This is a genomic window from Streptomyces sp. NPDC050743 (assembly GCF_044456925.1).
Taxonomy (GTDB): domain Bacteria; phylum Actinomycetota; class Actinomycetes; order Streptomycetales; family Streptomycetaceae; genus Streptomyces.
On the sequence record NZ_JBITGJ010000005.1, the window covers coordinates 12,223 to 125,983 of the forward strand.

At 70.8% G+C, this 113,761-nt stretch carries 99 protein-coding genes, 3 tRNA genes and 1 pseudogene (1 of these 103 cut by a window edge); 47 read left to right on the forward strand and 56 right to left on the reverse strand.

Going from position 1 to position 113,761, the window contains the following annotated elements:
- Positions 1-1,237 (forward strand): VWA domain-containing protein (locus tag ACIBJF_RS07525; protein ID WP_399172769.1); only part of this gene is annotated, 1,237 nt, incomplete at its 5' end.
- A 144-nt stretch (positions 1,238-1,381) separates the two neighbouring features.
- Positions 1,382-3,106, forward strand: a complete 1,725-nt coding sequence (gene metG / locus ACIBJF_RS07530) for a methionine--tRNA ligase (protein ID WP_399172771.1) — start codon at positions 1,382-1,384, stop codon at positions 3,104-3,106.
- Between the two features lie 100 nt (positions 3,107-3,206).
- On the opposite strand, the gene ACIBJF_RS07535 is transcribed toward metG, so the two are convergent.
- On the reverse strand, positions 3,207-3,554 hold the full coding sequence (locus ACIBJF_RS07535) for a DoxX family protein (protein WP_399172773.1): 348 nt from the start codon (positions 3,552-3,554) through the stop codon (positions 3,207-3,209).
- Between the two features lie 108 nt (positions 3,555-3,662).
- On the opposite strand from ACIBJF_RS07535, the gene ACIBJF_RS07540 reads away from it, so the two are divergent.
- Entirely contained in the window at positions 3,663-4,355 is a 693-nt protein-coding gene (locus ACIBJF_RS07540) for a nucleotidyl transferase AbiEii/AbiGii toxin family protein (protein ID WP_399172774.1), read from the forward strand.
- A 63-nt stretch (positions 4,356-4,418) separates the two neighbouring features.
- Here ACIBJF_RS07540 and aspS read toward each other — a convergent pair whose 3' ends face one another.
- On the reverse strand, positions 4,419-6,182 hold the full coding sequence (gene aspS / locus ACIBJF_RS07545) for an aspartate--tRNA ligase (protein WP_399172775.1): 1,764 nt from the start codon (positions 6,180-6,182) through the stop codon (positions 4,419-4,421).
- Positions 6,183-6,357: 175 nt separating this feature from the next.
- On the opposite strand from aspS, the pseudogene ACIBJF_RS07550 reads away from it, so the two are divergent.
- Positions 6,358-8,493 (forward strand): annotated as a pseudogene (locus tag ACIBJF_RS07550) (SpoIIE family protein phosphatase); the annotation flags it as partial.
- Here the strand turns inward: ACIBJF_RS07550 and ACIBJF_RS07555 are convergent.
- Positions 8,442-9,581 carry an AI-2E family transporter gene (locus tag ACIBJF_RS07555; protein WP_399172776.1) on the reverse strand — a complete coding sequence of 380 codons (1,140 nt, stop codon included), beginning with the start codon at positions 9,579-9,581 and terminating at the stop codon, positions 8,442-8,444. The pseudogene ACIBJF_RS07550 and the gene ACIBJF_RS07555 overlap by 52 nt on opposite strands.
- A 99-nt stretch (positions 9,582-9,680) precedes the next feature.
- Between ACIBJF_RS07555 and ACIBJF_RS07560 the strand changes: the two genes are divergently transcribed.
- Complete coding sequence (locus ACIBJF_RS07560) at positions 9,681-10,319, forward strand: MerR family transcriptional regulator (protein ID WP_399172777.1); 639 nt, start codon at positions 9,681-9,683, stop codon at positions 10,317-10,319.
- Positions 10,320-10,429: 110 nt separating this feature from the next.
- On the opposite strand, the gene ACIBJF_RS07565 is transcribed toward ACIBJF_RS07560, so the two are convergent.
- The 3 genes from ACIBJF_RS07565 to ACIBJF_RS07575 all read right to left on the reverse strand — a co-directional run bounded on the left by ACIBJF_RS07565 (position 10,430) and on the right by ACIBJF_RS07575 (position 12,507).
- A complete protein-coding gene (locus tag ACIBJF_RS07565; RefSeq protein WP_399172779.1) occupies positions 10,430-11,407 on the reverse strand; it encodes a pirin family protein in 978 nt (325 codons plus the stop codon).
- Positions 11,408-11,525: 118 nt separating this feature from the next.
- A complete protein-coding gene (locus tag ACIBJF_RS07570; protein ID WP_399172780.1) occupies positions 11,526-11,855 on the reverse strand; it encodes a hypothetical protein in 330 nt (109 codons plus the stop codon).
- Positions 11,856-12,033: 178 nt separating this feature from the next.
- Positions 12,034-12,507: an SseB family protein gene (locus tag ACIBJF_RS07575; RefSeq protein ID WP_228621500.1), complete on the reverse strand. Its 474-nt coding sequence runs from the start codon at positions 12,505-12,507 to the stop codon at positions 12,034-12,036.
- A gap of 324 nt (positions 12,508-12,831) precedes the next feature.
- Between ACIBJF_RS07575 and ACIBJF_RS07580 the strand changes: the two genes are divergently transcribed.
- The 3 genes from ACIBJF_RS07580 (at position 12,832) to ACIBJF_RS07590 (ending at position 16,381) form a co-directional block, all read left to right on the forward strand.
- Positions 12,832-14,658, forward strand: a complete 1,827-nt coding sequence (locus ACIBJF_RS07580; RefSeq protein WP_365324453.1) for an acyl-CoA dehydrogenase — start codon at positions 12,832-12,834, stop codon at positions 14,656-14,658.
- Between the two features lie 100 nt (positions 14,659-14,758).
- A complete protein-coding gene (locus ACIBJF_RS07585; RefSeq protein ID WP_399172781.1) occupies positions 14,759-16,057 on the forward strand; it encodes a M18 family aminopeptidase in 1,299 nt (432 codons plus the stop codon).
- A 66-nt stretch (positions 16,058-16,123) separates the two neighbouring features.
- Positions 16,124-16,381 (forward strand): hypothetical protein, encoded by a 258-nt coding sequence (locus tag ACIBJF_RS07590; RefSeq protein WP_351803049.1) that lies wholly within the window; start codon positions 16,124-16,126, stop codon positions 16,379-16,381.
- A 31-nt stretch (positions 16,382-16,412) separates the two neighbouring features.
- Here the strand turns inward: ACIBJF_RS07590 and ACIBJF_RS07595 are convergent, their stop codons facing one another.
- The 3 genes from ACIBJF_RS07595 to ACIBJF_RS07605 form a co-directional block, all read right to left on the reverse strand.
- Positions 16,413-18,233 carry a thioredoxin-like domain-containing protein gene (locus ACIBJF_RS07595; RefSeq protein WP_399172782.1) on the reverse strand — a complete coding sequence of 607 codons (1,821 nt, stop codon included), beginning with the start codon at positions 18,231-18,233 and terminating at the stop codon, positions 16,413-16,415.
- Positions 18,234-18,342: 109 nt separating this feature from the next.
- Positions 18,343-19,185, reverse strand: a complete 843-nt coding sequence (locus tag ACIBJF_RS07600; RefSeq protein WP_399172783.1) for a calcium-binding protein — start codon at positions 19,183-19,185, stop codon at positions 18,343-18,345.
- Positions 19,186-19,333: 148 nt separating this feature from the next.
- A complete protein-coding gene (locus tag ACIBJF_RS07605) occupies positions 19,334-19,756 on the reverse strand; it encodes a cupin domain-containing protein (protein WP_399172784.1) in 423 nt (140 codons plus the stop codon).
- 52 nt (positions 19,757-19,808) lie between these two features.
- On the opposite strand from ACIBJF_RS07605, the gene ACIBJF_RS07610 reads away from it, so the two are divergent.
- Together ACIBJF_RS07610 and ACIBJF_RS07615 are read left to right on the forward strand one after the other, a co-directional pair.
- Entirely contained in the window at positions 19,809-20,810 is a 1,002-nt protein-coding gene (locus ACIBJF_RS07610; RefSeq protein ID WP_399172785.1) for a helix-turn-helix domain-containing protein, read from the forward strand.
- Between the two features lie 31 nt (positions 20,811-20,841).
- Positions 20,842-21,336 (forward strand): LURP-one-related family protein, encoded by a 495-nt coding sequence (locus ACIBJF_RS07615; protein ID WP_351803039.1) that lies wholly within the window; start codon positions 20,842-20,844, stop codon positions 21,334-21,336.
- A 41-nt stretch (positions 21,337-21,377) separates the two neighbouring features.
- On the opposite strand, the gene ACIBJF_RS07620 is transcribed toward ACIBJF_RS07615, so the two are convergent.
- Positions 21,378-22,172 carry a carbon-nitrogen family hydrolase gene (locus ACIBJF_RS07620; RefSeq protein ID WP_399172787.1) on the reverse strand — a complete coding sequence of 265 codons (795 nt, stop codon included), beginning with the start codon at positions 22,170-22,172 and terminating at the stop codon, positions 21,378-21,380.
- A 218-nt stretch (positions 22,173-22,390) separates the two neighbouring features.
- Between ACIBJF_RS07620 and ACIBJF_RS07625 the strand changes: the two genes are divergently transcribed.
- On the forward strand, positions 22,391-23,215 hold the full coding sequence (locus ACIBJF_RS07625; protein WP_399172788.1) for a maleylpyruvate isomerase family mycothiol-dependent enzyme: 825 nt from the start codon (positions 22,391-22,393) through the stop codon (positions 23,213-23,215).
- Positions 23,216-23,318: 103 nt separating this feature from the next.
- Here ACIBJF_RS07625 and ACIBJF_RS07630 read toward each other — a convergent pair whose 3' ends face one another.
- Positions 23,319-24,629 (reverse strand): nitrate/nitrite transporter, encoded by a 1,311-nt coding sequence (locus ACIBJF_RS07630; RefSeq protein ID WP_399172789.1) that lies wholly within the window; start codon positions 24,627-24,629, stop codon positions 23,319-23,321.
- On the reverse strand, positions 24,626-25,300 hold the full coding sequence (locus tag ACIBJF_RS07635) for a GntR family transcriptional regulator (RefSeq protein WP_399172790.1): 675 nt from the start codon (positions 25,298-25,300) through the stop codon (positions 24,626-24,628). The genes ACIBJF_RS07630 and ACIBJF_RS07635 overlap by 4 nt, the downstream gene beginning before the upstream one ends.
- Before the next feature lie 225 nt (positions 25,301-25,525).
- Here ACIBJF_RS07635 and ACIBJF_RS07640 point away from each other — a divergent pair, with 225 nt between their 5' ends.
- On the forward strand, positions 25,526-26,437 hold the full coding sequence (locus tag ACIBJF_RS07640) for a D-alanyl-D-alanine carboxypeptidase family protein (protein ID WP_399172791.1): 912 nt from the start codon (positions 25,526-25,528) through the stop codon (positions 26,435-26,437).
- Between the two features lie 178 nt (positions 26,438-26,615).
- Positions 26,616-27,635 carry a Bro-N domain-containing protein gene (locus ACIBJF_RS07645; RefSeq protein ID WP_399172793.1) on the forward strand — a complete coding sequence of 340 codons (1,020 nt, stop codon included), beginning with the start codon at positions 26,616-26,618 and terminating at the stop codon, positions 27,633-27,635.
- 87 nt (positions 27,636-27,722) lie between these two features.
- On the opposite strand, the gene ACIBJF_RS07650 is transcribed toward ACIBJF_RS07645, so the two are convergent.
- From ACIBJF_RS07650 to pdhA (ACIBJF_RS07660), 3 genes are read right to left on the reverse strand one after another with little or no spacing between them, the layout of a single operon-like run.
- Positions 27,723-29,123, reverse strand: a complete 1,401-nt coding sequence (locus ACIBJF_RS07650) for a dihydrolipoamide acetyltransferase family protein (protein WP_399172794.1) — start codon at positions 29,121-29,123, stop codon at positions 27,723-27,725.
- A 10-nt stretch (positions 29,124-29,133) separates the two neighbouring features.
- Complete coding sequence (locus ACIBJF_RS07655; protein ID WP_351606744.1) at positions 29,134-30,111, reverse strand: alpha-ketoacid dehydrogenase subunit beta; 978 nt, start codon at positions 30,109-30,111, stop codon at positions 29,134-29,136.
- A gap of 1 nt (position 30,112) precedes the next feature.
- Positions 30,113-31,348: a pyruvate dehydrogenase (acetyl-transferring) E1 component subunit alpha gene (pdhA, locus tag ACIBJF_RS07660; RefSeq protein WP_399172797.1), complete on the reverse strand. Its 1,236-nt coding sequence runs from the start codon at positions 31,346-31,348 to the stop codon at positions 30,113-30,115.
- A 516-nt stretch (positions 31,349-31,864) separates the two neighbouring features.
- Here pdhA (ACIBJF_RS07660) and ACIBJF_RS07665 point away from each other — a divergent pair.
- Complete coding sequence (locus ACIBJF_RS07665) at positions 31,865-32,881, forward strand: phosphotransferase (RefSeq protein WP_399172798.1); 1,017 nt, start codon at positions 31,865-31,867, stop codon at positions 32,879-32,881.
- 57 nt (positions 32,882-32,938) lie between these two features.
- Here the strand turns inward: ACIBJF_RS07665 and ACIBJF_RS07670 are convergent, their stop codons facing one another.
- Complete coding sequence (locus ACIBJF_RS07670; RefSeq protein ID WP_399172799.1) at positions 32,939-34,588, reverse strand: protein kinase; 1,650 nt, start codon at positions 34,586-34,588, stop codon at positions 32,939-32,941.
- A gap of 343 nt (positions 34,589-34,931) precedes the next feature.
- Here ACIBJF_RS07670 and ACIBJF_RS07675 point away from each other — a divergent pair, with 343 nt between their 5' ends.
- On the forward strand, positions 34,932-36,596 hold the full coding sequence (locus tag ACIBJF_RS07675; RefSeq protein WP_399172801.1) for a protein kinase: 1,665 nt from the start codon (positions 34,932-34,934) through the stop codon (positions 36,594-36,596).
- Between the two features lie 76 nt (positions 36,597-36,672).
- Here ACIBJF_RS07675 and ACIBJF_RS07680 read toward each other — a convergent pair whose 3' ends face one another.
- Positions 36,673-37,218, reverse strand: a complete 546-nt coding sequence (locus tag ACIBJF_RS07680; RefSeq protein WP_351803013.1) for a bacterial proteasome activator family protein — start codon at positions 37,216-37,218, stop codon at positions 36,673-36,675.
- Between the two features lie 173 nt (positions 37,219-37,391).
- Between ACIBJF_RS07680 and ACIBJF_RS07685 the strand changes: the two genes are divergently transcribed.
- Positions 37,392-38,186 carry a hypothetical protein gene (locus ACIBJF_RS07685; RefSeq protein WP_399172802.1) on the forward strand — a complete coding sequence of 265 codons (795 nt, stop codon included), beginning with the start codon at positions 37,392-37,394 and terminating at the stop codon, positions 38,184-38,186.
- 402 nt (positions 38,187-38,588) lie between these two features.
- Here ACIBJF_RS07685 and ACIBJF_RS07690 read toward each other — a convergent pair whose 3' ends face one another.
- From ACIBJF_RS07690 to pdhA (ACIBJF_RS07715), 6 genes are all read right to left on the reverse strand, one after another.
- Positions 38,589-39,569 carry an NAD(P)H-quinone oxidoreductase gene (locus tag ACIBJF_RS07690; RefSeq protein WP_351803009.1) on the reverse strand — a complete coding sequence of 327 codons (981 nt, stop codon included), beginning with the start codon at positions 39,567-39,569 and terminating at the stop codon, positions 38,589-38,591.
- Between the two features lie 170 nt (positions 39,570-39,739).
- On the reverse strand, positions 39,740-41,089 hold the full coding sequence (locus tag ACIBJF_RS07695) for a molybdopterin molybdotransferase MoeA (protein WP_399172803.1): 1,350 nt from the start codon (positions 41,087-41,089) through the stop codon (positions 39,740-39,742).
- The gene (locus ACIBJF_RS07700) at positions 41,086-41,997 is read right to left on the reverse strand and encodes an NTP transferase domain-containing protein (protein ID WP_399172804.1); all 912 of its coding nucleotides are present in this window, start codon (positions 41,995-41,997) and stop codon (positions 41,086-41,088) included. The genes ACIBJF_RS07695 and ACIBJF_RS07700 overlap by 4 nt, the downstream gene beginning before the upstream one ends.
- A gap of 115 nt (positions 41,998-42,112) precedes the next feature.
- Positions 42,113-43,591, reverse strand: coding sequence for a dihydrolipoamide acetyltransferase family protein (locus ACIBJF_RS07705; RefSeq protein ID WP_399172805.1), 1,479 nt, complete (start codon positions 43,589-43,591; stop codon positions 42,113-42,115).
- Positions 43,591-44,595 carry an alpha-ketoacid dehydrogenase subunit beta gene (locus tag ACIBJF_RS07710; RefSeq protein ID WP_356300699.1) on the reverse strand — a complete coding sequence of 335 codons (1,005 nt, stop codon included), beginning with the start codon at positions 44,593-44,595 and terminating at the stop codon, positions 43,591-43,593. Before ACIBJF_RS07710 ends, ACIBJF_RS07705 begins: the two co-directional genes overlap by 1 nt.
- A complete protein-coding gene (pdhA, locus tag ACIBJF_RS07715) occupies positions 44,592-45,746 on the reverse strand; it encodes a pyruvate dehydrogenase (acetyl-transferring) E1 component subunit alpha (protein ID WP_399172806.1) in 1,155 nt (384 codons plus the stop codon). The genes ACIBJF_RS07710 and pdhA (ACIBJF_RS07715) overlap by 4 nt, the downstream gene beginning before the upstream one ends.
- Before the next feature lie 190 nt (positions 45,747-45,936).
- On the opposite strand from pdhA (ACIBJF_RS07715), the gene ACIBJF_RS07720 reads away from it, so the two are divergent.
- Positions 45,937-46,455, forward strand: a complete 519-nt coding sequence (locus tag ACIBJF_RS07720) for an Lrp/AsnC family transcriptional regulator (protein WP_399172807.1) — start codon at positions 45,937-45,939, stop codon at positions 46,453-46,455.
- 36 nt (positions 46,456-46,491) lie between these two features.
- On the opposite strand, the gene ACIBJF_RS07725 is transcribed toward ACIBJF_RS07720, so the two are convergent.
- Positions 46,492-47,079, reverse strand: coding sequence for a TetR/AcrR family transcriptional regulator (locus ACIBJF_RS07725; RefSeq protein WP_399172808.1), 588 nt, complete (start codon positions 47,077-47,079; stop codon positions 46,492-46,494).
- Positions 47,076-48,593: a 3-hydroxyacyl-CoA dehydrogenase gene (locus ACIBJF_RS07730; protein WP_399172809.1), complete on the reverse strand. Its 1,518-nt coding sequence runs from the start codon at positions 48,591-48,593 to the stop codon at positions 47,076-47,078. Before ACIBJF_RS07730 ends, ACIBJF_RS07725 begins: the two co-directional genes overlap by 4 nt.
- 161 nt (positions 48,594-48,754) lie before the next feature.
- On the opposite strand from ACIBJF_RS07730, the gene paaN reads away from it, so the two are divergent.
- On the forward strand, positions 48,755-50,446 hold the full coding sequence (paaN, locus tag ACIBJF_RS07735; RefSeq protein WP_399172810.1) for a phenylacetic acid degradation protein PaaN: 1,692 nt from the start codon (positions 48,755-48,757) through the stop codon (positions 50,444-50,446).
- Here paaN and ACIBJF_RS07740 read toward each other — a convergent pair.
- From ACIBJF_RS07740 to ACIBJF_RS07750, 3 genes are read right to left on the reverse strand one after another with little or no spacing between them, the layout of a single operon-like run.
- On the reverse strand, positions 50,443-51,198 hold the full coding sequence (locus tag ACIBJF_RS07740) for a TrmH family RNA methyltransferase (protein ID WP_399172811.1): 756 nt from the start codon (positions 51,196-51,198) through the stop codon (positions 50,443-50,445). The genes paaN and ACIBJF_RS07740 overlap by 4 nt on opposite strands.
- Positions 51,195-52,418, reverse strand: coding sequence for an HTTM domain-containing protein (locus tag ACIBJF_RS07745; RefSeq protein ID WP_399172812.1), 1,224 nt, complete (start codon positions 52,416-52,418; stop codon positions 51,195-51,197). Before ACIBJF_RS07745 ends, ACIBJF_RS07740 begins: the two co-directional genes overlap by 4 nt.
- A complete protein-coding gene (locus ACIBJF_RS07750; protein WP_399172813.1) occupies positions 52,415-53,053 on the reverse strand; it encodes a DUF5819 family protein in 639 nt (212 codons plus the stop codon). Before ACIBJF_RS07750 ends, ACIBJF_RS07745 begins: the two co-directional genes overlap by 4 nt.
- A gap of 685 nt (positions 53,054-53,738) precedes the next feature.
- Here ACIBJF_RS07750 and paaA point away from each other — a divergent pair.
- The 6 genes from paaA (at position 53,739) to ACIBJF_RS07780 (ending at position 58,713) form a co-directional block, all read left to right on the forward strand.
- Positions 53,739-54,779, forward strand: a complete 1,041-nt coding sequence (gene paaA / locus ACIBJF_RS07755) for a 1,2-phenylacetyl-CoA epoxidase subunit PaaA (protein WP_399172814.1) — start codon at positions 53,739-53,741, stop codon at positions 54,777-54,779.
- Positions 54,776-55,063, forward strand: coding sequence for a 1,2-phenylacetyl-CoA epoxidase subunit PaaB (paaB, locus tag ACIBJF_RS07760; RefSeq protein ID WP_014673816.1), 288 nt, complete (start codon positions 54,776-54,778; stop codon positions 55,061-55,063). Before paaA ends, paaB begins: the two co-directional genes overlap by 4 nt.
- Complete coding sequence (gene paaC, locus ACIBJF_RS07765) at positions 55,060-55,791, forward strand: 1,2-phenylacetyl-CoA epoxidase subunit PaaC (protein WP_399172815.1); 732 nt, start codon at positions 55,060-55,062, stop codon at positions 55,789-55,791. Before paaB ends, paaC begins: the two co-directional genes overlap by 4 nt.
- Complete coding sequence (gene paaD / locus ACIBJF_RS07770) at positions 55,785-56,327, forward strand: 1,2-phenylacetyl-CoA epoxidase subunit PaaD (protein WP_399172816.1); 543 nt, start codon at positions 55,785-55,787, stop codon at positions 56,325-56,327. The genes paaC and paaD overlap by 7 nt, the downstream gene beginning before the upstream one ends.
- Positions 56,327-57,391 carry a 2Fe-2S iron-sulfur cluster-binding protein gene (locus tag ACIBJF_RS07775; protein WP_399172817.1) on the forward strand — a complete coding sequence of 355 codons (1,065 nt, stop codon included), beginning with the start codon at positions 56,327-56,329 and terminating at the stop codon, positions 57,389-57,391. The genes paaD and ACIBJF_RS07775 overlap by 1 nt, the downstream gene beginning before the upstream one ends.
- Before the next feature lie 179 nt (positions 57,392-57,570).
- Positions 57,571-58,713 (forward strand): acyl-CoA dehydrogenase family protein, encoded by a 1,143-nt coding sequence (locus tag ACIBJF_RS07780; protein WP_399172818.1) that lies wholly within the window; start codon positions 57,571-57,573, stop codon positions 58,711-58,713.
- A 32-nt stretch (positions 58,714-58,745) separates the two neighbouring features.
- Here ACIBJF_RS07780 and ACIBJF_RS07785 read toward each other — a convergent pair whose 3' ends face one another.
- The 3 genes from ACIBJF_RS07785 to ACIBJF_RS07795 form a co-directional block, all read right to left on the reverse strand.
- A complete protein-coding gene (locus ACIBJF_RS07785; RefSeq protein WP_399173030.1) occupies positions 58,746-59,075 on the reverse strand; it encodes a rhodanese-like domain-containing protein in 330 nt (109 codons plus the stop codon).
- A gap of 69 nt (positions 59,076-59,144) precedes the next feature.
- Positions 59,145-59,951 carry a hypothetical protein gene (locus tag ACIBJF_RS07790; protein ID WP_365324151.1) on the reverse strand — a complete coding sequence of 269 codons (807 nt, stop codon included), beginning with the start codon at positions 59,949-59,951 and terminating at the stop codon, positions 59,145-59,147.
- Positions 59,952-60,098: 147 nt separating this feature from the next.
- The gene (locus ACIBJF_RS07795) at positions 60,099-61,532 is read right to left on the reverse strand and encodes a DUF2252 domain-containing protein (RefSeq protein WP_399172819.1); all 1,434 of its coding nucleotides are present in this window, start codon (positions 61,530-61,532) and stop codon (positions 60,099-60,101) included.
- 531 nt (positions 61,533-62,063) lie between these two features.
- Here ACIBJF_RS07795 and ACIBJF_RS07800 point away from each other — a divergent pair.
- Positions 62,064-62,855: an Fpg/Nei family DNA glycosylase gene (locus ACIBJF_RS07800; RefSeq protein WP_399172820.1), complete on the forward strand. Its 792-nt coding sequence runs from the start codon at positions 62,064-62,066 to the stop codon at positions 62,853-62,855.
- A 197-nt stretch (positions 62,856-63,052) separates the two neighbouring features.
- Here ACIBJF_RS07800 and ACIBJF_RS07805 read toward each other — a convergent pair.
- Positions 63,053-63,136, reverse strand: a tRNA-Leu gene (locus ACIBJF_RS07805).
- A 673-nt stretch (positions 63,137-63,809) separates the two neighbouring features.
- Between ACIBJF_RS07805 and ACIBJF_RS07810 the strand changes: the two genes are divergently transcribed.
- The 6 genes from ACIBJF_RS07810 (at position 63,810) to pknB (ending at position 72,442) form a co-directional block, all read left to right on the forward strand.
- Positions 63,810-64,673, forward strand: a complete 864-nt coding sequence (locus tag ACIBJF_RS07810; protein ID WP_399172821.1) for an FhaA domain-containing protein — start codon at positions 63,810-63,812, stop codon at positions 64,671-64,673.
- A gap of 10 nt (positions 64,674-64,683) precedes the next feature.
- Complete coding sequence (locus ACIBJF_RS07815) at positions 64,684-65,214, forward strand: FHA domain-containing protein (protein ID WP_351802965.1); 531 nt, start codon at positions 64,684-64,686, stop codon at positions 65,212-65,214.
- 132 nt (positions 65,215-65,346) lie between these two features.
- Positions 65,347-66,897 carry a Stp1/IreP family PP2C-type Ser/Thr phosphatase gene (locus ACIBJF_RS07820; protein WP_399172822.1) on the forward strand — a complete coding sequence of 517 codons (1,551 nt, stop codon included), beginning with the start codon at positions 65,347-65,349 and terminating at the stop codon, positions 66,895-66,897.
- 27 nt (positions 66,898-66,924) lie between these two features.
- Positions 66,925-68,376, forward strand: coding sequence for an FtsW/RodA/SpoVE family cell cycle protein (locus ACIBJF_RS07825; RefSeq protein WP_356300749.1), 1,452 nt, complete (start codon positions 66,925-66,927; stop codon positions 68,374-68,376).
- Complete coding sequence (locus ACIBJF_RS07830; RefSeq protein WP_399172823.1) at positions 68,373-69,854, forward strand: peptidoglycan D,D-transpeptidase FtsI family protein; 1,482 nt, start codon at positions 68,373-68,375, stop codon at positions 69,852-69,854. The genes ACIBJF_RS07825 and ACIBJF_RS07830 overlap by 4 nt, the downstream gene beginning before the upstream one ends.
- Before the next feature lie 596 nt (positions 69,855-70,450).
- Entirely contained in the window at positions 70,451-72,442 is a 1,992-nt protein-coding gene (gene pknB, locus ACIBJF_RS07835) for a Stk1 family PASTA domain-containing Ser/Thr kinase (RefSeq protein ID WP_399172824.1), read from the forward strand.
- Positions 72,443-72,843: 401 nt separating this feature from the next.
- On the opposite strand, the gene ACIBJF_RS07840 is transcribed toward pknB, so the two are convergent.
- From ACIBJF_RS07840 to ACIBJF_RS07865, 6 genes are read right to left on the reverse strand one after another with little or no spacing between them, the layout of a single operon-like run.
- A complete protein-coding gene (locus tag ACIBJF_RS07840) occupies positions 72,844-73,602 on the reverse strand; it encodes a class E sortase (protein ID WP_399172825.1) in 759 nt (252 codons plus the stop codon).
- 29 nt (positions 73,603-73,631) lie between these two features.
- On the reverse strand, positions 73,632-74,861 hold the full coding sequence (locus ACIBJF_RS07845) for a class E sortase (RefSeq protein ID WP_399172826.1): 1,230 nt from the start codon (positions 74,859-74,861) through the stop codon (positions 73,632-73,634).
- Positions 74,858-75,496 carry an aminodeoxychorismate/anthranilate synthase component II gene (locus tag ACIBJF_RS07850; RefSeq protein WP_399172827.1) on the reverse strand — a complete coding sequence of 213 codons (639 nt, stop codon included), beginning with the start codon at positions 75,494-75,496 and terminating at the stop codon, positions 74,858-74,860. Before ACIBJF_RS07850 ends, ACIBJF_RS07845 begins: the two co-directional genes overlap by 4 nt.
- On the reverse strand, positions 75,493-75,654 hold the full coding sequence (locus tag ACIBJF_RS07855; protein WP_399172828.1) for a hypothetical protein: 162 nt from the start codon (positions 75,652-75,654) through the stop codon (positions 75,493-75,495). Before ACIBJF_RS07855 ends, ACIBJF_RS07850 begins: the two co-directional genes overlap by 4 nt.
- Before the next feature lie 52 nt (positions 75,655-75,706).
- Positions 75,707-76,417: a class E sortase gene (locus tag ACIBJF_RS07860; protein ID WP_399172829.1), complete on the reverse strand. Its 711-nt coding sequence runs from the start codon at positions 76,415-76,417 to the stop codon at positions 75,707-75,709.
- A gap of 54 nt (positions 76,418-76,471) precedes the next feature.
- Positions 76,472-77,260 (reverse strand): DUF881 domain-containing protein, encoded by a 789-nt coding sequence (locus ACIBJF_RS07865; protein WP_399172831.1) that lies wholly within the window; start codon positions 77,258-77,260, stop codon positions 76,472-76,474.
- 150 nt (positions 77,261-77,410) lie between these two features.
- On the opposite strand from ACIBJF_RS07865, the gene crgA reads away from it, so the two are divergent.
- The gene (gene crgA, locus ACIBJF_RS07870; protein WP_365720215.1) at positions 77,411-77,665 is read left to right on the forward strand and encodes a cell division protein CrgA; all 255 of its coding nucleotides are present in this window, start codon (positions 77,411-77,413) and stop codon (positions 77,663-77,665) included.
- Between the two features lie 236 nt (positions 77,666-77,901).
- On the opposite strand, the gene ACIBJF_RS07875 is transcribed toward crgA, so the two are convergent.
- Positions 77,902-78,795: a rhomboid family intramembrane serine protease gene (locus ACIBJF_RS07875; RefSeq protein WP_399172832.1), complete on the reverse strand. Its 894-nt coding sequence runs from the start codon at positions 78,793-78,795 to the stop codon at positions 77,902-77,904.
- Between the two features lie 163 nt (positions 78,796-78,958).
- Positions 78,959-79,489, reverse strand: coding sequence for a peptidylprolyl isomerase (locus tag ACIBJF_RS07880; protein ID WP_399172833.1), 531 nt, complete (start codon positions 79,487-79,489; stop codon positions 78,959-78,961).
- 281 nt (positions 79,490-79,770) lie between these two features.
- Between ACIBJF_RS07880 and ACIBJF_RS07885 the strand changes: the two genes are divergently transcribed.
- Positions 79,771-80,496 carry a DUF5324 family protein gene (locus tag ACIBJF_RS07885; protein WP_399172835.1) on the forward strand — a complete coding sequence of 242 codons (726 nt, stop codon included), beginning with the start codon at positions 79,771-79,773 and terminating at the stop codon, positions 80,494-80,496.
- Between the two features lie 553 nt (positions 80,497-81,049).
- Here the strand turns inward: ACIBJF_RS07885 and ACIBJF_RS07890 are convergent.
- Positions 81,050-81,122, reverse strand: a tRNA-Ala gene (locus ACIBJF_RS07890).
- A gap of 185 nt (positions 81,123-81,307) precedes the next feature.
- Here ACIBJF_RS07890 and ACIBJF_RS07895 point away from each other — a divergent pair.
- On the forward strand, positions 81,308-81,856 hold the full coding sequence (locus ACIBJF_RS07895) for a helix-turn-helix transcriptional regulator (RefSeq protein WP_351802933.1): 549 nt from the start codon (positions 81,308-81,310) through the stop codon (positions 81,854-81,856).
- Between the two features lie 229 nt (positions 81,857-82,085).
- Positions 82,086-83,642, forward strand: a complete 1,557-nt coding sequence (locus ACIBJF_RS07900) for a protein kinase (RefSeq protein ID WP_399172836.1) — start codon at positions 82,086-82,088, stop codon at positions 83,640-83,642.
- On the opposite strand, the gene ACIBJF_RS07905 is transcribed toward ACIBJF_RS07900, so the two are convergent.
- Positions 83,606-84,940 (reverse strand): hypothetical protein, encoded by a 1,335-nt coding sequence (locus ACIBJF_RS07905; protein ID WP_399172837.1) that lies wholly within the window; start codon positions 84,938-84,940, stop codon positions 83,606-83,608. The two genes, ACIBJF_RS07900 and ACIBJF_RS07905, sit on opposite strands and share 37 nt — an antisense overlap.
- A gap of 346 nt (positions 84,941-85,286) precedes the next feature.
- Entirely contained in the window at positions 85,287-85,415 is a 129-nt protein-coding gene (locus ACIBJF_RS07910) for a DLW-39 family protein (RefSeq protein WP_003999697.1), read from the reverse strand.
- A gap of 349 nt (positions 85,416-85,764) precedes the next feature.
- Between ACIBJF_RS07910 and ACIBJF_RS07915 the strand changes: the two genes are divergently transcribed.
- On the forward strand, positions 85,765-86,115 hold the full coding sequence (locus ACIBJF_RS07915; RefSeq protein WP_399172838.1) for a DUF6344 domain-containing protein: 351 nt from the start codon (positions 85,765-85,767) through the stop codon (positions 86,113-86,115).
- A 120-nt stretch (positions 86,116-86,235) separates the two neighbouring features.
- Positions 86,236-87,084 carry a glycosyltransferase family 2 protein gene (locus tag ACIBJF_RS07920; RefSeq protein WP_399172839.1) on the forward strand — a complete coding sequence of 283 codons (849 nt, stop codon included), beginning with the start codon at positions 86,236-86,238 and terminating at the stop codon, positions 87,082-87,084.
- Here the strand turns inward: ACIBJF_RS07920 and ACIBJF_RS07925 are convergent.
- A complete protein-coding gene (locus tag ACIBJF_RS07925; protein WP_399172840.1) occupies positions 87,074-87,262 on the reverse strand; it encodes a ferredoxin in 189 nt (62 codons plus the stop codon). The two genes, ACIBJF_RS07920 and ACIBJF_RS07925, sit on opposite strands and share 11 nt — an antisense overlap.
- A 115-nt stretch (positions 87,263-87,377) precedes the next feature.
- Positions 87,378-87,860: a hypothetical protein gene (locus ACIBJF_RS07930; RefSeq protein WP_399172841.1), complete on the reverse strand. Its 483-nt coding sequence runs from the start codon at positions 87,858-87,860 to the stop codon at positions 87,378-87,380.
- Between the two features lie 616 nt (positions 87,861-88,476).
- On the opposite strand from ACIBJF_RS07930, the gene ACIBJF_RS07935 reads away from it, so the two are divergent.
- On the forward strand, positions 88,477-92,556 hold the full coding sequence (locus ACIBJF_RS07935; protein WP_399172842.1) for an NACHT and WD repeat domain-containing protein: 4,080 nt from the start codon (positions 88,477-88,479) through the stop codon (positions 92,554-92,556).
- A gap of 187 nt (positions 92,557-92,743) precedes the next feature.
- Here the strand turns inward: ACIBJF_RS07935 and ACIBJF_RS07940 are convergent.
- The 9 genes from ACIBJF_RS07940 to dnaA form a co-directional block, all read right to left on the reverse strand.
- Positions 92,744-92,820: transfer RNA gene (locus ACIBJF_RS07940), tRNA-Ile, on the reverse strand.
- Positions 92,821-92,954: 134 nt separating this feature from the next.
- On the reverse strand, positions 92,955-93,689 hold the full coding sequence (locus ACIBJF_RS07945) for a DUF3566 domain-containing protein (protein ID WP_399172843.1): 735 nt from the start codon (positions 93,687-93,689) through the stop codon (positions 92,955-92,957).
- 18 nt (positions 93,690-93,707) lie between these two features.
- Positions 93,708-96,302 (reverse strand): DNA gyrase subunit A, encoded by a 2,595-nt coding sequence (gyrA, locus tag ACIBJF_RS07950; protein ID WP_399172844.1) that lies wholly within the window; start codon positions 96,300-96,302, stop codon positions 93,708-93,710.
- 42 nt (positions 96,303-96,344) lie between these two features.
- Entirely contained in the window at positions 96,345-98,414 is a 2,070-nt protein-coding gene (gyrB, locus tag ACIBJF_RS07955; protein WP_399172845.1) for a DNA topoisomerase (ATP-hydrolyzing) subunit B, read from the reverse strand.
- 374 nt (positions 98,415-98,788) lie between these two features.
- Positions 98,789-99,337 (reverse strand): DUF721 domain-containing protein, encoded by a 549-nt coding sequence (locus ACIBJF_RS07960; protein WP_399172846.1) that lies wholly within the window; start codon positions 99,335-99,337, stop codon positions 98,789-98,791.
- Positions 99,334-100,455: a DNA replication/repair protein RecF gene (gene recF / locus ACIBJF_RS07965; RefSeq protein ID WP_351802907.1), complete on the reverse strand. Its 1,122-nt coding sequence runs from the start codon at positions 100,453-100,455 to the stop codon at positions 99,334-99,336. Before recF ends, ACIBJF_RS07960 begins: the two co-directional genes overlap by 4 nt.
- 82 nt (positions 100,456-100,537) lie before the next feature.
- The gene (gene gnd / locus ACIBJF_RS07970) at positions 100,538-101,413 is read right to left on the reverse strand and encodes a phosphogluconate dehydrogenase (NAD(+)-dependent, decarboxylating) (RefSeq protein ID WP_399172847.1); all 876 of its coding nucleotides are present in this window, start codon (positions 101,411-101,413) and stop codon (positions 100,538-100,540) included.
- A gap of 237 nt (positions 101,414-101,650) precedes the next feature.
- Positions 101,651-102,781, reverse strand: coding sequence for a DNA polymerase III subunit beta (gene dnaN, locus ACIBJF_RS07975; RefSeq protein WP_069779831.1), 1,131 nt, complete (start codon positions 102,779-102,781; stop codon positions 101,651-101,653).
- Positions 102,782-103,766: 985 nt separating this feature from the next.
- The gene (dnaA, locus tag ACIBJF_RS07980; RefSeq protein WP_399172848.1) at positions 103,767-105,743 is read right to left on the reverse strand and encodes a chromosomal replication initiator protein DnaA; all 1,977 of its coding nucleotides are present in this window, start codon (positions 105,741-105,743) and stop codon (positions 103,767-103,769) included.
- 396 nt (positions 105,744-106,139) lie between these two features.
- Here dnaA and rpmH point away from each other — a divergent pair, with 396 nt between their 5' ends.
- The 9 genes from rpmH (at position 106,140) to ACIBJF_RS08025 (ending at position 113,148) form a co-directional block, all read left to right on the forward strand.
- On the forward strand, positions 106,140-106,277 hold the full coding sequence (rpmH, locus tag ACIBJF_RS07985; RefSeq protein WP_003956500.1) for a 50S ribosomal protein L34: 138 nt from the start codon (positions 106,140-106,142) through the stop codon (positions 106,275-106,277).
- Between the two features lie 21 nt (positions 106,278-106,298).
- The gene (gene rnpA / locus ACIBJF_RS07990; RefSeq protein ID WP_228621649.1) at positions 106,299-106,670 is read left to right on the forward strand and encodes a ribonuclease P protein component; all 372 of its coding nucleotides are present in this window, start codon (positions 106,299-106,301) and stop codon (positions 106,668-106,670) included.
- The gene (gene yidD, locus ACIBJF_RS07995) at positions 106,667-107,041 is read left to right on the forward strand and encodes a membrane protein insertion efficiency factor YidD (RefSeq protein ID WP_351802901.1); all 375 of its coding nucleotides are present in this window, start codon (positions 106,667-106,669) and stop codon (positions 107,039-107,041) included. The genes rnpA and yidD overlap by 4 nt, the downstream gene beginning before the upstream one ends.
- A 3-nt stretch (positions 107,042-107,044) precedes the next feature.
- Positions 107,045-108,334 (forward strand): membrane protein insertase YidC, encoded by a 1,290-nt coding sequence (gene yidC, locus ACIBJF_RS08000; RefSeq protein ID WP_399172849.1) that lies wholly within the window; start codon positions 107,045-107,047, stop codon positions 108,332-108,334.
- Between the two features lie 15 nt (positions 108,335-108,349).
- Positions 108,350-108,862 (forward strand): protein jag, encoded by a 513-nt coding sequence (locus ACIBJF_RS08005; RefSeq protein ID WP_399172850.1) that lies wholly within the window; start codon positions 108,350-108,352, stop codon positions 108,860-108,862.
- A gap of 117 nt (positions 108,863-108,979) precedes the next feature.
- A complete protein-coding gene (rsmG, locus tag ACIBJF_RS08010) occupies positions 108,980-109,696 on the forward strand; it encodes a 16S rRNA (guanine(527)-N(7))-methyltransferase RsmG (protein ID WP_351802895.1) in 717 nt (238 codons plus the stop codon).
- 347 nt (positions 109,697-110,043) lie between these two features.
- Positions 110,044-111,117: a ParA family protein gene (locus ACIBJF_RS08015; protein ID WP_399173031.1), complete on the forward strand. Its 1,074-nt coding sequence runs from the start codon at positions 110,044-110,046 to the stop codon at positions 111,115-111,117.
- Positions 111,114-112,211 (forward strand): ParB/RepB/Spo0J family partition protein, encoded by a 1,098-nt coding sequence (locus tag ACIBJF_RS08020; RefSeq protein ID WP_399172852.1) that lies wholly within the window; start codon positions 111,114-111,116, stop codon positions 112,209-112,211. The genes ACIBJF_RS08015 and ACIBJF_RS08020 overlap by 4 nt, the downstream gene beginning before the upstream one ends.
- A 319-nt stretch (positions 112,212-112,530) precedes the next feature.
- The gene (locus ACIBJF_RS08025) at positions 112,531-113,148 is read left to right on the forward strand and encodes a GNAT family N-acetyltransferase (protein WP_399172854.1); all 618 of its coding nucleotides are present in this window, start codon (positions 112,531-112,533) and stop codon (positions 113,146-113,148) included.
- Positions 113,149-113,261: 113 nt separating this feature from the next.
- On the opposite strand, the gene trxA is transcribed toward ACIBJF_RS08025, so the two are convergent.
- Positions 113,262-113,609 carry a thioredoxin gene (trxA, locus tag ACIBJF_RS08030; RefSeq protein ID WP_399172855.1) on the reverse strand — a complete coding sequence of 116 codons (348 nt, stop codon included), beginning with the start codon at positions 113,607-113,609 and terminating at the stop codon, positions 113,262-113,264.
- A gap of 27 nt (positions 113,610-113,636) precedes the next feature.
- Positions 113,637-113,761, reverse strand: partial view of a thioredoxin-disulfide reductase gene (gene trxB / locus ACIBJF_RS08035; RefSeq protein ID WP_399172856.1) — the 3' portion only. 847 nt of this gene lie beyond the right edge of the window; the window shows 125 of its 972 coding nt (coding positions 848-972); the start codon falls outside the window, past its right edge; its stop codon occupies positions 113,637-113,639.

Genomic DNA, 113,761 nt, shown 5'->3' on the forward strand with positions numbered 1-113,761 from the left:
GGCCGAGCCGCAGCCCGCCGAGGACCACACCGAGCCGGAGGCCGAACAGCCGGCCGCGCCCGAGGAGCCGCAGGCCGAGAAGGCAGAGATCGAGGAGCAGACCGAGCCGCAGGCCGAGCAGCCGGCACAGGCCGAGACACAGACCGAGCCGGAGGCCGCGGAGACCGCCGAGGCGGAGAAGACGGCCGAGGGCGACACCACGCCGCAGGCCGAGCCGCAGCCCGCCGAGGACCACACCGAGCCGGAGGCCGAACAGCCGGCCGCGCCCGAGGAGCCGCAGGCCGAGAAGGCAGAGATCGAGGAGGCAGAGGTCGAGGAGCAGACCGAGCCCGAGGCTGAGGCGCAGGAGGCCGTCGAGGCGGTGTCGGTGACGGCGGAGGAGACCGCCGCACCGGCCGACGAGACGACCGCCCCGCAAGCCGCCGACGGCGAGGACGCCCCACAGGGGCCACCCGCAGCCGACGACGAAAGCCGCACGGGTGGTGCGGGTGGGGACACGGACGCCGAAGGCGAAGCCGAGGCGAACGCCGACCCGACCCCCACGCCGGAGGCCCCCGCCACCCCCGCCACCACCCTGGCCAAGGTCAGGTCCCGCACCCCCTCCCTCGCCACCGCCTACAAGGCCGCCACGACCACCCTGAAGAAGAGGGACCTCACCGGCACCCGAGCCAAGGTCTACCTCGTCCTCGACCGCTCCGCGAGCATGCGGCCGTACTACAAGGACGGCTCCGCCCAGGCCCTCGCCGACCAGACCCTCGCCCTCGCCGCCCACCTGGACCCCGAGGCCACCGTCCACACCGTCTTCTTCTCCACGGAGATCGACGGCACCACCGACCTCACCCTCGCCCCGGACCACGAGACGAAGATCGACGACGTCCACGCCGGCCTCGGCCGCATGGGCCGTACCAGCTACCACGCCGCCGTAGAAGCCGTGCTCGCGCACTACGACGAGTACGAGAAGGACACCACCCCCGCCACCCCCGCCCTCGTCGTCTTCCAGACCGACGGCGCCCCGGACGCGAAGACCCCCGCGACCCAGGCACTCACCGCGGCGGCGGACACCCACCCCGCCGTCTTCTTCTCCTTCGTCGCCTTCGGCGAACACGACAACAAGGCCTTCGACTACCTCCGCAAACTGAAGAGCGACAACACGTCGTTCTTCCACGCGGGCCCCACCCCCCGCGAGCTGACCGACGCGGAGCTGTACGAGGGCGTCCTCGCCACCTGGCGCCCGTAACGGACCACGACGGACGGTCACCCTGGGTGACATCCGGGCCGTCCGCTTCCCACCCTGCAAAACGGGAAGCGGGCGGCCCACCCATGTCGGCTACGATTTCAAGGTTCGAAACCGCAGAAAAGCAGCGACCTGGGAGCAGCCACGATGGCTCGACACCTCATCACCAGCGCCCTTCCGTACATCAACGGGATCAAGCACCTGGGCAACATGGTGGGGTCCATGCTCCCGGCGGACGTGTACTCCCGGTATCTGCGCCAGCGCGGTCACGACGTCCTGTACATCTGCGCCACCGACGAGCACGGCACCCCTGCCGAGCTGGCCGCCAAGGAGCAGGGCCTGCCGGTCGACCAGTTCTGCGCCCAGGCGCACGACGCGCAGAAGGCGGTCTACGACGGCTTCGCCCTCGCGTTCGACTACTTCGGCCGCAGCTCCTCCCCCGAGAACCGCGACATCACCCAGCACTTCGCCCGCAAGCTGAACGAGAACGGCTTCATCGAGGAGCGGGCGATCCGCCAGGTCTACAGCCCCGCCGACGGCCGCTTCCTGCCCGACCGCTATGTCGAGGGCACCTGCCCCCACTGCGGCTACGACAAGGCCCGCGGCGACCAGTGCGAGAACTGCACCCGCGTCCTGGACCCGACCGACCTGATCAACCCGCGCTCGGCGATCTCCGGCTCCACGGACCTGGAGGTCCGCGAGACCAAGCACCTCTTCCTCCTCCAGTCCAAGCTGGAGAACGAGGTCCGCGAGTGGGTGGCCCGGCACGACAAGGACTGGCCGCAGCTCGCCTCCTCCATCGCCCACAAGTGGCTCACCGAGGGCCTGCACGACCGCGCGATCACCCGTGACCTGGACTGGGGCGTCCCGGTCCCGGCCGACACCTGGCCGGAGCTGGCCGCCGAGGGCAAGGTCTTCTACGTCTGGTTCGACGCGCCGATCGAGTACATCGGCGCGACGAAGGAGTGGGCGGACCAGGACCCGGAGAACCGGGACTGGAAGTCGTGGTGGTACGACGCGGACTCCGGCGAGAACCCCGTCCGCTACACCGAGTTCATGGCGAAGGACAACGTCCCCTTCCACACCGTCATGTTCCCGGCCACCGAGCTGGGCGTGCGCGAGCCGTGGAAGAAGGTCGACTACGTCAAGGCCTTCAACTGGCTGACGTACTACGGCGGGAAGTTCTCCACCAGCCAGAAGCGCGGTGTCTTCACCGACCAGGCCCTGGACATCCTCCCGGCCGACTACTGGCGCTACTTCCTCGTCGCCAACGCCCCCGAGTCGGACGACTCGTCCTTCACCTGGGAGCACTTCACCGCAACGGTCAACAAGGACCTCGCCGACACTCTCGGCAACTTCGTCAACCGTGTGCTGTCCTTCTCCAAGAAGCGCTTCGGCGAGGAGGTCCCGGCCGGCGGCACCCCCGGCGAGGCCGAGACGAAGCTCGGCGAGCAGATCGCCGAACTCCTCGCCGAGTACGAAGGCCACATGGAGGCGCTCCAGTTCCGCAAGGCCGCCGCGGCCCTGCGCGCCCTGTGGTCGGCGGGCAACTCCTACCTGGAGGAGAAGGCCCCCTGGCTGCAGATCAAGACCGACAAGGACGCCGCGGCCCTCACGCTGCGCACGGCGATGAACCTGATCCACCTGTACGCGGTGGTCTCCGAGCCGCTGATCCCGGCGACGTCCGCCGCCATGCGCCAGGCCTTCTCCCTGCCGGACGACACCGCCACCTGGGTCACCCCCGACGAGGCCAAGGCCCTGGCCTCGGTCCCCGCCGGCACCCCCTTCACGGTCCCGCCGGTCCTCTTCGCCAAGCTGACCGACGAGGACCTGGCGACGTACAAGGAGCGCTTCGGCGGCGAGGAAGGCTGACGAGTCCGACAGCCGCAGCCGGCGACCACCACCGGCGCCGGTGTGCTGAAGTAGCTCAGGCGACGTGGACGGCCCGGGGAGAACGTCTTCCCGGGCCCGCTCAAGAGGCGTGCCCGAGGACGAGCGCGCCGACGACCGGTGCGGCGTAGACGAGCGGGAACGGGATGTGCGCGTACCAGCGTGCCCGCGCCACGGTGACCGCGGCCCCGAGGAAGTAGGCCACCAGCCCGATCCCGGCCAGCACCCCGACCACCGGCACGAACAGCCCGGCCACCAGCCCGACGGCCCCGGCGGTCTTGGCCAGCCCCAGCGCCGTCCACCAACTGCGCGGCACCGCGTAGTCGGTGAGCGCCTGCACGATCCAGTCGGCCCGCATCAGCAGCACGGCCCCGGAGAACCCGGCCATCAGCGCGGCGAGCAGGGTGACGACGACGTAGGCGATGTGCATGAGAGGCTCCCGTGGAGAGGTGATCCGGCTGCGGACGCCTCTCTGACACCGGCGCTCGCGGGCGTGTGACAGGGAGCCGGAAAAAATCTCTGGCAAAGTACCGGTGTCGTGAACCTCCCCGAATCCCACCACCGGCTCCTCGCCGACGTCGTCACCGCCGGCGGCCCCCACGGGCTGGTGCTCGCCGGCGGATACGCCCTGCAGGCGCACGGCCTGGTGCAACGCCCCCACGCGAACCTCGACTTCGCCACGGAGAGCGCCGAGGCCATGGACCGGATCGCCGGTGCCCTCGGTACGGCCCTGGAGGCGCGGGGCTGGCAGGTGCGCCTGGGGCCCGCGGGCATGCTCACCGCCCAGCTGACCGTCACCGACCCGCCGACCGGTGAACCCTGCGCCCTCGCGCTGCACAAGGAGGCCTTCTGGCAGCCGCCGGCGCTCACCGGGTACGGGCCGGCCCTGTCCCTGGAGGACGCCGTCGGAACGAAGATCCGGGCCCTGTACGACCGGGGCGCAGCCGTCGACCTGATCGACGCGCGGGCCGCCGCGGCCCGGTTCTCCCTGCCGGACCTGGAGGAACTGGGCCGCCGGCACGCCCACGACCCCTTCGACCTGCCGACCCTGCAGTCCCGGCTGACGGGCACGGACTTCTACTCCGACCGGGACTTCGTCCGGTACGGCCTGGACGAGGCCGAGGTCACCGGCCTGCGCGCCTGGGCCCAGCAGTGGTCCGACGACATCGCCGAACGGCTGCTGGAGGACGGCGCGTCGCCGGACGCGGAGGACGCCGAGGACGGGGACTGACGAGGGAGAGGCCCGGAACCCCACGCCGGGGTTCCGGGCCTCTCCCGTGAAACCTCTGCCGTGCTACTTCGGCTGCGGCTTCCTGATGTTCAGGTGCAGCTCGCGCAGGCGGGCCTCCTCCAGCTCGGTCGGGGCGCCCATCATCAGGTCCTGGGCGTTGCCGTTGAGCGGGAAGGCGATCGTCTCGCGGATGTTGGGCTCGTCCGCGAGGAGCATGACGATGCGGTCCACGCCGGGGGCGATGCCGCCGTGCGGCGGGGCGCCGAAGCGGAACGCGCGGAGCATGCCCGCGAACTTCTCCTCGACGGTCTCGCGGTCGTAGCCCGCGATCTCGAAGGCCTTGAGCATGATCTCCGGGTCGTGGTTCCGGATGGCGCCGGAGGACAGCTCGACACCGTTGCAGACGATGTCGTACTGCCAGCCCAGGATGTCCAGCGGGTCCTGGGTCTGAAGGGCCTCCAGACCGCCCTGCGGCATGGAGAAGGGGTTGTGCGAGAAGTCGATCGCGCCGGTCTCCTCGTCCTTCTCGTACATCGGGAAGTCGACGATCCAGCAGAAGCGGAACACGCCCTCCTCGAAGTGGCCGGCGCGGCGAGCCGCCTCCACCCGTACCGCGCCCATGATCTTGGAGACCTCGTCGAACTCGCCCGCGCCGAAGAAGACCGCGTGGCCGGGGGCCAGGGACAGGCGCTTGGTCAGCTCGGCGACGTTGTCCTCGGTGAGGAACTTCGCGATGGGGCCGGACAGCGCGCCGTCCTCGCCGACGCGGACCCAGGCCAGGCCCTTGGCGCCCAGCGAGACGGCGAACTCGCCGAGCTGGTCGAAGAACTTGCGCGGCTGGTCCTGGACGGCCGGGACGGGCAGCGCGCGCACGTGCTTGCCGGCGAACGCCTTGAACTCCGAGCCCTCGAAGACATCGGTGATGTCGACCAGCTCCAGCTTGGCGCGCAGGTCCGGCTTGTCGGAGCCGTACTTCAGCATCGCCTCGCGGAACGGGATCCGCGGGAAGGGGGAGGTGACGTGGCGGCCGTTGCCGAACTCCTCGAACAGCTCGGTCATCAGCTTCTCGACCGGCTGGAAGATGTCCTCCTGCTCGACGAAGGACATCTCGATGTCGAGCTGGTAGAACTCGCCCGGCGAGCGGTCGGCGCGGGCGTCCTCGTCGCGGAAGCAGGGCGCGATCTGGAAGTAGCGGTCGAAGCCGGAGATCATCAGCAGCTGCTTGAACTGCTGCGGGGCCTGCGGCAGCGCGTAGAACTTGCCGGGGTGCAGGCGCGAGGGGACCACGAAGTCACGCGCGCCCTCGGGGGAGGTGGCGGACAGGATCGGGGTGGCCATCTCGTTGAAGCCCATCGCCGTCATCTTGTGGCGCATCGCCGAGATGACCGCCGTGCGCAGCATGATGTTGCGGTGCATGCGCTCGCGGCGCAGGTCCAGGAAGCGGTACTCCAGGCGCCGCTCCTCGTTGACCCCGTCCTCGGTGTTGATCGTGAACGGCAGCGGCGCGGCGGCGCCCAGCAGCTCGACCTCGGCCACCTCGACCTCGACCTCGCCGGTGGGCAGGTCGGAGTTGATGTTCTCGGTTCCACGTGAAACAACGCGGCCGTCGACGCGGACCGTGGACTCCTTGGAGAGCTTGTCCAGGGCCTCGTACGCGGGCGTGCCGGGGCGGGCCACCAGCTGCGTGATGCCGTAGTGATCGCGCAGATCGATGAAGAGGATGCCGCCCAGGTCGCGCCGATTGTGCAGCCAGCCACTGAGCCGGACGTCGGTGCCGACGTCAGAGGCGCGGAGCTGGCCGCAGGTGTGGGACCTGTACCGATGCATCGTCGTTCATCGTCCTTCGTGTGTGGGTCTGCGGGGGAGGGGTGCTCTCCCCGGCGAGAACGGGCACGGGGCCCGGACCCATCAAGGGTACCGGGCACCCCAAGATCGGCTCCCCACCATTACCGTTCGGTCACCTAGGTGGCATCCACCGGTCATATGTTCCTAAAGTGGGGCGATGCGTACTGGCGAGCCCCTCCCGTCCGTCGGAGACGTCCTCGCCGCCCTCGCGACCGGGCTGTGGCACTGGGACACGGCCGCCAAACTGGTCACCGTGGACGCGGAGGCGGCGCGGCTGCTCGGGCTGCCCGCGGAGCCGACCACCCTCACGGAGGTCCAGACCCGGGCCCGGCTGCACCCCGAGGACTGGAACGAGATCACCGGTGTGGTCCCGCTGGCGGTCGACGAGGGCACGCTCGCCGAGGTGCGCATCCGGATCATGGACGAGCAGGGCAACGTCCTGCGGGTCGTGCGCAGCCGGTCCAAGCCGTCCTTCGATCCCGAGCGGCGGGCGTACGAGCTGATCGGCACCCTCCAGGAGGTCACCGAGCCGACCCCGGGCACCCGGGCCGCCCGCAGCGCGGTCACCGGCGACTGGCGGCGCTCGCGGGAGGCGTTCCTGCTGGACGCGGGCCGGGCGCTGGCCGAGGCGCGGTCCACGGCCGAGGTGCTGCGGGTGGCCGGCGGCCTGTCGATGCCCGGGTTCTCCCCGGACGGGCTCGTGGTGTTCGGGGTGGAGGGCGACCGGCTGACGATCACCGGCCAGCACGGGCACCAGCCCGGCGACATGAACCCCTTCTCGGACATGCCGCTGACCACCGACTATCCGGCGGCCGAGGTCGTCCGCACAGGCCGCGCGGTGTATCTGTCCTCCCCCCAGGAGTACAAGGCCCGCTACCCGGCGACCTGGCCGCTGGCCCGGCACTTCGGCCGCCGCTCGTGGGCCTTCCTGCCGCTGACCGCGGCCGGACGCCCGATGGGCGCCTGGATGGCGGCCTTCGCCTATCCGGTGGCGTTCACGCCCGACGAACGGGCCGTGCTGACGACGGTGGCCCGGATGCTCGCCCAGGCCCTGTCCCGGGCCGGCGCCGAGGAGTCCGAGCGGGAGCTCACCGAGGGCCTGCAGCGCTCCATGCTGCCCTCGCTCGGCCCGGAGATCCCCGGCATGCAGGTGGCCGCCCGGTACATCCCGACCGGCGGCGGACTCCAGGTCGGCGGCGACTGGTACGACATGATCCCGCTGCCCTCCGGCCGCTTCGCGCTGGCCATGGGCGACGTCCAGGGCCATGACGTACGGGCCGCGGGCCTCATGGGCCAGCTGCGCATCGCCCTGCGCGCCTACGCCTCCGAGGGCCACCGCCCGGACGCCGTGCTCACCCGCGCCTCCCGGTTCCTGCACGGCATCACCCACGACGACCAGATGACCGACATCCGCTTCGCGACCTGCGTGTACGTGGAGGCCGACCCGGCCACCGGGATGCTGGAGATCGCCCGCGCAGGGCACCCGGACCCGGCGATCCGGATGGCCGACGGCACGGTGATGATGCGGCCGACGGCGGGCGGGCTGCCGCTGGGCGTGGACCCGGACGCGGACTATCCGACGACCCGGTTCGCCCTGGAACCCGGCGAGACGCTGATGCTCTGCACCGACGGCCTGATCGAGACCGGCGGGCACGACCTGGACACCGGCTGGCGCAGGCTGCGCACGATCCTGGAAGAGCACCCGGGGGACGACGGGGTCGAGCTGGAGTCGCTGGCCGACGCGCTGGTGCAGGGTGTGCACGGGCCGTCCTCGCACCACACCACCGGTCCCCTGGCCGACCGCCGCGAGGACGACATCGCACTGCTTCTGCTGGGCAGGCCGCTGGACGGCGCCGGACGCCCCGCGAGACGGCGCACCCTGCTGTCGGTGGCGCAGGACGAGCCGGACCGGATCGCCGAGGCCCGCCGGCACCTGCGCGAGCTGCTGCACGACTGGGCCTCGCCCGAGCAGATCGACTCGGCGGTGCTGCTGGTCTCCGAGATGGTCACCAACGTCCTGGTCCACACCGACACCGACGCGCTGCTGCTCGCCGAGGTGACCGGCAAGGCGGGTGCGCGCGGGCTGCGGGTGGAGGTCACCGACGCGGGCGACGACCTCCCGCACAAGCGCCGCCCCGGCGAGCTGGCGTCCTCGGGCCGCGGCCTGATGCTGATCGAGCTCCTGGCGGACGCCTGGGGGGTGAACCCGCGGGGCGAGGGCAAGAGCATCTGGTTCGAGCTCTACGAGTCGGGGGGTGCGTCCGGGGGCGTGTCCGAGGGGCGTGCGGCGGAAGGCGATGCGTCGGTGGACGCCGGGCCGGAAGGTGCCGCGGTGGAGGGCGCCGAGTCGGAGGGCGCCGCGTAACGCGCCCGCAGCTCCTGTACGACACCGAAGGCGGCCGCGGTCAGCGGCACCGCGAGCAGCATCCCGAGGATCCCCGCGACGGACGCCCCCGCGGTGATGGCGAGCATCACCGCCGCCGGGTGCATCTGCACGGTCCGGCTCTGGATGGCCGGCTGCAGCACATGCCCTTCCAGCACCTGCACGGCGAGCACGAGCCCGAGCGCCCACAGCGCGATGACGAAACCGCGGTCGGCGAGCGCGACCAGGACGGCCACCGCGCCGGAGATGAAGGCGCCGAGATAGGGGATGTAGGCGCCGACGAAGACGAGCGCGCCGAGCCCGACCGCGCCGGGCACCTGGAGGATCAGCAGGCCGACGGTGATGCACACGGCGTCGATGAGCGCGATGAGGGTCGTCCCGCGCATGAACCCCTCGACCGCCTCGAAGGCGCGCCGGGCGACGGCCTCCAGGGTGTCGGCGGTGCCGCCGGGCGCCACGGCCCGCAGGACCTCCACGGCCCGGTGGGAGTCGCGCAGGAAGAAGAAGACGAGCAGCAGCGCGAGCACGGCCATGGCGAGGGACTCGCCGACGACGCTGACCCCGCTGATGACGTTGGACGCGGCCGTGCTCCCGAACCTGCTCAGCAGCTTGCGCGAGTTCGCGGCGAGGTCGTCGAGACCGGTGCCGGCCGCCCCGAAGTGCCGGGCGACCGCCTTGGCGGCGTCCCGCAGCGAGGCGATGATCTCGTCGCCCGTGTCGATGAGCGCGGCGACGACGATGTACACGGCACCGCCGACGACGGCCACGACGGCGACACAGGTGAGCCCGGCCGCCACCGACGCCTGCACCCCGGTCCGCACGAGCCGCCGGTGCAACGGGCCGAGCAGCGCGGTGCCGAGCAGGGCGAGCAGCACCGGGGTGACGGCGGTACGGAACTCCCCGCACAGCCGCACCCCGACCCAGCCCACCCCGGCGACGAGCAGCAGCACTGCGCACCAGGCGGCGAGGCGTCGAACGGGGTCGGGCAACAGCTGCACACGTCCAGCGGATCATGGGCGCCGACGGGTGTCCTGCCGCACGGGGCCGGGCGGGTGAGGTGCGGCTCCGGCGGGCCGGGAGGCTCGTATCCTCGCCCCATGCGTATCGGAGAGCTGGCGCAGCGCACGGGAGTCCCGGTTCCGACGATCAAGTACTACGCACGGGAGGGCCTGCTGCCGCCCGGCGTGCGCACCAGCCCCAACCAGGTCCGGTACGACGACACACACGTGCACAGGCTCAAGCTGATCCGGGCGATGCTGGAGGTCGGCGGCATGTCCGTGACCGCGGTCGGACAGGTGCTCGCCCGGATGGACGCCCCGGACCGCACCGTCCACGGGATGCTCGGCGGCGCCGCCCGGCCCGCCGTCAGCCGGGCCGCCGCGGAACGGGGCACCCCGCGGGACCGCGAGCGGGCCGAGGCGGACGCGGCCGAGCTGGTGCGCCGGCACGGCTGGCGGGTGGAGCCGGAGAACCTCGGCTGGGTGGCGCTGGTCCAGCTCATCCTGACGTACCGCGATCTGGAGCGGGAGGATCTGCTGGCGCTGCTCGACGAGTACGCCTCGGCGGCCGGCCGGCTCGCCGGGGCCGAACTGGCCACGGTGGCCCGGGTGCCGACCGCGGACGGCAAGGTCGAGGCCGTGGTGCTGGGCACGGTGCTGGGCGACGCCGCGATGGCCGCGCTGCGCCGGATCGCCCAGGAGGACGCCTCGAGCAGGACGCCGGTGCCCTCGGCCTAGCGCCGGCTCCCGGCCGGCCTCTTCGGCCGACCGACTCGGATCAGGGGCGGGTACAGGCCCGGGGGGCCAGGGGGCACTGCCCCCTGGTACCCGTACCGGTACCGACGCCGTCAGGCCTGCGGGCCCTCGCCGGTCATGCCGTGCACCGCGGGAATCGTCCCCAGCCGCCCCTTCTGGAAGTCCTCGAACGCCTGCATCAGCTCGTCCTTGGTGTTCATGACGAACGGCCCGTAGTGCGCCATGGGCTCACGGATCGGCTGCCCGCCGAGCAGGACGACCTCCAGGTCCGGCGTGTGGGAGTCCTGCTTCTCGTCCGCGCGGACGGTCAGCGAGGACCCGGCGCCGAACACCGCGGTCTGGCCGAGGTGGATCGGCCGGCGCTCCGCACCGACGCTGCCGCGGCCCGCGAGGACGTAGGCCAGCCCGTTGAAGTCCTCCCGCCAGGGCAGGGTGACCTCGGCGCCCGGGGCGACGGTCGCGTGGATCATCGTGATCGGGGTGTGCGTGATGCCGGGACCCTTGTGGCCGTCCAGCTCACCCGCGATGACGCGCAGCAGCGCACCGCCGTCCGGGGACGTCACCAGCTGGACGCTGCCGCCGCGGATGTCCTGGTAGCGCGGGGCCATCATCTTGTCCTTGGCCGGGAGGTTCACCCACAGCTGCAGGCCGTGGAAGAGACCGCCCGACACGACCAGGGACTCCGGCGGCGCCTCGATGTGGAGGAGGCCCGAGCCCGCGGTCATCCACTGGGTGTCGCCGTTGGTGATGGTGCCGCCACCGCCGTTGGAGTCCTGGTGGTCGAAGACGCCGTCGATGATGTAGGTGACGGTCTCGAAGCCGCGGTGCGGGTGCCAGGGGGTGCCCTTGGGCTCGCCCGGCGCGTACTCCACCTCGCCCATCTGGTCCATCATGATGAACGGGTCGAGGTGGCGGTAGTGGATCCCCGCGAACGCCCGGCGCACCGGGAAGCCCTCGCCCTCGAACCCGCTCGGAGCGTTCGCGACGGCCAGCACCGGACGCGCCACGGCGTCGGCGGGAGCGGTCACACGGGGCAGCGTCAACGGGTTCTCGACGGTCACTGCAGGCATGGTCGGTACCTCCTTGTGCACTCACTTTAGTTGAGCGTTGAACTTTCTGCCACCCCCAACGGAACGAGCCCGGAGGGAATTCCCTCCGGGCTCCAGGCGACGTCGGCTCCCGCACGGGTCAGGAGAAGGCGAACGTCACGGCGATCACGCCCGCCCCTGCAGCGCCCACCCGAACCGGAATCCCGAACACCAGCAGCAGGACGGCGCCGAAGACGAACATCCCCGCGGTACCGGTTCCGGCCTGACTGCTCCCGTCGGGGTCCGCGGGGTCGTACAGGATCCGCACCCATGCGGCACCGCCGGTATCGACGCCGACGCACTCGCGGCGCGTCCCGCGCGCGTCGGTGTAGGAGTACACCCAGCGCGTCAGGGGGCCGTCGTCGGTACCGATCTCACGGGACGACTCCAGCCGCCCCTCCGCCGCGACCCCCGTGTGCGCAGCACCCACACCGCCCGCACCAGCCGCAAGCCGCCCCGCGTGGCCAGACAGCCGCAGGCGACCAGACCGGGAACGCAGAGCCAGATCACGAAAGGCGCCCACCCCCAGGCGACCCCCAGCGCCCCGCCGTCAGCGCGAAGACCCCGCCGTCGGCCCACCACAGCCGCCGTCCGCGCGGCAAGGACGGCTAGCCGTACATCCGCCGCATGGCGAAGTCGACCATCTGCTCGACCGCCTTCGCGTCGAAGACCATCCGGTGCTCGCCCTCCATGTCCAGGACGAAGCCGTAGCCGGTGGGCAGCAGGTCGATCACCTCGGCGCCGGTGATCACGAAGTACTTGGACTCCTTGCCCGCGTACCGGCGCAGCTCCTTGAGCGAGGTGAACATCGGGATCACCGGCTGTTGGGTGTTGTGCAGGGCGAGGAAGCCGGGGGTGTCGCCGCGCGGGCAGTACACCTTCGACGTGGCGAAGATCTGCTGGAAGTCCTCGGCGGACATCTGCCCGGTGGTGAAGGCCCGCACCGCGTCCGCGAGGGAGGGCGGGGACGGCTCCGGGTAGAGCGGCGGCTGCTGGCCGTACCCGCCGACACCGCCCGGCATCTGCTGCTGCGGCGGGGCGTACTGCTGCTGAGCGCCAACGTTCTGGTCGTAGCCGTACATGGGCGCAAGAGTACCGAGGGAGGGGGTGGAGCGGGTGCCGGAGTCGCCTGTGCGGCGAGCACGGGGGATCGCCGCGAGTGAGGGGCGAGTTGACGGCCCGGTACCGCGTGATCGGGGATACCGGGCGGTCACCTGTCTTTCGCCGGACCCCCTCGGCGGTGGGCGGCCCCGCTCACCAGCGCCGCGGAGTAGACCCTTCTCACACTTGCCGGGGCAGGGGTTGCTTCTTATTACCGGCGGGTAGCATCATCGGAGCTACTTGTTGGTACGTGAACTAGCTGCGAGGAGCCAGTGCCTCGCCGATCCCTCTACGGAGCCGTGACCATGGGGCACTACAAGTCGAATCTCCGCGACATCGAGTTCAACCTCTTCGAAGTGCTGGGGCGCGACAAGGTGTACGGCACCGGCCCGTTCGAGGAGATGGACGTCGACACCGCCAAGAGCGTCCTGGAGGAGCTGACCCGCCTCTCGGAGAACGAGCTGGCCGAGTCCTTCGCCGACGCCGACCGCAACCCGCCGGTCTTCGACCCCGAGACCAACACCGCGCCGGTCCCGGCGTCCTTCAAGAAGAGCTACCAGGCCTTCATGGACTCCGAGTACTGGCGGCTCGGCCTGCCCGAGGAGATCGGCGGCACCACCTCGCCGCGCTCCCTGATCTGGGCCTACGCCGAGCTGATCCTGGGTGCCAACCCGGCCGTGTGGATGTACTCCTCGGGTCCGGCGTTCGCCGGCATCCTCTTCGAGGAGGGCAACGAGGTCCAGAAGCACATCGCCAAGATCGCGGTCGAGAAGCAGTGGGGCTCCACGATGGTGCTCACCGAGCCCGACGCGGGCTCCGACGTGGGCGCCGGCCGTACCAAGGCGATCCAGCAGGAGGACGGCTCCTGGCACATCGAGGGCGTGAAGCGCTTCATCACCTCCGGTGAGCACGACATGTCCGAGAACATCCTCCACTACGTGCTCGCGCGGCCGGAGGGCGCCGGTCCGGGCACCAAGGGCCTGTCCCTCTTCCTCGTGCCGAAGTACGAGTTCGACTTCGAGACCGGCGAGCTGGGCGAGCGCAACGGCGTCTACGCCACCAACGTCGAGCACAAGATGGGCCTGAAGGCCTCCAACACCTGCGAGATGACCTTCGGCGACCAGCACCCCGCCAAGGGCTGGCTCATCGGTGACAAGCACGACGGCATCCGCCAGATGTTCCGCATCATCGAGTTCGCCCGCATGATGGTCGGCACGAAGGCGATCTCCACGCTGTCCACCGGCTACCTGAACGCGCTGGAGTACGCCAAGGAGCGCGTCCAGGGCCCGGACCTGGCCAACTTCATGGACAAGTCCGCGCCCAAGGTCACCATCACCCACCACCCGGACGTGCGCCGCTCGCTGATGACGCAGAAGGCGTACGCCGAGGGCATGCGCGCCCTGGTGCTGTACACCGCCTCGATCCAGGACGCGATCCAGATCAAGGAGGCGGCCGGCGAGGACGCCTCCGCCGAGCACGCCCTGAACGACCTGCTGCTGCCGATCGTCAAGGGCTACGGCTCCGAGAAGGGCTACGAGCAGCTCGCCCAGTCGCTGCAGACCTTCGGCGGCTCCGGCTTCCTGCAGGAGTACCCGATCGAGCAGTACATCCGGGACTCCAAGATCGACACCCTGTACGAGGGCACCACCGCGATCCAGGGCCAGGACTTCTTCTTCCGGAAGATCGTCCGCAACCAGGGCGCCGCGCTGAACTCCCTCGCCGAGGACATCAAGAAGTTCCTGGCGCTCGGCACCGGCGGCGAGGAGCTGGCGGGCGCCCGTGAGCACTTGGCCAAGGCCGCCGTGGAGCTGGAGGCGATCGTCGGCCTGATGCTGACCGACCTCGCCGCCACCGAGCAGGACACCAAGAACATCTACAAGGTGGGCCTGAACACCACCCGCCTGCTCATGGCCTCCGGTGACGTCGTCGTCGGCTACCTGCTGCTCAAGGGCGCCGCGATCGCCGCCGAGAAGCTGGCCACCGCCTCCGCCAAGGACAAGGCCTTCTACACCGGAAAGATCGCCGCGGCGAGGTTCTTCGCGGCGAACGTCCTGCCGGGCGTCACCCTCGCCCGCAAGGTCGCCTCCGGTGTCGAGCTGGACCTGATGGAGCTGGACGAGGCCGCGTTCTAGCAGGTACCTGCCGGCCGTTCCGGCACGTACGTACGGATTCCCTGTGCGGGCCCGCTCCCTTTCCGGGAGCGGGCCCGTGCACGTCGTTAAGGTGAACCCCATGAGCGCACCAGCCCGCTTCGACCGCGGCCACACCGACGACCTCATGTCCTTCCTGGCGGCGAGCCCGTCGCCGTACCACGCCGTGGCGAACACCGCCGAGCGGCTGGAGAAGGCGGGCTTCCGTCAGGTCGCCGAGACGGACGCCTGGGACGGGACGAGCGGCGGCAAGTTCGTGCTGCGCGGCGGCGCGATCGTCGCCTGGTACGTCCCCGAGGGCGCCGAGGCGCACACGCCGTTCCACATCGTCGGCGCACACACCGACTCCCCGAACCTGCGCATCAAGCCGCGGCCCGACAGCGGGGCGCACGGCTGGCGGCAGGTGGCCGTCGAGATCTACGGCGGCCCGCTGATGAACTCCTGGCTGGACCGCGACCTCGGCCTGGCCGGCCGGCTGAGCCTGCGCGACGGCTCCTCGGTCCTGGTCAACGTGGACCGGCCGCTGCTGCGCGTGCCCCAGCTCGCCATCCACCTGGACCGCTCGGTCAGCACCGAGGGGCTCAAGCTCGACAAGCAGCGTCATCTGCAGCCGGTCTGGGGCCTGGGCGACGATGTGCGCGACGGCGACCTGATCGCCTTCCTGGAGCAGGAGGCGGGGCTCGCGGCCGGCTCGGTCACCGGCTGGGACCTGATGACGCATCCGGTGGAGCCCCCGGCCTACCTGGGTCGCGACCGGGACCTGGTCGCCGGTCCGCGCATGGACAACCTGCTGTCGGTGCACGCCGGCGCCGCCGCCCTGGCCGCCGTGGCGACCTCGGGCGCCCCGCTCGCCCGTATCCCCGTGCTGGCCGCCTTCGACCACGAGGAGAACGGCTCCCAGTCGGACTCCGGCGCGGACGGCCCGCTGCTCGGCAGCGTGCTGGAGCGCTCGGTCTTCGCCCGCGGCGGCTCCTACGAGGACCGGGCCCGCGCCTTCGCCGGCACGGTGTGCCTGTCCTCCGACACGGGCCACGCCGTCCACCCCAACTACGCCGAGCGGCACGACCCGACGCACCACCCCCGGGTCAACGGCGGCCCGATCCTCAAGGTCAACGTCAACAACCGCTACGCCACGGACGGTTCGGGCCGCGCGATCTTCGCGGCGGCCTGCGAGAAGGCCGACGTCCCCTTCCAGTCGTTCGTCTCCAACAACTCCATGCCCTGCGGCACGACGATCGGCCCCATCACCGCGGCCCGGCACGGCATCCGGACCGTGGACATCGGCGTGGCGATCCTCTCCATGCACAGCGTGCGTGAACTGTGCGGCGCCGACGACCCGTTCCTGCTGGCGAACGCCCTGACGGCCTTTCTGGAGGGCTAGCCGGGACCTCGCCGGGTACCCGTCCGGGACCGGAGATTCCGGCACCGGAAGGGGAGGCGAGGTCTCATGGGGCTCGGCGGATGCATCATCCTCATAGCCGTGGGAGCCATCCTCACATTCGCGACGGACTGGCACATGCGCGGCGTGAACCTCGACGTCGTCGGCGTGATCCTGATGGCCGTGGGCCTGATCGGCGTCGCGACGTTCAGCGGGATCGCACGGCGCCGGCGGGTCGTGGTCCCGCCGACGCCGGTGGTGGAGGAGGAACCGCACCATCACCACCGCTACCGCGACGACGGCTACACCGACGGGTACGGCGTCTGACGCGGGCGCCCGGTCCGGCGCGTGCGTCCGCCTACTGCTCGTCCATGCCCGCGAGGACGAGCGGCAGGCGGTCCGTCGCGCCCTCGGTGAGACGGACCGGGACGCCCCAGTCCTGCTGGTGGACGTGGCAGGCGGGGTACTCGCCGGCAGAGTCGTCGTCGCAACTGGCGGCCATCGCGGAGACGTGCAGGACGCCCTCCGCGACCTCCGGGTTCAGCTCCAGGTCACGGCTCAGGTCCGTGTCCGCTCCCTCGCCCTTGAGCAGCAGCTCGGGCGGGGTCGAGGAGACCAGCAGACGGGTCGAGGGCCCGTATCTGGTGTCCAGCTTCTGGCCCGCCGGGGCCTGGAAGACGACGTCCAGCCGGAGTCTGCCGGGGGCGACCTCGGTCGCCGCGCGCCGGGTGCGGTGGGCGACCGGCTCGACCCGCACCGCCTCCTCGGGCAGCCGCAGCCGGGTCAGCCGGTGCCGGGCCGACTCGACCACCACGATGTCCCCGCCGACGAGGACGGCGTCGCTGGGCTCGCGCAGGTCGGTGGCCAGCGTGGTGACCTCGCCGGTCGCCGGGTCGTAGCGGCGCAGGGCGTGGTTGTAGGTGTCGGCGACCGCCACCGAGCCGTCCGGGAGGGCGGTGACGCCCAACGGGTGCTGGAACAGTGCCTGTTCGGCCGCGCCGTCCCGGTGGCCGAAGTCGAACAGGCCGGTGCCGACCGCCGTGTGCACGTGCCCGTCGAGGTCCACCCAGCGCAGGGCGCTCGTCTCGGAGTCGGCGAGCCACAGCCGCTCGGCGGTCGCCGCGAGACCGGAGGGCTGGGCGAACCAGGCCTCGGCGCCGGGGCCGTCGACCAGGCCCTCGTTGGTGGTGCCGGCCGTCACGGCGACCGTGCCCGCCGCGGGGTCGTACGTCCACAGCTGGTGGACGCCCGCCATGGCGATCCACACCCGGCCGCCGAAGACCGCCACGTCCCAGGGCGAGGACAGATCCACCTCGCGGGCCGGGCCGGAGGTGGCGGACCCCTGCCACCACTGCTTCCCGGTGCCGGCCAGAGTGGTCACCGCGCCCGTGGCCGGGTCGAGGCGGCGCAGGGCGTGGTTGACGGTGTCGGCCACCACCACCGCGCCGTCCTCCAGCAGCGCCAGGCCCTGCGGCTCGTTGAAGGCGGCCTCCTGCGGGCCGCCGTCCGCGAAGCCGCGCGTGCCCGAGCCGATGCGCCGTACGACGGTCTCGGCGTCCTCGGCCAGCTCCACCAGCTGGTGCCGGGTGGTGTCGCTGACCAGGAAGTTCCCGGAGGGAAGCAGCAGCGCCTTGCCCGGGAAGCGCAGGGTCGTCGGCTCGGGCTCCGGCGGCACGTACGGACCGTCGCCGCGGCGCAGGGTGCCCTTCGCCTCGTGCTCGGCCTCCAGCTCCTCCACCAGCCGCTCGATGGCGTGCGCGTGTCCCTCGCCCGCGTGCTGGGCGACGACGTACCCCTCCGGGTCGATGACGACCAGGGTCGGCCAGGCGCGCACCGCGTACTGCTTCCAGGTGGCGAGCTCCGGGTCATCCAGCACCGGGTGCTCCACGCCGTAGCGCTCCACCGCGTCCACGACCGCCTGGTGCTCGGCCTCGTGCACGAACTTCGGGGAGTGCACGCCGATGATCACCACCGTGTCCCGGTGCTTCTCCTCCAGCTCGCGCAGCTCGTCCAGGACATGCAGACAGTTGATGCAGCAGAAGGTCCAAAAGTCCAGGACGACGATGCGTCCGCGCAGGTCGGCGAGGGTGTACTGCTTCTCGCCCGTGTTCAGCCAGCCGCCCTTGCCGATCAGCTCGGGGGCGCGGACGCGGGCGCGTCGGGATGCGGAGTCGGTCATGGCTCCAAGAGTGCCACCCGACTCCGACAGCCGGTGGGGCGCCTGTGGACAACCGGCGGGACCCGCTAAGGCGCCTGTGGAAAAGTCGCTCTCGGTCGTGCGGTCGCTCTCAGTCCTGGTGGATCACATCCGTGCCCGGGCCGCCGGAGAGCGTGTCCCGGCCGGGGCCACCGTACAGCCGGTCGTTCCCGCTGTTGCCGTACAGCTTGTCGTCGCCGCTGTTGCCGTACAGGACGTCGTTGCCGGTGCCGCCGTTCAGGGTGTCGTTGCCGGTGCCGCCGGTGATCGTGTCCTTGCCGTCGTCGCCGGACAGGTACTGGGCTCCGGCGCCGCCGTGCAGCGCGTCGTCGCCCTTGCCGCCCTGGACGATGTTGTCACCGCCGCTCGCGTAGATCGTGTCGTTGCCGTCACCGCCCCAGGCCAGGCCCTCCGCACCGACGGTGAGGGTGTCGTCGCCGGCGTCACCGGAGACGTAGGCGCCGTCCAGACGGCCGGAGTCGGTCGCCTTGTCGTTGCCCCCGCCCAGCGAGATCTGGGCGTAGAAGTAGACCTGGTCGGTGCCGTTCTTGTAGGCGACCGTGTCGTTGCGGTCGCCCAGGTTCGCGATCAGGGCGGCGTACGGGTCCTGGCTGTCCACGAGGGTGACCGTGCAGGAGACCTTGGTGCGGTCCGCGCGGTCGGGGTGGGCGCAGTCGTGGCCCGCCTTGATCGGGACGACGTCGTCGATCACATAGGTGATGCCGGCGCGGTCCGCGGTGAGGGCCGCGGTGGCGGTGGCTTTGTTGGTCTGGCCGGGGGCGGCCTGGTAGGTGAGCTGCCAGTCGTACTGGTTGACCGCGGCGGTGGCCGAGGCGGTGGCGGCGCCGGCGGTCCCGGCCAGGGCGAGGGGTGCGGCCAGGGCAGTGCCGAGGGCCAGGACGGCGGCGGCGCGTATCGAGGGCATGCGGGTCATGCGGGGCCTCCGGGAGGAACGGGCGGACGTGGTAACGACTTCCGCACCGTTCGACTCGGGGACCCCGCCCCGGGTTGGCCAACTTCCTTGTCCATGCCGGAAGTTCACCTGCGGGACACGCACCCGCCCGGTGGATTCCGGACCCCGGTCAGGACAGGGCGTGGCCCGTGGTCACGTCCACGTGGTCGGGGACCTCCTCGTGCCGGTCGCCGACCGAGAGGGTGCCGGTGGGCTCGAAGAGGAGGACTTCGGCGCGGCGGGGCGCGGACGGCTTGTGATAGGTGCCGCGCGGCACGGTGAACACCGAGCCCCTGGTCAGGACGAGGGTGCGCTCGCCGGCCGGCTCGCGCAGGCCCAGGTGCACCTCGCCGTCGAGGACCAGGAAGAACTCGTCGGTGTCCTCGTGCACATGCCAGACGTGCTCGCCCTCGAACTTGGCGATCCGGACGTCGTAGTCGTTGACGGCGGCGACGATGCGCGGGCTCCAGCACTCCTCGAAGGAGGCGAACGCCTTGTCCAGGGAGACAGGCTCGCCGGCGGGTCGGGAGGTGGGTTCGGAGATGGGTTCCATGGGGTCATCGTGCGGGGTTCCGGTGGCGCCCCACGAGTGCTAGGAATCGCATATGCCGCAAGGATCCTCTCAGCCTCTCCACCGGGTCGTGCCGCCGCACCGGGTCGTCGTGATCGTGGACGCGGGCACCAACCCCTTCGAGGTCGGCGTCGCGACCGAACTGTTCGGACTGCCCCGGCCCGAACTGGGCGATCAGGGGCCGCTGTACACGGTGACGCTGTGCGCGCCCACCCCGCGGATCCGGATGAACCACGGCTTCTTCACCCTGACCGGCGTACCCGGCCTGGAGGCGGTGGACGAGGCCGACACCCTCGTCGTACCCGGACGCCCCGACAACGTCGTACCGCGCGGCGCCTACGTGCTGGAGGCCATCCGGCGCAGCCACGCGCGCGGGGCGCGCATCGTCAGCTTCTGCACCGGCACCTTCGCCCTCGCCGAGTCCGGGCTGCTCGACGGGCGCCGTGCCACCACCCACTGGATGTGGGCGGACACCTTCCGGGACCTGCACCCCAAGGTGCTGCTGGAGCCGGACGTCCTCTTCGTGGACGACGGCGACGTCCTCACCGCCGCCGGCAGCGCCGCCGCGCTCGACCTCGGGCTGCACCTCTGGCGCCGCGACCACGGCGCCGAAGTCGCCAACGCCGTCTCCCGGCGCCTGGTCTTCGCCGCCCACCGCGACGGCGGCCAGCGGCAGTTCGTGGAGCGCCCCGTGCCCGACGTGCCCGACGAGTCGCTCGGCCCGCTGCTGGCCTGGGCGCAGGAGCGGCTCGGCGAGCCGCTGACCGTGGCGGACCTCGCCGACCGGGCGGCCGTCAGCCCCGCCACCCTGCACCGGCGCTTCCGCACCCAGCTGGGTACGACCCCGCTGGCCTGGCTCACCGGGGAGCGGGTGGCGCTCGCCTGCCGGCTGATCGAGCGGGGCGAGGAGCGCCTGGACGTGGTCGCGGCCCGCTGCGGCCTCGGTACGGCGGCCAATCTGCGGGCCCGGCTGCGCCGGGAGACGGGGCTCAGCCCATCGGCGTACCGCAGGCGCTTCGGGCCGGCCGGCCCGTGACGATCAACGCGCGGCGGGGAACGGTACCCGCATGAGACTCCTCGTACACGACCGGCTGCTCGGCATCGGCGACGACTACTGGATCGAGGACGAGCACGGCCGCAAGGTCTTCCTCGTCGACGGCAAGGCCATGCGGCTGCGGGACACCTTCCAGCTGAAGGACGCCCACGGGCGCGTGCTGATCGACATCCACCAGAAGATGTTCGCGCTGCGCGACACCATGGTGATCGAGCGGGACGGCGAGGGCCTGGCCACCATCAAGCGCAAGCGGCTGTCCCTGCTGCGCAACCACTACCGCGTGTCCCTGGTCGACGGCACCGAGCTCGACGTCAGCGGCAAGATCCTCGACCACGAGTTCGCCGTCGAGTACGACGGCGAACTCCTGGCCGTCATCTCCCGCCGCCGGCTGACCCTCCGGGACACCTACGGTGTCGACATCGTGCGCGAGGACGCGGACCCGGCACTGCTGATCGCGGTGGCGGTGTGCGTGATCCACCTGGCACAGAAGGAGCGGGCGGACGACTGACGGGGGCTCTCCCACCCCGGAGCCCCGCTTGAGGGGCCCCGCTAGCGCCGCGGCGGCTCCAGGCCCAGCACGCGGTCCTTCAGCGCCGGGAACTGCTCGCGGGTGGTCGCCACCTTCGCCGGGTCGAAGTCGACGGTGAGGACCTCCTCGTCCGGGCCCGCCTCGGCGAGCACCTCGCCCCACGGATCCACCACGATCGAGTGACCCGCCTGCGGAACCCCGGCATGGGTCCCGGCTGTTCCACAGGCGAGCACGAACGCCTGGTTCTCCACCGCCCGCGCCTGAGCCAGCAGCGTCCAGTGCGCGCGTCGCCGCTCGGGCCAGCCCGCCGGGATCACCAGCGTCTCGGCACCGGCGTCGACCAGTGCCCGGAAGAGTTCGGGGAAACGGAGGTCGTAGCAGGTGGCCACGCCGAGCGTGGTCCCGGGCAGCCGGACCGTCACCACGTCCCGCCCGGCGCCCATCAGCACGGCCTCGCCCTTGTCGAAACCGAAGCGATGGATCTTGCGGTAGGCGGCGGCCGGCTCACCGGAGGGGGAGAAGACGAGAGAGGTGTTGTAGAGCGGCCCGTCCGGGTCCCGCTCGGGAATCGATCCCGCGTGCAGCCACACGCCCGCGTCGCTCGCGGCCTTGGCCATCGTCTCGAACGTCGGCCCTTCGAGCGGCTCGGCCTCGCGGCCGAACTCCTCGTAGGCGAAGGCGCCGGTGGTCCACAGCTCCGGCAGGACCACCAAGTCGGCACCAGCCTGTTCCCGGACCAGCGCGGCCACCCGCTGCCGCCGGTTGTCGACCGATTCGTCCTCGTTCACGGCGATCTGGATCAGCGAGGCGCGCACACTACCACCGTCCTGGCATTCGAGTCGTCCACACAGGCCTACGATCGTCACACGAAAGCACTGCCCGGGTGCCTGAAGGCAGCGTAACTTGGGGGTCCCCCGGTTCGAGCGAAGCCGAGAACCAGGGGGCTCCCAGACGCCCGCCGAAGTGCAGCCGCCGCCCGCTGGCAACGCCGCCACAACCTGCCCGAGTACCGACCGCCGAGGGGTCCCGTTCCGTGAGTCTGCATCCCACCCTCCAGCCCTACGCCGACGCCTGGACGCACTCCATCGACGCGATATCCGAGATGGTCCAGTCGCTCGCGGAAGGCGAGTGGAACCGGCGGACCCCGTGTCCCGGCTGGTCGGTCCGGGACATCGTGTCGCACGTCATCGGCATGGACTGCGAGATGCTCGGCGACCCGCGCCCGATCCACACCCTCCCCCGCGACCTCTTCCACGTCACCACCGAGCACCAGCGGTACACGGAGATGCAGGTCGACGTCCGCCGCCACCACACGGCGCCGGAGATGACGGCCGAGCTGGAGTACACGGTCATCCGCCGCAACCGCCAGCTGCGCAACGAGTCGCGTGACCCCGGCACCACGGTCCGCGGCCCGCTGGGCACGGAGATCACGGTGGAACAGGCCTACCGCGCCCGCGCCTTCGACGTGTGGGTGCACGAGCAGGATCTGCGCACGGCCCTCGGCCGCCCTGGCAACCTGGACTCGCCGGGCGCGTACGTGGTCCGGGACGTCCTCCTCGAGGCGCTCCCCAGGGTCGTCGCGAAGGACGCGGCGGCGCCGCGCAGTTCGGCCGTCGTCTTCGACGTGCACGGCCCGGTGGAGTTCCTGCGCACCATCCGCGTCGACATCCAGGGCCGCGGCTCCCTGGAAACCGCCCCCGCCCTCGGACCCGCCGCCACCCTCACCCTCGACTGGGAGACCTACGTCCGCCTCGCCTGCGGCCGGGTGACCCCGGAGGCGGTGGCCGACCGGGTGAAGACCGAGGGCGACCCGGACCTGACGGCAGCGATCCTGCGCAACTTCACGGTGACGCCGTAGCCGGAGCGGGGCGGTGCCGCGCGACTCTGCGCAGCCGCCCCACGGTGGCCACGGGCCCGGCCGGCTCACGGGAAACGGCCGGCGCGCGGGTGGGGGAGCGCTGCTAGGCCGCGGGCACGTGCACCGTCTCCACCCGGCTCGCCACCAGCCGCTCCCGCTCACGCCGGGCCGCCCGCCCACGAAGCCGCAGAATCTGGGACACCCCGAGCGCCTGCAACACGAACACGGCCGAGAACGCCACGGAGTAGTCGTCCCCGGTGGCGTCCAGCAGCACCCCCACCGCGAACAACGTCGTCATCGAGGCGACGAACCCACCCATGTTGGTGATCCCCGACGCGGTCCCCTGCCGCTCGGGCGGGTTGGCCGGCCGCGCGAAGTCGAACCCGAGCATCGAGGCCGGCCCACACGCCCCCAGCACCGCGCACAGCACCACCAGCAACCACATCGGCGCATGCGTACCGGGATACAGCAGCGTCACCGCCCACACGGTCGCGGTCGCCCCCACGGTGCCCAGCGCCAGCGGCAGCCGCGCCGCGTGGTGCCGGGCGACGATCTGGCCGTAGACCAGCCCGATCACCATGTTGGACAGCACGACCAGGGTGAGCAGCTCACCGGCCGTGGCCCGGCTCAGCCCCTGCGCCTGCACCAGGAACGGCAGGCCCCACAGCAGCAGGAACACCATCGCCGGGAACTGGGTGGTGAAGTGCACCCACAGCCCGAGGCGCGTCCCCGGCTCCCGCCAGGCCGCCGCGATCTGCCGGCGGACGTACGCCGCGCCCTGGTGCGGCGCCGGCTCGGGCTCGTGCCCCTCGGGGTGGTCCTTCAGGAACAGCAGTGTCAGCACGAGGACGACGACGCCCGCGAGCGCGCTCCCGCCGAATGCCGGGGTCCAGCCGATGCCGTGCAGCAGCCGGGCGAGGACCAGCGTGGAGACCAGGTTGCCCGCCATGCCGACCAGCCCCGCGAGCTGCGCGACCAGCGGCCCGCGCCGGGCCGGGAACCAGCGGGTGCCGAGCCGCAGCACGCTGATGAAGGTCATCGCGTCGCCGCAGCCCAGCAGGGCCCGGGAGGCGAGGGCGGTGCCGTACGAGGGGGAGAAGGCGAAGCCCAGCTGACCGGCGGTGAACAGGACCGCGCCGATGCTCAGCACCTTCTTCGTGCCGAGCCGGTCGACCAGCAGGCCGACGGGTATCTGCATGCCGGCGTAGACCAGCAGCTGGAGGATGGAGAACGTCGACAGCGCGGAGGCGTTGACGTGAAAGCGGTCCGCCGCGTCCAGTCCCGCCACGCCCAGTGACGTACGGAAGATGACGGCGACGAAGTAGACGGCGACGCCGATGGACCACACGGTGACGGCGCGTCGGCCGCCCGGGGGATCATCCGGAAGGGTGAGGTTCCGCTCCGGACCGCTCATCGGACCTCACCCCGCGCGAGGTGCTCGAACCAGCTCACATGCCGGTGCACGACCCCCACGGCCGCCTCCGCGTCCCCGGCGCGCAGCGCGTCGAGGATCTCCTCGTGCTCGGCGAGCGTCTTGGCGATCCGGTCGGGGTGGGAGTGCATCACGGCGACGCCCATCCGCAGCTGCCGGTCGCGCAGCTGGTCGTAGAGCCGGGACAGGATCTCGTTGCCGCCGCTGCGCACGATCTCGGCGTGGAAGTTGCGGTCGGTCACCGCGGCCGCGGCCAGATCACCGGCGGCGGCCTGCGCCTTCTGCAGCTCCAGCAGCTCGGTCAGCCTCTCCAGCAGACCGGGCGGAGCGGGTACGGCCTTGCGGGCGGCGTGCTCCTCGACCAGCTGGCGGGTCTCCACCACATCCGCGATCTCCTGCGCGGAGACCGGCAGCACCAGCGCGCCCTTCTTCGGGTACAGCCGGATCAGCCCCTCGACCTCCAGCCGCAGCAGCGCCTCCCGCACGGGCGTGCGGGAGACCCCGACGGCCTCGGCCAGCTCCCCCTCGGTGAGCAGGGTGCCGCCCTCGTAGCGGCGGTCGAGGACGCCCTGCTTGACGTGGGCGTACACGCGGTCGGCGGCGGGCGGGGGCTTGGGGTCCCGGCGGGTGTGCTGTTGTACGGCCGTCTGCATGTCCACAGCATAGATACAACACGTACGCATGCGACGGCAGCGTCCAGCATCCGGACGCGATGGACGGCCCGACGGAACGCACGGCAGAAGGTGTGACGCAGATCGCACTCAGCAGCCGCACAACCTTCTGTGCTACTTACGTGTCCCACACGTGCGGCCCTCTGCTCTTGCCACCTCAACTTGGCCGCACTTCAGGGGCATTCACGACAATCGGGGTACATCACTTTGATTACCGGTATCAAGGGCATCCGCAGCACGCGCATCCGCAGAGCCGTCGCCGTCGCCGTCAGCTCCGGCGCGCTGGTCGCGACCGGTGCCCTCACCGCGGCGCCCGCTCAGGCCGTCACCACGCCCTCGATCATCGCCAAGGGCGGCTTCGCGATGAACAACGCGAGCGGCACGACGCTCTACACCAAGGCGGCGGACACCCGGCGTTCCACCGGCTCCACCACCAAGATCATGACCGCCGAGGTCGTGCTCGCACAGTCGAACCTCAACCTCGACAAGAAGGTGACGATCCAGAAGGCGTACAGCGACTACGTCGTCTCCCACAACGCCTCCCAGGCCCACCTGATCGTCGGCGACCAGGTCACCGTCCGCCAGCTGCTGTACGGCCTGATGCTGCCGTCGGGCTGCGACGCCGCCTACGCGCTCGCCGACACCTACGGCACGGGCACCACCCGCGCCGCGCGCGTGAGCAACTTCATCAGCAAGATGAACGCCGCCGCCAAGAGCCTGAACCTGACGAACACGCACTTCGACTCCTTCGACGGCATCGGCAACGGCAGCAACTACTCGACGCCGCGCGACCTCACCAAGATCGCCAGCAGCGCGATGAAGAACTCGATGTTCCGCACGATCGTCAAGACCAAGTCGTACACCGCGAAGACGATCACCAAGACGGGCAGCACCCGCACGATGGCCCCGTGGACCAACACCAACGGTCTGCTCAGCAGCTACAGCGGCACCATCGGCGTGAAGACGGGCTCCGGCCCGGAGGCCGGCTACTGCCTGGTCTTCGCCGCCACCCGCAACAACAAGACCGTCATCGGCACCGTCCTCGCCTCCACCTCCATCCCGAACCGGGAGTCGGACGCGAAGAAGCTCCTCGACTACGGCTTCGCCAAGCTCGGCTGACACACCCCAGGCACACACGGGCCCGTCGCGCACAGCGGCGGGCCCGTTCTGTTGCGGACGGCGGGGCCCCGCGTCGTCCGGCGTTTTCGGTGATCTTCACCCTGAATCGTGAACTTCGCCCTTGCGGTTGGCATATTCGAATTCCTCCGCTCTACGTTCCGCAGCGGAGGTGGTTCACATGAGCGAACCCAGCAAGCGACCCGACTCGTCCGAACGGCACGAGGCGATCGACATCAGCGACTTCGTGTACGCGGCGACCGGAGCCCGTGTGCGGAGGCTGACCATGCCGGACGGGAGTCACTGGTTTCCGGCGGTGGATGTGTGCAAGGAACTCGGTTACACCACGCCCCGAAAGGCACTGACGGACCATGTTCCACAGGGCAATCGAGAAAGTCTCGAGACAGTGACTGGAAGTCACTGTCTCAGCATTCCCGCAGGTAGGGAGTGGCGCCGAGACTTGCAACTCATCGATCTGCAAGGTCTCATCCTGCTCGTGCAGGCCTGCACGAAGCCCGCCTGCGCCCCCTTCAAACAGTGGGTCGCCGAGGTGATCGAGACGATCCAAAGGGAGGGTTCCTACACCCTGGAAAAGGCCGAGGTACAGCCCACCGAACCGGGCGCCCCGATCGCGTACGCCATGCCCGAGCAGGTCGCCGAGGCCATCGTCCGGCTGGAGGCGCACAACCTTCAGCTGGACGAGGAGTTGGCGAACGGGCAGCGCAAATCGATCGAACTGCAACAGCAGACGCTGGTCCTGCAGCAGGAAAGGCTGGTCCTGCTGCAGGAAACCGTGACCCTGCAGCGCGAGATGCTGGCCACGCAGAAGGCCACCCTCGCCGTGCAGCAGGCCATGGTCCGGGCGCTGGAACGGATCGCGGACCGGCTCGACGCGCTGGTGATGGACGGCCGGACGCCTGGTGAGCACGTCAAGGCGCTGCCCACCACGGCCTCCGTCCTGGCCGACTGGCGGCAACGTCTGTCCGTCACGGCCGACGTATGGACCGTGGCCGTAGTGATCGCGCCCGTACTCGTGGAGAAGGGGGAGCTGCGCGAGCCGCTGGAATCCATCGCGGCCCGCACGGGGCTCTCGGTGCACCGGGTCAACGAATGTCTGCGGCTGCTGCGCAAGCACGCCTGCATCCGCTCCCGCGGCGGAGCCGAGGACGGTGCGCCCGTGTACGTGCTCAACCAGGCCTGAGAGCCGGACATCGAAGAAGAGGGGGCGGTCGCAATGCGAGTTTGCGGCCGTCCCCTCAACGCTTCGAGGCTACCCGCCCCGGGGCCGTCATGCCCAGGTGATCAGCCTCTTCGGCTGCTCCAGGATCGCCGCCACGTCCGCCAGCACCTTCGAGCCCAGCTCGCCGTCGACCAGGCGGTGGTCGAAGCTCAAGGCCAGGGTTGTCACCTGACGCGGCTTGACCTTGCCCTTGTGGACCCAGGGCTGGAGCTTGATCGCGCCGACCGCGAGGATCGCCGACTCACCGGGGTTGAGGATCGGCGTGCCGGTGTCGACGCCGAAGACGCCGACGTTGGTGATGGTCACCGTGCCGCCCTGCATGGCCGCCGGGGACGTCTTGCCCTCGCGGGCCGTCGCGACCAGCTCGCCGAGCGCGGAGGCCAGTTGCGGGAGCGTCTTGTCGTGCGCGTCCTTGATGTTCGGCACGATCAGACCGCGCGGGGTGGCCGCCGCGATGCCCAGGTTGACGTAGTGCTTCTGCACGATCTCCTGGTTGGCCTCGTCCCAGGACGCGTTGATCTCCGGGTTGCGCTTGATGGCGACCAGCAGGGCCTTGGCGATCAGCAGCAGCGGGTTGACCCGCAGGCCCTGCATCTCCTTGTCCTGCTTCAGCTCCTCGACCAGCTTCATCGTGCGGGTCACGTCGACCGTCACGAACTCGGTGACGTGTGGCGCGGTGAACGCCGAGCCGACCATCGCCGCCGCCGTGGCCTTGCGGACGCCCTTGACCGGGATACGGGTCTCGCGCGCGCCGTCGTAGGACGCGACCGGTGCCGGGGTCACCGGGGCAGCGGCGACCGGGGTCGGTGCCGGCTCCGCCGGCTTCGGCGTGGCCGCCGCGTGAACGTCGTCACGGGTGATGATGCCGTCCGGGCCGGACGGGGTGATCGTGGCGAGGTCGACGCCCAGGTCCTTGGCCAGCTTGCGCACCGGCGGCTTGGCCAGCGGGCGGGGCTTCTCGGCGAGCGCGGCGTGGCCGTGGCCGTTCAGCTCCGTCTGGATCGCCTGGGCCGGCGCCGGGACGCTCACCTCGGGGCCCTTGCGGGGGCGGCGCTTGGTGGAGGACGTCGACACGCCGTAGCCGACCAGGACCGGCTGGCGGCCCTCCGGCTTGGCCTCGGGCTCCGGCTCCTCGGCGGCCGCCGGTGCCGGCTTCGGCTGCTCCGCCGGGGCCTCGGCGGGGGCCGCGCCGGCCACCTCCACCGCGATGATGGACGTGCCCACGTCGACCGTGGTGCCCTCGGGGAAGTGGAGTTCGCGGACCACACCGTCGTAGGGGATGGGCAGTTCGACGGCCGCCTTGGCGGTCTCGACCTCGCACACCACCTGGCCGTCGGTGACCGTGTCACCCGGCTGGACGTACCACTTGAGGATCTCGGCCTCGGTGAGTCCCTCACCGACGTCCGGCATCTTGAACTCGCGTACGGACGCTTCCGTCATCGTCGTCACGACCTTCTCCTCAGTACGCCAGCGAGCGGTCGACGGCGTCGAGCACGCGGTCCAGGTCCGGCAGGTACTCCTCCTCCAGACGGGCCGGCGGGTAGGGGGCGTGGTATCCGCCCACTCGCAGGACCGGTGCCTCCAGGTGGTAGAAGCAGCGCTCGGTGATCCGGGCGGCGATCTCCGCGCCGGAGCCGAAGAACACCGGGGCCTCGTGGACCACGACCAGGCGGCGGGTCTTCTCCACCGAGGCCTGGATGGCGTCGAAGTCCAGCGGGGAGACCGAGCGCAGGTCCAGGACCTCCAGGGACTTGCCCTCCTCGGCCGCGGCCGCCGCGACCTCCTGGCACAGCTTCACCATCGGGCCGTACGCCGCCAGGGTGAGGTCGGTGCCCTCGCGGACGACCTGGGCCTTGTGCAGCGGGGCGGGGATCGCCTCGAGGTCCACCTCGGCCTTGTCCCAGTAACGGCGCTTCGGCTCGAAGTAGATGACCGGGTCGTCGCTCTGGATGGCCTGCTGCATCATCCAGTACGCGTCCGACGCGTTCGACGGAGACACGATCTTCAGACCCGCCACATGCGCGAACAGGGCCTCGGGGGACTCCGAGTGGTGCTCGACCGCGCCGATGCCGCCGCCGTAGGGGATGCGGACGACGACCGGCATCTTGACCTTGCCCAGCGAGCGCGCGTGCATCTTCGCGAGCTGGGTGACGATCTGGTCGTAGGCCGGGAAGACGAAGCCGTCGAACTGGATCTCCACCACCGGGCGGTAGCCGCGCAGCGCGAGACCGATCGCGGTGCCGACGATGCCGGACTCCGCCAGCGGGGTGTCGATGACCCGGCTCTCGCCGAAGTCCTTCTGGAGGCCGTCCGTCACCCGGAACACGCCGCCGAGCTTGCCGACGTCCTCACCCATGACGAGGACCTTGGGGTCCTCCTCCAGGGCGCGGCGCAGCGACTCGTTGATGGCCTTCGCCATCGCCATCTTCTCGGCCATCTCAGCGACCCCCTTCGCTTGCGTCCGCGAACGACGCCTGGTAGGCGGCGAACTGCGCTCGCTCCTCGTCGACGAGCGCGTGCCCGTCCGCGTACACGTTCTCGAAGATGGCGAAGTGGTCCGGGTCGGGCATGGCACGGACCGCTTCGCGCACTCGTTTGCCCAACGCTTCGGACTCGGCCTCGAGTTCCGCGAAGAATCCCTCGTCCGCGTGGTTTGAGGCCTCCAGGTACCGGCGAAGGCGCAGGATCGGGTCCTTGGCCTCCCAGGCCAGCCGCTCCTCGTCGCCGCGGTAGCGGGTGGGGTCGTCGGAGGTGGTGTGGGCGCCCATGCGGTAGGTGTACGCCTCGACCAGGGTGGGGCCCTCGCCGCTGCGGGCGCGCTCCAGCGCCCACTTGGTGACGGCGAGGCAGGCCAGCACGTCGTTGCCGTCCACGCGCACGCCCGGGAAGCCGAAGCCCTGCGCACGCTGGTAGAGCGGCACGCGGCTCTGCTTCTCGGTCGGCTCGGAGATGGCCCACTGGTTGTTCTGGCAGAAGAACACGACGGGGGCGTTGTAGACCGCGGAGAAGGTGAACGATTCGGCGACGTCGCCCTGGCTGCTCGCGCCGTCGCCGAAGTAGGCGATGACCGCGCTGTCGGCGCCGTCCTTGGCCACGCCCATCGCGTAGCCGGTGGCGTGCAGCGTCTGGGAGCCGATGACGATCGTGTACAGGTGGAAGTTGTTGCCGTTGGGGTCCCAGCCGCCGTTGTTCACGCCGCGGAACATGCCGAGCAGGTTGGTCGGGTCGACCCCGCGGCACCAGGCGACGCCGTGCTCCCGGTAGGTCGGGAAGACGTAGTCGTCGTCGCGCAGCGCCCGGCCGGAGCCGATCTGGGCGGCCTCCTGTCCCAGCAGGGAGGCCCACAGGCCCAGCTCGCCCTGGCGCTGCAGGGCGGTGGCCTCGGCGTCGAAGCGGCGGGTGAGCACCATGTCGCGGTACAGGCCGCGCAGGTCTTCGGGGGTGATGCCGGCGACGTAGGCGTCGTACTCGGCGTTCTCGACCCGCTCGCCCTCGGGCGTCAGCAGCTGTACGAGCTGCGGTTCGGTGCCCTGCTGGGCGGCGGCGCGGGCGGTGCGCCGGGTGCCGGTGGCTCCGGACTTGGTACCGGTCGTGCCGGTCTTGCTGCCGGTGGTGCCGGCTTTGCCTGCGGCGCTGCGTCGCGGCTTGCGCGCGGCACTGCTGTCCACGGTCACGTGTGCTCCTCCGTCGTTCCGGCCCCCGGGGTTGCCGGTAGGCCAGTGCGGCTCACCTGTTTCGACCACCGGGCACGGGGTGGGTGCCACTCGGCCGGGAACAGGCGTGACAGGTGCCCCGGCGAGCGCCCTGCAACCATCACGTTACCCAGTGCTCCACATTTCTGTGAAACCCCACTTGACCTGCGATTTTGCTTGGATTTCCAAGTAAATCGAGGAAGTGTGCAAGCGTGCTGGTCACAGCCCTGCTTCAACGCCGAAGCAACGGAACGTTAACCCGCTCACCCGGGTCACGGGAAGAGTCGAATTGTTTGCGTGTGACATGGGCTGCGCCGCTTATGCCGTCCGTATCCCGGCCGAGAAGAACGGAAGCGGCGCCCATTTGATAAAGCCCACGGCATGATCATCGCGCGACCGAAAGCGATCGTCGGTGACCGCCTGTGACAAGCCCCAGCTCACGGCGGTTTTTCGTGCCCTAACATCTGCGGCGTGCCGCGCTCATGTGTACCACCCCTTGTGTCCCACGCGCTCCCTCTGGGCGCCCTGCTGCGCCTGTACGCCGCCGGTACCGCCCTCGCCTGTGAGCCGGTCGACCAGGGACTGCTGAACCGCGGCTACCGGCTGCGCACCACCCGCGGCCGCTATTTCCTCAAGCACCACTTCGACCCCGACACCGCCGACCCGGCCGCCATCGAGCGCCGGCACCGCGCCACCCAGCGCCTGGCCGACCTCGGCGTCCCGGTCGCCGTACCGCTCGCGCACCGCGGGGGCCGTACGGTCGCCGTCGTCGGCGGCCACGCCTACGCCCTGCACCCGTGGATCGACGGCAGGCACCGCCACGGCGGGCAGCTCACACGCGGGGAGAGCGCACGCCTCGGGGCGCTCCTGGGCGCCGTGCACGCCTGTCTGGAGCGCGTGATGCCCCCCAAGGGGCGCACGCGCCCGGCCACGAGCCCCCACCCCGTGGAGAGCGCCGACCCCTCCGACACCTTCACGCTCATCGACGACCTGCTCGCCCATGTGCGCCGGCACCGCCCCGCCGACGCCTTCGACGAGCTGGCCCGGCACCGGCTGCTGGAACGCCGGGCGCTGCTGGAGCAGCACACGGACCGGCGCCCGCCGCGCGGCGGCTCGGTGGGCTGGGTGCACGGCGACTTCCACCCGTTCAACGTGCTCTACAAGGACGACGCCCCGGCGGCCATCGTCGACTGGGACCGGCTCGGCGTGCAGCCCCGCGCCGAAGAGGCCGTACGCGCCGCGGCGATCTTCTTCGTGCGCCCCGCGGGCGCCCTGGACCTGCCGAAGGTGCGCGCCTACGCGCGCGCGTACCGGCGCACGGCCGGTGCCGGGGCCGCGGAGCTGGCGGCGGCGGTGCACCGGGTGTGGTGGGAGCGGCTGAACGACTTCTGGATGCTGCGCTGGCACTACGAACGCGGCGACACGCGCGCGGACTGCCAGTTCCCGGCCGCGTCGGCGCTCGTGGTGTGGTGGACGCGCGCGTACGACGCGGTGCGCGAGGCGTTCACCGAGTGACGGCGCCCCTGGCGGAACCGCTCAGGGGGACGCCGTCAGCGGCGAGGCCGGTGTCGTTCAACCGGTGGGCAGGCCCGTGCCGCCGTCCGTCGTGGCGCCGGTGTCCGTGCCGCCGTCCGTCGTGCTGCCCGTGCCGCCGTCCGTCGTACCGGTGCTCGTGCCACCGTCCGTCGTACCGGTGCTCGTGCCGCCGTCCGTCGTACCTGCGTTGGTGCCGCCGTCCGTCGTGGTGCCCGAGGACTGCGACGGGGAGGTCTGCGGGTCCGTGGGCTCGTCGGTCGGGCCCGTGGACTGCGACTGCGACGTCTGCGGGTCCGACGGGGTGTAGCCGGAACCGCCCGAACCCTGGTCCGAGCCGTCGTCGGTGGCGGTGTCCGACGGCTGGTCGGTGGTGTCGTCCGACGGGGCCGGGGAGTCCGAGTGGTCCTTCGTGGACGTCGAGTGTGTCGCCGGCGGCTTGGTGTCGGTGCCGTTCCCGGTGCCGTTGCCCGTGTGCTGGAGCGCGAACGCGACGCCCGCCGCGATCGCGATGACCGCGAGGACGGCGAGGATCCACAGCTTGCCGCGGCCGCTGCCCCTGTTGCCGTGCCCCTCGAAGCCGCCGTCGTCGCCGCCTCCGTAGCCCTGCGGCAGGATCGGCTGGGGGATCTGCGCGGTCCCGGCGCCGAAGTCGCCCGGGTGCTGCATCGCGGTCGTCCCCGCGAAACCGCCCGCCGGAGTGTGCCGGCCGTCGTGCACATCCACCGGACCGGTGTTCCAGGTGCCGGTGTGCCCGCCCTGCTCGTACAGCATCTGCAGGCCGTACTGGACCAGGCCGCGCATCTCCTCGGCCGTCTGGAACCGGTCGTCCGGCTCCTTGGCGAGCGAGCGCATGACCAGGCCGTCCAGCTCCGGCGGGCAGCCCTCGGAGGCCTCCGAGGGCGGGGTCGGGATGTCCTGGACGTGCTGGTAGACCACCGACAGCGGGGTCTCGCCGGTGAACGGCGGCCGCAGCGCCAGCAGTTCGTACAGCAGGCAGCCGGTCGCGTACAGGTCGGAACGGTGGTCGACGGCCTTGCCGAGCGCCTGCTCCGGGGAGAGGTACTGCGGCGTGCCCATGACCATGCCGGTCTGCGTCATCGTGGTCGACGCGCCGTGCAGGGCACGCGCGATGCCGAAGTCCATCACCTTGACGGCGCCGCTGTTGGTGATGATCACGTTGGCGGGCTTGATGTCGCGGTGCACGATGCCGTGCTGATGCGAGTAGGCGAGCGCGTCCAGCACCCCGGAGACGATGATCAGGGCCTGCTCGGGGCCCGGCGCCTCGGCGTTCAGCAGCAGGTCGCGGATGGTGCGGCCCTCGACCAGCTCCATGACGATGTACGGCACGGACTGACCGCCGACGAAGTCCTCGCCGGAGTCGTACACGGCGACGATCGCGTGGTGGTTGAGGCCGGCGACGGACTGCGCCTCACGCGTGAAACGGGCCTTGGAGACCGGGTCCTCGGCCAGGTCCGCGCGGAGCAGCTTCACCGCGACGGTACGGCCGAGACGGACGTCCTCGGCCGCGAACACCTCGGCCATGCCGCCCCGGCCCAGCCGGTGCGTCAGCCGGTACCGGCCGTCGCCGACGAGCCCGCCGTTGCCCCATGCCTCCGGCGCGTCCGACATACCGCCGCCACTCGCCTCGGGGTCGGACGGGCCCTGGGCGCGCTGCGTCTGTGCCATCAGTCCTCGCCGTCGTTTCTGCCCGCGGTGCGCGCGGTGTTGTCACGGTCTCCGTCGGCCACGCTACAGCCTCCGCGCGAGCCGCCGGTTCGGAACCGGAACCGGGACCGGCCGAAGCCGGACCGGCCATGAAACCTCTAGCACGCGCTGTCGTGCAAATTCTGTGTGCCGGTCGTACGCCCCCTGTAACGCTTGCGCGACGCTTCTTGCCCGTACGGTCACGGAACGGGCACCGCGCTTGACGTGTCAGTGCCCTCGGGCAGACTTGGCCGGGAATGACACATTCGATCAAGGTCCGTGCGATGAGCGAAGGCGCCGGACGGCCAGTGGGGGACACGGAGAGATGAGCCAGGACGGCGCACACGGCCGGTACTCGGGGCAGTCGCTGGCCGGCGGCCGGTACCAGCTGCGGGACCTGCTCGGCGAGGGCGGCATGGCCTCGGTACACCTCGCGTACGACGCCGTGCTCGACCGCCAGGTCGCGATCAAGACCCTCCACACGGAACTCGGCCGGGAGCAGGCTTTCCGCGAGCGCTTTCGCCGCGAGGCCCAGGCCGTGGCGAAGCTCACGCACACCAACATCGTCTCGGTCTTCGACACCGGCGAGGACGATCTCGGTGGCCTGACCACTCCGTACATCGTCATGGAGTACGTCGAGGGCCGCCCGCTGGGCTCGGTCCTGGAGGAGGACATCCGCCAGTACGGCGCGATGCCCGCCGACAAGGCGCTGAAGGTCACCGCGGACGTGCTGGCCGCGCTGGAGATCAGCCACGAGATGGGGCTGGTCCACCGCGACATCAAGCCGGGCAACGTGATGGTGACCAAGCGCGGCGTGGTCAAGGTCATGGACTTCGGCATCGCCCGCGCCATGCAGTCCGGTGTGACGTCGATGACGCAGACCGGCATGGTCGTCGGCACCCCGCAGTACCTCTCGCCCGAGCAGGCCCTCGGCCGTGGCGTGGACGCCCGTTCCGACCTGTACTCGGTCGGCATCATGCTGTTCCAGCTGGTCACCGGGCGGCTGCCGTTCGACGCGGACTCCCCGCTGGCGATCGCGTACGCGCATGTGCAGGAGGAGCCGGTCGCGCCCTCCTCGATCAACCGTGCGCTGCCGCCCGCGGTGGACGCGCTGGTCGCCCGCGCGCTGAAGAAGAACCCGAACGAGCGCTTCCCGACCGCCGAGGCCATGCACGACGAGTGCCTGCGCGTCGCCGCGTCCCTCCAGGCGGCCGCGCCGAGCATCGTGCCGGGCGCCGGACCGACGCAGAGCGGTGCGGGGGTCGGCTCCGCGGTGTTCCCGCCGGTCGACCGGACAGCCCAGGCGGCCCCCGGGCCGGTCCAGACGCCGTACCAGCCGGGTCCGTACGGCGCCCCGCAGACACCTCCGCAGACGCCCGCCCCGGCCTACGGCTATCCGCAGCAAGGACAGCCGGCCGGCTACCAGACGCCGCCTCCCATGGGGTACGGCCCGCAGGCCCCGCAGGCCGCGACGACCCCGCCGCCGTACGCGGTCTCGCCGCAGACGGCCGCGCAGCCGTCCGCTCCGGGCTCCGGTGGGGGCAAGAGCAACAAGCCGGTGATCATCGGCTCGGTCGTGGTGTCGCTCGTCGCGGTCGTCGCCCTGATCGTCGCGCTGACGATGAACAAGGACGGCGGTGACGACAAGGGCGGGGGCGGCAGCGCGAGCGCCTCGGCGTCCGCCTCCCACCAGGCGGGCTACCGCGGGCCGGACCGGACCCGGGTGATCGACAAGGCCAAGTGCACGGACCCGACGGAGTCCTGGAACGACGAGAGCAAGGTGCAGCTGCCCGACTTTCGGTACAAGGACATCAACTCGGTGAAGGCCTGCTTCCAGGCCGCGAAATGGCAGTACAAGGTCAAGCTCGAGCCCGACAACACCTGGGGCGACGGCACCGTGCTGGACCAGTTCCCCGCCGCGGGCACGAACATCGACCCGAAGAACCCGGGCACCATCGAGCTGAGCGTCTCGACGGGCAATCCCAGCTGAACAGGCTTCTCGCACAAAGGTCGGGCCCGGCACTCTCCGTGCCGGGCCCCGGTTGTTTCGGCTAGGTCAGGGTCGGTTACAGGTACGGCCCGCCCGAGCGGCCCGCGGTGCGGTGGTCGTCGCCGCCCTCGTGGCCGGTCACGCCCGGCGGGAGCGCGCGGCGCATCTGCTCCAACTGGGCCCGCGCGGCCATCTGCTGGGCGAACAGCGTCGTCTGGATCCCGTGGAACAGGCCTTCCAGCCAGCCCACCAACTGCGCCTGTGCGATGCGCAGTTCCGCGTCACTGGGGGTGACGTCGTCGGTGAACGGCAGGGAGAGCCGCTCGAGTTCCTCGACCAGCTCCGGCGCGAGGCCGTCCTCCAGCTCCTTCACCGAGCTGGCGTGGATCTCCTTCAGCCGCACCCGGCTCGCCTCGTCCAGAGGAGCCGCGCGCACCTCCTCAAGGAGCTGCTTGATCATGCTGCCGATCCGCATGACCTTGGCCGGCTGTTCCACCTGCTCCGTCACCGGGGTCTCACGGGACTCGTCGTCCCCGTTACCACCGCCGAGCGCCATCCCGTCCTGGCCCACGACGAGGATCTGGGGGTTCTCCGGCAACCGTTCGTTCCTCGGCATCTCCATGCCGCCATTCTCTCGCACCCGTACACCTCATCACCGTGGTGCCCCCTCATGGGAGCGATCCACCGTTTAGACCCGACGGCCTAATCTGAAATGCCCTTTTTGCCTATGAATGTGAGGGTTATTTCTGTTGGTCATCCATCGATCACGCATCCGGGCTCCGGGAGGTCACCGACGTGACTCCATGGCTGCGCATCACACGCCGCTGTATACCGCTGCTGCTCGTCCTCGCGGTGGCCCTGCCCGCGTACGACGCCGTCACCGACCGCACCACGACGGCGCACACCGGCACCCCTGGCCCGAGGAGCTCCACCGCCCCCGGCCCCGGCAGCACCGACCCCGGCCCCGCGGACCGGCCGACACCCGGCGACGCTGACCACCTCGCATCCTGGGACACGGACCGCCCGGTCCACCCCGGCCACCCGGCGAACAGCGGTCGCAAACCCAGGGACAGTGCCGCTCAGGAGCCCTCCTGGGACACCACCGGACCCGATCACGATCACGATCACGGTCGGAGTCACAGCCACGGTTACTACCGCTCCCAGGCCCCCGAGCCCTCATCCAGCTCCCCCGTGCCGCCCATGCCCTCGGATTCCGCGTCCGCCTCGTATCACCCGACGGCCGTCGAGCCGACCCGTGCGGGCAGCCGGGCCGGTGAGGGGCGGATGCGGCCGGGCCGACCGGACGGCCCCATGGCCGAGGTGGAGGGCGACGACGACCCCGTGCCCACCCCGGCTCCCGGCACCGGCGAGGCGAAGGAACCGGAGACCGCGGACCTTCCGACCACGACGCCGACGGCCTCGACCGTCCCCGACGAGGCCGGCCTCAACCACCCCCCGCCCCAGAACGCCCCCGATGACGGGAACGTCTCCCAGCCGGTCCTGCAGATCCTCCCCCTTGGCAGCGGTCTGGTCCTCATAGGCATAGGCCTGGCCCTGGCATTCCTGGGCCTGAGACTCCGCAAAGACTGACCGACCGGCGAGCCACGAACAGACACCCCGCCGGACCCCTACCGACCCAACAGCGACCGGCGTACCCACGCAGCTGCAGCCAAAAGTCCCGCCGGACCCCACCCAGCAGCAGCGGTCGCATCCCGCGAAGCTACACACAAGCGTCCCGCCGGACCCCCACCCACCCAGCAGCGGCTCCCGTATCCCGCGTAGCTGCGGGCAGTCGTGCCGCTGGGGCGGCACGGGTGGGCGCAGCGGCCCCGGCCAGCGCCGGCAAGCGACCCACCGCACCCCGGCCCGCACCAGCACCGGGCACTCATGCGGCACCGGCACCCGGCACCGTGCAAGGGCCTCAAGCCCAGCACGCACCCGGCACCCGGCACCCGCACCGCTCCGGCTCGCCGGCGCGAAGACCTCCCGGCGCTACGACGTGACCAGCAGCACCTTCCCCACATGCCCGCTGGCCTCCACCACGCGATGCCCCTCGGCCGCCTCCGCCATCGGCACCTCCCGATCCACCACCGGCCGCACATGCCCCCCGGCCAGCAACGGCCACACATGTTCCCGCACAGCCGCCACGATCGCCGCCTTCTCGCTCAGCGGCCGCGCCCGCAGCGAGGTCGCACTGATCGCGGCCCGCTTGCTCAGCAGCGTGCCGATGTTCAGCTCCCCCTTCACCCCGCCCTGCATGCCGATGATCGCGAGCCGCCCGCTGACGGCGAGCGCCCGGACGTTGCGGTCCAGGTACTTCGCGCCCATGTTGTCGAGGATGACGTCCGCCCCCGCACCCCCGGTGGCCTGCTCGATCTCGGCGACGAAGTCCTGCTCGCGGTAGTTGATCAGGATGTCCGCGCCCAGCTCGGCACACCGCTCCAGCTTCTCCTTCGTGCCGGCCGTCACCGCGACCTTGGCCCCGACGGCCTTGGCGAGCTGGATCGCCATGGTGCCGATGCCGCTGGACCCGCCGTGCACGAGCAGCGTCTCGCCGGGCCGCAGATGGGCGATCATGAACACGTTGGACCAGACCGTGCAGACGACCTCGGGCAGCGCGGCCGCCTGCTTGAGGTCGACCCCCTCGGGCACGGGCAGCAGCTGCCCGGCCGGCACGACGACCTTCTCGGCGTACCCGCCGCCCGAGAGCAGAGCGCACACCTCGTCGCCGACGGCCCAGCCGGACACTCCGGGTCCGAGCGCGGCGATCCTGCCGGAGCACTCCAGGCCGGGGTAGGGGGAGGCGCCGGGCGGCGGGTTGTAGAAGCCCTGCCGCTGCAGGACGTCGGCACGGTTGACGGCGCTGGCCACCACCTCGACCAGCACCTCGCCCTCGCCGGGCGCCGGATCGGGGACCTCCGCCCACACCAGCGCCTCGGGACCACCAGGTTCGGGAATCGTGATCGCATGCATGCCCGTGACGCTACTCCCCGCGCATGGCGCTTCGGGGCAGACCCGCGCGCTCGGGGCCGCAGGCCTGGTGCCCCTGCTCCCCGACTCGGCCGCACGGCGGTGAACGGCCGGTCCGTCAGCTGCAGCGTGCCGACGGGCCGGGATCCGTGTTTCACGTGAAACACGCCGTTTCAGGTAAAACACACCTCGATTCCGGCGGTCGCCCACGGCAGGTCGAGGAGTTGCGTCTCCTCACCCTGCCGGGCTCCGCCGGGTGGTACGACGGCCAGCGCATCGGCGGCGGCGATGCCGCGGAGCATGGCCGGACCGTTGTAGTGCAGCGGTACGGCGCGGTCGCCGCGGAGCACCACGGGGATCAGTCGGGTGTCGTACGGATGCCCCTGCACCGCCTCGCTGAGCGGCAGCGTGTACGGCTCGGGGGCCGGGTGGGCGGCCAGGGTGCGCAGCAGCGGTTCGGCGAGCGTGAGCAGGCCGGAGACGGCGGCGAGGGGGTTGCCGGGCAGGCCGACGAGGTGCTGATCGTCCTTGATGCGGGCCAGCAGCATGGGGTGGCCGGGGCGCACCTTGACACCGTCGACAAGGAGTTCGGCGCCGATGCGTTCCAGGATGGGGTGGACGTGGTCGACGGGTCCGCCCGCGGTGCCGCCCGTGGTGACGACGAGGTCCGCCGTGGAGCCGGTGACGGCCCGGCGCAGGGCCTTGGCGTCGTCGCCGATCCGGCGCACCGCGACAACCTCGGCGCCGAGCGCGCGCAGCCAGGGCGGCAGCATGGGGCCGAGCGCGTCCCGGATCAGCCCGTCGCGCGGCCACCCCTCGGTCAGCAGCTCGTCGCCGAGCACGAGGACTTCGGCACGGGGCCTCGGTACGGCGGTGACGGTGTCGTATCCGGCCGCCGCGGCGAGCCCCAGGACGGCGGGGGTCACCCGGGTGCCGACGGGCAGCAGCTGATCGCCGCTGCGGCACTCCTGGCCGCGTGGGCGGATGTCCTGGCCGTGCACGATCTCCCGCGTGGCGTGGAGCCGCCCCTGCGCGTCGGTACGGCCGTGCTCGCTACGCAGGACGGCGGTGGTGTCGGCCGGGATGCGGGCGCCGGTGGCGATACGGACCGCTTCGCCGTCGGTGAGCGGCTCGGGCTGCGCGTGCCCGGCGAGCACGCCCTTGTCCCGGACGTCCCAGGGTCCGGGCCCGGCGACCGCCCAGCCGTCCATCGCGGAGGTGTCGAAGGAGGGCAGGTCGGTGAGCGCGTCGAGCGGGGCGGCCAGGACCAGGCCGAGGGCGTCGCCGAGCGGCACGGATACGGGGGTGCGGCGGACCCGGGCGCGGGCGGCGCGGGCGGCGATCTCGCGGGCCTGGGTCCACGGGATGGCCCGGTGCCGCTCGCCGTGCGCTTGACCTGCCGGAGCGGGGCCCTGGCCCGCGCGGTCGTCCTTGGCTTCCCTCACGAGGGCCAGGGCCTCCTCGACGTCGAGGTCGTCGCTGTCCTCGGCGGGCGCTCCGGCCCGGGTTCCGGGGGCGGTCATCCGGCGTCCGGGGCGCTCGGGCCCCCGCTGTTCTCTTTCCCGGCCCCGCTGTTCTCTTCCTCCCAGCGCAGCGCGAGTGCGGCTGCCTTGCGGGCGGCCTCGGCGACCGCGTCGGGGCCGCCCTTGCCCTGGGCCGCGGCGTAGCCGACGAGGAAGGTGGTCAGCGGGGCGGCGGGCCGGGCCACGCCGTGCGCGGCGTCACGGGCGAGGTCGAGCAGGACGCCGGTGTCGACGTCCAGGTCGATGCCCAGCTCGTCCTTGACTGCGGAGATCCATTCATCCAACACGTGCCCATGCTCCCTGATGCGCGCCCTGGCATTGACGAGGTCGTCCCAGGTGTCGCAGTCGAAGGACGCGAGCGGGTCCGGGACGCGGGTGAGGCTGAGGGCGCCGGTCAGCCGGCGCAGGGGCAGTCCGGTCAGGCCGTCGGGTCCGGCCGCGAGGGCGGTCAGCTCGCGGCGGAGCGCGGCGGTGCGGTAGGCGGCCACGAGCGGCTGGTCGCGGCCGTCGGCGTCGGTGAGCAGTGCGCCGTCGGCGCCGGTGTCGCCGAGGGCGGTCAGCAGGCGCTGCAGCGTGTCCGGCCGCAGGAAGGGCAGGTCGGCGGAGAGGACGACCGCGTGCTCGGCGGTGGTGTGCCGCAGGCCGGCTTCCAGTGCGGCGACCGGTCCACCGCCGGGCGGCTCCTCGCGTGCCCAGCGCACCGGTCGGGCGGTGGGCCGCCGGTCGGCCACCACGACGGTGGTCCCGGCGCCCGCGCAGGCCGTGAGCACCCGGTCCAGCAGTGCCCGGCCCCCGACCCGCAGACCGGGCTTGTCGGCCCCGCCGAGCCGCCGGGCGGCGCCACCGGCCAGCACGACGGCGTCGTACGGCACGGGCGGCCCGGGATCGGCGGGGGCGTTGTCGGTCACCCCCCGAGTATGTCCCGAGGGGCTTCGCCCATGTCTTCCGCGAGGCCCTTCTTCCAGGCCCCAGGCTTCCCTTCCTCCGGGCCTCGGGGGCCCTTCCTCCGGGGCCCCGCGTGTGTCACAGCGTGCGCAGGAGCACCGCCAGCTGTTCCACGCAGTCCGCCACGTACCGCAGGAAGCCGCCCGCCGTACCGCCGTCGCACACCCGGTGGTCGAAGGTGAGCGAGAGCTGCACGACCTGACGCACCGCCAGCTCGCCTTCGTGAACCCAGGGTTTGGGGACGATCCGGCCGACACCGAGCATGGCCGCCTCGGGGTGGTTGATGATCGGCGTGGAGCCGTCGACGCCGAAGACACCGTAGTTGTTCAGCGTGAAGGTCCCGCCGGTGAGTTCCCCGGGGGTGAGCGTCCCGGTACGGGCGGCCTCGGTGAGCCGGGCGAACTCTGCGGTCAGCGCTTCGGCGTCGCGCGCGTGGGCGTCACGGACGACCGGCACGACGAGCCCGCGTTCGGTCTGCGCGGCGAACCCGAGGTGGACGTGGTCGAGCTGGACGACCTCGCGGGCCTCGGTGTCGACGTACGAGTTCAGGTCGGGGAACCGGGCGAGCGCGGCCGTGCAGATGCGGGCGAGCAGTGCGAGCAGAGAGATCTTCGGTGCGCCGGCCGCGTTCATCGCCGCACGCGCACGCATGAGTTCGGTCGCGTCGGCGTCGACCCAGCAGGTGGCGTCCGGGATCTCCCGGCGGCTGCGGGAGAGCTTGTCGGCGACGGCACCGCGCACGCCCTTGAGGGGGATGCGGGTGCCCCCGGCGCGCGTGCCCGAGGCGGCGGAGGCCGACGGGGTCGCGACGGGTGCCGACGGGACGGTGGCGCGTGCCGCCGTGGCGGAGGCGGCGGCCGTACCGGCGCCAACGGCCGCCTTGGCCCGCAGGGCGCCCTCGACGTCCGCGCGCAGGATCAGCCCGTCCGGGCCCGAGCCCGCCAGCTGCCGCAGGTCCACGCCGCCCTCGCGGGCCAGCCGGCGGACCAGCGGGGAGATCACGGGCACCGGCCCCTCGGCGTGGAGGGCGGCCACGCGCGCGTGGGCCGTCCCGGTGGTCGCCGTACCGTTGACGGCGGCCGGCCCGTCCGGTCGCGCCGTCCCGGAGGCCGCGGCCGGGCCGCGCCGCCCGCCCGGGCTCGTGCCGGAGGACGCGCTCGTGGTCCGTGTGCTGTCCGCGCCGGTGCTGCCGTGCATGGCACCCCTCGCCGGCGGCGTCGGCCGCACCCTCCGGCGCCGGGCCGGGGCTTCCGAGGTGCCGTATCCGACCAGGACGTTGCCCGACCCCTCGCCGTCCCCCGCCGGGGCCTGCGGTCCCACCGCCACCGTCAGCAGGGGCGCGCCGACCGGCAGTTCGGTGCCCTCCTCGCCGAAGCGGGCGGTGACCACGCCGCCGTACGGGCAGGGCACCTCGACCATCGCCTTGGCCGTCTCGACCTCGACGACCGGCTGGTCGACGGCGACGACGTCACCGACCTGGACCAGCCAGCGGACGATCTCCGCCTCGGTGAGTCCCTCGCCGAGGTCGGGAAGCTTGAACTCCAGCACCTGTGCCATCAGCCCTCGGCCTCCCACTGCAGCCGGGCCACGGCGTCCAGGATGCGGTCGACGCCGGGCAGGTGGTGCCGCTCCAGCATGGGCGGCGGGTAGGGGAGGTCGAAGCCTGCCACGCGCAGCACCGGCGCCTCCAGGTGGTGGAAGCAGCGCTCGGTGATCCGGGCCGCGATCTCGCCGCCCGGCCCGCCGAACCCGGTGGACTCGTGGACGACGACCGCGCGTCCGGTGCGCCGCACGGCCGCGCAGACCGTCTCGTCGTCGAACGGCACCAGCGAGCGCAGGTCGATCACTTCCAGGTCCCAGCCCTCGGCCTGCGCGGCCTCTGCGGCCTCCAGGCAGACCGGCAGGGAGGGGCCGTAGGTGATCAGTGTGGCGCTGCGGCCCGGCCGGCGCACCACCGCGCGGCCGATGGGCTCCACGTCCGTGGGCTGCTCGGGATTCCAGGAGTCCTTCGACCAGTACAGCCGCTTGGGCTCCAGGAAGACGACCGGGTCGTCGGAGGCGATCGCCTGGCGCAGCAGGCCGTAGGCGTCGGCGACGGTCGCGGGTGTGACCACGTGCAGTCCCGGCGTGGCCATGTAGTAGGCCTCGGAGGAGTCGCTGTGGTGCTCGACGCCGCCGATGCCGCCGCCGTAGGGGACGCGGACGGTGATGGGCAGGGGCATCCGGCCGCGCGTGCGGTTGCGCATCCGGGAGACATGGCTGATCAGCTGCTCGAACGCCGGGTAGGCGAACGCGTCGAACTGCATCTCCACCACCGGGCGCAGGCCGTACATGGCCATGCCGACGGCGGTGCCGAGGATGCCGGCCTCGGCGAGCGGGGTGTCGGTGCAGCGGTCCTCGCCGAACTCCTTGGCGAGGCCGTCGGTGACCCGGAAGACACCGCCGAGGGTGCCGACGTCCTCGCCCATGACGTGCACGGCCGGGTCGGCGGCCATCGCGTCGCGCATCGCGCGCGTGAGGGCCTGCGCCATGGTGGCGGGCTTGACGGCGACGGTGGTCATCGGGCGCCGCCTTCCTGCTCGCCGTGGCGCTCCTGCTCGGCTTCCAGCTCGGCCCTGAGCAGGGCGCGCTGTTCGCGCAGCTGGGCGGTGGTCTCGGCGTAGACGTGGTCGAAGAGGGCCATGGGGTCCAGTTCGGGGTCGCGGTTCATGCGTTCGCGCAAGGAGGCGGCCATCGTCTCGGCGTCCTTCCGGGCGGCCTCGATTCCGGTCTCGTCGAGCAGCCCGCGCTCGGTCAGCTCGTGCTCCAGCAGCTCGATCGGGTCGTGGGCGCGCCAGGCCTCGACCTCGGCGTCACCCCGGTAGCGGGTGGCGTCGTCAGCGTTGGTGTGGGCGTCGATCCGGTAGGTCACCGCCTCCACGAGGGTCGGTCCGCCGCCCGCGCGCGCGTGCCGTACCGCGTCGCTGAGGACCTCGTACACGGCGGCCGCGTCGTTGCCGTCGACCAGCCGGCCCGGCATGCCGTAGCCGACGGCCTTGTGGGCCAGGGACGGCGCGGCGGTCTGCTTGGCGAGCGGGACGGAGATGGCGAAGCCGTTGTTCTGTACCAGGAAGACGACCGGCGCCTGCCAGACGGCGGCGAAGTTCAGCGCCTCGTGGAAGTCGCCCTCGCTGGTGCCGCCGTCGCCGACCATGGCGAGCGCGACGACGTCGTCGCCCTTGAGGCGGGCGGCGTGGGCGAGGCCGACGGCGTGCGGCAGCTGGGTGGCCAGCGGGGTGCTGAGGGGGGCGACCCGGTGGGCGTAGGGGTCGTAGCCGCTGTGCCAGTCGCCGCGCAGCAGGGTGAGGGCCTCGACCGGGTCCACGCCCCGGGCGACGACGGCGAGGGTGTCGCGGTAGCTGGGAAAGAGCCAGTCCTGCTCTTCCAGGGCCAGGGCGGCGGCGACCTCGCAGGCCTCCTGGCCGGTGCTGGAGGGGTAGACGGCGAGGCGGCCCTGCTTGGTGAGCGCGGTGGCCTGCGTGTTGTAGCGGCGGCCGCGCACCAGCTGGGCGTAGAGCCGGCGCAGCAGGTCCGGGTCGGCCTTGGTGACCGCCTCGGTGCCGAGGACGCGGTAGGGCTCGGCATCGGGCAGCAGCGGCGCGGGGTCCATGCGGGGCTGCCAGGCGGGCGGCGGCGATGGCCGGTACGCGCCCCGCTGCTCCATGACCGTCATGACGGCACCTCCTCGTGGGAGCGGCTACGGGAGGCGCGTCGGCTGTGAGGCGCCTCACCAACCGATTGTTCGGTCGTCGGCACATTTTGGCTACAGCCGCCTCCAGGCTGTGGACAAACGGTTCTCCACAACCTGCAATGAACGCAGGACGTCCACAGCGAGGGAGCGGGGGGCAATGCCAGCTGAACAAATGGCCGACGGACCTCAGGATGGCACCGCGCTTGCGTCACCGCGCCCGCTGGACGGAGCCGCGCTGCCGCCGCCGCGCCCACTGGACGCCATCGACCAGGACATCCTGAAAATCCTCCAGGCGGACGGCCGTGCCTCGATACGGTCCGTCGCCGAACGTGTCCACGTCTCGCGCGCCAACGCCTACGCGCGCATCAACCGGCTCGTCGAGGACGGGGTGATCCGGGGCTTCAGCGCGCGCGTGGACCACGAGCGCGCGGGGCACGGCACCTCGGCGTACATCACGCTGAAGATCGTCCAGAACACCTGGCGCACGGTCCGCGAGCAGCTCAGGCTGCTGCCCGGCGCCTCCCACATCGCGCTCGTGGGCGGCGACTTCGATGTGCTGCTGCTGGTGCACACGCCCGACAACCGGGCGCTGCGCGAGCTGGTGCTCACCCGGATCCAGGCGATCCCCGAGGTGCTCAGCACCCGCACGCTGCTGGTGTTCGAGGAGGAGGACCTGGAGCCGGAGGCGTGACGAACGGTGTGCCGCAGGCGTGCGGGAGGCCTGGCCTCAGCTCTGCTTGAGGCCCGCGAAGACCAGCCGGACCACGGCGTCGGCCACCTCGCGTTCGCCGACGCCCCGCGGGTCCGGCCGGTACCACTCCACGATAGAGTTGATCATTCCGAAGACTAGCCGGGTGGCCAGCCGGACCTCGACGTCGCCGCGCACGTCCCCGTCGGCCGCCGCGGCCTTCAGCAGTTCCGCGACCCGGTGGTCGAAGTCGCGCCGCCGCTCCAGCGCCCACCGCTCGGTGGCGGTGTTGCCGCGCACCCGGAGCAGCAGCGTCACGTACGGCAGCTCGCGTATGAGTACCTCGACCATGCGCCGTACGACGTGCTCCAGCTGGTCGACGGGCCGCCCCACGCGCGCGTGCTCCTCGTCCAGGATGGCGAACAGGCCGTCCAGGGCGCGGCTGACGGCCCGGCGCAGCAGCTCCTCCTTGCCGCTGACGTGGTGGTAGATCGACGACTTGGAGATGCCGGCCGCCTTGGACAGGTGCTCCATGGAGGTGCCGTCGTATCCGCGCTCGTTGAACACCTGGACGGCCACGGAGAGCAGCGTCTCCGGTGTGTACGTGTCGCGCTTGGCCGTGGTCATGAGGTGCCCTCCCGCTTGTCGTCGATGGCGTAGGCGTGGCGGTAGAGCGCGAGGGAGGGCGCGTAGCGTCCGGAGGGGTCGCGCTCGTGCATCTCGTCCAGGACGTCGAAGGCGAACTCGCGGCCGAGCCTGCGGTCCCACTCGAACGGGCCGAGCGGGTAGTTCACCCCGAGGCGCATGGCCGTGTCGATGTCCTCCTGGGTGGCGATGCCCTTGGCGACGGCGTCGTGCGCGAGGTCGATGATCCGGGCGACCGTGCGCGCGACGATCATGCCGGGGACGTCGCCGATGACGCTGACGTCCTTGCCGAGGGCCTGGAAGAGGCCGGTGGCCTCGGCGAGGGTGCGCGTCGAGGTGTCCTGGGAGGCGGACAGCGCGATGCGGGTGGCCGCGCGGTAGTCGAGGGCGAGGTCGAAGTAGACGACGTCGCGGAACTCCACGGAGGTCTGGCCGTCGGCGAGCACCAGCTGGCCGCCGCCGGGCAGCACCAGGCGGGTGCCGTTGTCCTCGTCGTCCTCGCGGACCTGGATGCCCGCCTCGCGGATCAGTGTGAGCAGCTCGGCCGCCGGGCCGAGGCCGCCTTCGGCGACGACGTAGGCGGGCGGCTGCTCCTTGTCGGCGGTGTGCGGTTCGGGCCGCTCGGCGCCCTCGGCGTGGTCGTACCAGCCGTGCCCGGTCTTGCGGCCTAGACGGCCGGACTCCACCAGCCGGCGCTGGGCGAGGGACGGGGTGAAGCGCACGTCCTGGAAGAAGGACTGCCACACCGAGTGGGTGACGGACTCGTTGACGTCCTGCCCGATCAGGTCGGTCAGCTCGAAGGCGCCCATTCTGAACCCGCCGGAGTCGCGCAGGACGGCGTCGATGGTGGCCGGGTCGGCGGCCTGGGCCTCGTAGACGGCGAAGGCCTCGGCGTAGAACGGCCGGGCGATCCGGTTGACGATGAAACCCGGGGTGTCGGCGCAGGCCACCGGGGTCTTGCCCCAGGCGCGGGCGGTCTCGTACGCGCGCGTGGCCGACGTGACGTCGGTGGCGAACCCGGAGACGACCTCGACCAGGGGCATGAGCGGTGCCGGGTTGAAGAAGTGCAGGCCCACGAAGCGGCCGGGCTGGCGCAGGGCACCGCCGATGGCCGTCACCGACAGCGAGGAGGTGTTGGTGGCGAGCAGGCAGTCCTCGGCGACGATGTCCTCCAGCTCGCCGAAGAGCTGCTGCTTGACGTCCAGCCGCTCGAGGACCGCCTCGACGACCAGGGCGCAGTCCGCGAGCTCCGTGAGGCTCTCCGCGGGCCGCAGGCGGGCGCGGGCGGCGTCCCGGTCGGCGGCGCCGAGCCTGCCCTTGTCCACGAGCCGGTCGAGGCGGGCGCCGATCGCCGCCGCCGCGTCCCGGGCACGCCCGGCCACGGCGTCGTACAGCCGCACGGGGTGGCCGGCGACCAGAGCGACCTGGGCGATGCCCTGGCCCATGGTGCCGGTGCCGACGACGGCCACAGGGCTGCTGAGGTCGAGTGCTGTCATGTGCGCGATCCTCCCGCACGGCGTTTTCCACAGATGCGGCAGGCCCCCTTGTCCCGACCGATCGTTCGGTTACTCTAGCTCTGACCGGCCGTCCCTGCCCATGTTTCTGCCCAGGTCAATGAACTCGACGAAGAGTTCTCACGACGAGGAGTTGGTCCCGTATGGCCGCCGAACTGACCGCCGACGAGCTGATCGCCAAGCACCGGCCCACGCTCGACCAGGCGCTGGAAGCGATCCGCACGCGTGCGTACTGGTCCCCGCACCCCGAGCACCCCAAGGCCTACGGCGAGAACGGCAGCCTGGACGCGGCGGCGGGCAAGGCCGCCTTCGACGCCCTGCTGAACACCCGCCTCGAGCTCGGCCAGCCCGGCACCGACGACTGGGTGGGCGGCGAGGTCTCGCCGTACGGCATCGAGCTGGGTGTCGGTTACCCGCACGCGGACGTGGACGTGCTGATCCCCGCGATGAAGGCGGGGCAGCGGGCCTGGCGGGACGCGGGCGCGGAGATCCGGGCGCTGGTGTGTCTGGAGATCCTCAAGCGGATCAGCGACCGGACGCACGAGTTCGCGCACGCCGTCATGCACACCAGCGGCCAGGCCTTCATGATGGCGTTCCAGGCCGGCGGCCCGCACGCCCAGGACCGCGGCCTGGAAGCGGTGGCGTACGCGTACGCGGAGCAGGTCCGCACGCCCGACACGGCCGAGTGGACCAAGCCCCAGGGCAAGCGCGACCCGCTGGCCCTCACCAAGCAGTTCACGCCGGTCCCGCGCGGCCTCGCCCTGCTGATCGGCTGCAACACCTTCCCGACGTGGAACGGCTACCCGGGCCTGTTCGCCTCTCTCGCCAGCGGCAACGCGGTCCTGGTCAAGCCCCACCCGCGCGCGGTACTGCCGCTCGCGCTCACCGTGCAGATCGCGCGCCAGGTGCTCGCCGAGACGGGCTTCGACCCGAACCTGGTCGCGCTGGCCGCCGAGCGCCCCGGGGAGGGCATCGCCAAGACCCTCGCCACCCGCCCCGAGGTCCGGATCATCGACTACACCGGGTCGACGTCCTTCGGCGACTGGCTGGAGGCCAACGCCCGCCAGGCGCAGGTCTACACCGAGAAGGCCGGCGTCAACACGGTGATCGTGCACTCCACCGGCGACTACAAGGGCATGCTGTCCAACCTGGCGTTCTCGCTGTCCCTGTACAGCGGCCAGATGTGCACCACCCCGCAGAACCTGCTCATCCCCCGGGACGGCATCCGCACCGACGAGGGCCCCAAGACCTTCGACGAGGTCACCGCCGACCTCGCCCGCGCGGTCGACGGCCTCCTCGGTGACGACGCCCGCGCGAACGCCCTGCTGGGCGCGATCGTCAACCCGGACGTCAAGGCCCGTCTGGAAGCCGCCGCCGGCCTCGGCGAAGTGGCCCTCGCCTCCCGGGAGATCAGCAACCCGGACTTCCCGCGCGCGGTCGTGCGCACCCCGGTCATCGTCAAGCTGGACGGCGCCAAGCCGGACGACGAGGCCGCCTACATGAGCGAGTGCTTCGGCCCCGTCTCCTTCGCCGTCGCGGTCGACTCGGCGGACGACGCGGTCGGGCTGCTGCGCCGCACGGTCCGTGAGAAGGGCGCGATGACGGTCGGCGCCTACACCACCGACAGCGAGGTGGAGCGGGCCGTCGAGGAGGTGTGCCTGGAGGAGGCGGCCCAGCTGTCGCTCAACCTGACCGGCGGGGTGTACGTGAACCAGACGGCCGCGTTCTCCGACTTCCACGGCTCGGGCGGCAACCCGGCGGCGAACGCCGCGCTGTGCGACGGGGCGTTCGTGGCCAACCGGTTCCGGGTCGTCGAGGTACGCCGCGAGGCCTAGGAAGCCGAAGGCGCGCCCCCGGTCGCGCTCCAGTGGTACAGCGTCATCGCCACGCTCGTGGCGAGGTTGTAGCTGGAGACCTGGGGGCGCATCGGCAGGGCCAGCAAATGGTCGGCACGCGCGCGCAGGTCGGCCGAAAGGCCGCTGCGCTCGGAGCCGAAGGCGAGGACGGCGTCGTCCGGGAGCTTCACGCCCCGGATGTCGTCGCCCTCGGGGTCCAGCGCGAACACCGGCCCCGGGGGCAGCTCGGCGGCGCCCAGGCGCTCCACGGCGGTCGCGAAGTGCAGGCCGGCGCCGCCGCGCACCACGGTGGGATGCCAGGGGTCGAGGGTGCCCGTGGTGACCACGCCGGTCGCCCCGAAACCGGCGGCCAGCCGGATCACGGCACCGGCGTTGCCCAGGTTGCGGGGGTTGTCCAGGACCACGACGGGCGCGGTGCGGGGCGTGTGGGCGAGCGTGCGCAGGTTGGCCTCGCGGGAGGGCCGTACGGCGAGCGCGGCCACCCCGGTCGGGTGGGGCCGCGCGACGAGCGAGGCGTACGTCTCCGCGGGCACCTGGGTGAGCAGCGCGTCCAGCGCGTCCCGTACGTCCCCGGCCAGCTCCTCGGCGAGGGCGAGCGCGGCAGGCCGGTCGGTGGTGACCGCCACCGGGACCTCGGCGCCGAAGCGCAGCGCATGCTTGAGGGCGTGGAAGCCGTCGAGCAGCACGCCGTCGTCGGCGTGCTCGCGCCAGCGGGTCAGCGGGTCGGTCATGCCCTGAACCCTACGCGGCCCTGCGCACTCTGCTCGGAGCCGGCTTCGGGGGATCGAGGCGCGGGCACCGTACGGTCGTCATGCCGCACGAACCGCCCACGCACGCGTGCGACCAGCGCACCGAGCCGGCGCAGGAACGACGTCGGCAGGAAGACCGCGTCCGCGGTGATCATCGCCAGCGAGAAGAACGGCAGGCCGAGCACGACCGCGATCACCGCGTGCTCGAGCATCATGAACACCAGCAGGACGTTCTTGACCCGCCGGTTGAACAGGGTGAACGGGAAGGCGACCTGCACCATGACCGTTCCGTAGGCGGCGGCCATCATGATCGTGCCGCTGGAGGACATCAGGTCGGCGAGTCGGGGCCAGGGCGAGAAGTAGTCCAGGTGGAGCGGGTAGTAGACGGCGGTGCCGTCCTGCCAGCGCGAGCCCTGGATCTTGTACCAGCCGGCCGTCGCGTAGATCAGACAGGCCTCCGCCATGATCACGAACAGGCCGCCGTTGTGCAGGACGTTGGCGACGACGTCCAGCAGGATCCGCGGCTGCTGCGACTTCGCCGAGCGGCCGACGGCCCACCACAGGCCGAGCACCACCCAGGCCGTCCACAGCAGCGCGGGGATCAGCCAGCCGTTGTCGAACCGGCCGGTGAACGTCGCCATGAGCAGCGCCAGGCCCGACACCGCCCACAGGGCCGGGCCCATCCGGTCGGCGGGGGCCCGCTCGCCACGCGCGCGTGCCGCCTCGGCGCGCGCCGCCCGCCGGGCGTCCAGGGACCACACCTGTCCGCAGCGCGTGAACACGAGGTAGAAGGACATCAGGTGCAGGACGTTGTCGCCGCCGTCGCCCACGAAGACACTGCGGTTCTGCAGCGACAGCACACCGACCATGAACAGCACGGACGCCGTCCGGGTGCGCCAGCCGAGCAGCAACGCGGCACTGGCGAGGATCGCCAGAGCGTAGAAGCACTCGAACCACAGCTGTCCGTCGGACCACAGCAGGGCCGTGAAGGCGTGGTTGTCGTCGGTCAGCTCCTTGGCGAGGTTCCAGCCCCAAGGCCCGGCCGGGCCGTACAGCTCCTGGCGGTGCGGGAACTCGCGCAGCAGGAACAGCAGCCAGGTCCCGGCGAACCCGATGCGGATCACGGCGCTCTGGTACGGCCCGAGAGCGGACTCGGTGACCTTGGCGATACCCCGCGAGAGGGTCAGGGAGAGCCTGTTCACCGCACACCACCCGCTGCCTCGTCGGCCGTCACGGTCCACCAGGGCAGCACGCGGTAGATCGGCTTGTCGGACACGCGCTCACGGCTCCACTCGGGCGGCTGCACATTGGTGGTGCTGGACCGGATCTGCACGCGCTGTATGACGCCGTCGCGGCCGGCCGGATAGGTCCGGTACAGGCGCATCACCACGACCCGGCGCAGGTACTGCTCGGAGAGGGAGCCGCGCATGCCCACCGGTCGGTTGTCGGTGCTGTGCGTGGCGGTGAAGAAGTCCCAGGCGCGGCGCAGCTCGTTCTGCTGGGTGTGGCTCGGCACCAGGTTGCCGTCGATGGCGGCGCCGTCCTGGGCGGAGAGGTCGGTCCAGCCGGTGGTGCGCAGCCCGCCGTCCTTCGCCCGCACTTCGGCGCGCACCTGGACGGCGATGTTCTGCTGCAGCGGGTTGGGCGCGAACAGCTTCCAGTTCTGCTCGAACTCCGGGAACACCCACTCCTCGACGGCCTTGCCGTGCTGCTTGGTCACCGTGTTCGCGGGGGCGAGGCTGAGGAACACCATCAGCAGATGCACACATGCGGCGACACCGACCACCGCGAGCGCCAGCGCCGCGGCGACCTGGTAGCGGGGGGAGAGGGCGGCCACACCGGTACGGGGCGCGGGGGGCGGCACAGGGGCGTCGGCACGGGGGGCCGCGGAACCCGCACCGCGGACGGAAGCCGCGCCCGCCTGGGGATCCGCGCCGGCCGGGGACTGTACGCCGGCCTGGGAATCCGTGCCGGCCTGGGCCTGTATGCCGGCTGAGGAGTCCGCATCGGCCGGAGACCGCACCTGGGCCGAGGAGTCCACGTCGGCCCGGGAATCCACATCGGCTGAGGAGTCCGCATCGGTCGGGGAGGCCTCCGGGAGACGCGCCCGGGCCGACCCGCCGGGGTCGGGTCGGGCCCCCGGGTCCTCGTCGTACGCGTCCATTCCGCCCCGTCCCCCGTTTCGGCTCAGTCGTTCGGTTCAGTGGTCCGGCTCAGCGATGCGACGCCGCCACGAGCGCCTCACCCTTCACGCACGCCACTCTCGGCGATACTCACGGAACGGTACTCAGCCCCGGCCACCGGGCGCAGCCCCGGGTACGAGCCACGGCCGTGGTCCTCGCCACGCGGTACGGCCCGGCACCCCGCCCTACCTGCCCTCCCGCACGTTGTCCACAGGCTGCCCGCCGGAGTTTTCCACAGCGGTTGACACCCCACGGCGCCCCAGCACACCATTGATGCGCACGGACCGAACGATCGGTCGGGACAGTCCCAATCGCAGAGCCCGAGGTCAGGGGGACCGCATGGCCACAGCAGCCGCGCAGCGCACGGCCCGCACAGAGACGGACGGCGCACCGGACACCGCCGACACGGCCGCCTTCCAGCACGCCTTCGACGCGGCCGTGGCCGCCGACGAACGCATCGAACCGCGCGACTGGATGCCCGACGCCTACCGCGCCACCCTGGTCCGGCAGATCGCCCAGCACGCGCACTCCGAGATCATCGGCATGCAGCCGGAGGCCAACTGGATCACCCGCGCGCCCTCCCTGCGCCGCAAGGCGATCCTCATGGCCAAGGTCCAGGACGAGGCCGGCCACGGCCTGTATCTGTACAGCGCGGCCGAGACCCTCGGCACCAGCCGGGACGAGCTCCTCGACAAGCTGCACAGCGGCCGCCAGAAGTACTCCTCGATCTTCAACTACCCGACGCTGACCTGGGCCGACGTCGGCGCGATCGGCTGGCTCGTGGACGGCGCCGCGATCACCAACCAGGTCCCGCTGTGCCGCTGCTCCTATGGCCCGTACGCCCGCGCGATGGTGCGGATCTGCAAGGAGGAGTCCTTCCACCAGCGCCAGGGCTACGAACTGCTGCTGGCCCTCAGCAAGGGCACACCCGAACAGCACGCGATGGCGCAGGACGCGGTCGACCGCTGGTGGTGGCCCTCTCTGATGATGTTCGGCCCGCCCGACGACGAGTCCCAGCACTCCGCTCAGTCGATGGAGTGGAAGATCAAGCGCCACTCCAACGACGAACTGCGCCAGCGCTTCGTCGACATCTGCGTCCCCCAGGCCGAGTCCCTGGGCCTCACCCTCCCCGACCCTGACCTGCGGTGGAACGAGGAACTCGGGCACTACGACTTCGGCCCGATCGACTGGACGGAGTTCTGGGAGGTCCTCAAGGGCAACGGCCCGTGCAACGAACAGCGCATCACCCAGCGCAGGCGCGCCCACGACGAGGGCGCGTGGGTGCGCGAAGCGGCCGCCGCCTACGCGGCCAAGCGCACCGGCGGCACCGGTGAGACAGGCAACGAGACAGCACACGCGACAGGAGCGGACCGAGCATGAGCACCACCGACTGGCCCCTGTGGGAGGTCTTCGTGCGCTCCCGGCGCGGCCTCTCCCACACCCACGCCGGCAGCCTGCACGCCCCCGACGCGGAGCTGGCCCTGCGCAACGCCCGCGACCTGTACACCCGCCGCGGCGAGGGCGTCTCCATCTGGGTCGTCCCGGCCGCCGCGATCACCGCGTCCTCACCGGACGAGAAGGACCCCTTCTTCGAGCCGGCCGCCGACAAGCCCTACCGGCACCCGACCTTCTACGAGATCCCGGAAGGGGTGAAGCACCTGTGACCACCACCGGCCCCGCCACCGTCCCGGTGACCGCCGCCCTCGCCCTCGGCGACGACGCCCTGGTGCTCTCCCACCGGCTGGGGGAGTGGGCCGGGCACGCCCCCGTCCTGGAGGAGGAGGTCGCCCTCGCCAACATCGCCCTCGACCTGCTCGGCCAGGCCCGGGTGCTGCTGTCCATGGCCGGCGACGAGGACGAACTGGCCTATCTGCGCGAGGAGCGGGCCTTCCGCAACCTCCAGCTGGTCGAGCAGCCCAACGGCGACTTCGCCCACACCATCGCCCGCCAGCTGTACTTCTCCACCTACCAGCACCTGCTCTACGCCGAACTCGCCTCGGCGGACGGCCCGTTCGCACCCCTGGCCGCGAAGGCGGTCAAGGAGGTCGCCTACCACCGCGACCACGCCGAGCAGTGGACGCTGCGCCTCGGCGACGGCACCAAGACCAGCCACGAGCGGATGCGCCGCGCCTGCGAGGCCCTGTGGAAGTTCACCGGTGAGATGTTCCAGCCGGTGGAGGGCCTCGACGCCGACTGGACCCGCCTGGACAAGCGCTGGCAGGAGTCCGTCCAGGACATCCTCGGCCGGGCCACGCTCCCCCTCCCCGAAGGACCGCGCACCGGCGCCTGGTCGGCCGGCGCCGGCCGGCAGGGCCTGCACACCGAACCGTTCGGGCGGATGCTCGCCGAGATGCAGCATCTGCACCGCAGCCACCCGGGGGCGACATGGTGACCGCCACCGCCCTGGAGACCGAGCTGCTGGAGCTGGCCGGCTCGGTACCCGACCCCGAACTGCCGGTGCTCACGCTCCAGGAGCTGGGCGTGGTGCGCGCCGTGCACCTGCATGACGACGACACCGTCGAGGTCGACCTGACCCCCACCTACACCGGCTGCCCCGCCATCGAGGCGATGAGCGTGGACATCGAACGGGTGCTGCGCGCCCACGGCATGCGCGAGGTCACGGTCCGCACGGTACTCAGCCCCGCCTGGACGACCGACGACATCAGCGCCGAAGGGCGGCGCAAACTACGGGAGTTCGGCATCGCTCCCCCGCGTGTGCGTGGGACTTCCGCCCCGGTGCCGCTGGCCCTCGGCCCGACCCGGACCGCGGACGCGCCCACCGGGGACGCGCCCACCGAGCCCGTCCACTGCCCGCACTGCGGCTCCGCCGACACCGAGCTGCTCAGCAGGTTCTCCTCCACCGCGTGCAAGGCACTGCGCCGCTGCCTCGCCTGCCGTGAACCGTTCGACCACTTCAAGGAGTTGTGATGGCGCGCTTCCACCCGCTCCCGGTGGCCGAGGTCGAGCGGATCACCGACGACTCCGTCGCCCTGACCTTCACCGTCCCGCCCGAGCTGCGCGAGGAGTACCGGCACGCACCCGGTCAGCACCTGGCGCTGCGCCGGCAGGTCGACGGCACCGAGATACGGCGCACCTACTCGATCTGCTCCCCCGCACCCGACCCGTCCGGCACCGGCCCCGACACCCTGCGGGTGGGCGTGCGGCTGGTGGAGGGAGGAGCCTTCTCCGCCTACGCGCTGAAGGAGATCAACGCCGGCGACGTGCTGGAGGTGATGACCCCGGCCGGCCGCTTCACCCTGGAACCGGCGCCGGGGCTGTACGCGGCGGTCGTCGGCGGCAGCGGCATCACCCCGGTGCTGTCCATCGTCTCCACACTGCTGGCCCGCGTGCCGGAGGCCCGGTTCTGCCTGATACGCAGCGACCGCACGGCCGCCTCGACGATGTTCCTGGAGGAGGTCGCCGACCTGAAGGACCGCTATCCGGAGCGGCTTCAGCTGGTGACCGTGCTCTCCCGCGAGGAGCAGCAGGCGGGTCTGCCGTCCGGCCGGCTCGACCGCGAGCGGCTCACCGGGCTGCTGCCCGCGCTGCTGCCGGTCGGCGAGGTCGCGGGCTGGTTCCTGTGCGGGCCGTACGGGCTGGTGCTCGGCGCGGAGCAGGCACTGCGCGAGCTGGGCGTGGACCGGTCCCGGATCCACCAGGAGATCTTCCATGTGGACGCGGGCTCGGCCCCGGCCGCCGCCGCCCAGGCTCCGGCGCACAGCACGGTCACCGCCCGGCTCGACGGACGCGGCGGCACCTGGCCGGTGCGCGACGGCGAGACGCTGCTGGAGACGGTCCTGCGCAACCGCCCCGACGCGCCCTACGCCTGCAAGGGCGGCGTGTGCGGGACGTGCCGTGCCTTCCTGGTCTCCGGCGAGGTCCGCATGGACCGCAACTTCGCCCTGGAGACGGAGGAGACGGAAGCCGGCTATGTACTGGCCTGCCAGTCGCACCCGCTGACGGAGCAGGTGGAGCTGGACTTCGACCGCTGAGGAGTGCACGGGGGCCGACTCGGCGGGGCCAATTCAGCCGAGGGGGGTGGGAGGGAGGGGGAGGGAGGGGGGGGGGAGGGGCCCCGAAACACCGAAGACTCCGGTGCCATTCCCTTCTCCTAGAACCTGTTCTATCTTGACGGCCCGTCAGATCACCGACCCAGTCGGAGGGACAGGCCGTGGACTTCACCTTCAGCGAGGAGCAGCGGGCGGCGGCCGAGGCGGCGCGCGGGGTGTTCGCCGGCGTGGCACCGGACGCGGTGCCCAGCCCGGCGCTCACCACGGGTGCCGTGGCCGACGGCTTCGACCGGGAGCTGTGGTCCCGGCTGGCCGAGGCGGATCTGCTGAGCCTGCTGCTCGACGAGGCGCACGGCGGTTCCGGGCTGGACGCGATCGCGCTGTGCCTGGTGCTGCGGGAGTCCGCCGAGGTGCTCGCCCGGGTGCCGCTGCTGGAGCACAGCGCGGCGGGAGCGGCCGTACAGGCCTACGGGGGCGCACGGCTCGCGGACCGCGTGCTCGCGCGGGCCGGACGGGGTGAGCTGGTGCTGACCGTCGCGGCGAACGGCCGCAGTGGCCACGACGCGGCCGAACTGGCCGTCGGAGCACGGCGGGACGGCCCGGGGTGGGTGCTGGACGGGGTGCAGACGGCGGTGCCGTGGGCGTACGACGCGGACCTCGTCGTCGTACCGGCGCGCCTCGAGGGCACGGCCGCCGAGCGGACCGTCCTCGCGCTGGTACCGCGTGAGCGGGACGGGGTGGTGCTCGCCGAGCAGGTGTCCACCAGCGGAGAGCGGCTGGCCGAGCTGCGGCTCGCGTCCGCGCGGATCGACGCGGACGACGTCATCGAGGCCGACGGCGCCTGGGAGTGGCTGCACGCCCAGCTCGTCACCGGCAGCTGCGCGCTGGCGCTCGGGCTGGGCGAACGGGTGCTGCGGATGACCGCCGAGTACACCGGGAAGCGCGAGCAGTTCGGGTATCCGATCGCGACCTTCCAGGCGGTGGCCGTGCAGGCCGCGGACCGGTACATCGATCTGCGCGCCATGGAGGCCACCCTCTGGCAGGCCGCCTGGCGGATCGCGTCGGGAACGCCGGGGGCACTGCCCGCCGCCGGGGATGTCGCGGTCGCGAAGATCTGGGCGGCGGAGGGGGTGCGCCGGGTGGTGCAGACGGCACAGCATCTGCACGGCGGGTTCGGCGCCGACACCGACTACCCGCTGCACCGCTATCACGCCTGGGCCAAGCACCTGGAGCTGGCGCTCGGCCCGGCGGCGGCGTACGAGGAGAGGCTCGGGGACCTGCTGGCCGCCCATCCGCTGGGCTGACCCCGCGGCCACCGGGGCTGCGGGGAGTCGGGCTACAGGACGAAGCCGGGCCGGCCGTCGGCGGCGATCACGGGGCGGCCCGCGGCCTGCCAGACCTGCATGCCGCCGTCGACGTTCACCGCGTCGACGCCCTGCTGGACCAGGTACATGGTGACCTGCGCCGAGCGGCCACCGGAGCGGCAGATGACGTGAACGCGGCCGTCCTGCGGGGCGGCCTCGGTCAGCTCGCCGTAGCGGGCCACGAACTCGCTGATGGGGATGTGCAGCGCTCCCTCAGCGTGACCCGCCTGCCACTCGTCGTCCTCGCGGACGTCCAGCAGGAAGTCGCCGTCCTTGAGGTCCGTGACCTCGACCGTGGGCACACCAGCTCCGATACTCATGCCCCCGACGCTACCCGAAGGTCCCCGAAGCCTGCCGAAGCGAGTCCCGGCTCAGCCCTGCTCCTGCAGGGCCGCCAGCTCCGCCTCCCGCTGGGCGATGTCGGAGCGCAGCTGGGCGGCGATCTCCTCGAGCAGCCCGTCGGGGTCGTCCGGGGCGAGCCGGAGCATGCCGGCGATCGCGCCCTCCTCCAGTTCACGGGCGACGAGGGTGAGCAGTTCCTTGCGCTCGGCGAGCCATTCGAGGCGGGCGTAGAGCTCCTCGGCCGGGCTCGGGCGCCGCTCGGGCGGCACCGGGCCGGCCGCCCACTCCTCGGCGAGCTCCTTCAGCAGCGTCTCGTCGCCGCGGGCGTAGGCGGCGTTGAGGCGGGTGAGGAACTCCTCACGCCGCTGCCGCTCCTCTTCCTCCTGTACGAGGTCGGGGTGTGCCTTGCGGGCCAGCTCACGGTAGAGCTTGCGGGCCTCCTCGCTGGGCCGCACCCGCTCCGGGGGCCGTACGGCCTGGTCGGTGAGCATGGCGGCGGCTTCCGGGAACAGGCCGTGGCCGTCCATCCAGCCGTGCAGCAGCTCTTCCACCCCTGGGATCGGCAGGATCCGCGCGCGGGCCTCCTCGGCGCGGCGGAGGTCCTCCGGGTCCCCGGTGCGGGCGGCCCTGGCCTCGGCGATCTCGGCGTCCAGCACCTCGATGCGGGCGTAGAGCGGGCCGAGCCGCTGTTCGTGCAGCCGGGAGAAGTTCTCGACCTCGACGCGGAACGTCTCCACGGCGATCTCGTACTCGATCAACGCCTGCTCGGCGGCCCGTACGGCCTGTTCGAGCCGCTCCTCGGGGCGCGGGGACTGTTCGGCATCCGGGGTCGTCACGCGAACAGGGTAGGCGGTACGGACGCGGCAGGGCGCCGGAGGGCTACCGGTCGTCCGCCGGGCGCGAGCCGTCGTGGCTGCCCGGGCAGCTGCACGCGCCCACGACAGGGCGCCGCGGTTCCCCCTTGGAAGGGCCCCGCTCCCGCCTCACACGCCCAGCTCCGCCGCGATCCGCCCCGCCCGTGTCCCCGTGACCAGGTCGGCGTGGTCGGCCTCGGTGCGGTCGGCGTAGGTGACGGCGAAGGCGGCTATCGCCTCGTCCAGCTCCTCGTTCTTGCCGCAGTAGCCGGCGATCAGACGGGGGTCGGCGCTGTGGGAGTGGGCGCGGGCGAGCAGGGCGCCGGTCATGCGGGCGTAGTCGTCGATCTGGTCGGCTGCGAGGGCGGCGGGGTCGACGCTGCCCTTGCGGTTGCGGAACTGGCGGACCTGGAAGGGACGGCCGCAGGCCGTGGTCCAGCCGAGGAGGATGTCGCTGACCACCTGCATCCGCTTCTGGCCGAGGACGACCCGGCGGCCCTCGTGTTCCACCGGCGGCGCCTCGAAGCTGGCCGTGGCCAGATGCGGGACGAGCGCGGAGGGGCGGGCCTCCTTCACCTGGAGGACCAGCGGCTGCTCACGGTGGTCGAGGAGCAGGACGACGTAGGACCGGGTGCCGACGCTGCCGGTGCCGACCACCCGGAAGGCCACGTCGTGCACGGTGTGCCGGGCGAGCAGGGGGTGCCGATCCTCGGACAGCGTCGTCAGGTACTCCTCCAGGGACGCCGCGACCGCCGCCGCCTCGGCGTCCGGGATGCGGCGCAGGACCGGCGAGGCGTCCACGAAGCGGCGTCCGCCGTCCGCCGCCGCCTCGGTCGACTTCGCCGCGAACCGGCCGCTGGTGTTGGCGCGGGCCTTCTCCGAGACCCGCTGCAGGGTGCCGAGCAGATCGTGGGCGTCGGTGTGGGAGACCAGTTCCTCGTCCGCGATGGCGTTCCACGCGTCCAGCACCGGCAGCTTGGCGAGCAGGCGCATGGTGCGGCGGTAGGCGCCGACCGCGTCCTGTGCGGCCGCGCGGCAGGTGTCCTCGTCGGCGCCGGCCTCCCGCCCGGCGAGCACCAGCGACGCGGCGAGCCGCTTCAGGTCCCACTCCCAGGGGCCGTGCACGGTCTCGTCGAAGTCGTTGAGGTCGATGACGAGGTCGCCGCGGTGGTCGCCGTACAGGCCGAAGTTGGCCGCGTGCGCGTCTCCGCATATCTGGGTGCCGATCCTGGTCATGGGGGTGCGGGCCAGGTCGTACGCCATGAGCCCGGCCGAACCGCGCAGGAAGGCGAAGGGGCTCGCGGCCATCCGTCCGACGCGGATGGGGGTCAGCTCCTCTATACGGCCGGCGTTGGACTCGATGACCGCGCTCACCGCGTCGGGGCGGGAGGCGTCCAGGTCGAGCGTGCGGTGCGCGCCGCGCGGCACGCTCGTCCGCAGCGCCTTGCCCTCGTCCTTGGGCGAGCCCTGCCGCGGCCACTGGGCGAACCCGCGCACCCACGGCAGCCGCCGCGTCTCCCGGTCCACCGCGTCCGCCAGTACTTCCCGACCGGTTCCGGTCACCGCGACCGCCTCCCCCGAACGCCCTTCGGCGCGAACACCGACACGAACATCAACTCGTGCAGACCGTACAACCGGCGCCCGTGACGCGTCAGACCCTGTGGATGACGGTCTGTGGATGAACGCCGTCGCGATGACGGCCTGCGGAATGACGGTCTGTGGATGACGGCTTGGGGACAACCCACGCCGCGCAGCGAGGCACCTGCCGGCATGTGAGGAAGCTCTCGTCCATCAGTCGGCGTGCGGCAGGTGCCCGGCTCTGTCGCACGGGGCGGGCGGGGCAGGGAAAGCGAACGGTACGAACGGCAACGCGCCGGGCACTCGGAAGCACGTGCCGCGCCGCGCACCCGCACCCACCTTCGGCATCGGCATCGGCCCAGCGCAGCGAGGAGGCTGCCATGGACCTGAGGCACGAACGAGCGTCCGCGACCACGCCCGCTCCGGCTCCCGCACTTACACCCGCACCCGCACTCTCTCCAGCGTTGCTCCCCCGTCACGCCCCAGGCGTCGTAAGCCTCCGCAGGGACGTCCGTCATGCCTGAGCTGCCGGACGTCGAAGGTTTTCGCAGGGTGCTCGTGTCCTGCGCGAAGGGCAGGACCATCCGCCGCGTCGACGTGCGCGACGCGGGCGTCCTGCGCGGTGGTGTGAGCGCCCGGCGGCTGCGCGACGTGCTGGAGGGGCGGCGGTTCACCGAGCCGGAGCGGCACGGCAAGTGGCTGCTCGCCCACACCGGCGGCCCCACCCTCCTGCTGCACTTCGGCATGACCGGCCGGCTGCTCTGCGCCCGTCCCGACGACGCCGTCGAGGCCCACGACCGCGTCTTGTTCGACCTGAGTGGCGACCGCCAGCTCCGCTATCGCGACCAGCGCAAGCTCCAGGGCCTGTGGCTGGCCGACGACGACTCCGGCGTCGCCCGGCTGCTGGACCGCCAGGGTCCCGATGCGCTGGCGGTGGACCATGAGGACTTCGAGGCCGCGCTCGGTGCCCGCCGCGGTCACATCAAGACGGCGCTGACCGACCAGTCCGTCCTGGCCGGTCTCGGCAATCTGCTCGCCGACGAGGTCTTGTGGCGTGCCGGGCTGCACCCCGGCACCCGGGCCGGCGAGCTGACCGAGAGCCAACGTCGGCACTTGCACACCCAGATGCGGCGCACGCTGCGTTCCGCGGTCACCGCCGGCTGTGTGCCACCGCGCGATGCCTGGCTCACCGGCCACCGGGACGACCCCGACCCGGTCTGCCCCCGCTGCCGCACCCACCTGCGCCGCTCCCGGCTGGGAGGCCGCGGCACGGTGTGGTGCCCGCGGTGCCAGCCGAGCGAGTCCTGAGCCCCGCCCCCGAATGTCCAGCCGGCCCGATCCCCCAGCCCGCCCGGAGACCCGGCCGACCCGCTTCCGTGAGATAGCTCACCGACGACCCGACCCCGTCCGCCCACAGCCTGTGCGATCCCCCACGACCCGGCGTGAAACGCGAAACGGGCCCCTGCCGTGACTTCCGTCACCGGCAGAGACCCGTCTCATCTCTGTGCGCGAGGGGGGAGTTGAACCCCCACGCCCTTGCGGGCACTGGAACCTGAATCCAGCGCGTCTGCCTATTCCGCCACCCGCGCATTGGGTGTGTCTTCCGGTTCCGTCCCTTTCGGGTTGGCCCCTTCCGACACCCAGAACATTAGCACGTCGTACGGGGTGGGTTCACATCCCTTCCCCCCGGCCCGAGACCGCCCGCACCCGGGCCGGAGACCGCCCCACACCCGAGACGCCCCATGCCCGCCGGCCCCGGCAGGCCACCGCCACCGGAACCGCCACAACCCGCCACCCCCATCCACGCCCCTGCCGCACGACCCCTCTCCGGCCCCGCGCCGCCCGCCCGCTCCCACCAAGCCCCCGCCGTCACCCACCGCCCGCACCCCGCCCCCGCACCCGAGGCCAAGCCCAAGCCCAAGGCAGCCCAAGCCCCCAAAGCCGCCCCCTCCTACCCACCCCCTCCGCTCCCCACGTCTCAAGGAGACCTGGTTCACGTATCAACCTCGTACCGGTCCCCGGCATCTCCCCAGGAGGCGGGCCGGGTCCACAGCCGGGTGCGGGACACTGGTTTGCGCCCCCCTCTACGATCCATGGCAGCAGGAGTGCCCGCCGCGAGTTCGAAGGGGAGCCGCTGGGGGAACCGGCTGATTGCCGGGCGCGTAGATACGATCAGTAGCAGTACCAGCGGAAGCAGCAGTACCGGCAAGGCAACGGCCACACAGCAGGGCAAGGCAACGGCAAGGGTGGAGGAGGTGCCCCATGGGAGTCCTGAAGAAGTTCGAGCAGCGTCTCGAAGGTCTGGTGAACGGCACCTTCGCCAAGGTGTTCAAGTCCGAGGTCCAGCCCGTGGAGATCGCAGGCGCGCTTCAGCGTGAGTGCGACAACAACGCCACGATCTGGAACCGCGACCGGACCGTCGTACCGAACGACTTCATCGTGGAGCTGAGCGCGCCGGACTACGAGCGCCTCAGCCCCTACTCCGGGCAGCTCGGCGACGAGCTGGCCGGCATGGTGCGTGACTACGCCAAGCAGCAGCGCTACACCTTCATGGGCCCGATCAAGGTCAACCTGGAGAAGGCCGACGACCTCGACACCGGCCTGTACCGAGTGCGCTCGCGCACCCTCGCCTCCTCCAGCAGCCAGCAGGGACAGCAGGCCCCCGCGGCCCCGGCCTCCGGCCGTCCCGGACAGGGCGCCCAGGGCGGCTACGGCTACCCGCTCGCCGCACCGGCCGGTGCGCCCCCGATGCCGTCCGCGCCGCCGCCCGGCGCCCGCCCCGGCGGCTACGGCTACCCCCAGCCCGCCACCCAGCGGCCCGCGGCCGCTCCGATGAGCGGCGGGCGCACCCGCTACTGGATCGAGATCAACGGCACCCGCCACCAGATCTCCCGCGCGACGCTGGTGCTGGGCCGCAGCACCGACGCCGACGTGCGGATCGACGACCCCGGCGTCTCCCGCCGGCACTGCGAGATCCGGACCGGAACGCCCTCGACGATCCAGGATCTCGGCTCCACCAACGGCATCGTGGTGGACGGGCAGCACACCACCCGCGCTACGCTCCGCGACGGCTCGCGGATCGTCGTGGGCAGCACCACCGTTATCTATAGGCAAGCCGAAGGGTGAAGCGGGGGCAATGTCAGAGCTGACCCTCACGGTCATGCGGCTGGGTTTCCTGGCCGTACTGTGGCTGTTCGTGATCGTGGCCGTGCAGGTCATCCGGAGCGACCTGTTCGGTACGCGCGTCACCCAGCGCGGAGCGCGCAGGGAGGCCGGGCGTGCGCAGGCGCCGGGCCGGCAGCAGGCGGCGCGGCAGCAGTCCGCGCCCCCGCAGCAGCGCGCCCAGCAGGGCGGCGGCCGGCGCGGTCGCAACGCCCCCACCAAGCTGGTGGTGACCGAGGGCACACTGACCGGCACGACGGTCGCGCTGCAGGGCCAGACCATCACGCTGGGCCGGGCGCACGACTCGACGATCGTGCTGGACGACGACTACGCCTCCAGCCGTCATGCCAGGATCTACCCGGACCGCGACGGCCAGTGGATCGTCGAGGACCTCGGCTCCACCAACGGCACCTACCTGGACCGGTCCCGGCTGACGACCCCCACGCCGATCCCGCTGGGCGCGCCGATCCGCATCGGCAAGACCGTCATCGAGCTGCGGAAGTAGTACGACAATGAGCGAGCGGAGCGAGCACGCAGAAGCAGGCCACACCCCGGCCTCCGGCGCGCTCCCGACCGGAGGGTGGGCAGTGTGGCTCGACACGACCGGCTGCATTCGGAGCCGACGGGCGAGGTGCGCATGAGTCTGTCACTGCGCTTTGCCGCCGGATCGCACAAAGGCATGATCCGGGAGGGCAACGAGGACTCGGGTTACGCCGGCCCGCGGCTGCTCGCGATCGCCGACGGCATGGGCGGGCAGGCGGCCGGCGAGGTCGCCTCCTCCGAGGTGATCTCCACCCTGGTCACGCTCGACGACGACGTGCCCGGCTCCGACATCCTCACCTCCCTCGGCGCGGCCGTGCAGCGCGCCAACGACCAGCTGCGCGCCATGGTCGAGGAGGACCCCCAGCTGGAGGGCATGGGGACGACCCTCACCGCCCTGCTGTGGACCGGCCAGCGGCTCGGCCTGGTGCACGTCGGCGACTCCCGCGCCTATCTGCTGCGGGACGGAGTCCTCACCCAGATCACCCAGGACCACACCTGGGTGCAGCGGCTCGTCGACGAGGGCCGGATCACCGAGGAAGAGGCCACCACCCACCCTCAGCGCTCCCTGCTGATGCGCGCCCTCGGCAGCGGCGACCACGTCGAGCCCGACCTGTCGATCCGCGAGGTCCGGGCCGGCGACCGCTATCTGATCTGCTCCGACGGTCTGTCCGCGGTCGTCTCCCACCAGACGATCGAGGAGACCCTCGCCAGCTACCAGGGCCCGCAGGAGACCGTGCAGGACCTGATCCAGCTCGCGCTGCGCGGCGGCGGCCCCGACAACATCACCGTCATCGTCGCCGACGTCTTGGACCTGGACACCGGTGACACCCTCGCCGGGCAGCTGTCCGACCAGCCGGTCGTGGTCGGCGCGGTCGCCGAGAACCAGCACCATCTGCACGACAACGGCATCATGCAGACCCCGGCCGGCCGCGCCTCCCACCTGGGCCGCCGGGGACCCGGGTACGGCGGCGGCGAGTTCGGCCCGCCCGGCTCCGGCGACACCACCGGGTACATCCCGGCGGGCAGCTTCGACGACTACGCCGACGGCGACTTCACCAAGCCGCGCGGTGGGCGCAGGTGGCTGAAGAGATCCCTCTACGGCGCGCTCGCCCTGGCCGTCGTCGGCGGCGGCCTGTACGGCGGCTACCGGTGGACGCAGACGCAGTACTACGTCGGCGCCAAGGGCGAGCACGTGGCGCTGTACCGCGGGATCAGCCAGGACCTGGCCTGGGTGTCGCTGTCGAAGGTGGAGAAGGACCACCCCGAGATCGAACTCAAGTACCTGCCGCCCTACCAGCAGAAGCAGGTCAAGAACACGATCGCGGCGGGCGGTCTGCAGCAGGCCCAGGCGAAGATCGAGGCACTGTCGGTACAGGCCTCCGCGTGCAAGAAGCAGGCGCAACGCACGGCCGCCGAGTCGCAGCAGAACGCCAAGACGGGCCAGGGCGAGGCCGGAGGCACCACGGGAACCACCCGTACCGCCTTCACGTCCAAGGCATCACCGACACCGACACCGCACCCATCCGGTTCGGCGCCCGCTACGAAGAACCCTTCGAAGCCCCCGTCCGCATCCGCCACTCCGAACCCCGGCCCGAGCCTCTCCGAGGATGAGCAGAAGGTCGTCGATCAGTGCGGCAAGCAGTAGCGAAGCCGCGAGAGGCCCTGTCACACGATGAGCAGTACGACTAACTCGCCGACGCACCACACGTCCACGATCGGCGCGATCGGCGCGCCGAGCCGCCGCAACACCGAGCTGGCCTTGCTGGTCTTCGCCGTGGCCATCCCGGTGTTCGCCTACGCCAACGTGGGCCTGGCCATCAACGACTCGGTGCCCGCCGGGCTGCTGAGCTACGGCCTCGGTCTCGGTCTGCTGGCCGGCGTCGCCCATCTCGCCGTACGGAAGTTCGCCCCGTACGCCGACCCGCTGCTGCTGCCGCTGGCCACGCTGCTCAACGGGCTCGGGCTCGTCGTCATCTGGCGGCTGGACCAGTCGAAGCTGCTGCAGTCGCTGCGCGGCTTCTCCCCGGCCGCGCCCCGTCAGCTGCTGTACACGGCGCTGGCCATCGCCGTGTTCGCGGCGGTGCTGATCTTCCTGAAGGATCACCGGGTCCTGCAGCGCTACACCTACATCTCGATGTTCTGCGCTCTGATCCTGCTCATCCTGCCGCTGGTGCCGGGCCTCGGGGCCAACATCTACGGCGCCAAGATCTGGATCAGGATCCCCGGCCTGGGCTCCCTCCAGCCCGGTGAGTTCGCGAAGATCATCCTCGCGGTCTTCTTCGCCGGCTACCTGATGGTCAAGCGCGACGCCCTGGCCCTGGCCAGCCGCCGCTTCATGGGCCTGTACCTGCCGCGCGGCCGTGACCTCGGCCCCATTCTGGTCGTCTGGGCGATCTCGATCCTCATCCTGGTCTTCGAGACCGACCTCGGCACCTCGCTGCTGTTCTTCGGAATGTTCGTCATCATGCTGTACGTCGCCACCGAGCGGACCAGCTGGATCGTCTTCGGTCTGCTGATGTCCGCGGTCGGCGCCGTCGGCGTGGCGAGCTTCGAACCGCACATCCAGACGCGTGTGCAGGCCTGGCTCAACCCGATGCGCGAATACCAGCTCAGCCGCCAGGTCACCCACGACGGCATCCTCCACTCCGACCAGCTTCAGCAGTCTCTGTGGGCGTTCGGCTCCGGCGGCACCCTCGGCACCGGCTGGGGCCAGGGCCACTCGGACCTGATCAAGTTCGCCGCCAACTCCGACTTCGTCCTCGCGACCTTCGGCGAGGAGCTGGGTCTCGCGGGCATCATGGCGATCCTGCTGATCTACGGCCTGATCGTGGAGCGCGGCGTGCGCACCGCCCTCGCCGCTCGCGACCCGTTCGGCAAGCTGCTCGCCGTCGGCCTGTCCGGGGCCTTCGCCCTCCAGGTCTTCGTGGTGGCCGGCGGTGTCATGGGGCTCATCCCGCTGACCGGCATGACCATGCCGTTCCTGGCCTCCGGTGGCTCCTCCGTGCTGGCCAACTGGGCCCTGATCGGCATCCTCATCCGCATCAGCGACACCGCCCGCCGCCCGGCGCCCGCCCCCGCCACGAACCCCGACGCCGAGATGACCCAGGTGGTCCGCCCGTCATGAACAAGCCCCTGCGCCGGATCGCGATCTTCTGCGGCCTCCTCGTGCTGGCCCTGCTGATCCGGGACAACTACCTCCAGTACGTCAAGGCCGACCAGCTCGCCGGCGACCAGGACAACCTCCGGGTCCGCATCGAGCGCTACTCCCACCCGCGCGGCGACATCATCGTCGACGGCAACCCGATAACCGGCTCCGCCGAGTCCAAGGGCAGGCAGTTCAAGTACCGGCGCACCTACAAGGACGGGCCCATGTGGGCGCCGGTGACCGGCTACTCCTCCCAGGCCTTCGACGGCAGCCAGCTGGAGAAGCTCGACGACGGCATCCTCACCGGCAACGACGACCGGCTCTTCTTCCGCAACACCCTCGACATGATCACCGGCAAGCCCAAGCAGGGCGGCAACGTCGTCACCACGCTGAACGCGGCCGCGCAGAAGGCGGCGTACAGCGGGCTGGCCAGGCAGGGCGGCAAGGGCGCGGTCGTCGCCCTGGAGCCCTCCACCGGCAAGATCCTGGCACTGGCCTCCTACCCGTCGTACGACCCCTCGTCCTTCGCGGGCGACCGCGACAGCGACTCCAAGGCCTGGAACAAGCTCCAGAAGAAGAACAACCCCTCCGAACCGATGCTCAACCGCGCGCTGCGCGAGACCTACCCGCCGGGCTCCACGTTCAAGGTGGTCACCGCCGCGGCGGCGCTGGAGAACGGGCTGTACAACTCGGCGGACCAGGCCACCGACTCCCCGCAGCCCTACACGCTGCCGAACACCACGCGCGAGCTGAAGAACGAGGGCAGCATCCAGTGCAAGAACGTGTCCCTGCGGGAGGCGCTGCGCATCTCCTGCAACACGGTCTTCGGTCACATCGGTGACCAGCTCGGCAAGGACAAGATGTTGAAGGAGGCCGAGAAGTTCGGCTTCAACGCCGAGCAGTTCACCCCGGTGCGGTCGAACGCGTCCGTCTTCCCCAAGGAGATGGACCGCCCCCAGACGGCGCTCAGCTCGATCGGCCAGTTCGACACCGCCGCGACCCCGCTGCAGATGGCGATGGTCGCCTCCGCGGTCGCCAACGACGGCAAGTTGATGAAGCCGTACATGGTCGACGAGCTGCAGTCCTCCAACCTCGACCCGGTCGAGAAGACCCAGCCGGAGGAGATGAGCCGGCCGCTGTCGCCGGCCAACGCGCAGATCCTGCAGTCGATGATGCAGACGGTGGTCGAGAAGGGCACCGGTACGAACGCGCGGATCAACGGTGTCACCGTCGGCGGCAAGACCGGTACCGCCCAGCACGGTGTGGCGAACAGCGCCAACCCGTACGCGTGGTTCATCTCCTACGCCAAGCTGCCTGACGGCAGCTCGCCGGTCGCCGTGGCCGTGGTCATCGAGGACGAGAGCGCCAACCGCGACGACATCTCCGGCGGCGGCCTGGCCGCGCCGATCGCCAAGAACGTGATGCAGGCGGTCATCAAGAGCAAGTCGGGTTCCTGACGTACGGCCGGTTCCCGACTCCCGGCTGACCTCGGGAGAATTTCCACCGATGCCCTGCCCCGGATTCCGGGGCAGGGCATTGTTCTTCGACGTCGTGTACGTTCGGCTCCGCGAAGATCACGGGCGGGGGCTGCCCGTGGGCGGGCGTACAAGAACCCGTGCAGGCCCTAAAGGCCCCCCGCGGTCGGCCCCGGGCAAGAAGTCCTCCGCCGCGGCGAGCAGCTACACGGCCTCCCCCCAGGAGATCACCACCGCCGTCGATGACGTCGAGTGCGAGAAGAAGTCCTTCTACGCCGAGACATGGCACACAGTCGAGGCGGACCTGAAAAGGGCGCGCCATCCGGCAGAAGGCCGAGCCCCTGAAAGCAGCCGCCGTACAGGCCAGGGCGGCGCTCGCCGAGATTGACTCGGAAATCAGCCGACATCTACCGTTTTGCCCGACGACCACCAGCCGAATGAGCTGTACCGGTCCGGTATCAGCTTTCCCTGCCGTGCCAAGCACGAGGGTGACGCCCGGTAGCGTATGCCGGGGACAGCACACCGCCGGACCACACGTGGGTGTGGTCGGGACCGACGGAGAGGGCTGGTAGGTAGCTATGGAAGAGCCGCGTCGCCTCGGCGGCCGGTACGAGCTGGGCCAGGTGCTCGGCCGTGGTGGCATGGCCGAGGTCTACCTCGCGCATGACACCCGCCTGGGCCGCACCGTGGCAGTGAAGACCCTGCGCGCCGATCTGGCACGCGACCCTTCCTTCCAGGCTCGGTTCCGCCGGGAGGCCCAGTCGGCCGCCTCGCTCAACCACCCGGCGATCGTCGCGGTCTACGACACGGGCGAGGACTACATCGACGGGGTCTCCATCCCGTACATCGTGATGGAGTACGTCGACGGCTCCACCCTGCGTGAGCTTCTTCACAGCGGTCGCAAGCTGCTGCCGGAGCGCGCGATGGAGATGACCATCGGCATCCTCCAGGGCCTGGAGTACGCCCACCGCAACGGCATCGTCCACCGCGACATCAAGCCGGCCAACGTCATGCTCACGCGCAACGGCCAGGTCAAGGTGATGGACTTCGGCATCGCCCGCGCCATGGGCGACGCCGGGATGACCATGACCCAGACGGCGGCGGTGATCGGCACGGCCCAGTACCTGTCGCCGGAACAGGCGAAGGGCGAGCAGGTCGACGCCCGCTCGGACCTGTACTCGACGGGTTGCCTCCTGTACGAGCTGCTGACGGTACGACCCCCCTTCGTGGGCGACTCCCCGGTCGCGGTGGCCTACCAGCACGTCCGCGAGGAACCCCAGCCCCCGTCGGTGTTCGACCCCGAGATCACCCCCGAGATGGACGCGATCGTCCTGAAGGCGCTGGTCAAGGACCCGAACTACCGCTATCAGTCGGCCGACGAGATGCGCGCCGACATCGAGGCCTGCCTGGACGGCCAGCCGGTCGCCGCGACGGCCGCTATGGGCGCGGTGGGCTACGGCGGCTACCCCGACGACCAGCCGACGACGGCCCTGCGCCCGGACACCGGCGCGGGAGCGACCAGCATGCTCCCGCCCATGAACCCGGACGACGGCGGCTACGGCTACGACGAACCCACCGGCCGCCGCCGCCAGCAGCCGAAGAAGTCCAACACCTCCACGATCCTCCTCGTGGTCGCGGGCATCCTCGTCCTGATCGGCGCGATCCTGATCGGCAAGTGGATCGCCAGCGGCGGCAACACGGGCGACGGCAAGGTGGCGGTGCCGACGTTCAAGGGCCAGCCGCTGGCAACGGCCAGGAAGATGGCCGAGAACGTCGACCTGAAGGTGTCGGTCACCAGGAAGCCCTGCGACGACCAGCCCAAGGGCAACGTCTGCACCCAGGACCCGCAGGCCAAGACGGAAGTGGACAAGGGCAGCACGGTCAACTTGACGGTGTCCACGGGCGCGCCCAAGGTCACCGTGCCGGACGTCCGCGGCATCCAGTTCGACCAGGCCCAGTCCCAGCTGACGGACAAGGGCTTCAAGGTCGAGAAGAAGACCCAGGTGTCTTCCCAGACGCCCAACGTGGTCATCGACCAGGACCCGCAGGGCGGCACAAGCAAGCAGAAGGGCACCGTGATCACCCTCACGGTCGCCAAGGCCGAGGAAAAGGTCACCATCCCCGGCGACATCGTCGGCATGTCCTGCGACGACGCGAGGGCCAAGCTGCAGCAGCTGGGCCTGGCACCCAGCTCCACCTGTACCCCGACGCCTACTCCCAACCAGGACGACGACGGCAAGGTCCTCTCGACCAACCCGCCGGTGGGCCAGCAGGTCAGCAAGAACACGCCCGTCACGGTCAACGTGGGCCAGTTCCAGGGCCAACAGCAGACGCAGGTGCCGCAGATCCAGGGCCAGAAGCTGAAGGACGCCAAGCAGCTCCTGCAGCAGGCGGGCCTCCAGGTCGGAAACATCCAGGGCTCTCAGGACGACAACGCGATCGTCGTCCAGTCGGACCCGCCACAGGGCACCACGGTCAACACGGGCCAGGCGATCAACCTGGTCACCCTCGGCGGCAACCAGAACGGCAACAACGGCGGCACCAACATCTTCGGCGGCATAAACGGCTGACCCCGCCACCGACATACGGGTCAGCCCAGGAACACGGTTCCTGGGCTGACCCGTATTCGTATGGGCGGTGCAGAGGGCCCTTGCCGTGATCGCATTGCAGTGCTGCTGCCGGACGGGATGCATGTGACGACGGCGATCATGTGACAACGGCGATGGTGGCGGCGTACTTCGAGGTCACCGTCAAGACAAAGCTGATCGCTCTGCGGGCGGGAGTTCGAGGGGACGCGAGACGACCGATCCGCCGTCGGAGTCATGGCCTCCATGGACGCCACTGAACGGCCGCGTATTCGAGCATGCTGGAGTAGGCACGGCCCGACACAAAGAGGTCCGTAGCCGCAAAGAGTGGTTGCGGCTTCGGGCCTTCGCCATGCCAGAGGACAGAGGTGCCCGAAGAACCCCTGTCAGCCCCGCAACTCCGCCGGAGGCGTCCGCTCGCTGTCGACCTTCTCCACCCGGACCAGCTCGCCCCACACCACATACCGGTACTCCGAGGTGTACACCGGCGTGCAGGTCGTCAGCGTGATGTAGTGACCCGGCTTCTTCTTGCCGGACTGCTTCGGGACCTGGTCGATGACCTTGACGTTGTACTTCGAGGTCTCCGGCAGGATCGAGTAGACCTTGTAGACGTACCAGTCGTCCCGCGTCTCGAAGACGATCGGGTCGCCCTTCTTCAGCTTGTCGATGTTGTGGAACTTCGCACCGTGCCCGTCCCGGTGGGCGGCGAGGGTGAAGTTGCCGTCCTTGCCGGTCATGGGCAGGGCCGCCTTGACGGGGTCCGTGTAGTAGCCGGCCACACCGTCGTTCAGGACGTTCGTGCCCGTGCCCTTCTCGACCAGGACCTCGCCGTTCTTCATGGCCGGCACATGCAGGAAGCCGATGCCGTCCTTGGTGTCCAGTGCGCCCGGCCCGGAGTCCGGGGTGGCGTGCGCCCAGTGCTGACGCACCTTCTCGGCCTGCTTGTCCGCCTTGCGGTCCGCTATCACATTCGTCCACCACAGCGAGTAGACGACGAACAGGGCGAGCAACAGCCCGGCCGTGATGAGCAGTTCACCGAGGACGCTCACCACCGCCGCAATACGGCCCGGACGCCGGCCCCGCCGGGCGGAACTCGAATCGGACGCGTCCGTGTGTTCTTCGGTGTCGTCGGCGGTCGCTGCCACAGTGTCCTCTGCCTCTGCCCTTACTCGCGTCAGCCCTGCTCGATGAGCGCGTCCGGCTTGCCCTTGCTGCGCGGGCGTTCCTCGACCATCTTGCCCCAGACGATCAGCCGGTACTTGCTCGTGAACTCCGGCGTGCACGTGGTGAGGGTGATGTAGCGGCCGGGCTTGGTGAAGCCCGAACCCTTCGGGATGGGATCCAGCACGCTCGTGTTGGACGGCGAGGTCACCGGCAACGTCGAGGTCACCTTGTACACGAAGTACGAGTCCTGCGTCTCGACCACGACCGCGTCACCCGGATTGAGCCGGTTGATGTACCGGAACGGTTCGCCATGCGTGTTGCGATGGGCGGCGAGACCGAAGTTGCCGGTCTTCGCATCGGGCATCGCCGTCTTCAACGGGGCCTCGCCGTAGTGCCCGACCATGCCCTTGTTGAGCACCCTCTCGGTGCTGACACCCTCCGCGATCGGCGCGACCACGTCCAGCTTGGGAATGTGCAGGATGGCGAAACCCTGCCCGGGCGCGAAGACCCCCGGGTTGCGCTTGCCGCTCGCCCAGTCGTTCTGGAGCTGGTGCGTCTCGCTGCCCGCCTGCGCGTTGGCACGGACGTTGGTCCACCACAGCTGGTAGGTGACGAACAGCAGCATCAGCACGCCGGTGGTGATGAACACCTCACCGATCGCCCGGCTCGCGATGACCCCCGGACTCGGCTTGCGCAGCCGCGCCTGCCGCCGCGCCTCCATCCGGGACAGCGGCCGGCCGGGCTCCCCGGACTCCGCCGTCTCCTCTGGCGCCGCCTCCCGTCCACCGCCATGACGCCCCCCACGGCGCTTGGCGGCCTTTCTGCGGGCCGCACGGCCACCGCCCGCAGGAACAGTGGCGGAGGAGGCGGAAGAGGCCCCAGAGGCCGCAGACGCGGCACTCACGGACTCCCCATCGGTGCCCGGCCGCGGATCACCGGGGATCCGCAGCGCCATCGTCTCGTCATCCGGAACAGGCCGGTACGGATCGTCATACCGATCGCCGTACCGCTCCCCGCCCCGCTCCCCGCCCCGATCCCCGTACTGATCGGCGTACTGACCGCTGTACGACGCCTCGTAGGCCGCACCGTACGGCTCACCGCGCGACTCGCCGTACGGCGCGCCGTACTGCTCCTGGTGCGCCGCGCCCGCCGCGTTCCAGTCCCCAAGCGCACCGGAAGCCCCGTACGACTGATCCCCGTACGAGGCATCGGTCTCGCGCTCCGGGCGCAGCGCGGTCACGCCGTGGCCCTGCCCACCACCGGGGCCAGCCCCGTCGATCTCGCCACGGCACCCTGATCGCCGCACTGCACCAGCCAGTTGGCCAGCATCCGGTGCCCGTGCTCGGTCAGTACCGACTCGGGGTGGAACTGCACACCCTCGACCGGGAGTTCACGGTGCCGCAAGCCCATGATGATGCCGTCGTGGGTACGGGCGGTCACTTCCAGCTCGGCCGGTACCGTCGCCGGCTCGGCGGCCAAGGAGTGGTAGCGAGTCGCCGTGAAAGGCGAAGGCAGACCCGCGAAGACACCCTTGCCCTCATGCTCCACCAGCGAGGTCTTGCCGTGCAGCAACTCCGGCGCCCGGTCCACCACACCGCCGTACGCCACCTGCATCGACTGCATGCCGAGGCAGACACCGAAGACCGGCACACCGGTCGACGCGCAGTGGCGGACCATGTCCACACAGACGCCCGCCTCCTCCGGCGTCCCCGGCCCGGGCGAGAGCAGCACCCCGTCGAAGCCGTCCTGGGCATGCGCCGTCGACACCTCGTCGTTGCGCAGCACCTCGCACTCGGCCCCCAGCTGATACAGGTACTGGACGAGGTTGAAGACGAAGCTGTCGTAATTGTCGACGACGAGAATCCGCGCACTCACTGGTTGTCCACCGTCACATCGTTGAAGGGCAGCAGCGGTTCGGCCCAGGGGAAGACGTACTGGAAGAGGATGTAGATCACGGCCATGACCAGGACGAGGGAGATCAGCGCCTTCATCCACACGTTTCCCGGCAGATGCCGCCAGATCCAGCCGTACATGCCGTTCCTTCCGTATCCCCACGGCACCTGACTCACGCCGTACGCCACCAGACTAACGGCGCAGAGCCCTCGGTTCGCCTGCCTCCACGGACTGTGTGGAGTCCAGGTGCGCCCAGACGATCAACCGGTGACTGTGCCCCCATTCCGGATCGCACGTGGTCAGCGTCAGATACCGGCCCGGACGCGTATACCCGGACTTACGTGGCACAGGGTCGATCACCTCAACGTCCGTGGGCACGGTTTTGTAGGGCCCTTTGTCGATCCGATACGTGAACCAGGTCGTCCCGTCCGTGAGGACGACGGCGTCCCCGGACCGCAGCCTGGGGAAGTCCTTGAACGGGTCGCCGTGCGTGCGCCGGTGACCGGCCACCGCGAAGTTCCCCTCCTGGCCGAGCTGCGCGGTGCCCGCGTAATGGGCGAGCCCCTTCGCCAGCACATCCCGGCCGGTGCCCTCCAGAACCGGCTTGTTCCACGTGAAACCGAGCCGCGGGATGTACATGATCGCGAAGGCCCTGCCGTAGCGGTACGGCGCCGGTTTCGCCACGGCGACCGCCTGCTCGCCCGCGGCGGCCGCCTTCCTGCCCGGGGCGGCCGTCGGCCGCACGCTCCCCTGCGACCACTGCCGGTGCAACTGGTCGATCTGATCGTTCATGGCACCGTCAGCCCGCACGCCCGTCCAGAACAGTACATAAGCGACGAACAGCACGATCAGGGCGCCGACGGTGATGCACAACTCGCTGACGGTCCGGACGATCACGCGCACCGGCGCCTCCGTTGACGGACGGCTGGCGGACGGCCGACGAATGGCTGCTGCCGGCTACTTCACGGGCTTCGCGTAGTGCAGATCCACTGTGCCCGAGTAGCCGGGAAGAGTCACCGTCCCGTCATCGGTGACTTTCCAGCCGAGGCCGTAGACATTGACGTACACCATGTAGGTCTGGATCGCCTTGCTCGCCGCCAGCGCCTGCTGCAGCCTATCCGGATCACCAACCGCCGTGATCTTGTACGGCGGCGAGTACACCCGGCCCTGAAGGATCAGCGTGTTGCCGACACAGCGCACCGCACTGGTGGAGATCAGCCGCTGGTCCATGACCTTGATGCCCCGGGCGCCGCCCTGCCACAGAGCGTTCACCACGGCCTGCAGGTCCTGCTGGTGGATCACCAGATAGTCGGGCTGCGGCTCGGGATAGCCGGGCAGCTTGGCAGTGGCGTTGGGCGGGGCGTCGTTCAAGGTGACGGTGATGGCGCGACCGGTCAGCTTCTGCGTGCCCGCGCTCGTCTCCAGCCCGCTGAGCTTGCGATCCTGCGCCTTGCTGCTGCCGTCGTCGCTCTCGGCGAGGGACTCCACGCTCCCGCGCAGGGCCGCGTTGGACTCGTCCAGCCCCTTGTTCTTACGGCTGCGCTGCTGGATCAGGTCGGACAGCTTCAGCAGGGAGCCGTCCTGGCGGATGTCGGTGCCCTTGGCCGTGTTGAAGCTGGTGAAGAAGATCAGTCCCGCGAGCGCGAAGACGGCCGCCGTGAGAATCCGCGCGGGGCGGACACGCAGGCGGCGGCCAGGGCCGGAGCCCGTTGATTGCGTCCCGGGGGAGTCGGCAGAATTGCTCAACGTACCCTTATCTCCTTCGGCGCCACGGAAGCACTACGCTAACGGACGCCGGGGGAGCACACAGAGTCGCCATGTTGGCCCTTGTACGCTGCCCGAGCCCCGAACCGGTTACCTGCGCGGCCACGCAGCGCATCGACAGGAGAGACCCTCGTGCCGAAGTCACGTATCCGCAAGAAGGCCGACTACACGCCGCCGCCGGCGAAGCAGGCACAGGCGATCAAGCTGAACAGCCGCGGCTGGGTCGCGCCTGTCATGCTGGCCATGTTCATCATCGGCTTGGCCTGGATCGTCGTCTTCTATGTGACCGACGGTTCGCTGCCCATCGACGCGCTGGACAACTGGAACATCGTGGTCGGCTTCGGCTTCATCGCCGCCGGCTTCGGCGTCTCCACCCAGTGGAAGTAGCTCTGCCCAGGGCTATCCACTGAGTTATCCACAGGGTTGTCCACCCCATGGGGAAAAGAAAGAAGATCTGTGGATAACCCATCGGGCGTTGACGCCGGTATGACTGGCCCACCACCCCTCATAGACCTGTTGGCCCCCTGTCCGACCTGCGGAAACACATCCGAGCGACAGGGGGCACAGCTGTGCCCGCACTCCGTGCACAAGATCCGCCACAGGCTGTGGACAACGGTTCGGTATCAGGTGAGCTGAGCGGTCCTGACCAGCGTGAGAACCACCACCACGGCGAGTACGACCGCACAGGCGCCGTACTGGACCAGCGTCCGCCGCCGGCGCGGGGCGTGGACCATCGCATAGCCGACGGCGACACCGGCGACCAGTCCGCCGATGTGGGCCTCCCAGGCGATGTGCATGGCCGGGGTGAAGGTGATGATCAGGTTGATCACCAGCAGGGCGACGAGCGGGCGCAGGTCGTAGTTGAGCCGGCGCATCAGCACGCCGGTCGCGCCGAAGAGGCCGAAGATCGCTCCGGAGGCGCCCAGGGACTGCTGGGTGGGGTCGGCGAGCAGGTAGGTGAGGGCGCTGCCCGCGAGGCCCGAGACGAAGTAGAGCGCGAGGTAGCGGGCGCGGCCGAGGGCCGCTTCCAGGGGGCCGCCGATCCACCACAGGCTGAGCATGTTGAAGAGGATGTGGGCGTAGCCGCCGTGGAGGAACATCGAGGTCAGCAGGCGGTAGTACTGGCCTTCGGCGACGCCTTCGACCGGGCCGAACAGGGTGAACTGGGCTCGGCCGATCAGCTCGAAGTGGTCGGTGAAGCTGCTGCCGACGGCGAGCTGCGCCAGGAACACGGCGAGGTTGATGCCGATCAGGATCTTGGTGAGCAGCCGCGGGTCGGCCGTGACGGAGCCGCCGGCGATCGTGCGGGGTCGGGATGCCGCCGGTGCGGGTGCGGTGCCGGTGCTGCCGCGTACGCATTCGGGGCATTGGAAGCCGACCGAGGCGCTGACCATGCACTCGGGGCAGATGGGGCGCTCGCAGCGGGTGCAGCGCACACCGGTCTCGCGGTCCGGGTGTCGGTAGCACACGGGCACGCGGTGGGCGGCGTTCTGCGTGCTGCCTTCGGCGTGGTCCATCGGTTCCCCTTGTCGGTCGTCGTGGGACTGCCCCCGGCAATGCCCCGCCCCACTCATCCTTGGTACGGACGAGCGGGGCGTTTTGTTCCCTGCGGGAGGTTCCGGTGTGTTCCCGTGGGGTGTACCGGCGTTTTCCTGCGGGATGGTGTGGGGAGCGGTGGGCTCAGCCCTCGCGCTTCTCGACGACGACCTCGTTGATCACCACGTCGTTCGCCGGGCGGTCGTTGCGGCCGGTGGGCACGGCGGCGATGGCGTCGACGACCTTCTGGCTGGCCGGGTCGGTGACCTCGCCGAAGATGGTGTGCTTGCGGTTCAGCCACGTCGTGGGGGCGACGGTGATGAAGAACTGGGAGCCGTTGGTGCCCGGGCCGGCGTTGGCCATGGCCAGGAGGTAGGGCTTGTTGAAGGACAGGTCCGGGTGGAACTCGTCCCCGAACTTGTACCCGGGGCCGCCGATGCCGCTGCCCAGCGGGTCGCCGCCCTGGATCATGAAGCCGCTGATGACACGGTGGAAGATCGTGCCGTTGTAGAGCGGCTTCTTGCTCTTCTCGCCCGTGCCGGGGTGGGTCCACTCGCGCTCGCCCTGCGCCAGCTCGACGAAGTTCTTGACCGTTTCCGGCGCGTGGTTCGGGAAAAGCTGGACCACGATGTCGCCGTGGTTGGTCTTCAGGGTGGCGTAAAGCTGCTCAGCCACGATCTGCCTTCCGTTGTCTTCCTGTGACTCCCCGATCCTCGCACGGTCGGGGGCGTACGTCGCCCGGCAGCCACGAGTTCCGCCCGGAAGGCAGCGCTCGTCGGCGATTCGTGGCAGTGTCGAGGGCAGGGCAGGTTGCCCGGGAATTACCGGAATGGCTCCGAAGGGAGCAATCAGCACCCATATGCCCTGCCCTCGCATGCCGCGCGGACCGTTGGCAGGCATGATCCGTAAAAGGGTGGAAAGTCGAAATACCGTACGCCACCGAGGAGGAGGAACCCGTGACCCGCATCGACAGCGTGCGCGCCGCGACCGGCTCGGCGAAGGACAGCGTGCTGCACGCCGCGGAAGTGGTGGCGCCCTACGCCGACACGGCCAAGGAGCGTGCCGCGCTCTACGCGCAGGAGGCACGCGTACGGCTTGCCCCCGTTGTGTCGCAGGCAGCCGAACAAGCCCGCGTGCAGTACGACGCCCGGCTCGCTCCGCGTCTGGAGCAGGCTCGTGCGCATGTGCCGCCGAAAGTGGACCTGGCAGCGCAGGAGGCCGCCGTCCGCGCCCGTAAGGCTGCCCGTCAGGCGGCCGAGTACTCGCGTCAGGCCGCCGAGTACTCGCGTCCGAGGATCGAGCAGGCCGTGGCCGCGACGGCTCCGGTCCGTGAGGAGGCCGCCGCGCGTGGCGCGGCCGCCCTGGCCGCACTGCGTGGTCAGGTCTCGGCGGAGGAGATCCAGAAGCTGGCCCGCCGGAACGAGCGTCGGTGCAGGGCCGGCCGGGCTGTGAAGGGGCTGGCGCTGCTGACCCTGGTGGCCGGTGGTGCCTTCGCGGCCTGGAAGTGGTGGGACAAGCAGGCCAACCCTGATTGGCTGGTCGAACCGCCGGCGGCGACGGAGGTACCGGAGTCGGGTGGCCGGCTCAGCTCGGTGGACGGCAGTGGCGCCTCGGCGCTGGATCCCGAGGTCCAGGCGAAGCAGGCCGAGGAGGATGCCGCGAACCAAGACGACGAGCAGTAGCCGGTCCGAGCCGGTCGAAAGTGCCAGCCGGTCGGAGTGCCGGAGGTCACCGGCTGGCACAGGGCACGGATCACCTACCGTCGGCCGTCAAACGGGCTGTGGGACAAGCGGGTTGACGCTCGCTGCCCATGGCCCGTTTCACGTGAAACCACCCGGCCCGCACGTCGGCCAGGCCCAATAGCCCGGGGGACAAAGGGGATTTCATCCTCGGTGAACCCGGTCGGTGAACCTGGTCGCCGGGCAGAAGAGGCCGCGCTCGTCACCTCGCCGACTCCAGCACCTCCACCGTCATCCGGGCGGTCCCCTCCACACCGGGTCCGGCCGACGTCCGACCGAGGCGGTGCCCATCGGGACCGGTGTCCATCGTGGCGGAGTCCGTTTGGGCCGGTGTGCGGCCGGTCCGGCGTCCACCGCGGCCGCCGCCCCGGGCCCCTCACCCGCAGAGCGCCGCCCCGCTTCCCGGGTGCCCCACCACCTTCAGCACAGGCAGCGTCCTGCCCATGAAAAATGCCTCCCGAACCAGCGTTTCCGCAGGTCGGGAGGCGTTTCGGGGTGGAGCCTAGGGGAGTCGAACCCCTGACATCCGCCATGCAAAGACGGCGCTCTACCAACTGAGCTAAGGCCCCGGGAAGCAGCGGCCGCCCGGAGGAATCGCGTTCCGGTGGTCGCCGCAGACCAGAGTACCGGGTCACCCCCGGTATCCCGCAAAAAGATTGGGGGGTCCCCGCGAATGACCACGCTCCGTAAGATGCACGACGTGGTTCGCTACAGCGAACCGCGCGGTTTTTTGGGGAAGCGATGGGGAGACGCAATGGACGCCGCACAGCAGGAAGCCACCGCGAGAGCGCGGGAGCTGCAGCGGAACTGGTACGGGGAGCCTTTGGGGGCGCTCTTCCGTAAGCTCATCGAGGATCTCGGGCTGAACCAGGCCCGTCTCGCTGCGGTCCTGGGGCTGTCCGCTCCGATGCTCTCGCAGCTGATGAGCGGCCAGCGCGCGAAGATCGGCAATCCTGCCGTGGTCCAGCGGGTGCAGCTGCTGCAGGACCTCGCGGCGCAGGTCGCGGACGGCAGTGTGAGTGCGGCCGAGGCCACCGAGCGCATGGACGAGATCAAGAAGTCACAGGGGGGCTCCGTGCTCAACAACACCACCCACACCACCAGCGGTTCGGGGGCGCCGACGGTCAAGCGGGTGGTCCGCGAGATCCAGTCGCTGCTGCGCTCGGTGGCCGCCGCGGGCGACATCATCGACGCCGCGGACAGCCTTGCGCCGAGCCATCCCGAGCTGGCGGAGTTCCTCCGGGTCTACGGCGCCGGCCGTACCTCGGACGCCGTCGCGCACTACCAGTCCCACCAGAACTAGGGCCCTCGGCCCGGTCCACGGAGGGGGTCCGTGGGCCGGGCCGGGGCCGAGTCCGGTGAGGGGGCGACTGGGCGCGGAGTGTCGGTCCATGGGGGTGGGCCGGTCCTCGCACGTGGAGCGGGGTCGTATCACTCATCACGGGGGAGACCAGGGGGGAACCGAGGGGGAGCGGGGAACCAAGGGGGCAGGGGGACCGGCGCGGGTTCCGGGGGAGGAGCGATGGGCTGCCATGGGTGAGGTGTTCGCCGGCCGGTACGAGCTGGCCGACCCGATCGGACGCGGGGGCGTGGGCGCCGTATGGCGTGCCTGGGACCACCGCCGACGGCGCTATGTGGCCGCCAAGGTGCTTCAGCAGCGTGACGCCCACTCCCTGCTGCGCTTCGTGCGGGAGCAGGCTCTGCGCATCGACCACCCTCATGTCCTCGCCCCGGCCAGCTGGGCCGCCGACGACGACAAGGTGCTCTTCACCATGGACCTGGTCGCCGGCGGCTCGCTGGTCCACCTCGTCGGCGACTACGGGCCCGTGCCGCCGGCGTTCGTGTGCACCCTGCTCGACCAGCTCCTGTCCGGTCTCGCCGCCGTGCACGCCGAGGGGGTCATCCACCGGGACATCAAGCCTGCCAACGTCCTGCTGGAGGCGACCGGGACCGGCCGGCCGCGGCTGCGGCTGTCCGATTTCGGCATCGCCATGCGGCTCGGCGAGCCCCGGCTGACGGAGACCAACCTGGTGGTGGGCACGCCCGGTTACCTCGCCCCCGAGCAGATACTCGGCGCCGAACCGGACTTTCCCGCCGACCTGTTCGCCGTGGGCCTGGTCGCGCTGTATCTGCTCGAAGGCGCCAAGCCTGACGCCAAGGCGCTGGTGCGGTATTTCGCGGAGAACGGGACGCCGGGGCCGCCCAAGGGCATCCCGGAGCCGCTCTGGCAGGTCGTGGCCACGTTGCTCCAGCCCGACCCGGCCGCGCGTTTCCGCACCGCCACGGGTGCGCGCAAGGCGCTGGCCTCCGCGGCAAAACTCCTGCCGGAGCCCGAGCCCGACGACGAGCTGATCGAGATCTTCGACCAACTCGGCCCGCTCCCGCCCGGGTTCGGCCCCGACGGCCCCGTCAAAAGGGCCTCCGGAGTCGCCGTGGACCTTACCGAGGACGCGGATACGCGTCCGGCGGCGGACGTCGGTGCCCGTGGCGGTCCCCATGCCGGTACTGGTGGCAGCACGGATTCGTCTGCGGACGCGGGCACCGGCTCCCTCTCGGACACCGGCAGCTTCCGTCTGCCGCCGCCCCAGGATCCCTCGGCCTCCGCCCAGAATTCCCCGGCCTCCGCCCAGAATTCCCCGGCCTCCGCCCAGGAACCCCAGGAGCCCGCCACCTACGAGCCGTACGCCCCGCAGGAGCTCCAGTACCCCGACGAGCAGAGGCCGTACAGCCCGCCGCACCCCGCTCTCCCCCCTCAACTCCCCCTTCATGAGCCGTACATAGCCCCCCGGATCCACGCCCCCCGCGTTCACCACGGTCCCGGGACTCCGCACGCCCCCTGGAGCTCCACGCCGTCCTCCAGCGCGATGGCGGGTCATCGCTCCGATGCCTCTACTGCTGCGTACACCGCTCAGGACGCGCAGGTTCCCTCTCCGGCTCAGCCGGTTTCGGGCCTGCCCGCGCAAGGGCGGGCAGGGCGCCGGGCCAGGCGGAATCGGCGGCCCGGTCCGTCGGCGAAGGTCGCGATCCCGATCCTGTTGCTGGCGCTGGCCTGCTACGCGGTGGGCTTCTGGGCGTTGACCCGCGTCTGAATGCGCTGAGTCCTCCGCGCCGTCACCGTCCAGCCAGCGAGCACCAGCAGCAGCACCGTTCCCAGGCCGATCCCACTGATGGCGACCAGCCTCATCACGGGGGCGGCCCCGTCCCCGGTGTTCCCGGTGAGCGCCGCCTCCCGGTCCTGCTCGGAGACGGTGAACACCTCCCCCGGCACGGGTCGCCCGGCGTATTCCGGGCCGGCGTGCGCCCGCCCGGCCACCCGGACCCGCAGGGTCACCGCGAAGGGCCCCCGCCCGAAGGAGTCGGCCGTCTGCTCGCTGAGATGCAGCACGAGGTAGTAGTCGCCGGCGAAGCGGACGGAGGTCACCCCGGTGGGTACGGCGTAGCGGTTGGCGTACTCCACCGGCGGGAGCGGAGCGAGCACGGCGGGCTTCTGTGTGCCGGTGTAGCCGAGGGCGGCGTCCTCGACGTAGCCGCGGACAGGGTTGTAGAGGGAGAGGTTCAGGGCGCCGCCGACATAGCCGTGACCGGTGGCGCTGCCCAGTTCGGCGGAGGCGTGGAGCTGTCGGCCCCAGTCGAGCGGCACCTTGTAGAACCGCGTCTCGCCGGGCACGAGGGACGTCCGCCAGACGCCTTGCCCCAGGGGGCTCGCGGAGGCGAACCCGGTACCGCCGGACCGGTCGCGGGGCTCACCGGTGAGCGGCTCGGGCGTGGCGGAGTCCCAGGCCTGCGGCGCGGAGGTGGCGCCGGCCCGCGCGGTGCGCGGTTCCGTGACGGGCGCGATCTCCAGGTCCCAGCGCTGCGCGGGGGCGGTCGTACCCGGCCCCTGGGCGTCGAGGCGTCGGACGACCACGTAGTACGTGCCCCTGCCCTGGCACACCGCCTTGCCGGTCTCCCGCTGTCCCAGCGCGGTGACCGGGCGCGGGCTGAGCCCGGCGCCGAAGCGGGCGCCCGCGAAGGAGCAGGGCGTGCCGGTGGCGTCCTGGACCGACACGGTGATGCCGTCGGTGGCGGAGACGGTGGCGTGCGCGGGGGGTACGGCGGTGACGGGGACGTAGGCCGAGTCGGTGGCCCCGAGTTCGAGCCGGTAGTAGAGCTTGCCGTTCCGCGGAAGGGAGCTGCGGTAGGTGCGGCCGGCGTCCAGCCGTGGTGCCGTCGCGGTGCCCGTCGCGCCCGCGACGGTACGGGCGCCGGGCGTGAAGGCGTACGACTGCGGCGACCCCTTCTCGGTGGCGATCGCGTTCGCGTGGGCGGCCGCCATACCGCACGGCAGGACGAGCAGCGCGCAGAGTCCTGGCAGGAGGGCCGTCCGCAGGGCGCACGGTCCCGGCATCAGGGCTGTCCGCGGGGCGCCGGGGACCGTCCGGCGGCCGTACCGCCGCCACCACGCCGTACACCGCGCTCGTTCCCGCACGTGCCGCCCTCCCCAGTCGCGTACCGGACCGCGCTCCATCCTGCCCCGTGCGCCCTCGCCCCATCCGGACAATGCGTACAGCCGTCCGAAACGCCCGGCAACGCCCCGCGAGACCCGACCAGGCAAGGCACGGCCGCCCGTTGGGGCTCGGGCCGGCGTCTACAGCATTCCGCGGGCCCCCGCAACACACGGGCGGGATGGCGGGCAGCACAAAGCCCCGACCGCGATGGCGGTCGGGGCCTGTTTCAGATTCCGGTATCGGCACTCACGAACCCGTGGGCACGGAGTCAGTCGCCTCCGTCCACAGATCCTGCTCGGCGCGATCCGCCTGGATCTGGCGGTACACGAGGAGCCCGCCGATGGCGGCCAGTGCGACCAGGAGCAGCTTCTTCACCGCGCGACCTCGTCTTTCCTTGACGTAGGGGACCTCTGGCGCCCGACTATACACACCGACCGATATCGATCGGTGACCTGCGTCGGGCCCCAACTCCCGCCTTGGACAGCGCATTAGGCCAGGTCCGGCGGCATTCCGGGCGGAGGGTGATCGCACCTCCACGGACGGTTACTTTGCTCCCCCTTCGCCGGCGCTCGTCAGCTTTTGAGAGTTTTCCGCCACTCTTGCGGCCATCCGAGTGGTGTTGATCTGAACATCGCCGCGCCACGGGCGTCGGTCCACCACTTCGCAGCCCCGATACACATCATGAGGAAAGTACGCAAATCGCCCAACCCGAAAGTGAGGGGCCATGACCAAGAACAAGGTCATGCAGCTGTGGACCACCATCGTCACCGCTTTTCTCGCGCTGTGCACCGCGCTCGGACTCGTCACCACCACGGCCGCCACGACCGCGGCGGCCGCACCCCGGCCCGAGAGCCCCAGCACCGGCACCGCGCACAGGACCATCCCGACGATCCCGGCGCCACGGCACTGGTCCCGGTCCTACACCAGGGCCGCCCTGCCCCCCACGATGAAGCAGCGGATCAGGGCCGAGGCCCACGGGAAGACCCCCCGCTGCCGGCAGCGTCCCCTCATCGACACCCAGGCGGAGACCACGACCACCCCCGCGGAGCACTCGGCGTCCACGCTCGACTGCTGATCTCCAGCCGTCACGCAGTACCGCAACGTCTCGACACCACGGCGACTTGCGTACGCACCAGTCGACACGAAAAGACCCCCGGCCGGGTTCGGCCGGGGGTCTTGCGCTTTTGTTGCGTGTATGACCTGGGAGGATGATCGACAACACTCCGGAAAGGTGGTGAGTGCTGCCGTGACCCGGCGCGTCACCGTTGTCACCGCTGTCCACGGCCCGTCCGCGCGGTTCCTGCCGGACGCCTACGCGTCCCTGTGCGAGCAGCGGCTTCCCGGTGGCTGGGAGTGGGAGTGGGTGATCCAGCAGGACGGTACGACGGACGAGGTCCGCCCGTTCGTCCCGGACGACACGCGTGTGAGCTTCGGCCAGAGCCGGCCGGGCGGGCCCGGAGTCGCCCGCACGATCGCGCTGGCGCGCGCCGGGGGCACGTATGTGAAGGTGCTGGACGCCGACGACCGGCTCACGCCGGGCGCGCTGGCCCGCGATGTGGCGGTACTGGAGGCGCACCGCAGCGTCGGCTGGACGACGTCCCGGGCCCTGGACCTGCTGCCGGACGGCTCGACGGTGGGCTTCCCCGGCAATCCGGGCGACGGCCCGCTCGAACGCGGTGCCGTGCTCGATCACTGGAAGCGGAACGACTTCCGCGCACCGGTCCATCCGGCGACCCTGTGCGTCCGGCGCGAGCTGCTCATCGTGCTCGGCGGCTGGATGGCCCTGCCGGCGTCCGAGGACACGGGCCTGCTGCTGGCGCTGGACGCGGTGAGCCGCGGCTGGTTCTCGGCGGAGGTCGGCCTGCTGTACCGCAAGTGGGAGGGCCAGGTCACGGGCCAGGCGTCCCACGTCGACCCCGTCGAGCGCGCGGCGCGGATGGCGGTCGCCGAGGCCCGGGCCCGCGCACTGGCCGACTTCGAGTGGTCCTACCCGGCCGGGCCGGCCGGCACCTCGTCCACGGCTCGCCAGGGCGCTACTCCGTGAGCACGATCGCCTGCGAGGGGCACTTCTCGGCCGCCTCCTGGACCTGCGGGTCGTCGGCGGACTCCGCCCGGCCGGGCCGTACGACGCCGTAGCCGTCCTCGAACACGAACACGGCCGGCGCGCGGTGCGCGCACTCGGCAGAGCCGTAGCACAGGGAGCGGTCGACGGAGACCTTCATGCGTCCTCCAGCCCTAGACGGTGGCTTCGTGGACGTCACTGCCCGGCGAACCACCCGCTGAACCGGCCCTGCGCACGCTACTGCTCCGCGCCCGCGCTCCTGCTCCGCGCCCGCGCTACCGCTCCGCGCCCGCCACCGAGAGCCAGTGGGCCACCCGGCGGACCGTGGGTTCGTCGAGCAGGTCGGCCATCGTCCGCACCGCCTCGCCGTCCTCGGCGCTCAGGTCGTACAGGCCCGCCTTGCTCAGGCCGGCCATGAGCACCTGGTGCCGGCGGTCCGTCATGCGTTCCGTGAGCTTGGCCGGTGCACCGGCGCCGGGCGCGGGCGGGTCGGCCGAGGTGGCCGGGGCGGGAGCGGACGCCTTGCCGGACGGGATGTCGAAGAGGTGCCAGGCACCGTCCTTGGGCCCCCACAGCGCGACCGCCGCCTCCTCGCCGCGCGCCCGAACGGTCTGGGTCATGTCTCCGACGGCGTACAGCACGGGAGCCCGGTCGGGAGACTCGGCGCCCACCGTCCAGGAGTCCTGGGAGGGCTGGTGGAACATCGCGACCCAGCGCGGAGCACCCGGCGGTCGCGGGCACGGGGGACGCTTGTGCATGACACTCACCCCTTCGGGAACGGGACGCCCACCTTCGGGAACAGTCGCCGACAGGCACCGTATCTGACGGGCCATCAGATATCCAGGGCGTGGGGCGCGCTCGGATGGCATCCGCGCTTCCGGCTTGGTCACGGCCGACGCGGCACCCTGCCCGCATCCGGAACCAGGGTGCGGTGTCCTCCCGGACCGAGGCGCTGCGCAGGTGCAGAAACCGAGAAGCACACGGTGTTTCACGTGAAACGCCCATCCGGCCGGTCCGGAACACCCCCGCCGCCGGTCCGGAACACCCTCCGCCCGTCCGGCGCCGGTCCCTCCCCTCGCGGGGACCGGTGCCGGACGGTGCGAGGCATCGACCGCTGCCGCGTCGGCTCGGCACAGGTCGAAGTAACGAAGTTGGCCGAGATCCTTCGGCGCCAAGGGCTGTCTGTCCGAGCACGGCGCCGTGGCCTGTCCGGACGGTGTGTGACGAGTCCGCTACCGGGTCCGGATCCTGCCATCTGTTGCCCACGGCGAGGAGACCGCGACCTCCGGTCCGGTGCTTATCCGCAGGTCAGACGTATAGGGTGGGTTTTCCGGTCCGGACGTCCAGACACGGGGGGAAGTAAGGGGTGGGACCTTGAGTTCCGACTCAGGGGCACGCACAGCTTTCGCCGAGCGCCTCGCGCTGCTGTACAAGGAGGCCGGTAACCCTCCCCTCAAGAGCGTCGCCGAGGCGGTCGTACGGCTGCAGCGGGTCGACGAGCGCGGGCGGCCCGTACGGGTGTCGGCTCAGCGGATCAGCGACTGGCGCCGGGCCAAGAACGTCCCCGCCCAGTTCACCGCCCTCGCGGCAGTGCTGCACATCCTGATTCCGGAGGCACGCCGGCTGCGGCCCGCGCCGGTGTCCACGGGCCTGTACGACCTCGCGCACTGGCAGCGGCTGTGGGAGCGCGCGCTGGCCGACCCGGTGGGCGACCGGCCCGCGCCGCCCCCCGAGGAGAACCGGCAGGCTCCCGCTCAGGCCCCGCCCGTCACCGGAGGCGTCTGCCCCTACCGGGGGCTCGCCCCCTACCGGCTGGAGGACGCCCGGTGGTTCTTCGGCCGGGAACGGAGCACGGGCGCGCTCATAGCCCAGCTCCGCGCCGCCGAGCGGACCGGCGGTCTGGTGATGCTGGTGGGCGCCTCGGGAGCGGGGAAGTCCTCCCTGCTGAACGCCGGCCTGGTCCCCGCCGTACGCGACGGCGCGCTGCGCGACGCACCCGGCACCGGCGTAGCGCACACAGGCGCCGCATCACCCCAGACTCCGCAGGACACCACCGCCGACCGCGTCCTGCACCTCGTCCCCGGCGCCGACCCCCTCGGTGAGCTGGTCCGCCGTATCCCCGATCTCGGCGCGGTCGCCGCCGACGCGCGCCGGGCCGAACAGGAGGCCACGGAGAATCCGGCGGTTCCCGGCTCCGACTCCCCACGAGTGGCCCAGGCGGCTCGCGAGGCCGTGTCGGAGTGGATCCGCCGCGAGACGTCCGGGGAGTGCCGTCCGGTCGTCGTCGTGGACCAGTTCGAGGAAGCGTTCACCCTCTGCGCCGACGAGACGGACCGGCGTACGTTCATCCAGCTCCTGCACGCCGTCTGCACCCCGCCCGCCGGCTCGGGCGAGCCGGCACCGGTGGTCGTCGTCCTCGGCATCCGCGCCGACTTCTACGAGCAGTGCCTCGGCTACCCGGAACTGGCCGACGCGCTCCAGCACCGGCACATGGTGCTCGGCCCGCTGACCAGCACCGAGCTGCGCGAGGCGGTGACCGGTCCGGCCAAGGCGGTGGGTCTGGAGCTGGAACCGGGGCTCGCCGAGCTGATCGTCCGCGAGGTCAGCGCCGACGGACCGCGCGGGGCGCATGACGCGGGCGTGCTCCCGTTGCTCTCGCACGCGCTGCTCGCCACCTGGCAGCGCCGCAAGGCCGGGCGGCTGACGCTGGCCGGCTATCGCGCGGCGGGCGGGATCCAGGGGGCGGTCGCGGCGACCGCCGAGCGTGCCTGGTCGGGGCTGGACCCCGCGGCCCGTACGGCGGCCCGGCTGCTCCTGCTGCGGCTGGTCCGGCTGGGCGAGGACACCCACGCCACGCGGCGGCGGGGCACCCGGCGGCAGCTGGCGGAGGAGTCGGCGGACCCCGGCAAGACGGAGGAGTCCCTGGAGGCCCTCGTACGGGCCCGGCTGGTGACGCTGGACGCCGACACCGTGGAGATCACGCACGAGGCGCTGCTGCACGCCTGGCCCCGGCTGCGGCACTGGATCGACGACGACCGGGGCGACCAGCTGCTTCGCCAGCGGCTGGAGGAGGACGGCCGGGCCTGGGAGGACTCGGGCCGGGACAGCTCGCTGCTCTACCGGGGCTCCCGGCTGGAGCAGGCGCGCAGCTGGGCGCGATCGGCCGGGGACACGTATCTGACCCGCAGCGCGGTGGAGTTTCTGGCCGCGGCCGTCCGGCTGCGCAAGCGCACGGTGTGGATCAGCCGGGCCGCGGTGGCGGCTCTGGTGGTGCTGGCCCTGGTCGCGGGCGGATCGGCGGTGATCGCCCGGCAGCAGCGCGACGACGCCGTCTTCGAGCAGGTGCTCGCCGAGGCCGACCGGGTCCAGCGCACGGATCCGTCCCTGGCCGCCCAGCTGGACCTGGTCGCCCACCATCTGCGCCCGGGCGACGAGGGAACGTACAGCAGGCTGATCTCGATCGTGAACGCGCCGCTGGCCACCCCCCTGTCCGGCCACAGCGGTGCCGTCTACCTCACCTCCTTCAGCCCCGACGGCAGGACGCTGGCCACGGCCAGCTACGACCGGACCGTCCGCCTGTGGAACGTCGCCGACCCCGCCCACCCGAAACCGCTCGGCAAGCCGCTCACCGGCCACACCAGCTGGGTGAGCAGCGCCGTCTTCAGCCCGGACGGGCGCACCCTCGCCAGCGCCGGCGACGACGGGACGATCCGGCTGTGGAACGTGACCGACCCGGCCCAGCCGAAACCGCTCGGCAAGCCGCTCACCGGCCACCGGGGCACGATCTACCTGGTCGCCTTCAGCCCGGACGGCCGCACCCTCGCGAGTGCCGGCGAGGACCGCACCGTACGGCTGTGGAACGTGGCCGACCCGCGTCGCCCGGGCGAGCTCGGCGCCCTGCGCGGGCACAGCGCCGCGGTGCGCAGCGTGGCGTTCAGCCCCGACGGGCACACCCTCGCGGCGGGCGGTGACGACGACGCGATCCTGCTGTGGAACACGGCCGACCCACGCCACCCCAAGCTGTACCCCACCGCCCTGAAGGGCCACACGGACCTCGTGCACTCGGTGGCGTTCAGCCCCGACGGCCGCACCCTCGCCTCCGGCAGCGCGGACGACACGATCCGGCTGTGGAACGTCACCGACCCGGCCCACCCGGCCGCGCTCGGCTCACCGCTGGCCGGGCACACCGGCCCCATCTGGTCGGTGGCCTTCAGCCCGGACGGCAGCAGGCTGGCCGCCGCGAGCGCGGACAGCACGGCGAGCCTGTGGAACGTCGGCGATCCGTCCCCGTCGCAGGTCGGGGAGCCGCTCGCGGGCAGCAGCGGGGAGATGTACGCCCTGGGGTTCAGCCCCGACGGGCGGACCCTGGCCACCGGCAGCGGCGACAGCAAGGTACGCCTGTGGTCGCTGCCGACGTCGGACATCATCGGCCGCACCAGCGCGTTCCGGCCCGACGGACGGATGCTGGTCACGGCGGCGCGGGACGGCAGGCTACGGCTTTGGAACGTGACGCGGCCCGGGCGGCCCGTACCGCTGGGGAATGCCTTCATGCAGGCGGACGGCGGCCATCGCGCCCCGCTGTTCTCCCCCGACGGCCGCATCCTCGCCGTCCTCACCAACAACCAGGCCGTGTACCTGTGGAACGTCGGCGATCCGTCCCACCCGGCCGCCGCCGGACCGCCCCTGCGCCTGCGGACTCGCTTCGCGGGGCCGGGCACGCTCGCCTTCAGCCCGGACGGCCGCACCCTGGCCACCGCCTACGACGACGACACCATTCAGCTGTGGAACGTCGCCGACCCCGCGCACCCGGTGGCGCTCGGCAGACCGCTCACGGGCCACCGGGGCTACGTCAACGCGCTCGCGTTCAGCCCCGACGGCCGCACCCTCGCCTCCGGCAGCGCGGACAGCACGATCCGGCTGTGGAACATCACCGACCCGGCCCGACCGACCGGGCTCGGCCGGCTCACGAAGCACTCCGGCCCGGTCAACGCGATCGCCTTCAGCCCGGACGGCCAGGTTCTGGCCAGCGGCAGCGACGACGACACGGTCCGCCTGTGGAACGTCGGCCACCCCACCTCGGCGACCGCTCTGGGCGCGCCGCTCACCGGCCACACCGAGGCGGTCAAGTTGCTGACGTTCAGCCCGGACGGGCACGTTCTGGCCAGCGGCGGCAACGACAACACGATCCGGCTGTGGAACGTCGGCCACCCCGCCTCGGCGACCCCCATCGGCCAGTCGATGAGCCCCAACGCCAAGTCGGGCACCTTCCTGTCCTTCAGCCCCAGAAGCCGCGTCCTCGGCGTCTCCAGCGGCACTGACACGGTCCGCCTGTGGAGCCTGGACTCCGGCGCGGCGATCGACCACATCTGCTCGGTCACCCGGGGCGTACTGACCCCCCAGAAATGGCACGAGTACCTGCCCCGGCTCTCCTACGACCCTCCGTGCGACCGCTGATCGGCCAACCTGACTTATTCCCGCCCGACTTTTCCCCGCAAGGCCTCCGGGCTTGTTACCCTTGGCCACAGCCCGATCGCTGGTGCATCCCCCGTCGCCAGCGGTCGGGCCCTTTTTGTGCCGCCCGGTCGAGGTCCGCCGCAGATGCAAAAGACCCCCGATCCATCCGGACCGGGGGTCTTCGTGCTGGTGGGGCTAACAGGATTTGAACCTGTGGCCTCATCCTTATCAGGGATGCGCTCTAACCAACTGAGCTATAGCCCCGCCGCGCTTTGCGGTGTGTGTCCCGCGCGCTGACTCCTGAAGATTAGCGCACGACCACGTCAGTCCCAAAATCGGTTGTCGGAGGACCGTCAGGTCAGGGGACCCGCAGGGCGTCCGCAGGCCCTCCGCAGGGCCTATTCGTCCTCCGCCAGGGTCAACTCGACGCCGCCCACGAAGCCCGCCGAGAGGTTGTAGATGAACGCGCCGAGCGTCGCGAGCGCCGTGGCCAGGACCACGTCGATGACCGCGATGATCGTCGTGAACGTCAGGACGCGGGGGAGCGAAAGGAAGGCCTGGAGGTCGAAGCCGTTCCCCTCGTTCGAACCGGTCGCCTCCGAGATCGTGCCGCCCACCGTCGAGAACACGCCCATCGCGTCCATGACCATCCACAGCACCGCCGAGGCGACGATCGTGCAGATGCCGAGCGCGACGGAGAGCAGGAAGCTGACCTTCATCACCGACCAGGGGTCGGCCTTGGCCACCCGCAGCCGCGCCTTACGGGTGCGCGGCGCCGTACGCGCCCCCGTACGCGGCCGTCGTACGCCGCCGGCGGGCGCCTGGGCCGGATAGGCCTGCGGCGGGTGGTACGGCCCGGAGGGCTGCTCCGGGCGCCGCTCCCCGGGGAGCGGAGACGACGACTGCGCCTCGCCGGCCGCGGCCGGGCCTCGGGTGTCCGTCACAGTTCCCCCCTGGGATCCAGACGCGCCGGAGGAGTCCTTCGCGGACACCTTCACCGGCTTCAGGTTGGTCGTGTGCGGGTCGGCCACGCTCCCCGCGCCCGCACCATGCGCGGCGGAGCCACGGCCGCCGCCGTCCGTCTCCGTACCCGTAGGGGTACCGGCCGATCCGGCGCCCGTGGCTCCGCTCACGATGACTCTCTCCTCGTGCTACTCGGCCGAGGGCGCCTCACCCTCGTCCGTGCCGCTGGCCTGAGCACCCTCGGCGGCCTCGACGGCCTCCTCGCCGCCGACCTCCTCCGCCTCGCGCCCCGCCTCGGCGTTACGTGCGATGCCCACCACGGCATCGCGCTTGCCCAGGTTGATCAGTTGGACGCCCATGGTGTCACGGCCCGTCTCCCTGATCTCATTGACTCGCGTACGAATCACACCGCCAGAGAGGGTGATCGCAAGGATCTCGTCAGTCTCCTCGACGACCAGCGCCCCGACGAGCGAACCACGGTCCTCCACGATCTTGGCGGCCTTGATACCGAGGCCGCCGCGGCCCTGGACGCGGTACTCGTCGACGACGGTCCGCTTCGCGTACCCGCCGTCGGTGGCAGTGAACACGAACGTACCGGGTCGAACAACATTCATCGACAGAAGTTCATCGCCTTCACGGAAACTCATGCCCTTGACGCCGGAGGTGGCGCGGCCCATCGGGCGCAGGGACTCGTCGGAGGCGGTGAACCTGATCGACTGTGCCTTCTTGCTGATCAGAAGCAGGTCGTCGTCGGCCGAGACCAGCTCGGCGCCGATCAGCTCGTCGTCGCTGCCGTCCTCACGCTCGCGCAGGTTGATCGCGATCACGCCGCCGGAGCGGGGCGAATCGTAATCCTTCAGAGGCGTCTTCTTGACCAGACCGGACTTGGTCCCGAGGACCAGGTACGGCGCCGCCTCGTAGTCGCGGATGGCGAGGATCTCGGCGATCGCCTCGTCCGGCTGGAAGGCCAGCAGGTTCGCCACGTGCTGCCCGCGCGCGTCCCGGCCGGCCTCGGGCAGCTCGTACGCCTTCGCCCGGTACACCCGGCCCTTGTTGGTGAAGAACAGCAGCCAGTGGTGGGTGGTGGAGACGAAGAAGTGGTCGACGATGTCGTCTTCCTTCAGCTTCGTGCCGCGCACGCCCTTGCCGCCGCGCTTCTGCGCCCGGTAGTCGTCCGTCTTAGTCCGCTTGACATAGCCGCCGCGGGTGACCGTGACGACGATGTCCTCCTCGGCGATCAGGTCCTCGATGGACATGTCGCCCTCGTACGGGATCAGCTTGGTCTGGCGGTCGTCGCCGTACTTCTCGACGATCGCGGCCAGCTCCTCGCTGACGATCCCGCGCTGACGGACCGGGGAGGCGAGGATCTCGTTGTACTCGTTGATCTTCGCCTGGAGTTCGTCATGCTCCTGGACGATCTTCTGCCGCTCCAGGGCCGCCAAGCGCCGCAGCTGCATCTCAAGGATCGCGTTGGCCTGGATCTCGTCGATCTCCAGCAGGCCCATCAGGCCGTTGCGCGCGATCTCGACGGTCTCACTGCGCCGGATCAGCGCGATGACCTCATCGATGGCGTCCAGGGCCTTGAGCAGACCACGCAGGATGTGCGCGCGCTCCTCGGCCTTGCGCAGCCGGAAGCGCGTACGGCGGACGATGACCTCGATCTGGTGCGTCACCCAGTGGCGGATGAACGCGTCCAGCGACAGGGTGCGCGGCACGCCGTCGACCAGCGCCAGCATGTTGGCGCCGAAGTTCGTCTGCAGGTCGGTGTGCTTGTACAGGTTGTTCAGCACGACCTTGGCGACCGCGTCCCGCTTCAGGACGATGACCAGACGCTGGCCCGTACGGGAGCTGGTCTCGTCACGGACGTCCGCGATGCCGCCGATCTTGCCGTCCTTCACCAGGTCGGCGATCTTCTGCGCCAGGTTGTCCGGGTTCACCTGGTACGGCAGCTCGGTCACCACCAGGCACTGCCGGCCCTGGATCTCCTCGACCTCGACCACCGCGCGCATCGTGATGGAGCCGCGCCCGGTGCGGTACGCCTCCTCGATGCCCTTGCGGCCCACCACCAGGGCGCCGGTCGGGAAGTCCGGGCCCTTGATGCGCTCCATGAGCGCGTCCAGCAGCTCCTCGTGGGAGACGTCCGGGTTCTCCAGGTACCACTGGGCGCCGGCCGCGACCTCGCGCAGGTTGTGCGGCGGGATGTTGGTCGCCATGCCGACCGCGATACCGGCCGAGCCGTTGATCAGCAGGTTCGGGAAGCGGGCCGGCAGGACGGTCGGCTCCTGGGAGCGGCCGTCGTAGTTGTCCGTGAAGTCGACGGTCTCCTCGTCGATGTCACGGACCATCTCCATCGACAGCGGCGCCATCTTGCACTCGGTGTACCGCATGGCGGCCGCCGGGTCGTTGCCCGGAGAGCCGAAGTTGCCGTTGGAGTCCACCAGCGGCATCCGCATCGACCACGGCTGGGCGAGGCGCACCAGGGCGTCGTAGATCGAGGAGTCACCGTGGGGGTGGTAGTTGCCCATGACGTCGCCGACGACACGAGCGCACTTGTAGAAGCCGCGGTCGGGGCGGTAGCCGCCGTCGTACATCGCGTACAGCACGCGCCGGTGGACGGGCTTGAGGCCGTCCCGGACGTCGGGCAGCGCGCGGGACACGATGACGGACATCGCGTAGTCCAGGTACGAGCGCTGCATCTCCGTCTCGAGCCCGACGGGCTCGACACGCATCACGAGTTCGCCGCCCTCGGTCTCAGGGGTCTGTGGAGTGTTCTCGTCGGCCATTGCTGGTGAAGATCCTTCCTGGTGCGGTCAGCTGAGACCGACTCAGATGTCGAGGAAGCGGACGTCCTTGGCGTTGCGCTGGATGAACTGGCGGCGCGCCTCGACGTCCTCGCCCATCAGGACCGAGAACAGGTCGTCGGCCTGGGCGGCGTCGTCCAGGGTGACCTGGCCGAGGACCCGGTGCTCCTGGTCCATCGTGGTCACGCGCAGCTCCTCGGCGTTCATCTCGCCGAGACCCTTGAAGCGCTGGATCGAGTCCTCGCGGACGCGCTTGCCGCGCTGGCGGCCCATCTCGATCAGTGCGTCGCGCTCGCGGTCGGAGTAGGCGTACTCCACGTCGTCACGGCCCCACTTGATCTTGTACAGCGGGGGACGGGACAGGTACACATGACCGGCCTCGACCAGCGGCCGCATGAAGCGGAACAGGAAGGTCAGCAGCAGGGTGCTGATGTGCTGACCGTCGACGTCGGCGTCCGCCATCAGGATGATCTTGTGATAGCGGAGCTTCTCGATGTCGAAGTCCTCGTGCACACCCGTACCGAAGGCCGAGATCAGCGCCTGGATCTCCTGGTTCTGCAGGATCTTGTCGATCCTGGCCTTCTCCACGTTCAGGATCTTGCCGCGGATCGGGAGGATCGCCTGGTACTGCGGGTTGCGGCCGGACTTGGCCGAGCCGCCGGCGGAGTCACCCTCGACGATGAAGATCTCGCACTTGGTCGGGTCGTTGGACTGGCAGTCCGAGAGCTTGCCCGGCAGGGACGCGCTCTCCAGCAGGCCCTTGCGGCGGGTCAGGTCGCGGGCCTTGCGGGCCGCCACGCGCGCGGTGGCCGCCTGGATGCCCTTGCGGATGATGTCCGCCGCCTCGACCGGGTTGCGGTCCAACCAGTCGTTGAGGTGCTCGTAGACCGCCTTCTGCACGAAGGTCTTGGCCTCCGTGTTGCCCAGCTTGGTCTTCGTCTGGCCCTCGAACTGCGGCTCGCTCAGCTTGACCGAGATGATCGCGGTCAGACCCTCGCGGATGTCGTCACCGGTGAGGTTGTCGTCCTTCTCGCGCAGCAGCTTCTTGTCGCGCGCGTACTTGTTGATCAGCGACGTCAGCGCGGCCCGGAAGCCCTCTTCGTGCGTACCGCCCTCGTGGGTGTGGATGATGTTCGCGAAGGAGTACACGCCCTCGCTGTAGCCGCTGTTCCACTGCATCGCGACCTCGAGGGACAGGCTCTTGTCCTTGTCCTCCGCCTCCAGGTCGATGACGGTGGGGTGCACCACCTCTCCCTTGCGGGAGTTGAGGTACTTCACGAAGTCGACGATGCCGCCCTCGTAGTAGTACGTGACGGTCTTGACCTCGGCCTTCTCGTCCGCGCCCGCCTCGTCCGCACCGCTGGTGGCCTTCGCCGACTCACGCTCGTCGGTGAGCTTGATCGTCAGGCCCCTGTTGAGGAACGCCATCTCCTGGAAACGCCGCGACAGCGTCTCGAAGGAGTACTCGGTGGTCTCGAAGATCTCCGGGTCGGCCCAGAAGGTGACCGACGTGCCGGTCTCCTCGGTCGCCTCGTGCTTGGCCAGGGGGGCGGTCGGGACGCCCATCTTGTAGTCCTGCGTCCACCGGTGCCCGTCGGTCCTGACCTCGACGGAGACCTTCGTGGACAGCGCGTTCACGACGGACACGCCCACGCCGTGCAGACCGCCGGAGACGGCGTAACCGCCGCCGCCGAACTTGCCGCCCGCGTGCAGCACGGTCAGCACGACCTCGACAGCCGGCTTGCCCTCGGAGGGCACGATGCCCACCGGGATGCCACGGCCGTTGTCGACGACCCGGACGCCGCCGTCGGCGAGGATCGTGATGTCGATCGTGTCCGCGTACCCGGCCAGTGCCTCGTCGACCGAGTTGTCGACGACCTCGTACACCAGGTGGTGCAGACCGCGCTCGCCCGTGGAACCGATGTACATGCCGGGCCGCTTGCGGACCGCGTCCAGCCCTTCGAGCACGGTGATGGCGCTGGCGTCGTACGAAGCCGAGGCGGTGGCCTCGGCGTTCACGCCGGCGTCGGTGGACGGGATGTTCTCGTTGGGGTTGCCGGAATCGGCCACGAAGCGCCCTTTCTGGCACAGCACGAGCCGGGCTCGTCGGCAGGTTGCCGGAGCGGCTGCGGCATGTTGCGGTGGTAAGCCTTGATCAGCGTTGCTCAGCTTTTCCCGGGCGGTCCCCACAGTGGGGCGGGATTGTCTCCCAGTCTACCGGTAGCTCTGACATCGATGGGGGTTTGCCGGTACCTGAGTCCCCATGTGCCGCCCTGAACCGGCCTCGATCGGGTCCCGATATGCGGATGGGGGCTCCAAGGGGCTCACAGCGGCACTCAGCGCTTCGAGCCGTCAACCCTTGGCTACTGGGGGGTCAGATGAGGATCCACCGGTGCCCCAGCAGCTCTCCGCACCTGTGATACGGCGCCGCGCCGACGGCACGGTCCCACTTTGCGACGTGATGTACGTCACCCGTACGTATCGCCGGGCCCGGAGCTCCCCGGAGCCCGCAGCGGGCCGTAGCGCCGGGCCGGACCGCCCGGATTGAGCACCTTGATCATCCGTACGGTGCCGTGCCCCAGATCCTCGTTGAGGCGGGCGACCAGCGCGGGCGCGAGATGGCGCAGCTGGGTCGCCCAGGCCGTCGAGTCGCAGCCCACGACCAGCACGCGCTCGTCCTCGTCGTACCGCTGCGGCACACAGTGCTTGGCCAGGTCCTCACCGACGATCTGCGGCCAGCGGCCCATCACCCCGCCCACCGCCGCGGGGGTCTCCCAGCCGCGCTCGGTCAGCAGCCGGTTGATCGCGGCGCCCAGCGCCATCGGGTCGCGGCCGTCGGCGCGCGCACCGGAGCGCAGCCCGCCACCGCGACGGGCCTGCTTCTTCTGCCGCGCCGCGTCCCCACGCGCGCGTGCCTGCTCCTTCGCCGCGCGCAACGCCACGCGCGCAAGGTCGACACCGGAGGGCTCGTTCCCGCTCTTCTTCGGGTCCTTGGGGGTGGGTTCGTCGGTGCTCATACGCGCTCCACCGTCCCGCCGGACACGGCGTAGCGCGCCCCGGCCAGTACCTGCGGGACGTCGTCGTCCACGGCGGCGGTGACCAGCACCTGCTCGCCGGGTGCGACCAGCTCGGCCAGCCGCTCCCGGCGGCGCGCGTCCAGCTCGGCGAAGACGTCGTCCAGGACCAGCACCGGCTCGTTGCCCTCGGCCCGCAGCAGGTCGTAGGAGGCCAGGCGCAGGGCGAGCGCGTAGGACCACGACTCGCCGTGGGAGGCGTACCCCTTGGCGGGCAGCTGACCGAGTTTGAGTATCAGATCGTCCCGATGAGGGCCCACGAGGGTGACACCGCGCTCGATCTCCTGCTTTCGCGCCTCCGCCAGGGCCGCCATCAGCTGGGCGTAGAGATCCTCGCGCGCGTGGGCCTCGCCGGGCGCGGACGGCTTGTACTCCAGCGCCAGCGGCCCGCCGCCGGGGGCCAGCTGCTCGTACGCCTTGTCGGCCAGCGGCTGCAGCGCGGCGATCAGGTCGAGGCGCTGGGCGAGCAACTCGGCGCCCGCGCGCGCCAGATGCTGGTCCCACACGTCGAGCGTGGACAGATCCATGGACCGCCCGCCGTGCCGGCGCGCCAGGGCGGCCGTCTTGAGCAGGGTGTTGCGCTGCTTGAGGACACGCTCGTAGTCGGAGCGCACCCCGGCCATGCGCGGCGACCGGGCCGTGATCAGCTCGTCGAGGAACCGCCGCCGTTCGCCAGGGTCGCCTTTGACCAGGGCGAGGTCTTCGGGCGCGAACAGCACGGTCCGTACGATCCCCAGGACGTCCCTGGGTCTGACCTGCGCTGACCGGTTGATGCGGGCGCGATTGGCCTTGCCGGGATTCAGCTCCAGCTCGACCAGCTGCTGCCGCTCGCCCTGCCGGACCTGCGCCCGGATGACGGCCCGCTCGGCGCCCATGCGGACCAGGGGCGCGTCGGAGGCGACCCGGTGGCTGCCGAGGGTGGCGAGGTATCCGACCGCTTCCACCAGGTTCGTCTTGCCCTGCCCGTTGGGGCCGACGAAGGCGGTGACGCCCGGGTCGAGCGGGACCTCGGCCCGGGCGTACGAGCGGAAGTCGGCCAGCGAAAGATGCGTGACGTGCATGGTCGTTTCGCCGGCCTTCCCCAGAGCGCTGGTGAACTGTGGATCCACAGGACTCACGGCTGCGCCCCTGTGGATCTGTGGATTACTTCTTCTCTACGGCGTGACCGCCGAACTGGTTGCGCAGCGCGGCGATCATCTTCATCTGCGGCGAGTCCTCCTGACGGGAGGAGAACCGCGCGAACAGCGACGCGGTGATCGCCGGCAGCGGCACCGCGTTGTCGATCGCGGCCTCCACAGTCCAGCGTCCCTCACCGGAGTCCTGTGCATAACCGCGCAGGCCCTCCAGGTGCTCGTCGTCGTCCAGCGCGTTGACCGCGAGGTCGAGCAGCCAGGAACGGATGACGGTGCCCTCCTGCCAGGAGCGGAAGACCTCGCGGACGTTCTCCACGGAGTCGACCTTCTCCAGCAGCTCCCAGCCCTCGGCGTAGGCCTGCATCATCGCGTACTCGATGCCGTTGTGGACCATCTTCGCGAAGTGGCCCGCGCCGACCTTGCCGGCGTGCACCGAACCGAAGTCGCCCTCCGGCTTCAGCGCGTCGAAGACCGGCTGCACCTTGGCGACGTTCTCGGCGTCGCCGCCGTACATCAGCGCGTACCCGTTCTCCAGGCCCCAGACGCCGCCGGAGACGCCGCAGTCGACGAAGCCTATGCCCTTGGCCGCCAGCTCCTCGGCGTGCTTCTCGTCGTCCGTCCAGCGGGAGTTGCCACCGTCCACGACCACGTCACCGGGCTCCAGCAGCTCGGCCAGCTGGTCGATGGTCGACTGGGTGGGCTCGCCGGCCGGGACCATCACCCAGACCACGCGCGGGCCGCTGAGCTTGCCCACGAGCTCTTCCAGGCTGTGGACATCCGCGAGGTCCGCGTTGCGGTCGTATCCGATGACGGTGTGGCCCGCGCGGCGGATCCGCTCGCGCATGTTGCCGCCCATCTTGCCGAGGCCGACGAGACCGAGCTCCATCAGTTGTGTTCCTTAGATCGCTGTGTGGCGTGAGAGGCACCGGTGTGTGCCGAGCCGAGCCTAAACCCGGCAACTCGCGCACAGCTGTGGGCATACGCGCTCATCCGTACCCCCTGCGACCTGCCACTTTTCCACAGACCGCCACCGCTGCGGGCGGTCGCGGACCCGCCGCCGACCAGCCACAGTGCCGGGCACCCACAGGAGCGCCCGGCACTGTGCACAGCTGTGGACGAACGGTCAGCCGCTGAGCCGCACCGGCATGATCAGGTACTTGTACGCGTCGTCGGCCTCGGCATCCACCGCGGGCTTACCGCTGAGCAGCGCCGGCTTCGTGGACGTCGTGAACGACAGCTGAGCGACCGGGGAGTCGATCGCGCTCAGACCGTCCAGCAGGAACGTCGGGTTGAAGGCGATGGAGATGTCGTCGCCGTCCAGCTGGGCGTCAACCCTTTCCACAGCCTGTGCGTCGTCGCTGGAGCCCGCCTCAAGGATCAGCACGCCCTGCTCGAAGCTCAGCCGCACCGGGGTGTTCCGCTCGGCCACCAGCGCCACACGCTTCACGGCCTCCACGAACGGCGCGGTCTCGATCACGGCGACGGAGTTGAACTCGGTCGGGAACAGCGTGCGGTACTTGGGCAGGTCGCCCTCGAGCAGACGCGTGGTCGTACGCCGCCCCGCGCCCTCGAAACCGATCAGGCCCTCGCCCGCGCCCGACCCGGACAGCGCCAGCGTCACGCTGTCACCGGCACCGAGCGACTTGGCGGTGTCCAGGAGCGTCTTAGCCGGGACCAGGGCGACCGCGGAGGCGTCCGGGTTCTCCGGCTTCCACAGGAACTCGCGGACGGCGAAGCGGTAGCGGTCGGTGGAGGCCAGGGTGACCGTGTCGCCCTCGATCTCGATGCGCACACCGGTGAGGACGGGCAGCGTGTCGTCACGGCCGGCGGCGATGGCCACCTGGGACACGGCGGCCGCGAAGACCTCGCCGGGGACGGTGCCCGTGGCGTTCGGCATCTGCGGCAGCGCCGGGTACTCCTCCACAGGCAGGGTGTGCAGGGTGAACCGGGAGGACCCGCAGACCACGGTCGCCCGTACACCGTCTGTGGAAATCTCCACCGGCCGGTTCGGGAGAGCGCGCGAGATGTCGGCGAGCAGCCGGCCGGAGACGAGGACGGTGCCCTCCTCCTCGACCTCGGCTTCCACGGACACGCGCGCCGAGACCTCGTAGTCGAAGCTCGACAGGCTCAGCTGGCCGTCCTCGGCCTTGAGAAGGAGGCCGGCGAGGACAGGCGCCGGCGGACGGGCCGGGAGGCTGCGTGCCGCCCACGCCACTGCCTCCGCGAGTACGTCGCGTTCCACCCGGATCTTCACCGTAAGCCGCCTCCTGCTGTTGCTACTGAGTCCTCCGACTCGGTGTCACCGCCCACTGCGAAGGGAAGGACACCGGGGACCAGTCTGACGCACCGCACTGACAGTAGGTGCCCGTCGGGGTCAAGTCGCTCCGGGAGGCAGCCGGACACGAGACGGCGAGTTGTGCACAGGCCCCGCTTCAAAGCGATTCCCGAGCTCTCTCTAGTCGGGAGTAGTAGTAGGGCCTGTGGATACCGTGGATAACCGCGTTTTCCCAGCTCAGGCCCGAGATTTTGTCCACGGGGCCTGTGGGTGACGGCGGTGGACAACCGGGGGCATCTGTGGAGAACGGAAAGTTCTGCACACCCCGCCCACAGCCCGAGGGCAGTTCTCCCCAGCTGCGTCCCCAGGTTTACCCACGTTTCCCACACCCCAATCCGGCACCTTCGTGTGACGCCTTTCACTCGACGCGGTGAGCGGGTGCGTCGCGTTGCCGAACAGTGGACAGCCATGTGGAGAAGCCGGGGATCACTGGGGACAACCGGCTCCAGCCTGTGGGGCGCCAGTGGAAAACCTCGTGCACAGCCTGTGGATCTTCGCTCGGTCCACAGCCTGTGGAGATCGTTCGTCCACGATTCCACAGGCAGCTGAGCTGGGCGAACGCCGTATGAACAAGTTCCCTGTGGACGCCGTTCGGGACAACTCCACAGTCCCCAGGATGTGGACGGAAGAAACCCAGCGAATCTGTGGAGGATGGCCGTAACCCGGCAGAAATTCGAACACCCGGTGGCGTAGGAGGAACACTCCACCCGTACTCGCGGCACCCCGCCGGCGCGGGCGAGCGCGGCCCCGGCCCCGGGCCGGCCCCAGCGCAGGGCACCGACACCAGGCACTGGCCCCTGCGGGACAGTGGCCCCTGCGGGAGAGCGACCATGCCAAAGGGCGCCCTCAGGAGTCGTATCCCGAAGGCGCCCTCGACGTCGGCGCAGGCCAGGCGCGGCCGCCGTCAGCCGTTCTTGATCCGGTTCGTCAGCTCGGTCACCTGGTTGTAGATCGACCGCCGCTCGGCCATCAGCGCGCGGATCTTGCGGTCCGCGTGCATCACGGTCGTGTGGTCACGCCCGCCGAACTGCGCCCCGATCTTCGGCAGCGACAGATCCGTCAGCTCCCGGCACAGGTACATCGCGATCTGCCGTGCGGTGACCAGCGCGCGCCCGCGCGAGGTGCCGCACAGGTCCTCCACCGTCAGCCCGAAGTAGTCCGCGGTGGCCGCCATGATCGCCGTGGCCGTGATCTCCGGAGCCGAGTCCTCGCCACCGGGGATCAGGTCCTTCAGGACGATCTCGGTCAGGCCGAGATCCACCGGCTGCCGGTTGAGCGAGGCGAACGCCGTCACCCGGATCAGCGCGCCCTCCAGTTCACGGATGTTCCGCGAGATCCGGGAGGCGATGAACTCCAGCACCTCCGGCGGGGCGTTGAGCTGCTCCTGCACCGCCTTCTTGCGCAGGATCGCGATACGCGTCTCCAGCTCGGGCGGCTGGACGTCGGTGATCAAGCCCCACTCGAAACGGTTCCGCAGCCGGTCCTCCAGCGTGACCAGCTGCTTCGGCGGCCGGTCGGAGGACAGCACGATCTGCTTGTTCGCGTTGTGGAGCGTGTTGAAGGTGTGGAAGAACTCCTCCTGCGTCGACTCCTTGTCCGCGAGGAACTGGATGTCGTCGACGAGCAGGATGTCCATCTCGCGGTAGCGCTTGCGGAAGCTGTCGCCCTTGCCGTCGCGGATGGAGTTGATGAACTCGTTGGTGAACTCCTCCGAGCTCACGTACCGCACGCGCGTGCCCGGGTAGAGGCTGCGCGCGTAGTGCCCGATGGCATGCAGCAGGTGCGTCTTGCCGAGCCCCGACTCCCCATAGATGAAAAGGGGGTTGTAGGCCTTGGCCGGTGCCTCGGCGACGGCGACCGCGGCCGCGTGCGCGAACCGGTTGGAGGCGCCGATGACGAACGTGTCGAAGAGGTACTTCGGGTTCAGCCGCGCCGTCGGCTCGCCGGGACCGCTCGCCGGCGCGGGCTGCGCGGCCAGCGGGCCGGGCGCGCCGGGCGCGCCGGTCGTGGGCAGGTCCGGGCGGCCGGGGCCGCCCCGGTGCGCCGGGCCGCCGCCCGCCGGCTGCTCGGGCAGCTCACGGCGGACGGGGTCGCGCTGGTCGTACTCGGTGCGGGACGGGTCGTACTCGGGGCGCCCCGAGTCGTAGTCGGCGCGGGGGTTGTCGTAGTCGCCGCGCTGCTGCTCGTACGACGGCCGGTCCATGCCCTGCGAGCGGTAGTCCGAGGACGGCGAGCCGTAGGCGTCGGGTCCGGAGCCGTAGGCGTCCTGGGACGACGGCGAGGCGTAGGGGTCGCGCTCGGGGAAGCCGAGCCGGGGCTGCTGCCAGCTGTACTCGTCCTGCGTGGGCCGCGGCCAGGTGCCGGGTTCGCGGCGCTGGTACTCCGAGGGATACGCCGGGCGTACGACGGGGAGCTGGTCGGCGCGTCCGTTGGGCAGGTGGTCGGCGCGGTGCTGCTGCTCGGCCGGCGGCTGCTCGGGGGCGCGGTGGCGGCCGTAGCCCTCGTACGGCCGTTCCTCGTACGACGGACCGGACGGCAGCTCGGGCTCTTCGTAGCGCGGCTTGGGCGGCTGCTGCACCGGCGCCGCGGGAGCCGGCGGCTCGCCCGCGGAGTCGTCCACGGTGATCGCGATACGGATGGGGCGGCCGCACTCGCGGCTCAGCGTCTCGCTGACGACCGGCGCGAGCCGGCCCTCCAGTACGCCCTTCGCGAATTCGTTCGGTACGGCGAGCAGAGCGGTGTCCGCGACCAGCGCGAGCGGCTGGCAGCGACGGATCCAGTGCTCGTCCTTCGCCTCGACACCCTGTCCGCGGCCCTCTCCGAGGAGCTGCTCCAGTACTCGCGGCCACACTGCGGCAAGATCGGCGGGTACGTCAGCCACAGGGCACGCTCTCTCACAGGTCCCACGAACGTGTGATCGCGGAACGGGTCGGGGGGTACTTCGGGTGGTCGGTGGGTCAAACCCGCCGGGGCGGGGGACAAAAGAACGAATCGGAGTTCAGCCACGGTAGTCAGCGCGGCGGGTGCGGTTCAAGTTGTTGTCCCCAGCCTGTGGATAGTGTCTCTCCGTGACCCCCGGTTTGACCGGATGGTGCGGCCCCGCGTACCGTAACCAGGTCGAGTTGTCGATGGCTGCTGCCGCCTGCCTCCGATGGGCACAGATCACGTCAGGTGATCGGGAAGCGGTGCACTCGGGCGTGACGCGAGCTACTCGTGGGCGCACGGTGACAGCCAAGACGGCACCCCGCAACTACCGATTTCTTTCTGGAGCCCCCGAGTGAGCAAGCGCACCTTCCAGCCGAACAACCGTCGTCGCGCGAAGACCCACGGCTTCCGGCTGCGTATGCGCACCCGTGCCGGCCGCGCGATTCTCGCGTCCCGCCGTAGCAAGGGTCGCGCCCGCCTGTCCGCCTGATCCCGATCAGGTCATGACGTCGTGCTGCCCACCGAGAACCGGCTGAGGCGGCGCGAGGACTTCGCGACCGCGGTTCGACGAGGTCGCCGGGCAGGACGCCCGACCCTCGTCGTCCACCTTCGTAGCGGTGCCACGGACCCGCACGCGCCTGGGGAGAGCGCTCCCCCGACGCGTGCGGGTTTCGTCGTGAGCAAGGCTGTGGGTGGAGCGGTCGTGCGCAACAAAGTGAAGCGCAGACTGCGTCATCTGATGCGTGAGCGAGTCGCCCTGTTTCCCCCCGGTAGCCTGGTAGTCGTACGAGCGCTGCCCGGAGCGGGCGACGCAGACCACGCACAGCTGGCCCGAGACCTGGATGCCGCCGTTCAGCGGCTGCTGGGAGGGGGCGCGCGATGAAGTACCCGCTGCTGGCTCTGATCAAGCTGTACCAGTGGACGATCAGTCCACTGCTGGGGCCGGTGTGCAAGTACTACCCGTCGTGCTCGCACTACGGCTACACGGCCATCGACCGGCACGGTGCGATCAAGGGAACGGCACTCACCGCCTGGCGCATCCTCCGGTGCAATCCGTGGTCGCTGGGTGGTGTGGACCACGTCCCGCCGCGCAAGCGCCCACGGTGGCACGAAATGCTGCGCAACGCTTGGCGCGCACGCAAGGGCGGGCCCTCCGCCGCCGAACCGGCCACCGAAGTGAAGCCCGAGAGTCCTTCTTCCGAGCTTCCTCCGAGCCCGGCCGCAGAGACCTCGTCCCATGCCCAAGGAGCATGATTAGTGGACACGATTGCCAGCCTCTTCAGCTTCATCACGACACCCGTTTCATGGGTCATCGTCCAGTTCCACAAGGTGTACGGCGCCATCTTCGGCGCTGACACCGGGTGGGCCTGGGGCCTGTCCATCGTGTCCCTCGTGATCCTGATTCGCATCTGCCTGGTCCCGCTTTTCGTGAAGCAGATCAAGGCCACGCGCGCGATGCAGACGCTCCAGCCGGAGATGAAGAAGATCCAGGAGCGCTACAAGAACGACCGGCAGCGCCAGTCCGAAGAGATGATGAAGCTGTACAAGGAGTCGGGTACCAACCCGCTCTCCTCGTGCCTTCCCATCCTGGCGCAGTCCCCGTTCTTCTTCGCCCTGTACCACGTGCTCAACGGCATCGCGACGGGCAAGACGATCGGCGTCATCAACGAGCCGCTGCTCGCCAGCGCCCGTAAGGCGCACATCTTCGGCGCCCCGCTCGCGGCGAAGTTCACGGACAGTGCGGACAAGGTCGCGGCGCTCGGGGCCACCCTGACCGACGTCCGGGTCGTCACCGCGATCATGATCGTCCTGATGTCGGCGTCGCAGTTCTACACGCAGCGCCAGCTGATGACGAAGAACGTCGACACCACGGTGAAGACGCCGTTCATGCAGCAGCAGAAGATGCTGATGTACGTCTTCCCGGTCATGTTCGCCGTCTTCGGTATCAACTTCCCTGTCGGTGTCCTCGTCTACTGGCTGACCACGAACGTGTGGACCATGGGCCAGCAGATGTACGTCATCCACAACAACCCGACCCCGGGTTCCAAGGCCCAGGCCGCCTACCTGGAGCGCCTGACCAAGCACGTCACGCAGCACGGCAAGGTCCGCCAGCGCAGCGAGAAGGCCATCGTCAAGGCGATCGTCGCCAAGGGCCGGGACCGCAACGAGTTCGAGCGCAAGTTCATCAACGCCGTGAACAAGGCCGGTCTCGCCGCCCAGGCCGACGGCACTGTGGCGAAGAGCACGGTCCAGGCCGAGGCGCAGACCGCAGACGGCGCGGAGACCACCACGGTTGCCGGTACCGGCGCCGCGGCCCGGCGCCAGCAGCCCAAGCGCCAGTCCAAGGCCCAGCGTCAGTCCGGCGGGACCAAGCAGGCGGGCGGGTCCACCTCGTCCACCTCGCTGGAGAAGTCCGACGAGCCGCAGGACGCCAAGCCCGCCGCTGCCCAGCAGGCCCAGAAGCCCGGCTCCGGCACCCGCAGCAAGGCCCAGTCCGGCCAGCGCAAGGGTGGCCCGCAGCGGCCCAAGTCCCCGTCCAAGAAGTAAGAAGGAGCCCATCCCGTGACGGAAGGCACCACCTCCGCCGCTGCCGAGGGCGCAGACGCCCTGACCCGCCTGGAGCAGGAGGGTGAGATCGCGGCGGACTACCTGGAGGGTCTGCTGGACATCGCCGACCTCGACGGCGACATCGACATGGACGTCGAGGCCGACCGCGCCTCCGTGTCGATCATCAGCGACACCGGCAGCCGTGACCTGCAGAAGCTCGTGGGCCGGGACGGCGAGGTGCTGGAGGCACTGCAGGAGCTGACGCGCCTGGCCGTGCACCGGGAGACCGGCGACCGCAGCCGGCTGATGCTGGACATCGCGGGTTACCGAGCCAAGAAGCGGGCCGAGCTGTCCGAGATCGGCGCCAAGGCCGCCAGCGAGGCCAAGAACAGCGGCGAGCCCGTGAAGCTCAAGCCGATGACCCCGTTCGAGCGCAAGGTCGTGCACGACGCGGTCAAGGCCGCGGGACTGCGCAGCGAGTCCGAGGGCGAGGAGCCGCAGCGGTTCGTCGTCGTGCTGCCCGCCTGATCGGCCCCCACGTTCCACCGGCCCCGTCTGTTGAGCAGACGGGGCCGAACTTTGTCAGCCTGGTAGTTCTGGTGGCCGGTGCGCGAAGCGCCGGCGCTGTACGGAAGGACGGTCCCCGTGACGGAGGCAGCGGAGCTTCCCCCCGCGCCCGAGCAGGCGCGGGAAGTTTTTGGTGATCGCTTCGCCGATGCGGTCCGCTACGCGGAGCTGCTCGCCGAGGCGGGCGTGCAGCGTGGCCTCATCGGCCCGCGGGAAGTGCCCCGCCTGTGGGAGCGGCACCTGCTGAACTGCGCGGTGCTCTCCGAGGCCGTCCCCGAGGGCGTGACCGTCTGCGATGTCGGCTCCGGTGCCGGTCTGCCCGGTATCCCGCTGGCCCTGGTCCGGGACGACCTGAACATCACCCTGCTGGAGCCGCTGCTGCGGCGCACCAACTTCCTCACCGAGGTCGTCGAGCTGCTCGGCCTGGATCACGTCACGGTGGTGCGGGGCCGGGCCGAGGAGGTCCTGGGCAAGCTGCCGCCGGTTCATGTGGTGACCGCCCGGGCCGTGGCCCCGCTGGATCGCCTGGCCGCCTGGGGCATCCCGCTGCTGCGTCCCTACGGCGAGATGCTCGCGCTGAAGGGAGACACCGCCGAGGAGGAGCTGAAGGCCGCGTCCACGGCACTGAGCAAGCTCGGCGCGGTGGAGACGTCAATCCTGCATGTGGGTGAGGGCATCGTGGATCCGTTGTCCACGGTGGTTCGGGTCGAGGTCGGGGAGAGCCCGGGCGGTGTGCGGTTCGCGGCCAAGCGGGCCAAGGCCGCCCGGACGGGCCGGGCCCGTCGTCGCCGCTGAGCAGGGACGGGAGCGGGATCAGGGGCAGCAGCAGGAGCGTCTCGGATCCGCCCCGAGGACGAGACGTACTCCACACAAGCTGCCAAACCTATGCAGGTCGGAGTGTCGTGAAGGTCCGGTCGCCGCCGCTGTGCATCGTGTTTCACGTGAAACGTCGCTCACTGCTCCACGGCATCATCAGTCGCGGCCGCGCTGCGGCCGAACCTCGTGATCGCAAGCCCCTCGGTTCCCTGGCGGAGGATCCCCTCTCCCATGGCACTCCGTCCCTCCCCGGGGACACGGAGTTGTCCACAGAGGTGGATTTCTCCACAGAACACCAGGGCTCACTGGTTCGCGACCCCGAAGACATGGGAGGCTCTGTTCATTGCGAGCCTGAAGTCGAGGAGAGTGAATCCTTGCGGTCCGACGCCAACATCGCGGGACCGATGACCGATCCGGTCCCCGGTCCCCGTACCGAGTCGATGGGGGCGGATGTTTCACGTGAAACACCGCCTCCGATGGACGACACTCCGATCGGTCGTGCGGCCCAACTGGCGGTAGAGGCTCTGGGCCGCGCCGGCGAAGGTCTGCCCCGGCCGGAGCAGACCAGAGTCATCGTGGTCGCCAACCAGAAGGGCGGCGTGGGCAAGACGACGACCACCGTCAACCTTGCCGCTTCGCTGGCTCTGCACGGCGGCCGTGTCCTGGTGATCGACCTCGACCCGCAGGGCAATGCGTCCACCGCCCTCGGGATCGACCACCACGCCGAAGTTCCTTCGATCTATGACGTGTTGGTGGAGAGCAAGCCCCTCGCCGAGGTCGTCCAGCCGGTCCCCGACGTAGAGGGTCTCTTCTGTGCCCCCGCGACCATCGATCTCGCCGGTGCGGAGATCGAGTTGGTCTCCCTGGTGGCCCGGGAGAGCCGACTGCAGCGGGCGATCCAGGCCTATGAACAGCCGTTGGACTACATCCTCATCGACTGTCCGCCCTCGCTCGGCCTGTTGACGGTCAACGCGCTGGTGGCGGGCCAGGAGGTCCTCATCCCGATCCAGTGCGAGTACTACGCACTCGAGGGCCTGGGGCAGCTGCTGCGCAACGTCGACCTGGTACGGGGGCACCTCAACCCCGCGCTGCATGTGTCGACCATCCTGCTCACCATGTACGACGGCCGGACGCGTCTCGCCTCCCAGGTCGCGGACGAGGTGCGCACCCACTTCGGCGACGAGGTGCTGCGGACAAGCATTCCCCGCTCGGTCCGTATCTCCGAGGCGCCGAGTTACGGGCAGACGGTACTGACTTACGATCCTGGATCAAGCGGTGCCCTCTCGTATCTTGAGGCGGCCCGAGAAATCGCGCTGAAGGGCATCGGCATCAGCTATGACGCGAGCCAGGCCCACATCGGCGCCCAGAACGACCCGAGCATGGTGGAGGGGATCCAGTGAGCGAGCGACGGAGGGGGCTGGGCCGTGGTCTAGGCGCATTGATCCCCGCTGCCCCGACGGAGAAGACCCCGGCTCCGGCCGCGCTGGGTGGTGGAGTCTCCGCCTCCCCCGCAGCCGCCCCGGCGCTGACGACCGACCGCGGGGTTGCCGCGGCGAAGGTGGCCACGCTGCCGCCTGTTTCACATGAAACCGAGGAGCTCTCCGCAAGCCCCGTCACGGAGACGCCAGCGGCCCCGATAGGCGCGCACTTCGCCGAGATTCCTCTCGGCGCGATTTCGCCCAACCCCCGCCAGCCGCGTGATGTCTTCGACGAGGACGCGCTCCAGGAGCTCGTCACCTCCATCAGGGAGGTCGGTCTCCTCCAGCCCGTCGTCGTACGGCAGCTGGGGCCCGCCCGCTATGAGCTCATCATGGGCGAGCGCCGCTGGCGGGCCTGCCGCGAGGCAGGCCTGGAGGCCATCCCGGCGATCGTCCGGGCCACGGAGGACGAGAAGCTCCTTCTGGACGCGCTGTTGGAGAACCTGCACCGCGCGCAGCTGAACCCGCTGGAAGAGGCGGCCGCCTACGACCAGCTGCTCAAGGACTTCAACTGCACCCACGACCAGCTGGCCGACCGGATCGGGCGCTCCCGGCCCCAGGTCTCCAACACGCTGCGTCTGCTGAAGCTCTCACCGGCCGTCCAGAAGCGCGTGGCTGCCGGTGTCCTCTCCGCCGGACATGCCCGGGCCCTGTTGTCCATCGAGGACTCCGAGGAGCAGGACCGGCTGGCTCACCGCATCGTGGCCGAGGGGCTGTCGGTGCGAGCCGTCGAGGAGATCGTGACCCTCATGGGTTCGCGGCCCCAGAAGCCTCAGCGTCCCAAGGGGCCGCGCGCCGGCTCCCGGCTCTCCCCGGCTCTGAACGAGCTGGCGACCCGTCTGTCGGACCGCTTCGAAACACGGGTGAAGGTCGACCTCGGACAGAAGAAGGGCAAGATCACCGTCGAGTTCGCCTCGGTGGACGATCTTCAGCGGATCCTGAGCACGCTCGCCCCGGACGAGGGGCCGGTGCTGCACCAGGAGCTGCAAAACGCGACGGACGACGAGGACGACTGATCCCGTCCCCCAACTCGGCCAAACAAGAGTGGGCCGTGTCCGGTGTGTACCGGAACACGGCCCGCTCTTTGCTTTGAGGCGGTATCGAGCGAATCACATCGTGGATACGATGCGAACGGGTATGGCGCATCCACCGGACAGCATCTGCATCTCTGAGCGGGGAGACGGGGGCCATGCGATCGATGAGCCGCACCGGACTGGTGAGCGCGGGCCTGAGCCTTGGAGCGGTCGGCGGATTCGTCGGCAGCCTGCTCAGGCAGCGGAGCACTCTCACAGCCGCGCGTGATGCGGCGGGCGAAGGAAGCGAGGAACAGCCTTCATGGGGCGTCGGCTCGTGCCGCTCACGCTGGACAACGTTCAGGACCTTCCCCAACGCTGTCGGTCGTGTGTCTTCTGGGAGCTGGATCCCGTCAGTGGTGAAGCGGCGGTAAGGGCGGGCACCTCGGCACTGGAGAAGGAAGCCTGGATCTCCGCCGTTCTGCTGGACTGGGGTTCGTGCGGGCGAGTGGTGTACGTCGATGACGTACCGGTGGGATTCGTTCTGTACGCCCCTCCGGCCTATGTCCCGCGGTCGACGGCCTTTCCCACGAGTCCCGTGTCGCCCGACGCCGTGCAGCTGATGACGGCGTTCATCATGCCCGGCTATCAGGGGCAGGGGCTTGGCCGAGTGCTCGTGCAGACGGTCGCCAAGGATCTGCTGCGCCGCGGCTTCAAGGCGATCGAGGCCTTCGGTGACGCCCGCTGGAAGGAACCCGCCTGCCTGCTCCCCGCGGAACATCTTCTGGCCGTCGGCTTCAAAACGGTTCGGCAGCATCCCACGCATCCCCGGCTGCGGCTGGAGCTGCGGTCGACGCTGTCCTGGAAGGAAGACGTGGAGATGGCGCTCGACCGGCTCCTCGGGGCGGTCCAGAAGGAGCCGGCGCTGAGGCCGCTGTAGTCGCTGGGTCAGCGGAGGGACATAAGCGAATGGGCCAACCCGCGGGGGTTGGCCCATTCGTGTTTCACGTGAAACATGCACCGCCGTTCGGACGGCACCGCTCGGTTCTCGCCTTACTCGGCGATGAACTCCTCGAGGTCGCGAACGATCGCGGCCTTCGGCTTGGCACCGACGATGGTCTTGGCGACCTCGCCACCCTGGTAGACGTTCAGGGTCGGGATGGACATGACGCCGTACTTGGCGGCCGTACCCGGGTTCTCGTCGATGTTCAGCTTGACGACCTCGATCTTGTCGCCGTACTCGGTGGCGATGGCCTCGAGGGACGGGGCGATCTGGCGGCACGGACCGCACCAGGCGGCCCAGAAGTCCACCAGGACGGGCTTGTCGCTCTTGAGGACGTCCTCGTCGAAGGAAGCGTCGGTCACGTTCTTCAGGTTGGCCACAGCGGGCTCCTTGATCATGCGGTGGGGCAGGGAAGAAGGGGAAGGTCAGACGGCGGCGGTCTTCTCGGGCTCCGCCTTGTCCTCGTCCGCGAGGGCGGAGAGGAAGCGCTCGGCGTCCAGAGCGGAGGAGCAGCCGGTGCCGGCCGCAGTGATCGCCTGGCGGTAGGTGT

What these genes read in the sequence shown, in the direction of transcription:
- metG (WP_399172771.1), top strand. Translation starts at nt 1,382, where the DNA reads ATGGCTCGACACCTCATCACCAGCGCCCTTCCGTACATCAACGGGATC.
- ACIBJF_RS07535 (WP_399172773.1), bottom strand. Translation starts at nt 3,554, where the DNA reads ATGCACATCGCCTACGTCGTCGTCACCCTGCTCGCCGCGCTGATGGCC.
- aspS (WP_399172775.1), bottom strand. Translation starts at nt 6,182, where the DNA reads ATGCATCGGTACAGGTCCCACACCTGCGGCCAGCTCCGCGCCTCTGAC.
- ACIBJF_RS07560 (WP_399172777.1), top strand. Translation starts at nt 9,681, where the DNA reads ATGCGTATCGGAGAGCTGGCGCAGCGCACGGGAGTCCCGGTTCCGACG.
- ACIBJF_RS07565 (WP_399172779.1), bottom strand. Translation starts at nt 11,407, where the DNA reads ATGCCTGCAGTGACCGTCGAGAACCCGTTGACGCTGCCCCGTGTGACC.
- ACIBJF_RS07575 (WP_228621500.1), bottom strand. Translation starts at nt 12,507, where the DNA reads ATGTACGGCTACGACCAGAACGTTGGCGCTCAGCAGCAGTACGCCCCG.
- ACIBJF_RS07580 (WP_365324453.1), top strand. Translation starts at nt 12,832, where the DNA reads ATGGGGCACTACAAGTCGAATCTCCGCGACATCGAGTTCAACCTCTTC.
- ACIBJF_RS07585 (WP_399172781.1), top strand. Translation starts at nt 14,759, where the DNA reads ATGAGCGCACCAGCCCGCTTCGACCGCGGCCACACCGACGACCTCATG.
- ACIBJF_RS07590 (WP_351803049.1), top strand. Translation starts at nt 16,124, where the DNA reads ATGGGGCTCGGCGGATGCATCATCCTCATAGCCGTGGGAGCCATCCTC.
- ACIBJF_RS07595 (WP_399172782.1), bottom strand. Translation starts at nt 18,233, where the DNA reads ATGACCGACTCCGCATCCCGACGCGCCCGCGTCCGCGCCCCCGAGCTG.
- ACIBJF_RS07600 (WP_399172783.1), bottom strand. Translation starts at nt 19,185, where the DNA reads ATGACCCGCATGCCCTCGATACGCGCCGCCGCCGTCCTGGCCCTCGGC.
- ACIBJF_RS07605 (WP_399172784.1), bottom strand. Translation starts at nt 19,756, where the DNA reads ATGGAACCCATCTCCGAACCCACCTCCCGACCCGCCGGCGAGCCTGTC.
- ACIBJF_RS07610 (WP_399172785.1), top strand. Translation starts at nt 19,809, where the DNA reads ATGCCGCAAGGATCCTCTCAGCCTCTCCACCGGGTCGTGCCGCCGCAC.
- ACIBJF_RS07615 (WP_351803039.1), top strand. Translation starts at nt 20,842, where the DNA reads ATGAGACTCCTCGTACACGACCGGCTGCTCGGCATCGGCGACGACTAC.
- ACIBJF_RS07630 (WP_399172789.1), bottom strand. Translation starts at nt 24,629, where the DNA reads ATGAGCGGTCCGGAGCGGAACCTCACCCTTCCGGATGATCCCCCGGGC.
- ACIBJF_RS07635 (WP_399172790.1), bottom strand. Translation starts at nt 25,300, where the DNA reads ATGCAGACGGCCGTACAACAGCACACCCGCCGGGACCCCAAGCCCCCG.
- ACIBJF_RS07645 (WP_399172793.1), top strand. Translation starts at nt 26,616, where the DNA reads ATGAGCGAACCCAGCAAGCGACCCGACTCGTCCGAACGGCACGAGGCG.
- ACIBJF_RS07655 (WP_351606744.1), bottom strand. Translation starts at nt 30,111, where the DNA reads ATGGCCGAGAAGATGGCGATGGCGAAGGCCATCAACGAGTCGCTGCGC.
- ACIBJF_RS07670 (WP_399172799.1), bottom strand. Translation starts at nt 34,588, where the DNA reads ATGGCACAGACGCAGCGCGCCCAGGGCCCGTCCGACCCCGAGGCGAGT.
- ACIBJF_RS07675 (WP_399172801.1), top strand. Translation starts at nt 34,932, where the DNA reads ATGAGCCAGGACGGCGCACACGGCCGGTACTCGGGGCAGTCGCTGGCC.
- ACIBJF_RS07680 (WP_351803013.1), bottom strand. Translation starts at nt 37,218, where the DNA reads ATGGAGATGCCGAGGAACGAACGGTTGCCGGAGAACCCCCAGATCCTC.
- ACIBJF_RS07690 (WP_351803009.1), bottom strand. Translation starts at nt 39,569, where the DNA reads ATGCATGCGATCACGATTCCCGAACCTGGTGGTCCCGAGGCGCTGGTG.
- ACIBJF_RS07695 (WP_399172803.1), bottom strand. Translation starts at nt 41,089, where the DNA reads ATGACCGCCCCCGGAACCCGGGCCGGAGCGCCCGCCGAGGACAGCGAC.
- ACIBJF_RS07705 (WP_399172805.1), bottom strand. Translation starts at nt 43,591, where the DNA reads ATGGCACAGGTGCTGGAGTTCAAGCTTCCCGACCTCGGCGAGGGACTC.
- ACIBJF_RS07710 (WP_356300699.1), bottom strand. Translation starts at nt 44,595, where the DNA reads ATGACCACCGTCGCCGTCAAGCCCGCCACCATGGCGCAGGCCCTCACG.
- pdhA (WP_399172806.1), bottom strand. Translation starts at nt 45,746, where the DNA reads ATGACGGTCATGGAGCAGCGGGGCGCGTACCGGCCATCGCCGCCGCCC.
- ACIBJF_RS07720 (WP_399172807.1), top strand. Translation starts at nt 45,937, where the DNA reads ATGGCCGACGGACCTCAGGATGGCACCGCGCTTGCGTCACCGCGCCCG.
- ACIBJF_RS07725 (WP_399172808.1), bottom strand. Translation starts at nt 47,079, where the DNA reads ATGACCACGGCCAAGCGCGACACGTACACACCGGAGACGCTGCTCTCC.
- ACIBJF_RS07730 (WP_399172809.1), bottom strand. Translation starts at nt 48,593, where the DNA reads ATGACAGCACTCGACCTCAGCAGCCCTGTGGCCGTCGTCGGCACCGGC.
- paaN (WP_399172810.1), top strand. Translation starts at nt 48,755, where the DNA reads ATGGCCGCCGAACTGACCGCCGACGAGCTGATCGCCAAGCACCGGCCC.
- ACIBJF_RS07740 (WP_399172811.1), bottom strand. Translation starts at nt 51,198, where the DNA reads ATGACCGACCCGCTGACCCGCTGGCGCGAGCACGCCGACGACGGCGTG.
- paaA (WP_399172814.1), top strand. Translation starts at nt 53,739, where the DNA reads ATGGCCACAGCAGCCGCGCAGCGCACGGCCCGCACAGAGACGGACGGC.
- paaB (WP_014673816.1), top strand. Translation starts at nt 54,776, where the DNA reads ATGAGCACCACCGACTGGCCCCTGTGGGAGGTCTTCGTGCGCTCCCGG.
- paaD (WP_399172816.1), top strand. Translation starts at nt 55,785, where the DNA reads ATGGTGACCGCCACCGCCCTGGAGACCGAGCTGCTGGAGCTGGCCGGC.
- ACIBJF_RS07775 (WP_399172817.1), top strand. Translation starts at nt 56,327, where the DNA reads ATGGCGCGCTTCCACCCGCTCCCGGTGGCCGAGGTCGAGCGGATCACC.
- ACIBJF_RS07800 (WP_399172820.1), top strand. Translation starts at nt 62,064, where the DNA reads ATGCCTGAGCTGCCGGACGTCGAAGGTTTTCGCAGGGTGCTCGTGTCC.
- ACIBJF_RS07810 (WP_399172821.1), top strand. Translation starts at nt 63,810, where the DNA reads ATGGGAGTCCTGAAGAAGTTCGAGCAGCGTCTCGAAGGTCTGGTGAAC.
- ACIBJF_RS07815 (WP_351802965.1), top strand. Translation starts at nt 64,684, where the DNA reads ATGTCAGAGCTGACCCTCACGGTCATGCGGCTGGGTTTCCTGGCCGTA.
- ACIBJF_RS07820 (WP_399172822.1), top strand. Translation starts at nt 65,347, where the DNA reads ATGAGTCTGTCACTGCGCTTTGCCGCCGGATCGCACAAAGGCATGATC.
- ACIBJF_RS07825 (WP_356300749.1), top strand. Translation starts at nt 66,925, where the DNA reads ATGAGCAGTACGACTAACTCGCCGACGCACCACACGTCCACGATCGGC.
- ACIBJF_RS07830 (WP_399172823.1), top strand. Translation starts at nt 68,373, where the DNA reads ATGAACAAGCCCCTGCGCCGGATCGCGATCTTCTGCGGCCTCCTCGTG.
- pknB (WP_399172824.1), top strand. Translation starts at nt 70,451, where the DNA reads ATGGAAGAGCCGCGTCGCCTCGGCGGCCGGTACGAGCTGGGCCAGGTG.
- ACIBJF_RS07855 (WP_399172828.1), bottom strand. Translation starts at nt 75,654, where the DNA reads ATGTACGGCTGGATCTGGCGGCATCTGCCGGGAAACGTGTGGATGAAG.
- ACIBJF_RS07875 (WP_399172832.1), bottom strand. Translation starts at nt 78,795, where the DNA reads ATGGACCACGCCGAAGGCAGCACGCAGAACGCCGCCCACCGCGTGCCC.
- ACIBJF_RS07895 (WP_351802933.1), top strand. Translation starts at nt 81,308, where the DNA reads ATGGACGCCGCACAGCAGGAAGCCACCGCGAGAGCGCGGGAGCTGCAG.
- ACIBJF_RS07900 (WP_399172836.1), top strand. Translation starts at nt 82,086, where the DNA reads ATGGGTGAGGTGTTCGCCGGCCGGTACGAGCTGGCCGACCCGATCGGA.
- ACIBJF_RS07905 (WP_399172837.1), bottom strand. Translation starts at nt 84,940, where the DNA reads ATGCCGGGACCGTGCGCCCTGCGGACGGCCCTCCTGCCAGGACTCTGC.
- ACIBJF_RS07915 (WP_399172838.1), top strand. Translation starts at nt 85,765, where the DNA reads ATGACCAAGAACAAGGTCATGCAGCTGTGGACCACCATCGTCACCGCT.
- ACIBJF_RS07920 (WP_399172839.1), top strand. Translation starts at nt 86,236, where the DNA reads ATGACCTGGGAGGATGATCGACAACACTCCGGAAAGGTGGTGAGTGCT.
- ACIBJF_RS07925 (WP_399172840.1), bottom strand. Translation starts at nt 87,262, where the DNA reads ATGAAGGTCTCCGTCGACCGCTCCCTGTGCTACGGCTCTGCCGAGTGC.
- ACIBJF_RS07930 (WP_399172841.1), bottom strand. Translation starts at nt 87,860, where the DNA reads ATGCACAAGCGTCCCCCGTGCCCGCGACCGCCGGGTGCTCCGCGCTGG.
- gyrA (WP_399172844.1), bottom strand. Translation starts at nt 96,302, where the DNA reads ATGGCCGACGAGAACACTCCACAGACCCCTGAGACCGAGGGCGGCGAA.
- ACIBJF_RS07960 (WP_399172846.1), bottom strand. Translation starts at nt 99,337, where the DNA reads ATGAGCACCGACGAACCCACCCCCAAGGACCCGAAGAAGAGCGGGAAC.
- recF (WP_351802907.1), bottom strand. Translation starts at nt 100,455, where the DNA reads ATGCACGTCACGCATCTTTCGCTGGCCGACTTCCGCTCGTACGCCCGG.
- gnd (WP_399172847.1), bottom strand. Translation starts at nt 101,413, where the DNA reads ATGGAGCTCGGTCTCGTCGGCCTCGGCAAGATGGGCGGCAACATGCGC.
- yidD (WP_351802901.1), top strand. Translation starts at nt 106,667, where the DNA reads ATGAAGTACCCGCTGCTGGCTCTGATCAAGCTGTACCAGTGGACGATC.
- ACIBJF_RS08015 (WP_399173031.1), top strand. Translation starts at nt 110,044, where the DNA reads ATGGGAGGCTCTGTTCATTGCGAGCCTGAAGTCGAGGAGAGTGAATCC.
- ACIBJF_RS08025 (WP_399172854.1), top strand. Translation starts at nt 112,531, where the DNA reads ATGGGGCGTCGGCTCGTGCCGCTCACGCTGGACAACGTTCAGGACCTT.
- trxA (WP_399172855.1), bottom strand. Translation starts at nt 113,609, where the DNA reads ATGATCAAGGAGCCCGCTGTGGCCAACCTGAAGAACGTGACCGACGCT.